Below are 111,180 nucleotides of genomic sequence, written 5' to 3'. Positions count from 1 at the left end.
GAGCGATTCCTCGTCGAGCTCCTCCATGCCGTCGACGACGTGCGCGAGCCCGTCCATGTCGTCCATCTCGAAGACGTCCGGCACGGTCGAGGCACAGATTTCATCGCCAATACACAGGTCTTGATCGACTTCGACAGTTACCATCGGAAATTCCCTCGTCACCTAGTATACTGGCTTCTCGGATTAACGATTAGGCTGTTTATTTAACCTATATAAGTCACCTCGGGGTTTTCGGCCGGAACTCACATCTCGAGTTGACTTCCTCCGGGTGGAAGGAACTCCTGGATCCGGTCGGCGCTGGCGACCTTGCGGACGAACGATTGATCGGTGAACCGGTCCTTGAACTCCCGGTAACACAGCATCGCGGCGTCGTTCTGCGCGTATTTGCCCGGACGGAGACGGATGATCGTTGCCGTCCGGGGTTCGATCGCGCTCGGCGGGCCGCCGAGCACCCGCGACTGCGGTTCGACCTGCACGCCGACCGCTATTTCGGCGGGCACGTCGCGGTAGTACGTCCGATCCCCCCGGATCACGAACCCGCCCTTTTCGAGGTACTCGCCGCTTTCGGGGGTCTTCGACACCTGTTCGGGCGAGACCGCGTACGCGTCCCCCGCACCGCGGCCGTCCTTCCAGACCGAAGAGTAGGAGACTGCAAACCGTGCCGCCTCCTCGAGGCTCGTCTCCGGGAACTCGACCTCCCGGGAGCGTTCGCTCGGCCCGGTCGCTTTGAGAACCGTCACCGGACCGCCATGGGCCTGTGCGTGGAAGAAGCGATCGTTCGACTCCATGTATTTCTTGACGAGCTCCTCGTTCTGGTCGGCGTTTCGCCCACCGATCACGAGGAACCCGTCGCTGGTGTGGAACCACCGGAACCGCTCGTACCACTCCTCGGACTCCCGGATCGGGATTGACGACCGCGCGAGCCAGTCGGGAGAGCGATCCTCTTTGTCACCCTCCTCTCCGTCGGGTCCGTCCCGATCGTCGGCCTCCAGCTCCCCGCGTTCGCGCCGCGTTTTGCGCTCTTCGAGACGTTCGAGCTCCTCGCGCGTCTCCTGGATCGCCTCGAGGGCGCCCTCCTTTTTCCCTTCGATCCGCTTTGCCTCCTGGTACAGCAGGTCGGCGTTGCGCTCGACACCGACGTCCGCCTCGACGGTGACACGCTCCCCTTCGAGTTCGAGCGTCACGGTTCCCTCGCTGCCGTCGACGTCGACGACGGCCTCGGCCGCCGGAATCCCCCGGTCGGCACCCGTCGAGAACTTCTCTTCGATCGTCTCCCACGGAACTCCCTCCTCGCGGGCAGACTGGACCGTCGAGAGCACCTCGTCGACGAGGTCGTAGTTTTCATACAGCAGTTCCGCGCGCCGCCGCTCCCGATTCGCGTCCTCCTCGAACCCCTCGATCGCACCCTCTTGCTGGTCGATAATCCGTCGCTTGCGGGCGATCTCTTCCTCGAGTTTTGGACCCTCGTCGCCGGCGTCGGCCTCGTCTCCATCCGCGAGTTCCAGCCGATGGAAGTAGCTGTCGAGGGCGGCGTTGAAGGAGTCGTACGTCTCGCTTTGTAGGGACTGTGACTCCCGCTCCGTGAGCGGGAACGGCGTCACGTCGACGACGCGTCCGTCTCCGTCGTCGGCTGCCTCGAGGTACACCCGTGGATCGAACTCGCCGGACGACAGCCGCTCTCGGAGCTGTGACAGCGCGTCGTACACCGCCCGGTACAGCTGTTCGTCGGCCTCCGTTATGGGCGTCGTCTTCTCGATCCCAGCCCGGGCGCACACCTCCTCGGCGTAGAGGCCGCCGAGGTTGAGCTGTGTCGCGAGCGTGCGGACCACGTCGCTGTCGGACTCGTCCATCCGTCGGGAAAAGTGATCGAAGCCCACCGTCAGGGGGTTGAGCCGGGAGGACGGGAACTCGTACTGGGCGCCCGGCGCGACCGTTCGGGATTTGAGCCGGAGCGTCTCCAGCGAGCCGATCACCTCGCCGTTTTCGTCGAGGACGGCGACGTTGCCCTCGCCGAACAGCTCTACGACGAGGGTGGTGTCCGCATCCTCGCGTTCGAACTCGAAGACGAGAATGCGGTCGAACTCGTACTGGTTGACCCCGGTCAGATCCGCCCCGGCGATCCGGTTGCGCAGCATCTTCGCGAAGTTGGGCGGCCGACCGGGCGCGTCCGGAACGCGTTCGGGATCGGAGACGTGTACGCGCTTTACGTCGCCGACCTCGGCGAGGAGTTCGACGCGCCCGCGATCGAAGTCCCGAAGCTTCAGACGGAGCAGATCGTCGCCGTACAGATACGCCTTGTCGACCTTCGCACCCTCGTAGCGGTGCAGTTCGGTGACGAGGGCTGCGAGGTCGATGCTCGACAGCTCCTGCTTCGGATCCATACCGTTCGATCGTACGTCGATGAAAAAGGCGTGTCGGCTTCGACCCGACCGTTTATCTGCTTCGTGCATCGCTCGGCGTCGGCTAGTGCACCGCCCCCGCGCGTTCGGGATCGATCTGCCGGGCGATCAACAGCAATGTACCCACGAGCAGTAGGACTGCGATCGGAACCAGGAGTTCGAACGCGAGCAGGAGTCCGCCGGTCAACTGGACGCCCAACAGGATGACGACGACGGGAGCACAGCACGCCGACCCAGACAGAAGCGCCGGGATCCCGGCGAGCGCGCCCGCCGATCGGGAGCCGATCCCGCAGGCGGCGGGCTGGCGCCAGGCGAGATACGACACTCCCAGGTTGAGCCCCACCAGCGAGGCCAGCGCCAGTCCGAGGACGGTGTTGAGCGAGAACTGGTAGGTGACGACACCGAGCCGGAACAGCGCCACCGGCTCGTAGGTGAACGTCCCGAACGTCCGGCGGAACAGCTGAACGGTCGGCTCGCTCGCGACGACGACCCCGAACCGACCGTCGCCCGCCTGGAGTGTTTCGATCGCGTAGAGGTATCCGAGGAGATACGCGACGGTCGTGACACCGATCACGCCTCGGGCGCCCCGGTTACGAAACGTCAACCGGAGTGCAGTGCCGGCCTGTCGGAGGGTCTTCATCGGTTCGATCACTCGTAGACGGCGGTTTGGGGATAGTACGCGAACCACCCGAACCAGAACGCGTCGAACGAGAGCGCCGGCTGGAGGGGGAGATCGTTAGGGGGATACTCGTCCCGGTTTTCGTCCCGAACTGCCCCGCCGTCGAATTCGAACGTCTCCCCGTCCGGATTCCGGTAGACGATCGCCGTGTCCAGTCCGGGGTCGTAGACGGCGACGTGTGGAACGTCTCCAACAGCGCCGTGGACGACGCCGGATTCGCGGACCGAATCCGCCAGGAACGCTGTCGCCCCCTCCTCGGCCCGGATGCCGTACACCCACCGCTTCGAGTGATACCGATCGCTCTCGTGGAGGTTCCCGAAGATCGTATTGTCGTTCTGGTAGTAGCCGCGCGCGCCGTACGGATCGCGGCCGTAGTTTCGGGCAAAGCCCGTCGCCTCCGAGAGCACGACCGTGTCCGGATGCCGATCCCGCCAGGCACCCCACCTCGTCCGGACGACGTCGAACTCGCGAAGCGTCGCACCACCCGGCGTGTCGTGCCAGGGGCCGGGAATCGAAACCGCCGGGATCTGTGGCCACCAGCGCTCCAGTTCCCGGTCGTACATGATCAGATTGTTGTTGATCAACATCCCGGAGACGCCGAACTCGGTGTCGCCGCGTTCGAACCCGAGCGCGGTGCCGGTGAGCGGGCAGTACGTCACGGCGACCGGGACCCCGTCGAGTGTGTCGTTGACGATCTCGTGCTGGACGAGTACCCGTCGCGGATACGCCTTCGCCTCGTCGTCGCCGACCATCCCGAGTACAATCGCGTCGTCATCGGGCGTTTCGGCGTCTCCCACCTCGAGAAACTCGGGGTCGTCGATCGATGGGATCCCGTCCTTCGGCGGGCCGCCGTCGGTGGCGCGACTGCGCAACTCCGCCGGCGAGAGGGGCAAAGGGAGCACGCGATCGCCGAACGGGGGTGCCTTCGACGGTTCCCCACCGGGTGGATCGTCGCCGACGTAAACGGGCTCGAAGTCGGCAGGAACGTCGTTCCCAGTGCCCTCTGCCCGGTCACTCCCCGGGCCCGTCCCGCCGGTCGCCGGCCGGGCAGTACTGGTACAGCCGGCGAGGAGACTCGTGCCGGCGACGGCCGCGAGAATGGAGCGTCTTGACCTGTACCGTGTTACCATAGTACAATACACGGGGCTACGGACGATGACGGTGGCGCGGTTGTGCAATCCGGTTACACGAAACGTTCCCTGCCAGGACGTTCGTGCCGCCGAGGCGCCAATCCGGCGACCACTTAACTAGGTCTCCGGAATACAGCCGGCGTGTCGATCGCGTTCACCCCCGAACTCCTCCTCGCCGTCGCAGCGGTGGCCGCCGTCGCCGGTGCGGTAAACGGCGTCGCCGGGTTCGGCTTCGCAGTCGTCGGGACGATGGCGCTGGCGACGATGGTCGATCCGGCGGCGGCCGTCGTGTTCATGATCCTGCCGATCTTTGCGGTGAACCTCTCGCTGGTGGGGGAGCTCTCCGGAAAACAGCTCCGGACGTGCGGCCGACGGTTCGGGCCGCTGTTGGGCGCGGCATTGCTGGGCACGATCGCCGGACTGATCCTGCTCGAACGGCTCCCGGAAGCGCCGTTGCGGGTGGGGCTGGGGCTCGTCTCGCTCGGGTTCGTCGCGACCGCACAGCGGAGAATCACCATCCCCGGATTGGGTCGGGTTCGGGACGGCTGTTTCGTCGAGACGCCGGCGGCGATGGCCGGCGTCGGCGGAGTCTCCGGCGTGCTGTTCGGCGCCACCAACGTCGGCGTCCAGCTGGTGGCGTACGTTCGCAGCTGTGACCTCTCCCATGGACTGTTCGTGGGCGTCGTGGCGATGGTGTTTCTCGGCCTCAACGGCGTCAGGGTCGCGGCCGCGGGGGCCCTCGGGCTGTATCCGGATCTCGCGTTCGTCGCCGGATCCATCGGTGCTGTCGTTCCCGCCGTTGCGGGTGTTCGGATCGGTGCCGGGTTTCGCGACCGAGTGAGCGAAGCGCGGCGGCGCGGGATCGTCCTCGGTTTGCTCGCGGTTATCGGCGTTCGGCTCGTCTTCGACGGGTTCGCGGCGATCTGAACCGAGTATCCCACGATCCACCGCAGTCGGACGGTTAACGGGGCTTAATTCGGGGAAATTGGGGGCGATTCGGGTTCGGCGTCTTCACCCCTTTTGTTTCCCTGGCTCGGACGGACAGTTGCAATGATCGAACTAGATCCGCTCACGATCGCACAGTTCACGGCCGACGCCGCGTCGGTGCTCGCCCAGGGACCGCCCGCTGACCTCCCCGCGCCGGTTCCCGACTTCGTCGGGGACGTCCTCGGCGCCATCCAGTCGTTCGTCGACGGCGGGACCGACCGTCTCGGCGAGGTCGTAAGCGGTCTGACCCCCGGCAGCGCCGGGGACGCCCCCGGCCGATAGCTGAGATCCCCACCCGGCGCCTCACAGCTGTTCGATCAGCGTTTCCTCGGGATGTAGTATTCTGAGCACGTCCGCCCGTTCGGAGAGCGCGATCGCGTCCTCGAGTTTCGGCTCCGAGTCCGCGTAAATCGTCACCATCGGGTCGCCGGAGGCAATGTCCTTTCCCACGCCGGTGTGCATCTGCAGCCCCGCCGCCCTGTCCTTCGGCGCACCGGCACGCCTGGCGAGTTCGCTCACCACCGAGTTGTCGACGTGGGCGACCACGCCGTCGCGGCCGGCGGTGAGCGTCCGCGTGTGTTTCCCGACGCGGATGTCCTCGACCGAGACGTCCGGATCGCCGCCCTGGGCACCGACGATCGATCGAAAAGTCTCGAGGGCTCGCCCCGACTCGAGGATCTCTTCGGCGTCGGCGTCGACGTCACACTCGGCCAAAAGAATCGAGGCGAGCCGGACGCCTTTCGATCGCAGATCCGGCGGGCCGGCCCCCTGGAGTACTTCGAGGACGTCCCGTGCTTCGTGTGCGGGACCGATCCCCCGTCCGATCGGGCCGTCGCCCCTGGTGATCGCACACCGGATCCGCATGTCGAGCCGCTCGCCGACGCGTTTGAAGTCCCTGGCCAGTTTCCGTGCCTCGGTGTGGCTCGTGACCTTCGCGGCTTCACCGTACGGGATGTCGATCACCACGTGGCTCGAGCCCGCGCTCCGTTTCTTCGAGAGCACCGACGCGATCACCTGTCCCTCGGGGTCGAGCGACAGTGGGGTTTCGACCCGGATGATGCGGTCGTCGACGGGCGACAGCTCGATCGCCCCACCCCAGACGAGACAGCCGTTCGTCTCTCCGACGACCCGCCGGATCTCGTCTGCGTTCAGTTCGACGTCGCAGAACACCTCCATCGTGTCGGCGGTCCCCGCCGGCGACGTGATTCCCCGCGAAGAGGTTTTCGGGATCTTCACCCCTGCGGCGGCGACGATCGCCACGACGATCGGGGTCGTGCGGTTGCCCGGGACGCCGCCGATGCTGTGTTTGTCCGCGACCACCGGCTCCCCCCACTCGATCCGATCTCCAACGCCAGCCATCGACTCGGTCATGTGGATCGTCTCTCCCAATGACATGCCGTTGGCGTACACGCCGGCGATGTACGCCGACAGTTCGACGTCGGTGAGCCGATCGTGGTAGAGGTCCTGGACGATCGTGCGGATCTCCGAGCGGTCGAGTTCGACGTCCTGGAGCTTGCGCCGGATGTATCGCAACGACTGGGGCTGGGGCGCCGGCTGGACGACGACACGCTCCGGGAGATGGGTGAGGGGATGTGTGACGCCGATCTGCCCGATCGCGACGAGCCCGGTCGTGACCTTCACGACGCCGGTGGCGGTTCCACCGTCGTGGCGGAGCTGGACACGATCCATCGGATGGATTCCCAGTTCCAGGGCGTCTTCCTCGTGGAGCACGACCGTCGGCGTCTCCGTGTCGAGGTCGATATGGACGGTCTCCAGTTCCATATCGATCGCACGTCCGGACGGGACAAGACAGTTTTTCCCGGTGCGTGACGTTTCCGAACGCGTGAGCGATCCGGAACGGCGGCTCCGCGAGGCGACCTTGCTCGGCGGAATCTGCGGACTAGGCGTGCTTTCGATCGTGGCAGCGGTACTTTTCGGACTCGGCATCGCCGGCGCCGTGGTCGATGCCGGCTCACCGATCGGCGGCGCGCTCCTGTTCGTTGCCACGGTGGGAATCCTCACCGCCGCGCGATACGAGTGGACCGTCCTCGGAACCGTTGCCGACCAGATTCCGGTCGGCCTGGCTCGTGCCGAGCGGAGCGTCCTTGCCATCCTCGGTGGAACTGTCGTCACACTCGGGCTCGCCGTCGAGCCGGGGCTCTCGCCGATCGTCGCCGCCGCAGTCGTCGGTGTCGTCGCCGCCGTGCTGCTCCCTGGCTATGCGGTCCCGGTGTACTGTGGAGCGTTCGTGGGAATGACTTCACCCGCCCTTTTTTCCACGTACTGGCACGCGCTGGTCGCCGGAGCGGTGGCAAGTGCCGTGTTTCTGGCTGCCCAGCCGGTGTATCACGGCATCGGGGGAAAGCTCGGGACGACCGCGTTCGTGGGTGTGCTGGCGACCGTTGCTGCCACCTCGGGGAGGTTTCTCAGTGGTCCGCTCCCGGCTCTCGAAACGCTGGTGCTCGGTGTCGGATTCGCCACCGTCGCGGCCACAGTGACGTTCTGGCTCCATCGGGAGCTGCCGGTGACGCCGGTGCTCGCCTCCGGCCTGGTCGGTGTTGTGGGTGGAGCTGGGCTGCCCTTCCTGTTCGGTTCCTCAGGCGATCTGCTGGCTGCCGCGGTCTTTTCGGCCTCCTTTGCGGGGATGACAGATCCTCGACGTATCCCTCATCTCGGGTGGATCGGTCTCGCCGGCGCGTTCGTGGGACTCGCAGTCGTGTACACGACGCCGTATCTCGGGGGCTCCGGGGGCAAGCTCGGAACGATCGCGTTCGGTTCCGTGCTTGCGGTCCACGCGTTCCTCCGGTCGATCGACGCAGTCCGGATCCGGAAACGACACGGACAACGGAAGCGAGACACGACGTGACGGCAGAGCACCTGTCAGAGCAATCCCCGTGTGATGATCCATCCCGGCGGTCGTTTTTTGATGACTCCGGTCGACGTCACGGACGATCGTAATGGCGGACGTCGACTGGCACGCGGCCGACCGCGAGGCGGTGCTCGCGGAACTGGACACTGATCGAGATGGGCTCGAAAGCGAGGCGGCCGACCGTCGACTCGAGACCCACGGCCCCAACGAGATCGAGACTGCCGACGTCGTGAGCCCCGTGCGGATCTTCCTGCACCAGTTCAAAAGCCCCCTGATCTACGTGCTCGTGGCCGCGTTTCTCGTTACCGTCGCGATCGACCATTACACCGACGCCGTCGTGATCGCAGCCGTGCTCGTAATAAACGCCGCGATCGGATTCACCCAGGAGTACCGGGCCGAGAACGCCATGGCCGCGCTCTCGAAGCTCGTCTCCCCGAAGGCAACGACGCTCCGTGACGGGCGCCTCCGGGAAATCGACAGCGCACAGCTGGTCCCGGGCGACATCGTCACCCTCGAGTCGGGCGATCTGGTGCCTGCGGACGTGCGATTGCTCGAGGCGACCGACCTCCGGATCGACAACTCGGTGTTGACCGGCGAGTCCGTTCCGGTCTCGAGGGGAACCGAACCGGTCGAGTCGGAGGCCACCGTGGCCGACAGAACGAATCTGGCGTACATGGGGACGTCGGTGGTCTCCGGCCGGGCCACGGGGGTGGTCGTCGCCACCGGACTGGACACCCAGATCGGACGGATCGCCGGCGAGATGCGCCGCACAGAACGGGCGGTCACCCCCCTGCAACAGCGGATGCACCGGTTCGGGAACGCGATCGCCGTCGCCGTCCTCGCCGCCGGGCTCCTTGTGTTCCTGATCGGCCTCCAACAGGGGATTGCCGTCGGCGCCGTGTTCCTGCTTGCGGTCGCGATCGCCGTGTCGGCGATCCCGGAGGGGTTGCCCGTCGTCATGACGGTCGCACTCGCCGTCAGCGCACGGCGGATGGCCGGCCGAAACGCGATCATCCGACGGCTTCCTGCAGTCGAGACGCTCGGCTCCTGTAGCGTCATCGTCTCGGACAAGACGGGAACCATCACCCAAAACCGAATGACCGTCCGGCGCGTGTGGACCCCGGAGGGAAGTTACCTGTTGGAGTCCGGCTCGGGAAAACACCCACAGGGTGGCGGCGAGGCACCTGCGTTCAGCCGCGACGGGACGGGGGTCGACATCGATCACGAGCGACTCCTCGCGGAGACGGTGCTGGCCGGCACACTCGCCAACGAGGCCCGGATCGAGGAGACGGACGACGGCACAACGCCCGTCGGCGACCCGACGGAGACGGCGCTGCTTTCGGCCGGTCTGCGGGTCGGTCTCGACCGTCGCGAGCTGTTGGATTCTCACCCGCAAGTCGGTCAGCTCCCGTTCGAGTCGGACCGGCGCTACGCCGCGGCCGCACACCGGTTCGACGACGGCGTCCGGACGTACTTCAAGGGGGCCCCCGAACGGATCCTCGAGCTGTGTGACGACCGGTACGTCGACGGTGAGACGGCGGATGCGCGGCTCGACGAATCGGAGATCCTCACGGCGGCGACCGAACTCGCGAACGACGGACTCCGGGTGCTGGCGATGGCTCGGGCCGACGGCGACGTCACGGGCGACAGCGACCCTGATGGGGTGTCGTTTCTCGGCCTCGTTGGAATGGTCGACCCACCGCGGCCGGGCGTGCGGGAGGCGATCGAGTCGTGCAACCGGGCGGGGATCCGCGTCCTGATGGTCACCGGCGATCACGCCGACACCGCCCGCGCGATCGCCCGGGAAGTGGGTCTCGACGCCGACACGGTGCTCACCGGCACGGAGCTCGCGGAGCTTTCCGACGCCGAGTTGACCGAACGGCTGCGCGAGACGGCAGTCCTGGCGCGGATCAGTCCGACTCAGAAACTCCGGGTCGTCACGCTGTTGCAGGCCGAGGGGGAAACGGTCGCGGTAACCGGAGACGGCGTCAACGATGCGCCCGCACTGAAGGCGGCTCACATCGGCGCGGCGATGGGGATAAGCGGCACCGACGTCGCCAAAGAGGCCAGCGAGATGGTGCTCACCGACGACAACTTCGCGACGGTGTACGCCGCCGTCGAGGAGGGACGAACTGTGTTTTCGAACATCAGAAAGGCCACGAGTTTCCTGCTTGCGACCGGCGTCGGGCTGGTGCTCGCGATCCTGGCGGCGTTCGGGCTCGCGATCGGCGGCCTCCTCCCGAGGGAGCCGATCGGCGCGTTCCCGTTGCTGCTGTTGCCCGCTCAGGCGCTGTGGCTCAACGTGGTCAACAACGGGATCCAGGACGTCGCGCTCGCGTTCGAACCCGGAGAGCCAGAGCAGTTCACCCGGCCGCCGTACGATCCAAACGCAGGACTGTTGTCGCAGACACTTCTGGAACGAACGATCCTGGTGGGTGTCGTACTCGCGGTTCTCGCCGTCGGCGTGTTCTGGTGGGTGCTCTCGGGGGGAGCGACGCTCGGATACGCCCAGTCGGCCGCCCTCACGACCATGGTGGTTTCGATGGCGATGTTCGTCGGTGAATGTCGCTCGGAAACCCGGTCGATCCTCGAGAAGAGTCCGTTTTCGAACCCGCTTTTGCTGGTCGGGACGGCCCTCGCACTCGCGATCCACGTCGGCGCGCTGTACTTCGGTCCGACCCAGTTCCTCCTCGGGGTCGAACCGATCCGACTGCAAACGTGGCTACTCATCTTCGTGATCGCGCCAGTCGTCATCCTCGTCGTCGAAGCACACAAACGATATCGAGCCAACTGACGGCGACGACGTCTGTCGAGAAGTCGACGCGACGATCGATCAGGGCGCCTCGTTCGTCTCCAGGGAGAACTCCTCTCTGGGGTACGCCACGCACGTGAGCGTGTACCCCTCCTCCAGTTCGGCCGCCTCGAGCATCTGCTGGTTGTCGTGGACGACGTACTCTTCGGACGGGCCGTCCGCGATCCGGCCGGCACACGAGACGCACTGTCCCTGTCTGCAGGCGTACGGCATGTCCCATCCCTCGTCCTCGCCGGCCTCGAGCAGCGTTTCGTTGTTCGCGACCTCGACTGTCTTGCCCTCCTTGAGGAACTCGACGTCGAAGTACTCGACCTCGTCGTCGGGGATCTCACTCGGGCTCGTTTCCTCGGCGGCCTCGCCCTCGAGTTCGGCTTCGCCGGCCGCCCCCTCGCCGCCGGCGACAGCGCCGGCGGCCGCCGCCGAGGCACCGCCGCCGATCGAGCGGTTCATCGGCTCGGGGAAATCGGTCTCGGGAACGGTCCGGGCTCGACGTTCGAGGAGTTGATCGGTGATGTCTTCGGCCGACTCCCACTCGGTCCCGCGCGCGAAGTGCAAGACGACCACCACGAGGACGATCGTGGTAGCGAGTCCCAGCGCCAATGGGTCAACCATGGACTGCGTTATGGAAGGTGTCGTTAAAAAGGATATGTTCGGGAGACGCCCGGATCACCGACCGCGTGTGGTAGTACCACACCCTCGTCGGATACTTACAGTCACGGACGGAACACTGGGGCAATGTATCCGTTCGACGCTGTCGACGACGACGAGATCGTCCGAGGCAAAAGCGACTGGATCACGCCGGAGCTGGCCGAGCGGCTTTCCCAACACCCGCTGGAGTCCGTCGAGACGGAGTTTCCCCACTACGTTCGCTCGGTCGACTCTCCGGACGATGTCGTCCGTCCCCGGGAGAACCATCCGGTGTTTTTCGGCTGTTACGACTGGCATTCGGCGGTCCACAGCCACTGGGCGCTGATACGTCAGCTACGGCTGTTCGAGGAGCATCCAAGAGAGTCGAAGATCCGCGAGACGATCGATCGACGTCTCACTCCGGAAAACGTTCGGACGGAGGTCGAGACGTTCGAGGAGAACCCGTCCTTCGAGAAGCCGTACGGTTGGGCGTGGCTCCTCCGGCTCGCCGCCGAGCTGCGGCTGTGGGACGAACCGACGGCAGACGAGTGGCGATCGGCACTCGAACCGCTGGAAGCGACGATCCGGGAGCTCGTCCGGTCGGAGTTTCTCACACAGGACCGTCCCTTCAGGGTCGGAACCCACGGGAACACCGCGTTCGCGCTCGCGGGCGTCGTCGATTACGCGCGGGTCATCGGAGACGACTCTCTGGAGTCGGAGGCCGAAGAGACCGCACGGGAGTTCTTCGGCGACGATCGCGACTATCCCGTCGAATACGAGCCGCTCGGCTGGGATTTCGTCTCCCCCGCCCTCACGGAGGCGGATCTGATGTATCGGGTGTACGACCCAGATCCGTTCGCGGCGTGGCTGGTGGAGTTCTTCCCCGATCTGACCGAGGCTCCGTTCGATTCGATCCTCGACCCGGTTCGCGTCGATTCCGATCCCGACGAGGGAGTTGCGCTCCACCTGGTCGGGCTGAACGTCTCGAAGGCGTGGTGTCTGGCCGGGATCGCGTCGACACTGGAGGCCAGTGGAGATCACCCGTACGTGACGTTGTTCGAGGAGAGCGCGTGGGAACACACAAAAGCCGGCCTCGACGGTGCCTTCACCGATGATTACGCCGGATCACACTGGCTCTCGTCGTTCGTGCTGTATCTGCTCACGAGAACCGACGGCGGAATCGCACCCGAGTAGTTCGATACCGGGGCCGATGCCGTCGCGTTTTTATCTGTCCGGCGATCATCCAGTCCCATGACTCGCTCGGACGCCGGCCGGTCGACCGCGGGGAACGTCGCGTTCGAACACGTCCCCGAGACCGACCAGTCGTTCGAGAACGCCCTCGCGAAAGCGAGAGACGGGAACCGACTCGACGTCGACGACGCCGTCGAACTCCTCTCGACAGGGACCGACGTTGACGGCATCGATTCGGCGCGCAAGGAACAAGTGCTCCAGGCGGCCGACGCCCGCAGACGGGAGACCGTCGGCGAGGAGGTGACGTTCGTCGCCAACCTCAACAACAACGTCACCACCGCCTGCAACACGAACTGCCTGTTCTGTAACTTCAGGGACACCGCTCACGCCTTCGAGACGGGGTCGGACGTCGACCATCCCGGCTTCACGAAGACGCCCACAGAATCCCGGGAGATCGTCGCCGACGCCGTCGACCGGGGGATCTACGAGGTGTGTTCCGTCTCCGGGCTACACCCCGCGTTCGCGCTGAACGAAACGCACCGCGAGATCCTTTCGGGATTCGACGACCCCGCACGCGAGGTCAACTACAAACCGCCCGAACGGTACGACACCGACCCCGGGACGTATGTCGGACAGCTCCGGGCGATGTCCGTCGACGGCGTCCACGTCCACTCGATGACGCCCGAGGAGGCCTCCCACGCCCGGCGTGGGACCGACTGGTCGTACCGGGAGGTGTACGACACCCTCTCGGAGGCGGGGCTCGATTCCGTCCCGGGGACCGCCGCGGAGATCCTCGTCGACGAGGTCCGGGAGGTCATCTGTCCCGGAAAGATCGACACCCGGGGATGGTTCGACGCGATGGCGGGCGCCGTCGACGCCGGGCTCGACGTGACGGCGACGATGATGTACGGCCACGTGGAAAACGAGAAGCACCGCGCACTCCACCTCCAGCGGATCCGGGAGTTCCAGGACCGCAAGGGCGGGATCACGGAGTTCGTCCCGCTGTCGTTCGTCCACGAGCGAACCCAACTGTACCGCCAGGGGATCGTCGAGGGCGGCCCCAGCGACGCCGAGGACGAGCTCCTGATCGCCGTCTCCAGGCTGTTCCTCGACAACGTCGACAACATCCAGACGTCGTGGGTGAAATACGGCGACGAGAAGGCACTGAAAACGCTGTCCTGCGGAGCGAACGACTTCATGGGGACGATCCTCTCGGAGGAGATCACCCGACGGGCTGGTGGGGAGTTCGGCCAGTATCGGACGGTCGCCGACTACGTCGAGTTGATCTCCTCGGTCGGTCGGACGCCCGTCGAGCGCTCCACCGACTACCGGGCGCGCCGCGCGATCGATCCCGACGATCCGCCGCACGGACCGACGCTCGGCCCGAACGCCGACGGCACCCCGATGCTCGAACCGGACGAGGAGGGCGGGACGACCAGCCCCTCCGGGAGCTCTGTTCGGCCGTGATGGCCCCGACCCACGTCGCCGTCGGCGCGGCGCTCGCGTTGCCGCTCCTCGCGGTCGCACCGGAGCTCGCGGTCGTCGGCGCGCTCGCCGGGATCGCCGGGGGGATCGTTCCCGACCTGGATCTGTTCTCCGGAAAACACCGGAAAACGCTCCACTTTCCGGTCCTCTACTGGGTCGTCGCCGTTCCGGCCCTCGGGGTCGCAACGATCGTTCCCGGTCCGGAGACCGTCTCTGCGGCGCTTTTCTTCCTCTCAGCGGCTGTTCACTCCGTGCTCGACTGGTTTGGGGGTGGAGACGAGCTCCGGCCGTGGGAGGGAAAATCGACCGAAGGCGTCTACGTCCACCTCACCGGTCGATGGCTGACGCCGAAGCGGTGGATCAGATACGACGGTTCCCCGGAAGACCTGGCGCTGTCTGCGGGGGTTGCAGCCCCCGGGCTACTCCTGTACGGCACGCCGATCAGGGAACTCCTCGTGGGCGCGCTGTTCGTCGGAATCGTGTACGCCCTCCTCCGGCGTCGGGTTCCTCGCTACGTCGGACCATACTTCGAGTGACCGACAGCAAAACCGCGGATCGGATACCCAACTCGGGACAGGGAGCTACGGTTCCTCGTCGACCTGGTATCGTCCCCGACCCTCGACGGTTCGGAGCCGGTCGATCACCCGCTGTTCGCCGCCGTCGAGGTAGCCCCCCTCGAACGCCTCCAGGTGGACAGACGCGTCGGAAGCGGTGCCGGCGACGCTGCCCTCGAAGACGTGGAGATCCATCGCGTAGTCCTCGACGTGATCCGTGTAGTAGCCGAGCCCGAAGTCGATGAGGTAGGTTCGCTCGTCGTCGACGCGGACGTTCCGTGGGGTCGGGTCGCCGTGGACGAACCCGGCGCCGTGGAGCCGCGCGAGGTGCTCTCCGACCTGTCGACAGCGTTCGGGATCGAGCCGTTCCGCGAGGTCGGCGTCGCCGACGAACTGGAGCGTGAGCGTCGCCTCCGGGACGTCGACGTCGTACACGAGCGGCGTGGGGACGCCCACCCGCCGCGCATCGCTTGTGAGACGTGCCTCACTCCTGGTGCGAGTCGTCCGGAGCGTCTCGTCGAGTTTCGGGTGGCGGTAGGACTTCCCAACCCGGCGTTTTACGACGCGATCCCCCTCGATCTCGACGATCGCCTCCGCGCCCCGAAGCCGCGTTTCGGGATCAACGACGGCGACGCTCTCTTCTCGACTTCGCCACGTCACCGGCACCTGGTCGGGCCGGAAGTTGGGGTCGACCGACGACTCGGCGATCGGGATCGTGTCGCCGGCGCGGTACATCTTCGCCCCTAGCACCGCGATCATCCCGGCGTTGTCCCGCAGGAACCGCGGTTCCGGGACGGAAAAACCCGCGCCCCGGGCGTCACACATTTCTGCGAGCATCTCCCGAAGCCGGGCGTTCTGTCCGACACCGCCGCCCAACACGAGTTCGTCGCTGCCCGTAAGCGACAGCGCCCGCTCTGAAACCTCCGTTAGCATGGCGAAGACGGTTTCCTGTAGGGAGTAACAGACGTCCTCGACGGGCGTTCCGTCGTCGTATTCGGCCTTCGCGGCGGACATGATGCCCGAAAACGAGAAGTCCATCCCCTTGACAACGTACGGGAGGTCGACGTAGGAGCCGTCCGTTGCGGCTTGCTCGACCTTCGGTCCGCCCGGGTGGGACCATCCCACGTGCCGGGTAAACTTGTCGATCGCGTTGCCGACGCCGGTGTCCATCGTTTCGCCGAGCACCCGATACCGGCCGTCGCGGTAGCCCAGCAGGTGAGCGTTGGCTCCCGAGGCGTTCAGACACACCGGCGAATCGAACCCCGACTGATGCCGGCCGATTTCCAGGTGGGCGACCATGTGGTTGACCCCGACTAGCGGGACGTCCCAGCGTCCGGCGAGGGTTCGGGCCGCGGTGCCGACGGCGCGGAGACACGGGCCGAGCCCAGGCCCGCGGGAGAACGCGACGGCGTCGATCGGCGGTGCGGTTCCCTCGCCGGACCCCGCGTCGGCGGTCCACTCGCGCTCCGCCAGCCGGTCGAGCACGCGGCCGACCACTGTCGGAATCGCGTCGGCGACGTGTTCGGCCGCCTCGCGGGGATGGATACCGCCGCTGTCGGGGACGTAGGCGTCCGACTCCTGTAAAACGGTGTCCGTCTCGGTGTGGTACACCGCCGCGCTCGCACACCAGGCGGTGCCCTCGAGACCGAGAACGAGCATCCGGCGGCGTTACGCCTCTTCGGCAGCCTGCTCGCCGTCGTCGCCGATCTTGTTCCGGTCGAGCATGTATTCCTGTTCGACGTCCTTTGCAATCTCGGGCGAGTCGTACACCTTCGCGTAGCCGACCGTCTTGCGCATGCCGAACTTGGTGGCGAGTTCGTGGACGATGACTTCTGCGGAGTCTTTGTCGAGTTTCGCCGCAAGCGAGTCTCGCACGGACAGTCGCGAGGGCGTCGCGTCGTCGTGTGAGATCTCGAAGCGGACGTCGGTCCGGTGCAACATTGGGTTCTCCTCTTCGGAGATGACGTCGATTTCCATGGTTAGTTGTCCCTATTTCTCCCCGAAAGCAGTAAAAGGATTTCGAAGGACGTCCCGTCCTCCCGGAAGCGACGTCGACGAGTTCGGCTCTGACGTCGACGAGTCGGGTCAATCGTCGCCGACGCCGTATCCTCCCTCGCCGTCCCCGACGTCGACGGGCCCTTCGAACACGCGATAGAGGTACAGGAAGTATCCCACGACGAGCAGGAGAACGGGGAGTCCGAGCACCGTAAGCAGGTTCAGGGGGATCGGGGAAACGACGGCTTCCCTGACCGTAAGCTCTGCAGCCGGGTAGATCGTCGGATACAGCAGGGCTGCAACGAGTCCGACGAGCGAGATCGACAGCCCGGCGGTCGCGGCGAGGAATCCCCGGTACGCCCGCCGACTCGCCAACCCGATCGTCGCGACCCCGAACGCGACCGTCCCGACGACCGGGACGAGCACACCGGGGGTAAAAACGATCCCCCGGAGACCCCGAACGTCGAGCGCGAGCAGAACGCCCAACACGACGACGACGGCACCGAGATAGATCGCGCCGACGAGCCGGCCGTATGCGGCCATCCGATCGCGCAGATCGCCACGGAGTTTCACACCCAGATACGCTGTTCCGGTCGTCGCCGAGAGCGCGACCAGGAGGACGCCCGTCGCCAGGGCCGGGACGCTCGCGGTTCCGGACGCGAACACCCAGCTGCCGACGAGGGTTCCGATCAGGAACGGCGAGATCACGCTCCCGGCGACGAACGCCCGGTCGCAGGCACGCACCCATGCCTCGTCGTCGCGCTCCTCGCGGAGCTTTACGGAAACGCCCCGGAACAGCAACGCGAGGACGATCGCGATCGCGAGCAGGTAGTGTTCGCTCAGGAGTCGGGCGTACACCGGCGGGAACGCTCCCAAAAGGATCGTCCCGAAGCCGACCAGCCAGACCTCGTTCGCCTTCCAGACCGGCCCGAACGCAGCCAGTAGCGTCTCCCGTTCGCGTTCGTCGCGAGCCAGAGGGTAGACGATGCCGATCCCGAAGTCGAAGCCGTCGAGGAACACGTACATCGCGAGGGTGAAGACGACGACCCCGAACCAGAACTCCGGCAGCCAGGGCACGAGATAGCCGTCGGCGAGGAACAGCGGAACCGTCATCACTGATCTCCCCCTTCGGCACCGGAGGAGCCCGGACTGGTTGGCTCAGGTCCAGTCGGGTGCTTCGTGTCGGCCGTAGAGAGGCGTCGCGACTCGGCCGCGACCAGCCGACCGAACGCGTAGAGAGCGATCAGGAACAGGCCACCGAAGACGACGACGAACGCCGCGACGGACAGCGTTGCCTCCCCGCCAGTCAACACCGGCGAGACGCTTTCACCCACGAGCAGTTCGTCCTGCACCATCCACGGCTGGCGTCCGACTTCGGTGGTGTACCACCCCGCGATCATCGCGAGGAACCCCAGCGGCGTCGACAACATCAACGCTTTCAGGAGGCGATCGCTTTCGGAGAGTCGGCCCTGATACCGTCGATACGCACCCCACAGGCCCAGGAAGATGAACCACATCCCGAGCCCGACCATGATGCGGAACGACCAGAACACGATCGCCACCGGTGGGGTGTGTTCGAACTCGTTGAGCCCGATCACCTCCGCACCGGGGTCACCTTCCAGGAGATACGAGACCAACATCGGTACGCTCAACGTATAGAGGTTCTCCGCCCGCGGATCAGTGAATCCCTCCAGCGTCCTGGGGAACGCGATCACGTGGAGTGCCACGCCCTCGTCGGTCTCGTAGTGGGCCTCCATGGCTGCGAACTTCGCGGGCTGGGTGTCCTCGACGTGTTTGGCGTAGGCGTCGCCCTGCAGCGCCTGTACGGGCGCCGAGATCACGAGCACCACCAGCGCGATCGTCACCGCCGTCCGCCAGGCGTCGTCGCCGTCGTGTTTCCACAGGAGGTACGCCCCGACGCCGGCCACCAGCAGCGCGACGGCGATCACCGCAGACAGCTGCATGTGGACGTACATCCACGCCAACCGCGGCGTGACGATCGCGGCGACTGGATCGGTCATCGTCGCGACGTCGCCGGCGAGATCGAATCCCTGGGGCGTCTGCATCCACGCGTTGACGACGATGATCCAGAACGCCGACAGCCACGCCCCGATCGCGACGAGGACCGACGAGGCGACGTACGTCCGGTCGCTCACCCGTTCGCGACCGAACAGCAGCACCCCGAGGAAGACGGCCTCGAGGAAAAACGCCATCTTCGCTTCGAACGCCAGCGGTCCCCCAATCAATTCGCCGGCGAACTCGGCGAAGATCGGAAAATTCGTCCCGAACTGAAAGCTCATCGGGATTCCGGTTGCCGTCCCCATGACGAATCCGAGTGCGAACACCTTCACCCAGAAGTCACGCAACTGGGCGTACCGGTCGCTTCCAGTCTTCACGTCCTTGTAGGTGAAGTAAACGATGAGAGGAGCGAGGCCGACGGAAAGCGACGCGAAGACGATGTGGATCGTGATCGTCCAGGCGAACTGGATCCGGCTCAGAAGTTCCGGATCGCCGCTTAGCACGCCCGGGGCGATGGTCGATGCGAGGGCAGTACAAAGCGACGCGCCTGCGTCGCCGAGGAGCCACGATGCGACTGGGACGAACGCTGGATCGGGATACATTGGTCGGTGTCTGTGAGACCAGGAGCTGTCGGTTAGGTTCGAACTGTTCGGTCTGACCGGTTCGGGCTGTCCTGTCGGGCGGGGGTCGGGTAGTCGAGACGCGAGTCGTTCTCATCTGAATTTGGACAGCAGCCGCGTTAGAAGTTCTGGTGGGAACGCCGAAAGAGATGTGCCGAAATATCGTGCCCCTTTATCTGATCGCTGGCGTGCGGTCGTCCCTGATTCCGCTGGCGTGCGGTCGTCCCCGATTCGTCCACAGCTTCGGGTGATCTGTCTGCCTGTCTATCTATCTGTCTACCCCAGCAGTTCGTAGATTATAGTAACTTATATATAGAACTGCAAACCATCTCTCCGGTGATTATGGGAGCACGCATGCAACAACCCCTGTTCATTCTCTCCGAGGATAGCCAACGAACGACCGGCGCCGCCGCCCAGGAGTCGAACATCCGGGCGGGGAAAGCCGTCGCCAACGCGGTACGCACCACGCTCGGTCCTCGCGGGATGGACAAGATGCTCATCGACTCCTCGGGGACAGTCGTCGTCACGAACGATGGGGCGACGATCCTCGAAGAGATGGACATTGAGCATCCGGCTGCCCAGATGATCGTCGAGGTGTCCGAAACCCAGGAGGAGGAAGTCGGCGACGGAACGACGACGGCGGCGGTACTGACCGGCGAACTGCTCTCCCGCGCCGAGGATCTCCTCGAAGACGACCTCCACCCGACGGTCATCGTCGAAGGGTACTACGAGGCAGCGCGGCTGGCCGAGGATGCGATCGACGAGGCGGTGATCGACGGCAGCGACGGCGGCGATATCGACGACGACCTGCTCGTGTCCGTCGCCGAATCGTCGATGACCGGCAAGGGAACCGGTGACGTCACCGCCGATCGGCTTGCCGAACTCGTCGTTCGCGCGGTTCGGCAGGTGGAGACCGACGACGGCATCGATCGGGAGGACGTCCACGTCCACACCCGAACCGGCGCGAGCTCCTCCGCCTCGGACCTCGTCGAGGGCGTGCTCGTCGACGAGGAGCCCGCAGACGACAACATGCCACGGACGGTCGAAGACGCGACCGTTGCCGTCCTCGATTCGAAACTCGAGGTCCGCGAAAGCGAGATCGACGCGGAGTACACGATCTCGGACGTCGACCAGCTCAACGCCGCAATCGAGGCCGAGGACCGCGAACTCCGGGGCTACGCCGAGGCCCTCTCGGAGGCCGGCGTCGACGTGCTCTTCTGTACGAAGAAGATCGACGACCGCGTCGCGGGCTACCTCGCCGACGCCGGAATCCTCGCGTTCGGGAACGTCAAGTCGAAAGACGGCCGTTCGCTCGCTCGTGCGACCGGAGCGAAACGGCTCGGTACGCTGTCTGACATCGAAGAGAGCGATCTGGGCAGCGCCGAGAACGTCACCGTCGAGCGATACGACGAGGACGACCTCGTCTTCGTCGAAGGCGGTGCGGCGTCGGCGGCGGTGACGCTGTTCCTCCGGGGCGGCACCGAACACGTCGTCGACGAACTCGAGCGCGCGATCACCGATGCCGTCGACGTGACCGTCGCAGCGATCGACAGCGGCGGGGTTGTTCCCGGCGCCGGCGCCACCGAGATCGCGATCAGCGATCACGTCCGGGCCTCTGCGGCGAGCGTCGAGGGTCGCAAACAGCTCGCGATCGAGGCGTTCGCCGACGCCGTCGACGCGCTCCCGCGGACGCTCGCGGAGAACACGGGGCTGGATCCGATCGACGCACTGGTGGATCTCCGTGCTCTCCACGAGTCGGCGGGCTGTGCGGGGCTCATCTCCACCGGCCGAGCCGGCGAGGTCGGCGATCCGATCGAGGCCGGCGTGCTCGATCCGGCGGCGGTAAAGCGGGAAGCCGTCCAGTCGGCCACCGAGGCCGCGACGATGATCCTCCGGATCGACGACGTCATCGCGGCCGAATAAAAGCTCGACCCTCCGTTTTTCAGGCCAGGTCGTGGATTCGCTCGACGACGGCGTCGGCGAACTCGCTGGTCGCGAGCTTCGTTCCGCCCTCGATCTGTCGGTGGAGGTCGTAGGTCACCTGTCCGGAGGCGATGGTTTCCTCGACGGCGTCGCGGACGAGGTCTGCGGCGTCGTTCCAGCCGAGATACTCGAGCATGATCCGTCCCGAGAGGATCATCGCCGTCGGGTTCACCTTGTCCTCGCCGGCGTACTTCGGCGCGGATCCGTGGACCGGCTCCGCGAGACACCGTCCGTGGCCGAAGTTCGCACCCGGGGCGATGCCGAGCCCGCCGATCTGGGCGCCAGCGGCGTCCGAGAGGTAATCGCCGTTGAGGTTCATCGTCGCGATCACGTCGTAGTCGGCGGTACGGGTGAGCAGCTGCTGGAGCATGTTGTCGGCGATGCGATCCTTCACGACGAGCGTCCCGTCGGGGCGTTCGCCGTCGAACCCCTCCCAGAGTTCGTCTTCGGTGATGACGTCGTCGCCGTACTCTTCCTCGGCAACCTCGTACCCCCAGTCGCGGAAGGCACCTTCGGTGAACTTCATGATGTTCCCCTTGTGCACGAGGGTGACGGAGTCGCGGTCGTTCTCGATCGCGTAGTCGATCGCCTCCCGGACGAGGCGCTTGGAGCCGAACTCCGAGATCGGCTTTACCCCGATCCCGACGGGGCCGTCGTGGATGACGTCCTCGACCTCCATCTCGTCTTCGAGGAACTCCCGTACCTCTTCGACCTCGTCGGTGCCGGCCTCCCACTCGATGCCGGCGTAGACGTCCTCGGTGTTCTCCCGGAACGTCACCATATCCATCTCCTCTGGGTCGACGACCGGCGACGGGACGCCCTCGAGATGGTAGGTGGGGCGGACGTTCGCATACAGGTCAAGCCTCTGCCGGAGCGCGACGTTCAACGATCGGAATCCGGCGCCGACCGGAGTCGTGAGCGGGCCCTTAATAGCGACACGGTGATTTCGGATCGCCGTCACGGTATCCTCGGGCAGGTTCTCGTCGTAGCGCTCGCGGGCGGAGGCGCCGGCGTACACGCGCATCCAGGCGATCGAGCGCCCTGTCGCCTCGGCAGCTGCGTCGAGGACCTGCTGGGCTGCCGGGCCGACGTCAGTGCCGATCCCGTCACCGTGGATGATCGGAACGATTGGGTTTTCGGGGACGTCCAGCTCGCCGGTTTCTTTGTCGACAAGCTCGATCGGCTCCCCGTCTTCGGGAACTTCTATTTGCTCGTAGCTCATGAACGTCCGAAGCTTCCGAGGGGGGCCTAAAGTTACTGCCGTTTTCAACGAATGATGACAACACTTGTCGTGTTGATAGTTCACAATACTGGAACGGCACGGCGGTCGGTTCACCCAATTCAAGGCGGAGGCCCCACCCTCAACGAGCGAGTGGCAGGTCATCTGCCCGAGCGCAGTAGGGTGGGGTAGTTGACCGCTTCCCGGGTTCTTAAGGCGACGCCCGGATTTCACCCGGGCATGCGAGTGATCGTTCACGGCGGCGCCGGGAGCACGCCCGATGAACCCGAGGAACGACAGGCGGTACTCGACGAGGCGGCGGCGGTAGGGGCGTCCTCGCCGGAGCCGCTCGACGCCGTCGAGGCGGCCGTTCGGGTGCTCGAATCCGACGAGCGGTTCAACGCCGGCGTCGGGGGAGCTGTACAGGCCGACGGGATCGTCAGGACGGACGCAGGCGTCATGCGATCGGACCGCGAGGTCGGCGCGGCGTGTTCGATGCCGGGGGTCGAACACGCGGTGTCGGTCGCGCGGGTCGTCCTCGAGGCGACCCCCCACGTGCTCGTTTCGGGCGTTCACGCCGTCGATCTCGCGGCGGACTTCGGCGTCGGAACCGAGACGGATCTACTGACTGCCGACAAACGGGAGTCCTACGAGTCCGAGAGTCCACCGGACGGCTCCCCCCGCGACCAACTCGCCTGGCTGGAGTCGCGGTTCGGCGGCGGCGACGACCAGGCCGGCGAACGTGGAGGCGACGGGTCCGACGCGACACAGGCGCCGGATCACGACACGGTCGGCGCCGTGGCCGCCGACGGGGAGACGTTCGCTGCTGCGACCTCGACCGGCGGGCGATCGTACGCACTCGCGGGGCGGGTCGGCGACGTGCCGCAGGTAGGGTCCGGGTTTTACTGTACGTCCGCCGGCGGGGCATCCGCAACTGGGGCAGGGGAGGACATCGCCCGCGTGACCCTCTCGCGACGTGCCGTCGACCTCCTCGAGGAGGGCATCGGTGCCCAGGAGGCGGCCGACCGGGCGATCGAGGAGTTCGAGGAACTCACGGGGTCGGGAGCGGGGATCATCGTCCTCGACGACTCCGCGGCCGGTAGTGCCTTCAACACCGACGGGATGCAAACGAGCGTTGCTGTCGATCGCTGACGCGGCCGGCGCGAGGGTCGTCGGGCGATCGCGATCGCCGTCGGACGATCGCGAGCGCCGTCGGACGATCGCGAGTGTCGTCGGACGATCGCGAGTGTCGTCGGGTGGTCGAATCGCCTCCCGCAACCTCTTTGGCAGCCTCGCCTCAATCCCACGGTATGAGTTACGGAGACCTCGACGAGCACGCCGTCGAATGCTACAGGGAAGCGGGGGATATCCTGGTCGAGACGATGAACGAGGCCCGGGAGATGATCGAACCGGGCGTGACCCACCTCGAGGTCGCCGAGTACGCGGAAGAGCAGATCCGGGAGGCGGGCGCGGGCATCGCATTCCCGGTGAACATAAGCGTCGACGAAGAGGCGTCACACGCCACACCGGGACGCGACGACGACACGACGTTCGGCGAAGAGATGGTCTGTCTCGACATCGGCGTCCACGTCGACGGGTACATCGCCGACGCCGCGGTGACCGTCGACTACACTGGCAACGACGAACTCGTCGAGGCCTCCGAGTCCGCTCTGGAGGCGGCAGTCGACGAGGCCGGTCCCGGCGTTCCCGTCGGCGAGGTCGGTGGAGCAATCGAGGACGTCATCCGGGGGTACGGCTTCACGCCGGTGTTGAACCTCTCGGGCCACGGCGTCGAGCAGTACGACGCTCACACCGGGCCGAACGTCCCGAACCGCGGCGTCGATCGGTCGGTCGAACTCGAACCCGGACAGGCTGTCGCCATCGAACCGTTCGCCACCGACGGACGCGGCAAAGTCGGGGAAGGCGCCACCGAAGAGATTTTCGAACTGGAGCGGGACCGCAGCGTCCGGGACCGCCGCGCCCGTGACGTCCTCGATCAGATTCGAGAGCTCGACGGACTCCCGTTTGCGGCCAGGTGGCTCGAGGGGACCGGCGTCGAGATGGCGCTGCGACGGCTCAAACAGCGAGACGTCGTGAAGGGCTACCCCGTCTTAAAAGAGGACGCCGACTGTCTGGTCAGCCAGGCGGAACACACCCTGCTGATCACCGAAGACGGCTGTGAGGTGACGACAGCGGGGATTCACTCGTTCGACTGACTATCCGAGATTTTCCCGCCTTCGACCGGCTACGGTAGGCAACGAATCGGGGAGCCAGCGTGTCGAATAATCAGACGTGATAACTCGAGCGGTGCTTTTAAGTCAATGATTTCGATTAATTTACACGATAGCATGGGGTGTCCAGGTGGGACCAGGGGACAGTCTGCAGTCGTCGGCTACGTACTCGTCATCGGCCTGTCGCTTGCGGTCGTCGGCGTGGTCGTCGCAGTGGGGGCTGTGGCGATCGCGGACGTGGAGGAGTCCGCCCAGGCGAACCAGGCGGAGTCGGCGATGACGCAGTTCGACTCCAATGCCGCAGAAGTTGCGCTCGGGGAGTCGCCCAGGAAGTCGATCCGACTGGGGCAACACGGGGGAAGCGGCGACGTTCACGTTGAAGAAGACGCCGGAGAGATAACTGTCGAGTGGACCCCCCAAAACGAATCTGACTCAGTGCGGATCGCAGAAGAGACGCTCGGCAAAGTCGTCTACGAGTCGGGCGACAGGACCATCGCTTATCAGGGCGGGGGTGTCTGGCGAGCGGAGAACGGGTGGAGCAAGATGGTGTCTCCTCCAGAATACCACTACCGTGATCAAACGCTAACGTTTCCAATCATAAAAATTGAAGGTGATACGTCAGGAGCGTCGCCTGGCGATCAGTTTACTGTTCGCGAATCCGGGTTCGAGCGTCAATTCCCGAACGATACTCACAGCAATCCTCTCGAGGGTGGACACGTTCACGTCAGGGTCACGAGTGATTACCACCATGGCTGGAAGCAGTTCTTCGAGACGAGAACTGAGGGCAGTGTTACTCACTATCCGGATAACCGAACCGTATGGGTGAATTTGACGGTTCCGTTCGAGGAGTCATTCGAAAACGGCGTGGCGACGACTGCCGACGGACCGAACGCGGTCGACCCCGGCAACGGGGCGGGTAGTGATTTCGAAAATCCAAAAGTTGGAGTTGATCGTCCCTCAGCCAGTCCGGTGATCGAACAACGTATCGATGACTGTGAGGCTGGCGGCTGTGACGATCTCTCCTCGACGGTAACGGGGACGCTCGCAACTGGGACATACTACGCTGACGAGGATGTCAATCTGGATGGGGTTGAATACGACACAACAAGCGGCGATGTCGACATCGTAGTCGATGGTGACGTCGAATTCACTGGGGATTCCCACACGATAACTGGAGACGAAAACGTAACGTTTTATCTCAACGGTAGTATGACGATAGGGGGAAGTACCGAAGTGAACACGGGAGGCAATTCATCAGATCTGATGGTATTAGTACATTCCGAGGGCGGTAATGTGACAACAGCGCACGGAACCCCGAAGTTCACTGGATTACTTTACGCTCCGAACTCGGATCTGGAGATCAAAGGTGGCGGAAGTCCATGGGATGACAACATCGTAGGTGCAGCGGTGGTGAAGTCTGCCAGCGCGAACGGAACAGGTAGCCTCAGGCACGATGTCGACGAAGAGGTTGACCTGCCAATCGAGTTCGACACGATCTCCTATATCACCTATCTCCACGTCACAGAAAACCGAATAGAGGTCACGACCGGCGAGGACTAACTCCCTTCTATCACGCCCGATAATTCGGGGCGGAACTTTTTGTACTAAACGTGGAAACCTTCGAGCGAACAGATGGCAACCGATTCCACACGCCTGGACGTCGACGGCGCGAAGGAGCCCCCCGTCGACAGCTATCTCACGCCGGCGATCGACTTCCTGTTGATCGTGACAGTCACGATTCTCGTGTCGGTCGCCGCCGTCGCACTGATGATTCCCTAGCCCATGGATCGATCGAATGGAGCTTCTGGTTCAGTACGAGCGCGAGCTGTGGATCGCTGCGGTTCTGCTGTACGGGATCGGCGACACCGTCTCGACGCTCGTCGGTCTCTCGTTCGGCGGCGTCGCCGAGGCCGGACCGCTTGCCGCGCCGGCGATGAAGACGTACGGGTACGCCGGACTGCTGGGACTGAAACTCGCCGTCTTTGTCTCCTTCGGCGCGGTCTGGTCGGTCCTGTACACCCCCGCCCGGGTCGCGGTGCCGCTGGCGCTGGCGACGGTCGGCGGGCTGGTCACCGCCTGGAACGCAGTCGTCATCGTGACTGCCGTATAGCTGCCGTCGCTTCTGCCCCGATCTCTCGATCCGCCGGGTTATAAGGAACCGAGGAGAGTCACCGCTATGGAATCGGCACTCGACCGGAACGTCACGCTGCGTCAGGTGCTCGCCCTGTTGCTGGTCGTCGCAGTCGTCAGCCTGGCGTTCGGGATCATCCTGGGGGGACTGGTGGTCACTCCGGATCCGGCCGAGCCTGCTGATCCGCCGTCTCCGGCGGTGTTCTCGGCGGACACACACGCCGACGAGGACCGTATCGTCTACACGTTCGTCCCCGATTCCGAAATACAGCTCCCCTATCGGATTTCGTACGCCGTCTTCGAGAACGGAACCGAAATCCGGCGTGTCGACGAGGCGACGGAGAACCTCTCGGCGGGCGAGCCGCTGGTCGTGGAGACCGACGATCGGGTACCGAGAGCCGAGTACACGATCGAGGTCTCGATCCGCGACGAACACGACCGCACCGTCTACGACGCCCGGATCACCGTCGGGCCGCTCGCAACCGGGGGCGAAGGCTGATCGGGCGACCACGGGAATCCGGCTACGAATCGGCGGGAGAGATCCGGGAGAGCCGAAGGGCGTTGCCGGTGACGGCGACGGTCATACCGGCATCGCCGATCAGCACCGCCGCCCAGACCGGCACCAGTCCGAACGGGACGCCGGCAGCCAGAAGCGCCTTCGCCGCGAGGCTCGACCAGATGTTCTGTCTGATGACGCCGTTCGCACGGTGTGACAGTTCATAGAGGTACGGCAGCCGAGAGAGATCGTCCCCCATGAGTGCGATGTCGGCGGTCTCGATCGCGGTGTCGGTACCGGCCGCGCCCATCGCGATCCCCACGTCTGCCGTCGCAAGCGAGGGGGCGTCGTTGACTCCGTCGCCGACCATCGCGACGCCGCGCCCCGACTGTCCGAGTTCCTCGATCGCCGCGACTTTCCCTGCCGGCAGAAGTCCTGCACGGTACTCGTCGACGCCGACCTCGGCGGCGATCGCACCTGCGGTCCGCTCGTTGTCGCCGGTGAGCATGACGATCCGACCGATCCCGAGCTCCCGGAGCCGGTCGACGGTCGCTTTCGCTTCCGGCCGGAGCTCGTCGGCGACGGCGATCACCCCCTCGAGTTCGTTCTCCGTGCCGACCAGCACGACCGTTTTCCCCTCCGATTGGAGCCGGGGGATCGTGTCCTCGAGCAGGTCGAGACAGTCGTTTCGCTCGCAGGTGCTCCGGCTTTTTGCGGTGACGATCCCGCCGTCGGTGGCGGCGTGGACGTGGCTCAGATCGAACCCGAGTTCCTCGAAGAGCCCGGGCTTGCCGGCGTAATGTCGTCGCTCCCCGACGGTCGCCTCGACGCCTTTGCCGGTGAGGCTCTCGAAGTCGCCGACGGAGGGCCGGTCGATTCCCCGATCGGCGGCGTGTTCGACGATCGCCTCCCCGATGGGATGCTCGGACCGGGACTCGATCCCCCGGGCACACCGGAGGACATCCGCCTCGCTGTTGCCGTTCAGCGGGACGACGTCGGTGACGACCAGCTCCCCTTTCGTGAGGGTGCCGGTCTTGTCGAGCGCGATCGTGTCGATTTCGCCCATCGTCTCGAGGTGGTTGCCTCCCTTGATGAGGACGCCGTTCTTGGCGGCGCTCGTGATCCCGGAGACGACCGAGACGGGCGTCGAGATGACGAACGCGCACGGGCACGCGAGCACCAGAAGCGTCAGCCCGTAGAGGAACCACACCTCCCAGGCCCCCGGGAACGTGTAGCTGTAACCGGCCAGAAGCTCGACGGTCAGCCCGTCGGCGATGAAAAACGGCGGAACGATCGCCGTGAGCACCGCCAGCGCGACCACGATCGGGGTGTAGTAGCCGGCGAACCGGTCGACGAACTGCTCGCGTTCGGTCCGGTTCGCCCGGGCGTCCTCGACCAGCTGGATGATCCGCGAGAGGGTGTTGTCGGCGGCCTCGGCGGTGACTTCGACCTCCAGGTACCCCGACTCGTTGATCGTCCCTGCAAACACCTCGTCGCCGGGCATCTTGTCGACCGGCACTGACTCGCCGGTGATCGGCGCCTGGTTGACGGCACTTTCACCCGCCTGGACGGTGCCGTCCATCGGAATCTTCTCGCCGGGCCGCACGATCGCGACGTCGCCGATCCGGACGTCCTCGACGGGGATCGTCCGTTCCTCGCCGTCCCGCCTGATAGTCGCTTCGTCCGGCGAGAGGTTCAAAAGCTCCCGGAGTGAGCTCCGTGCCCTGTCGATGGAGTACTGTTCGAGCAGTTCCGCCACGCTGAACAGGAACGACAAAAGCGCCGCCTCCAGGTAGAGTCCAGCCCCGAACCCGAAACTGGCGAGCAGCGCGCCGATGATCGCAATCGAGATCAACAGGTCGATGTCGAGGCTCCGGTTTCTGGCGGAGTAGTAGCCGTTCGTGAGGATCGTCTCCCCGGCGGCCGCCGTCGCGACGAGAAAGAGCACGTCGGCGACGAGCAGCTCCCGCCCCAGGAGTACGGCCACTTCCGCGTTGACCCCTGTAAGCAGGAACTCCACCAGGAGTCCGGCGATCGCGAAGATCCCGCTGATCCAGGTTTTTATGGCCCGCTCGCTGTGCCAGACGCTGTCGGGGTCGCCGACGGCGCTTTTGTCCTTACCAGCTCCGGCATCGTCATCCACGTTGGCGGTGGTGTCGGTGACGCCCGGGAGTGGAACAGACGACCCTGCAATCGAGTAGCCCGCCCGTCGGACGGCCGCGGCCAGCTTTGCGGGGGTGAGACGGTCGGGATCGTACCGGACGATCACTTTCCCCGCTGTCGGACGCGTTTCGTACTCGACGATCCCGTCAGTCCGATCGAGCGAGTTTTCCACTTTTCCGGCACACGACGGACAGTCCATCTCCGGGACCGCGAGTTCGAGCCGTTCGGTCCCGCCGGCTTCGTCGCTCATCAATCGGCGCTTGGGGATCGGGGTTTATTAATTGAGCTATTATCGTTTAAGTACTGATTGTTAACATGCCCGGGCAGCTCCGCATTCTCGTCGCTGCAAAAGCGAGATATCGCCCGGAACACTAACGTCCGGTCTCATCTCCGGCGGCGTGCCGCGTCGACCGGGAAACCCTCGTGCCGGGCGGTCCGCTGTGTGCCGCGGACGCGCTGTCGCGTGCCCGGGTTCGTCGCTCTGTCATCGCACCCGTCCGGGTGAACTCGGGCGAGGACTTGAGGCACGCAGCATATGGTAGGGCTCCCGGTGCTTTACTTGTTTTGTCTGTCGGGCTTCCCCGATACCGATCCGCGTTCGTCCCGGCAGGGCGACGCTTCAGACGGCGATTTCGACGCGAACCCGAACCGACTTATGTCCCTGTAGCCCATCCACAGACAATGACTGTACAGGTAGGCATTCTCGGCGCGACCGGCGCGGTCGGACAGCGATTCATCCAGCTTCTCGACGACCACCCGACGTTCGAACTCGCCGCGGTGACCGCGAGTGAAGCCAGCGCGGGCAAGCGGTACGCGGAGGCGGCGAAGTGGCGTGTCGACACCCCGATCCCGGCGGATGTCGCGGAGATGGAGGTCGTCGAAACGATTCCAGAGGCGGTCCCCGACGACGTCGACCTGCTGTTCTCCTCGCTCCCCTCGGGCGTCGCGAGCGAGATCGAGCCGGCGTTCCTCGAGGACGGCTACGTCGTCTCCTCGAACTCCTCGAACGACCGGATGGCCCCGGACGTACCGCTCACGATTCCGGAGATCAATCCGGATCATCTCGGACTGATCGAGGTCCAGCGGGACGAACGTGGCTGGGACGGTGCACTGGTGAAGAACCCGAACTGTTCGACGATCACGATGGTCCCGACCCTGGCAGCACTCGACGAGTTCGGGCTCGAAAGCGTCCACGTCTCGACGCTGCAGGCGGTCTCGGGGGCGGGGTACTCCGGCGTCACCTCGATGGAGATTATCGACAACGCCCTTCCCCACATCGGCGGCGAAGAGGAGAAGATGGAGACGGAATCCCGGAAGCTGCTTGGCTCGTTCGACGGTGCCGAACTCGAGCTTCACGACGCCGACGTCTCCGCCTCCTGCAACCGGATCCCGACGATCGACGGCCACCTCGAGAACGTCTTCGCCGGACTCACGTCGGAACCGGACGCCGAGGAGGTCCGGGCGGCGATGCGATCGCTGCCGGGGATCGACCTCCCCAGCGCCCCCGACCAGTTGATACACGTGTTCGGCGAAGCACAGCCCGACCGGCCCCAACCCCGCCTGGACAGGATGACCGAACGGGGAATGGCGGTCGTCGCCGGCGGCGTGCAGACGACCGCCGACGGGGTGAAGTACAACTGTCTGGCTCACAACACGATCCGCGGCGCGGCAGGCGCGTCGATCCTCAACGGCGAACTGCTAGTCGAAGAGGGCTGGATCTGAACAGTCTCCCCGTCGGCTGGCGGTTAGCTTTTATTAGTTGACGCCCGGAGGGCGTGCATGGATCTACAGGACGTTCTCGAAGACGTCGCCTCGGGTGAGCGAACTGTCGAGGAAGCCCGACGGGCGCTCGATGGTTACACTCGCGTCGACGATTTCGCTCGCCTCGACACCGGTAGGGGAGATCGCGCCGGGATCCCGGAGGTCGTCCTCGGGGACGGAAAGTCGATCGATCAGCTGCGCTCGATTGCGGATTCGTTTCTCGACGAGCAGGGACATGTCGTTTTCACCCGAGTCGACGAGGCGGCAGTCGACACGCTCGAGGCGCTCGCCACCAACGTCGACTGGTATCCGGACTCGCGGGTCCTCGTGCTCCGAACTGCCGCGTACGAACCGCCGGAGCCGGACGGTACGGTCGCGGTGGTCTCCGGCGGGACGTCAGACGTTCCGGTGGCCGAGGAGGCCGCCGTGACGGCCGGCGAGATGGGGTGTACTGTCGAGACGTTCTACGATGTCGGCGTGGCCGGCATCCACCGGATCCTCTCGGAGGCCGAAGCGCTTTCAAACGCCGACGCTGTCGTCGTCGCCGCCGGACGGGAGGGTGCCCTGCCGACCGTCGTCGCCGGGCTCGTCGACAGCCCGGTGATCGGCCTGCCGGTGTCGATCGGATACGGTCACGGCGGGGATGGCGAGGCGGCACTCGCGGGGATGCTGCAGTCCTGTACCGTGCTCTCGACGGTGAACATCGACGCCGGGTTCGTCGCGGGCGCGCAGGCGGCACAGATCGCCAGAACCTGACCGACTCCCTACTTGATCGACTCCCTACTCACTCGGGGAAGCCGATCAGTTCCCGCCACCCGGGCTCACGCTCCCGGTCCGATAGCCTTCGAGGTCCAGGGTGACGGTGTCGAAGCCGGCGTCCCGAACGTGTTCTCTTGCGACCCGTGCGAACGTCGGATCCAGCGCCGCTTCGAGTTCGTCCGCGCAGATTTCGATCCGGGCCATCCCGTCGTGGTCCCGGACGCGGAACTGGGAGAACCCCCACTCGCGCAGGAACTGTTCGGCGCGCTCGATGCGGGAGAGCCGCGCTTCGGTCACTTCCTGTCCGGTCGGGATGCGGGAGGAGAGACAGGCCATCGACGGTTTGTCCGCAACCGACAGGTCGTACGACGAGGCGATGGCGCGAACCTGTGCTTTGGTGACGTCGTGCGCCAGAAGCGGCGAGTACGCCTCCTGTTCCTCGACAGCTTGCAGCCCCGGCCGATGGCCGCCGTCGACGTCGCTGGCGTTGGTGCCGTCACAGACGGTGTCGATTCCTAGCCTCGCTGCGGCGTCGGACAGTTCACCCAACCGCATCGTCCGGCAGTAGTAACACCGCTTGTCGTCGTTTTCGACGAACCGATCGTCGTCCAGCTCGCTGAACGAGACGGTCTCGTGTCGGATTCCGATCTCCCGAGCGACGCGTTTCGCCGACTCGAGCTCCGCCTCCGGGAGCGTTTCGCTTCTGGCGGTCACGGCGACGGCGTCGTCGCCGAGGGCGTCGTGTGCGAGTGCGGCGACGACCGAGGAATCGACGCCGCCACTGAACGCGACAACGATGCCGTCCCTGGAGGCGAGGTCCGCCGTTATCTCCTGGATGATGCCGGCGATGTCAGACATTAGTCGTGGGTACCATGAGCGAGACGACCCTAACACTTTCCCTCCGAGACCACCCTCTCGTCCTCGTCTTCGGGCGGTCTCCGAACTCGACGGATCTCCGGACTCGATGGATCTCCGGACTCAGGCGCCTTCCTTTGCCCCTTCCTGTAGCCGTTCGAACCGTTCCTCGAAGTTCGCCAGACACGAGCCACAACAGAAATGATACAGGGTGCCGTCGATGCGGGCCGACTCTCCCTCGCTCGTGACGGTGTTGCCACATTCGACGCACTCGACGGCCAGTTCGGCGTTCCCCAGCGTGGGCGACCACGACGATCCGGCGAGGAGTTCGACCTCGAGTCCCCTGAGCAGCGTTTCGTCCTCACCGAGCAGCTCCGAAACCAGCGGTCTGACGTCCCCGTCGGAGACGATCGCGACGAACACCAGGTCGCCGGCCGCCGTCAGGAACGCGTGTTCGACCCTGTCGTGGGCTGAAACATCCTCAACCGCCGGGTCCGCTGTCGGGGCGAGTGTCACGGTGATCAGCAGGCGTGCCCCCTCGGTGAGCATCGACCGGTCGAGCGTGACCGTGAACGACTCGAGAACGCCGAGCTCCTGGAGGCGGTCGACGCGGTCGGAGACAGCCGGCGGCGAGAGGCCGACGCGATCTGCGATGTCGCTGTACGGCCGTCGGGCATCCGAAAGCAGCAGTCGGAGGATCTCGCGATCGGTCTCGTCGAGCGTGCGCATGTGTCTCCGTATCTTTCCATCCTCAAGTGCGTTTTGCGTTTGCTTATGGTTCAAAACTTTACTGTCCGTCTCGACACTGGATACGAAAGGAAAACCCACATAGTTCGTGACGGAGTAGTTTCCTGTATGTCTACGACACTCACCGTGTCCGGAATGGCGTGTGATGGCTGTGAAGAGGCGGTCGTCGAAGCGCTCGAGGGCGTTTCGGGGGTCGAATCGGCGAGCGCCGATCACGAGGCCGGTACCGCAACCGCAGAGGGGGACGCCGACCGCGGGGCCCTCGTGGCCGCAGTCGAGGACGCCGGCTACGAAGTCGAGGCCTGATCGAGGCCTGTCGCCAACTCGAGGCCGAGGCCTGCCTGTTTCTTTCGGAGGAATAAACTCGACACCAGTTGTTCGTTCGTAAGATAGAAACGTTCAACCGGCGCCGCTTCGACGCGTCGGACATGAAGCTCGACGACGTCGAACACGTCACGGTACTCGGTGCGGGGAACATGGGACACGGCATCGCGGAGGTTGCGGCGCTGGCCGGCTACGACGTTCGGATGCGGGACATCAAAGCGGAGTTCGTCGAGGACGGCTACGAACAGATCGAGTGGAGTCTGGGCAAACTCGCAGAGAAGGATCGGATCTCCGAGGACGACGCCGAGGCAGCACTGGACCGCGTAACCCCGCTCGTGGATCTCGAGGAGGCAGTCGAGGACGCGGACGTCGTCATCGAGGCGGTCCCCGAGAAGATGGAGATCAAACGGGACGTCTACGAGGAACTCGAGGAGTACGCGCCGGATCACACGGTGTTCACCTCGAACACCTCGAGCCTGTCGATCACGGACCTCTCGGAGGTCACAGAACGCCCAGAGCGGTTCTGCGGGATGCACTTTTTCAACCCGCCGGTTCGGATGGAGCTGGTCGAGGTCATCTCGGGAGCTCACACGGACGAGGAGACGCTGGAGCTGATCGAGGAGCTGGCGGAAGCGATGGACAAGACGCCAGTGCGGGTCCGAAAGGACAGTCCCGGGTTCATCGTCAACCGCGTGCTCGTCCCGCTGATGAACGAGGCGGCCTGGATCGTCGAGATGGGTGATGCGACCGTCGCCGAGGTCGACTCTACGACCAAGTTCGACATCGGCCTCCCGATGGGTGCATTCGAGCTCGCAGACCAGGTCGGAATCGACGTGGGCTACCACGTACTCGAGTATATGCACGACCAGCTCGGGGACGCATACGAACCGTGCCCGGTCCTCGTCGAGAAGGTGGAAGCCGAGGAGCTTGGAAAGAAGACCGGGTCCGGGTTTTACGACTACGAGGACGGCGGTGCGGACGTCCCGACCGGCGAGGGTGACGATGACGTTCGGCTGCGACTGCTCGCAGTGATGGCAAACGAGGTCGCCGGGCTCGTCGAAAACGACGTGGCGGATCCGCCGGCGATCGACCGGGCGGTGATGCTCGGTGCCGGCTTCCCCGACGGCCCAGCGAAGATGGCCGACGACGCGGGGATCGAGACGCTCGTGGAGACACTCGAGGAGCTGTACGACCGCACTGGTGCCGCCCGATACGAGCCCGAAGCGTGTCTCACCGATCTGGCCGAATCCGGCGGAACGTTCCACGGCGAGGACGAGGGCGACTCCGAAGGCGAGGGGGACGTGTTCGACTTCGAGGCGATTTCCGTCGAGATCCAAGACCGAGTCGGTCACGTCCAGCTTTCGCGGCCACACCGGATGAACACGATCAGCGACGAACTGCTCGAGGAACTTTCGTCGGCGATCGACGAACTTGAGGAGCACGAAGAGGTGCGAGCGATCCTCCTTACAGGTGAAGGCGACCGCGCGTTCTCGGCGGGTGCCGACGTACAGAGCATGGCTGCCGGCGGTGCGGACCCGATCGCAGGCGTCGAACTCTCCCGGAAGGGCCAGCAAACCTTCGGGAAGCTCGAGGCGTGTGACATGCCGGTCGTCGCTGGCATCGACGGCTACTGTCTCGGCGGGGGGATGGAGCTGGCAACGTGTGCGGACCTCCGGATCGCGACCGAGCGATCGGAACTCGGACAGCCGGAGCACAACCTCGGGCTGCTCCCCGGCTGGGGGGGTACCCAGCGCCTCAGCCACATCGTCGGCGAGGGGCGGGCCAAGGAGATCATCTTCACCGCCGAGCGCTACGACGCCGAGACGATGGAGGAGTACGGCTTCCTCAACGACGTCGTCGACAACGAGGAGTTCGACGATCGAGCATTCGAACTTGCCCGCGAGATGGCGAGTGGACCGCCGATCGCCCAGCGGTACACGAAACGCGCGATGCTGTACGGTCGAGAGGACACCGACGCCGGGCTCGAGATCGAGGCGCAGGCGTTCGGTCACCTCATGGCGACAGACGACCTGATGGAGGGAATCACCGCCTTCATGGGCGATTCAGAGCCGGAATTCGAGGGTAAATAGCTGCGGGCGGTGGTCCGAGTGCGCCTCACCGAAGCCACCGTGGTGTGATACCACCCGACGAACGAAATCATTTAATCCCGTCCGGAAAAACTCACGCGTATGCTCCCGGTTTTACTCCAGTCGGAACCGATACCGATCGCCGAAATGGGTGCGACGGTGCTTCTGGTGTCCCTGCTCGTCACCGCGATCTGGTTGATCTACCTGTATCGCTGATCCGACCGCCGACAGAGTCGTCGACGGCCCGGACTCTCTCGACTACGTCGTCTCGGAGACTTCCGGGGAGTCGACGATCTCGATCCGGTTTCGCAGCCACGACGCCGCGTCGTCGAGGGTTTCCGGGTCGCGGGCGGTCACTTTCACTCTGACGTTTTCGCCGGGGTACGAGCCGACCGACACCCCGAACGTCTCCTGGAGAGTCACCATGAGGTCGATCAGTTCGCTCTCCGGCTGCGGCGTGGTGAGAAACGTCGTGTAGGTCCGTTCCCCGCTAAACTCGTCGGCGACGAGCCGGAACATCCCCTTCATTTCGGCGGGGACGCCCGGCAGGACGTAGACGGTTTCGACGACCGCTCCCGGTGCGACTCCCTCCTCGTTCGGTAGCATCCGCGCGCCTGCTGGCAGGTTGGTCGTCCCCGCGACGAGGTCGTCGGCGCTGTAGCCTCCGTGCTCTTCCAGCCACGCGAGCGCTCCCTCGTGTGGCTCGACCTCGCGGCCGAACGCCGCGGCGACCGCCTCCATCGTCACGTCGTCGTGCGTCGGACCGAGACCGCCGGTGGTGATCACGGCGTCGTATTCGGCGCGGTACTCGTTGACCACTCGGGCGATCTCTCCGACTTCGTCGGGGACAGTCGTCACCCGTCGCACACGCACCCCGCGTTCGGTCAACTGTCCACACAGCCACGTGGAGTTGGTGTCCTGGGTGTCACCGGCGAGCAGTTCGTCGCCCACGGTGACGATGGCTACGTCCATGTCTCACGGGACGGGCGTCGGGCACAAAAACGCGCGGTCCCTGACGGCCTGATCGACCCCCCTAACCGACGAGCGGGGTAACTGCTCACCGCAGCCCCGGCGGCGGTTCGTCGTCGTCATCGTACTCGTCGAGCTCCTCTTCGACGTCCAGTCCCATTTCCTTGCGGCGTTGCGTGAGTTCCTCGATCCGACGGCGGTAGTGAAGCAGTCCGACGACGGCGATCACGGCAGCGACGCCGAGCCCGGCGGCGAAGATCCACAGGTCGCGCTGGAGGTAAAACTGGACGATGACCCTGTCACCGGTGAAATCGTCCCAGATGATGTGCTGGCGGTCGCCCTGGATTTCCGTCTCGTAGCCGCGTGGTGCGACGTTCCCGAACAGGAAAAAGTCCATCCGGCGATCGGGGGGCAAGACCACTTCGAGGGTGCCCGAAACGGGTACCTGGGCGACGAACCGCTTTGGGGTACTCGAGGCCGTAAACGCCAGCTTGTCCGCCTCGCGATCCTCGGGGAACCGGACCCAGATCTCGTCGGGTGTCTGTTCGACCTCCCCACCGTGGGCCCGGAACGTCGACCCGTTGACGACGTCACCGTCGGCGTACTGGATCCGGAACGCGTGCAGGTCGATCGGTTCCTCGGTGCCGTATCCGGTCTCTCGGTGGAGACGAACTTCCTCCCTGTCGGTCACGTTGTAGACTGCCCGATAGTTCGCCTCGGTCGTCACGACGAGATAGCCGTCCCGATCGACGTCGAGATCGTACGGTTCGGCCGGCTCCCTGTCGAGCGTCTCGTCGTCAACCTCGCCCCCACCGGTTACGTAGGCAAGGCAGCCGGCGCTGACCGCCAGCAGGACGAGCACGACGACGGCAAGAAGCAGTCGACGTCGGACCGTCATGGAACGACACAGCGGAGTTCGGCGGGGAGATACCCGCCGATCGCCGCGAGGAGCCCCGGCGGGTCGGTGTCCTCTCTACAGACGATGCTCTGTTCGAGCAATCCCAGCCGCTCGACGGTGACGATGTCCTGGGCGTGTCCCGCCCGGTTTACTGTCGCCCGCACCTCGCCGCGGGTCGCGCTGTTTACGTTCACCCGGCCAGTGCCGCGACTCCAGTCGAACAGCCGATCGCGCTCGGCGTCTGCCAGCCTCGGCGGATCGCCGGCGACGAACCGCATCGGGAGATGCTGGACGAGCCCGTATCGCTTCACGAGCTGGGCCGGGGTCCCCGGCCCCAGGCCGAGTTCGTCGGCGGGCACCTCGATCGGGCGCCCGGAATCGAGGGTGAACCCCTCATCGTCCCACGATTCCAGCGTGCCGACGTACGTCTCTCCCGGCTCCATCTCTTCGGGAATCTCGCCCCATTCCTCAGCCAGAAGGTTCTCCGCGACAGTCGCGTCCGCTCCCTCGAACTCGACCTGGACGAAGTCGTCATCGCTCCTGACGCCAATCGTCCACTCGACGTCGAGTTCCCCGACCGCGTTGTCGACGAGCGCGTTCATCCCGTCTAACGCGCGGTCCCGGGCGTCGCCCGCGACGTAGCACTTCGTAGCGAGTACAACCATCAGCTCGTCACGTCGACGTTGAGTTCGTCCCGGAGTTCTTCACGTCGCCGGTCCATCGCGTCGATCAGGTGGTCGTTTTCCATCGAGTCCAGCGGCGATCCACATTCCGGGCACTCGAATCCGAATTCCATTGCCTCCCCGAACTCGAACCGGATCGAACACACCTCACAGAGGTAAAATTCGTGGTTGCGCTCGTACTCCTCACGCTCTTCGATCGCTTCGAGCAGCCGGTGCATCTCCTCTTCGAGGTTCTCCGGGATGTTCTCGTACTCGAAGGTCCACAGGTACGTGAGCCAGCCGGAGTCCTCGTCGCGAACGCGCCGGTAGGAGGCGAGGTCGTTCTCGTAGAGGATGAACAGCGCGCGTCGAACGTCGTTGAGTTCCAGATCGAGGCGCTCGGCGAGTTCCTCGTCGGTCACCTCGCCGTCCGGCGGTGCCGCGGCGACCGGCATCCCCGTCGGTCCCACGAGTTCGTGGAGGTATTTCTGGATGACGGGATCGTTCAAGAGCTCCTCAAAAGCCATTACGGCTACGTGGGTCCGGAACTCGTTTAAAAGCTCCGGATGCGGGCGGTCTTCCGCCCCCGGTTCGGACCGCGGTTGTCGACGTCCCTACGACCACTCTTCGCCAGAGGCGAGATCGACTCCGTTGTCCAGTTTCGAGGACGGACAGAGATCTTCCAGCACGCAGTCCTCGCAGTCGGGATTCCGGGCCGTACAGGTCGCCCGACCGTGGTCGATGAAGAGGTGTGTGAACTGCTGCCAGTTCTCTTTCGGGACGACGTCCATCAGGTCGTCCTCAATCGCCTCCGGACGCTGTTCGTCCGTCAACCCGAGACGCCGCGAGAGTCGCTGGACGTGGGTGTCGACGACGATTCCCTCAACGACGTCGTGACCGTGCTGGAGGACCACGTTTGCAGTCTTCCGACCGACGCCGGCCAGCTCCGTGAGCTCCGACATCGTATCGGGGACCTCGCCGTCGTGTTTCTCGACGATGTCTTGGGCTGCAGATCGCAGATACCCCGCCTTGTTGTTGTAGTACGTAATCGAGTTCAGTCGCTCGGCCAGTTCGTCCTGCGATACATTCGCGAAGTCCTCGGGCGACTCGTACTCCTCGAACAGTTCCGCAGTCGTCGCGTTCACCCGCTCGTCGGTACACTGCGCCGAAAGCACCACCGCAACGAGGAGCTCGAACCGACTCGAGTAGTTCAACGAGATCGTCGAGTCAGGATACGCGTCGAACAACCTGTCAAGCACTGCCGTCACCTGTTCTTCTCGCTCGTCCAGCGGGGTTCCCATGACCGGTGGTTTGTCACGAACGGAAAGAATCGTTCGGTTCCGGTTTTCGTCTCGCTGTCGAATTGTTTTACTATCTCGCAAAAACTGGATCTACCGTGTCTCGCTCGCGTCGCTCCCGTGCCCGTCCGATATACAATCGCCGTTCAGACGAGTTCTACTGGCTGTGGATCGTCGCCACGGCGGCGTACGGTGTCGGGGACGTCGTGACGACCATCGCGCTCGTTTACTTCGTCCCGCACCTGAGTGAGGGGAACCCGATCGTGCGCCTCGCGATGGACACCTTCGGTCTGTGGGGTCTCGTCGCGGCAAAGCTCGTTGCGTTCCTGGTGATGGTGTGGATCAGCTATCTGGGGGCCCGGGACGGCGACGCTGTGCTGTACTACTTCCCGCCGGCGCTGCTCACAGTGGTCGGCGTGACGGTCACGGCCGTAAATCTCAGGTTGCTATTCGCCTGACTGGGGGCGACTGTCGCGGACAGAATCATCAGTTCTTCGCCGGGAGTCGAACTGCCGGTCACCCGTCGAGGTCGCGGGCGATGTCAGCGAGGGAGGATCTGGGGCCCTGGCTGACGGAGTATACGGTCCGACTCCCGGGAACCCTGAGTCCGTAGAGGTCACCGGCGACGACCTCGTCGAATTCGAGGGCGTCACCGGGTTGCTTGCCGACGTTTTCCAGCCAGGTCTGGAGTTCGTTCTCGCCCTCGCCCGGCGTCCGCGCCAGGCGACGGTTTCGGTACGCCCCCCGAAGGAGTGGACCGTTCGCGTCGACGTGGACTCGGGCGTGGTAGGTGGTTCGGTCGAGAACGAGCCTGACGATGTCGCCGTCAGTGACGTCGACCGCATCCCCGAGCCGAACGCAGGGGCGTCGCGTTCCGCCGAAACGGTCGACGGTGGCCCGGGTCGTCGACACCGCGTCGGCGTCGGAGGGGAGCCGGTCTTGCATCTCCAGTGTGAGGCTTACTCCGTCTCGAACGCCGCTGCGACGTCGCCGTCGCCGTCGACGACTTTCACGTTGATCTGGGCTGTCTCGTCGCTCACTTCGCGGCCCCGAACGGTGACCCGTTTGCGCTCGCCGTCGCGGTTCGGCTTGTAGCCGACGCCGCCTTCGAGCAGCAGTTCTTTGAGACCCGAGCCGGAGACGTCGGTGCGCATCGGACGGCCCGACACGTCGGACCCGCCTGTCAGTTCAAGGGTGAAGCCGTCGAGGCCGACGGCGGCGCCGTCGACCTCCTCGCCCAGCTCTCGACCGATGAATCGGTTCGCGTCCTGTCCGTCCACTTCCGCCTGATACGTCTTGCCGCTTTCGGGGTCAGCGACGACGACTTTGAATTCGGCCATACCACGAGAACGCTCCCGGGCAATAAAAAGAACGTCGAAACGAACGTCCGGGCGGCTACCGGTCGATTCGTTCGACGACGGACTGACGCCCGTCCACGAACGCCGACTCCATCTCGGCGACCACCGCTTCCGGATCGTCGTTCCCGCCGGCCGCTTTTACCGATCCGAGCGCGTCGGGATCGAACGAGAGGTCCAGCCGATCGTACACCGCCGCGAGCACCTTCCGTAGTTCGGCCGTGTCCTCGATCACTACGACACCGGAGACGAGTGCGCTTGCTGTTCCAATGCGCTGTGCGATCCCCGCGATCTTCCCGCCCGTCTCGACCCCCTCGTGATCCGATCCGTTCAGGTCTCGAACCGCACGCAACGAGTGATCGCCGGGGCAAAACGCCCCCGTGGGCTCGCCGAGACGAACGTTCGCGCCGGTCGATTCTAGTGCGTCCTGGAGTCGGTCGATCGCCCAGTCGTATCGCGTCGAGAGCCCGCGACGGGGGTCGGACAGCGGAACAGCGTAGGCGAACGCGGCAGTGGTGGTGCCGTCGTACGCGACGGCCCGCCCGCCGACACTCCGTTCGACCGGGGGAAATCCCCTGCTGCGTGCGGCCGCTTTTGCCGCGTCGTATCCGGGTTCGTTGGCGTCGCGGCGACCGAACGCTAGCTGTCTGGGCGGCCTCCAGACTCGGATCCACGGCTCTCCCCGTTCTGCGGCGATCTCCAGGAGCCGCTCTGCGAGTTCCCGATCGGCTTCGATTCCGGCAGGGCACCCGCGGACGACGTGTACTGCCACGTCCGACACGACGTAGCCGAAACGGAAAACGACACCGGCGTCGTCGCTTGCCCACGTGACGACGCCCCTTTGTCCGACCGGATCCAACGGCACCCATGGACGCCGAACAGACCACGGGCGGCCGGGCGGCCACCGACGCCGACCCGATCGTCCGGCTCCCCGCCGATCTCCTGTATCGGTATCGGCGGTTCTCGCTTTACAACTCCCCGTATCCGGCCCACGATTGCGGTCGCGCGATCGACCTGTATCCCGACACTGAAACAGCACGATCGCCGGTCGCCGGGGAGGTCCTCGACACGAAGACGGTCGGCTGTCCGGACAGGCCGTACGCCGTCGATTGTGATCACCTGATCGTAATCCGGGTCGAGGGGGAACCGGCCGACGCCGACGGTCTGTTCGCCCGGATTCTCCACGTCGATCCAGCGGTCGCTCCCGGGGACCGGATAGCGGTCGGCGATCCGATCGGACACCTCGTCAGATCTGGGTTCTTCGGTCCGTGGGTCGACAACCACATCCATCTGGGATTTCGTCCGCCGGACCGGAACCCATTTCGTGCGCGGGGATCGCTTCCGGTCATCGTGGCGGCGGCCGTCGAGGGAATCGACTGGGACGGGACCGGAACTGTCGTCGAGACGGGACGCACCTACGCCGTGCTGGACGCGCCGACCCATCCCGCCCCCGGGGCCGAGTTCGTTGCGATCGCCGACGACGACGGCCGGCCGCTGGACGGCGGTTTGACCCATTACGAGGGCGGCGGTGTGCTCGATGGGCCGGTCGACGACGGTAAATTGGAACCGCCAGACGTCAGTGAAACGGAGTCGGTCGTAAAACTGCTCGGAACGCGGATCGGCACGGCGACCGGACGGACCATACGCTGGCGGGACGTCGACGTCCTCGCGGACGAAACCAGGATCGTCGGACTCTCGCTTTTCGCCGCCCGTGACGCCGAGTACGGCGCCAAACTGATTACCCGGAACGCCTCCTTCGAGGTCGGACAGGAGGTTTCGGTCGCGATCCGTCCCAGCGAGGATCCGATTCGTCTCGGTCCCGGCCACTAGTGTCTGCACCGGTGGACCGACGCGGTGAACACTCAGCCGTCGAACCGGATCCCGTCGTCGACCAGCCGGTAGTTTCGCTCGCGATCGAGTTCCTCCGCGAGCCACTCCTCCTGGTACAGTTGTGCGATCAGCTCCGCGTACAGGTTCCGCCACGCCATCGCGTAGATCGGGGACTGGCCCCACGCCCTGAGTTCGGGGACGAACTCGTCGTACCGTTCCATCCGGGATTCCATGTGTTCGATCGCGTCGACGACGTAGCTGGCGGCCTCGCCGGGATCGTCGGCTTCGTCGATCGCGTCGTTGATCCGGCGCTCGATCCCGTCGACGGCCCGGTGTATGTCCATCTCCGCGGCGTCTTCTTCCTCGGGAAGCGATTCGAGCACGCCACGCGGTACGCCGAGTGAGACGTGTTCCATATCGGACCGGTCGACCGGACGGAACCTAAAAGAGTCGGTCCCGTTCGCTCCGGTCGGGGAACCGATCACAGCCGTTCGCCCTGATACTCTCCCTCGTAGACGCCCTCGTGGTCGGCGGCCGCGAGAACGAACTGGCCGATGCGTGAACCCCGCTCGATCTCGATTTCGTGGCCGACCTGCAGCAGGCCCTCGCCGACCCCCTCGTATCCGGCGTCCCACACCGCCGTGTTCAACATCGCGCTGTTGCGCATGAGCGACGAGCGGGGATAGATGAAGCCGACGTGCGAGTCGGGAACTCGGACGACTTCCCCGTATTCGGCGATGTAGTTCCCGGGTTCGAGGCGGAACGTCCCATCCGTCGGATCGAGCTCGCGCCTGTCGCCGACCCTTTTCCCGTCCCGGCCGATTCGTCCCGGTGTGGTCTGCTCGTAGACCGTCCCCAGCGTGAGATCGACGCCGTTCGGCTGCACCTGCTCGGCCGTCAGTGGTTCGTCGTTCGCCTTCCGGAGCCGTTTCGCGACGAACTTCCCTGACCTGAACATACCGGCTCTGTCGCGCCCGGGAATAAAACGCTGCTGTCGTGTCGTCGGGAAGCTCTCGAGAGGCCGGGTCCGTCCGGACCTGCAAGTTTCGTTCCTGATAACCTGGCCGTGCCTTTGATAACCCCTCCCCGTAGACGTCACCCTGTGAGCGGGACGAGGGTCGACAACCGGGGGGTAAGCGAGGCGCTGAGCTTCGTTCTCGTGTTCGCGCTGGTGATCGGTTCGATCGCGATCGTCTACACCGTTGGGCTGGGTGGGCTCCAGGACGCCAGAGATCACGAGCGGATCAACAACGCCGAACGGGCATTCGAGGTGCTCGGAGAGAACCTCGACGACATCGTCCTGGACGGGGCACCGAGCCGATCGACGCAGATCCGTATGTCCGACGCGACGCTTTCGGTCGAGGATTCGACGCACATCGAACTCACCGGAATCGATAACGACACCGGGGTGGAGTACACGTACGCCCCACAGCAGGTCCGTTCCATTGCCTTCGAATCAGGCGACAGCACCGTCAGTTACTCCGCCGGCGCAGTCGTTCGCAGCGACGGCGACGGTGGTGGCGTGATGGTTCGCGAGCCTCCGTTCCTGTTCGAGGACGACCGCGTCGTGATCCCGGTTGTCCGCCTCTCGTCGGGCGGATCCGTCGCCGTGAGCGGCGATCAGGTCGTTCAGGTCCGGACCGAACGGGTCCTCAGACAAAACGATCCCGTCAACGACACCTCGTTCGATCGCGTGGCGGTAAACGTCTCGACGGTCAACCCGGGAGCATGGAGCAGATACATGCAGGACAGCGGACTGGACTGTGCCGAACCCGAACCGGGAGCCGGCGAGGGTGGGCTCACGCTGGTGTCGTGTGAGTACGACGACGTAGAGCAGCTCCGTGTCGTCGTGATATGGATCGACGTCGCCTTCGAGTGAAGGGCGGCCGGATCGGTTCTTCCGTCGCTACGTTCGGTTCCGTCGCTACGTTCGGTTCCGTCGCTACGTTCGGTTCCGTCGCTACGTTCGGTCGGTTTCGTTCCAGGGCAGCGGATCGGCGTCGGCTTCGGGATCGTATCGATGACACCGAACCGACTGGCCATCGAGATCGACCGTTGCGGGATCTTCGCGTTCACAGACGGTCGGGAACGCATCGGCGAGCAGTTCACTTGCCGAATCGACGTCGCCATTCGCGACCGCTTCGCTGGCCTCCGCGACCGCCCGTTCGGCTGCGGGATCCGAAAGCGTCGGCTGGATTCCGAACACCTCGCGGACCGTTTCCGACGTCAGTGGCTCTCCAGATTGATCCGGCGCGATCGGTTCGGGGAGTTCGCCGGTTTCGACGGTGAACCGGAGCGCCGCGATCGCCCGCCATTGTGCAGGGGTGACGTCGACGTTTCCCGGCGGGATCACCTCGGGGCACCGGGTGTGGAACCGACAGCCGTCGGGTGGGTTCGCCGGCTCCGGCACGGTGTCGGTCAGCGGTTGTTCGAGCTCCCGCTGTCCGGGGTCGAGGCTCGGGACCGATCCGAGCAGCACGCGGGTGTACGGATGCGCCGGCGAGTCGAGTACTTCCGCTACGGACCCCTTTTCGACAATCTCTCCGAGATACATCACCGCGATACGATCACAGAACCGGCGCACGACGTCGATGTCGTGACTGATGAAAAGCACTGCAATGTCGAACTCCCGCCGGATCTCGTCCAGCAGGGCGAGCACGTCCGACTGGACCCGGCCGTCGAGTGCACTGGTGGGCTCGTCGGCGACGATTAGATCCGGATTCACGACGAGCGCACGGGCGATCGCGATCCGCTGTTTCTCGCCGCCGGAGAACGCGTGGGGGTAGCGGTCGACGTCGGCGGCGGACAGCCCCACGCGTTCGAGCACGTCGGCGACGATCTCCCGTCGACGGTCGGAATCGTCCATGCCGTGCAGGCGGAGCGGCTCCGCTACCGCCTCTCCGACGGTCATCCTGGGGCTGAACGCCTCGTTCGGATCCTGGACGATGAGCTGTGCCCGTCGCCGGAACGATCGAAGCTGTTCCCCGGCGAGTTCCTCGATCGGGGTTCCCTCGAACCTGACCTCCCCACCGGTCGGCTCCTCGAGCCGGAGGATCGACAGTGCAGTCGTGGATTTCCCGCAGCCGGACTCGCCGACGAGCCCGAGTGCCTCGCCGCGGTCGATCCGGAAGGTCACGCCGTCGACGGCGCGAACCCGACCGACCTCGCGACGCAGCCACCCCTCCCTGATCGGGTAGTGCTTCTCCAGCCCGTCGACACCGAGCACTGGCGGCTCGTCACTCATCGGCCGACCCTCCGTTGGCTGCCTCGGGTTCCCCGCCCGGGCTGGCTGCCCTCGCATCCGCGAGAATCGGATCCGGATCCCGTCCGGACGCGTAATGGACACACGAGACCACGTGCGTGCTGTTGTCCCCTGCGGGATACGTCGTGGGCTGTGTTCCACCCTCGCAGGCGTCGACGGCGTGGGGACACTCTTGTCTGAACCGACAGCCGTCCGTCGGGATCTCGTCGCGCGCGGACCGTTCCCCCCGGCGGTCCAGTCCGTCGTAACTTTCGAACAACGCCTGCGTGTACGGATGTGATGGGCGTTCGAACACCGACTCTACCGGTCCCTGTTCCATCACCGTGCCGCCGAACATCACGACGACCCGATCCGCCAGGGCGGCGACCACCCGGAGATCGTGTGTGACCAAAAGCAGCGACATGCCGCCCCCGGTCAGCCCTCTGAGCAGTTCGATGAGGCGGGCCTGCACGGTGACGTCGACGGCGGTCGTCGGTTCGTCGGCGATCAAAAGCTCCGGATCGGCCGCGAGACCGATCGCGATTGCGACCCGCTGAGCCATCCCGCCGGAGAACTCGTGTGGGTAGTCGTTGACCCGTTTGCTCGCCCGCGGGATCCCGACTCGCCTCAGGAGGTCGACGGCACGATTGCGGGTCGCAGCGTCGTTGGCTGCACCGTGGATCGTCATCGCCTCCACGAGTTGCTCTCCGACGGTGTACACTGGGTCGAGTGCTTGCTGAGGGTTCTGGAACACGTGCGAGATCCGGTTTCCACGAACCGACCGCAGCGTCGAATCGTCGACGTCCAGTAGCGACAGTCCGTCGAACTCGACGGTTCCGCCGACGATCTCGGCCGGCGGCTGCGGCACGATCCCGGTGAGCGACTCGCAGGTGACGCTTTTCCCGCTACCGGATTCGCCGACCAGACAGACGGTTTCCCCGTAGTCGACGGTGAAACTCACTCCGTCTACCGCGTGGACGGTGTTCCCGTCGGCGTGGATGTGCGTGCGGAGGTTTTCGACCGAAAGGAGCGGTTTGCTCCCGTTTTCGGAGGGTTCGTCGGTCATCGTCCCGCCCTCCGCCGGGGATCCATCGCGTCCCTGAGCTCGTCGCCGACGAGCTTGAGCGAGAGGATCGTCGCCGTCAACGCCAGCGCCGGAAGCGTCGCCACCCACCAGATCATGTACGCGGGGTGTTCGGCCCTGGTCTGCATCCCTGCGGCGACCTCCGCGTTGATCCCTTCGCTTATTGTCCCGCCCCACGAGTACGTCTGCAGCTCGTGGTAGCCGAGGAAGGCGACGCCTGCCTCGAACAGTACGAGCAGCGCGAGCAACTGGAACACCGCCGGGACCAGGGTGTTCGTCACGTTCGGCAGAATGTGGCGCTTGGCGAGATACGTCCCGGACGCTCCGAGACTCCGGGCAACGAGGACGTGGCCGTCCTCGCGACGCTGTAACACTTCGCTGCGAACCAGTCTCGCGATGCCGCCCCAGCTGAGCAGCCCGAACGCGAGCAATAACACGAGCAACGACGGGCCCCAGTAGGTGTACCCGATGAAATACAGCACGATCGCGGGGATGGACAGCTGGACGTCGACGTACGACATCAGCAGACTGTCGACGGCGCCACCGCGAAGTCCGGCGATTACGCCCACGGCTGCCGCCGCAGGAATCACGAACACCGCGGTGATGGCCATCACGTACACCGCGACCCGCGCACCGGAGGCAACCAGGTATCCCATCGGATGGCCTCGCTCGTTCGTTCCGAGCGGATACGTCCACGTTCCATGGCATTGCTGGTCGAAGATTTCGCCGGTCACGGCGCCGAGACACTCGACGCCCGTGACCTGGCTGGTAAATCCGACCGGCGGATGAAACGCGTGTTGAAAGGCGAGCCCCGGGTTCGGAAAGACCAGTGGGGCGAGAAAACCGATCGCCACCAACAGCAGGAGGTAGCCGCCGGCAAGCTTCGTCGATAGTTTGGCACCGACGCCCTCCAGGAACTGCCTCGCGGTAGCTCGATGCTGTACTGCGGGAACGATACCGTACGCGACGAGTGTCACCAACGCAAGGAGGAACACCCAGTCGACCGGCTCGGCTCGCCACTCGCCGATCGTGTATACGTGGGCATACATGACGTCGTAAAGGTACAGTAGTGCGACGAGCGTAACGCCGGTCAGAAGGGTAATACGCTGAGGGGTAACGATTCGTCTCGATCGTTGCAACTGTGACCAGTCGACTGTCTCGAACCGGGGAGGGTCGTCGTTGTCGCTCATGGAGGGCACCTCTTTCGGGACCAGTTATCGTGGCACGTGGATGGGTTTTCACGAACGTGCCATAACCGTTACGTTTTTGAGATCGACCGTCGGTAACCAGATTGTATGCCCTCCATGGTCCCTGTCAGCTCCCGACGAGCACCGAAAGCTGTCGTCTACAGGATCCTGACGCGGAGTGATCGCTCGTGAGCGTCGTCCGACTTTTCCTCCAGCGCATCGCGCTCGGAGCCGTTGCAGCGTGGGCTGTTATGACTGCCGTGTTCGTCGGCTTTACGATGACGGACGACTGGGTCAAACAGGGGTTGGAGGGGCAGCTCAGATTGGCCGGCATCACCGGCGAGGAACTCGAGGCTCGTCTAGATGCATATCTCGCGGATAGAGGTCTCGACAGACCGGTATGGGAGCAGTACGTCGACTGGATGGGGGACATGATGACGCTATCGTGGGGCGAGTCGTTAGTGACCGGCGAGCCCGTCCTCGAACTCGTCGGCGCTGCGGTACTGCGGACTGGGATGTACGTCGTCCCGGCGATCGTTTTCGGGCTCTCGATCGGGATGCTGGTCGGTCTGTATGCGGCCTTGAATCCGGAAAGCCGGTTCGCAAACGGCGGCCGGGGAACCGCGTACCTGGTTTTTGCGTTGCCGAGCTTCTGGATCGGCGGCATGTTCGTTTCGCTGCTGGAGGGCGACGTGATCTCACGGTCGCCGGTGGTTTTCGACCACGCACTCCCGATCGGTCTCGCCACCGCAGCAATTCTTGGCGGATACGTGAGCTATACGCGAGCGTACGCGATCGAACACGCGTCTGCAGACTTCATCACGCTGGTGAAAGCGAAGGGTGCTGGGCCAGTTCTCGTCGCGAAACACGTGGTACGCAACGCCGCAGTCCCGCTGTTCTCGATGCTGTTTACCGAAGCGCTCGCGTTGCTCGTTCTCGCAGTGTTCATGATCGAAGTGCTGTTCGCGATCGACGGGTTCGGACTGCTGTTCCTCGAGGCCATACAGAACCGTGATCTCCCGGTTCTTCTGGGAAGCACGATCGTGGTCATCGGTTTCGGAGTTGTCGGGAACATCATTCAGGACCTCTCGTACAGCTATCTGGATCCCCGCGTCGACGCCGGATCCCGGTGATCTGTACCGGCCGAATCTGGACACGGATGTAAAAAATTGCTCAAAACTGAATCATAGTTTTACTCTGACAGATATTTACCGCCCGACGGCAGCGGGATCAAAGCAGTACATATTTTAGTAGGGATCCCGCAATTCTGGCCATGGTACAGGATACCGAGATATCCAGTCCACGTATTAACCGAAGACGAGTCCTCCAGAGTGTCGGCGCAGCGGGCGTCGTCGGCCTGGCCGGCTGTCTCGAAGGCGACGAGCCTGCCGAAGAAGACGACACGGGTATCGGCGAGGAAGACGTCGATCCCGGCGCGATCGTCGAGGGTGGTACCCTTCGCGTCGGCATCGGTGCCAACGCCGACTCGTTCGACGGCCCGTACAGTACCGACACGACGTCGACGCTGGTCCAGAGTCTCATCTTCGAGACGCTGACCGCCACTGACAGCGAGGGGAACCTCTATCCGTGGCTCGCAGAGGACTTCGAGGTCGCCGAAACGCAAGACATCCAGCGCACCGACTACGAGCCGTACATGCGGACGGTCGAAGCTGTCGAAGAGGGTGCACTTCCGATCGACGAGCAGGAAATCATCCGCCATCCCGAGGACGCCGTCCCCGAGGAGGGTGACGAGGTCCGAACGCTGCTGTTCGAAGACGCCGCCGACGCCGTCGACGACGGCGTCTTCGGCATGCGGATCCGATACAACCTTCGTGAGGGCGTCGAGTTCCACAACGGCGAGGAGATGACCGCAGAGGACGTCATCGCCTCCTACGACAGGCTGAAGCTGTCCGACAACGCCGCACAGTACTTCGACTCGACGCTGTACTACGAGGCGATCGACGAATACACTGTCGACATCTACGGTCAGCTCCCCGACGCCGAAGGCGCACGGGAGCTGCCGCCGATGTACGTGTATCCCAAGGAACTGGCCGAACTTCCACCGAACGACCTCGATCCCCGACAGGGTAACGAGCCGATCGGTACCGGCCCGTACGTGTTCGACGAGATGGAGGACGAGCAGTACGTCGAGTACGAGAAGAACGACAACTACTGGGTCGAGGAGATGGGCGTCGACTCGCTCGACTGGTTCGAAGGTGACGACGACTTCCCGGACGGGCCGGTCATCGACCGGATCGAACTGGAGATCATTCCGGACGACGCGACCCGTTCTGGCGCGCTGCAAAACGACGAGATCGACGTGACGACGGGCCTGACCCGGGCAACGCTCGACGACTTCGACGCCTCCGAGGACTTCGAGGTCGCCGGCGTCGAAACCGGCGGCTACGAGTACTTCCAGCCGCCGATCCGGGTCGAGCCGTGGGACGACCAGCGGCTCCGGCAGGCGTTCAACCACCTCGTGCCCCGCGAGTCCATCGTCGAGAACGTCCTGGCGGGCTGGGCCCGTCCGGCGTGGACGATGATCCCCGAACTCGCGCAAGGTGCCGGGACGACCGACGCCCAGGCGCTCGAAGAAGAGCTCCGCCCGTACAACGAATACGATCCCGAGCAGGCTGAAGAACTCGCCCAGGAAGTGTTCGACGAGTACGGCATCGAAGCGCCCCTCGAGGTAACTCTCGAGGTCAACGCCGACAACGACGACCGTGTCCAGATGGTCGAGCTCGTCGCCGAGTCGATGGAACAGACCGGCCTGTTCGAGACTGAAATCGAGACGTTCGAGTGGACAACCTACGTCGCTCGGGTCCTCGATCCGGAGTACGCGGAGCGTGGCGTCATCGGCTGCATCGGCCTGTCCGGCACGTTCAACCCGCACAGCTTCTGTGACGCGCTGCATCACAGCAGTAACCACGGTGCGTGTTGTAACCTGAGCGGCGTCAGCTTCGACTGGCTCGACGAGATGCTTGACAACGCCAGGTACGGCGCCGACGTCGCCGAAGACGCGGACCTCCGCCGCGAGCGGTACGACGAGATCTGGCGGGAACTCGAGGAGCTTGCAGCCAGTGCGATCACGCACTTCGACCTGCAGACCTCCGTCCGCCACGAGAGCGTGAAGGGCTGGGGGCAGTTCCCGTTCCACGAGGGCTACCTGAACTACGCCCTGTTCGCGCCGCAGGACGAACAAGTTATTTACATCGACGAATAAGCCCTCGCCGTGCTGCCGGTCGATCGGCAGCAACTCCTCCCACACGATGAGCTTACGACGATTTATACTCAAGCGGTTTCTGGCGATCATCCCGATACTGTTCGGTGTGTCGGTGATCACGTTCGCACTCGTGCATTATACGCCCGGGGACCCCGTCCAGCAGATGGTCGGGTTAAACCCCGACATGACGGCCGCCGAAGAGCAGGCGATCCGGCGGCGGTACGGCCTCCACCGGCCGGCCCACGAGCAGTACTTCCACTGGATTGCGAACGTGTTACAGGGTGATTTCGGCCAGGTGTACAGTTCGGGCCGTGACGTCGGCTCCATCGTCCTGATGCGGCTCCCCGAGACGATCGCGCTGGGCATCTTTGGCTGGGTGTTCGCGCTGGGGATCGCGATCCCGACGGGTATCTATGCGGCAGTCAAAAAGGACCAGCTGGGCGACACCGTCAGCCGGTTCCTGGCGCTTTCGGGCATTTCGATCCCGAACTTCTGGCTCGGGCTGATGTTGATCCTGTTTTTCGCGTTGATCCTGGATCTCTGGCCCGTGTTGCCGCCCTCTCGACAGCCGCTGTACAGCCCGGAGATGCTGTGGTATCTCATCCTTCCGGGCGTCACCGTCGGGACGGCGTCGGCGGCGGCGATCATGCGCGTGATGCGCACGTCGATGGCCGAAGAGATGAACAAAGACTACGTGACGGCAGCCCGGGCGAAAGGGCTCCCCGAACGCAAGGTCGTGTTGAAACACGTGCTCCGCAACTCGCTCATCTCCGTCGTGACGCTCGCGGCGCTTCTCACGGCGGGCATCGTCAGCGGATCGATCGTCGTCGAGGTCGTGTTCAACTGGCCCGGGCTCGGCCGGGAGTTCATCAACGCCCTGACGCAAAACGAGATCGACCTCATCATGGCGATCACGCTCGTGACGGGCGTCGCGATCATCATCGCGAACCTGGTTGCGGACATCATGTACGCAGTACTCGATCCGAGGATCAGATATGACTGACAGATCTCACTCACAGCGCGGTCGGATTCAAGTCACCGGGTTCGACCCGGAGCGGGTAACCGAGCGGGAGCGGATCTCCGACTGGACGGGCGAAATACAGGCGGAGACCGAAACCCGTTGGGTTCGCGCGTACAAGCGGTTCATGCGGAACCGCTCGGCGCTGATCGGGCTCGCGATCGTTCTGCTCATGAGCCTTGCGGCGTTTCTCGCTCGCCCGATCGCGGTCTGGGGCGTCACGATCCAGCCGTTCGCCCTCGCGCCGTACGATCCGACGACCATCCTCTACCTGACCGAAGACCCCAGCGTCAGCGTGTACGACTGGCCGTCCACTGACTACTGGATGGGGGTCGACGGGAGCGGGCGCGACCTGTTCTCCCGGATCCTCTTTGGCGGCCGATACAGCATTTCGATCGGGTTCGTCGTGGTCATGCTGACCGCCAGCGTCGGGATGGTGTACGGAAGCATCTCCGGCTACTACGGCGGCTGGGTCGACGAGATAATGATGCGGATCGTCGACACGATCTACGCGTTCCCCGGGATCGTCCTGGCGCTGATCATCGTGACGATCTTCGGCGGCGGCTACTGGCAGCTCGTGGCGGCGTTCTCGCTGTTCGGCTGGAACGGCTACGCCCGCATCATGCGCGGGGAGGTGCTGTCTGTCAAGGAAAGCGAGTACGTGAAGGCGGCGAAGGCGCTGGGCGCCCGCGACAGGCGGGTGATCATGCGTCACGTGCTGCCGAACGCGATGGCGGAGGTGCTCGTCGTCGCCTCGCTCAACATCGGCGTCGTCGTGATCGGCGTCGCCGCGCTCGGCTTCCTCGGGCTGGGCATGCCGCCCGGCACCGCCGAGTGGGGAACCATGCTCGACCAGACCCGGGAGACGCTGATCCAGGGTCCGGGCGGCCGGATCCCCTGGCATGCGACCGTCTTCCCCGGGCTGGCGATCTTCGTGTTCGTGATGTCGATGAACATGATCGGTGACGGAATCAACGACGCCCTGGACGCACAGGAGACCAGCGTCACTGCTGGAGGTGCCCAGTAATGGCGCTACTGGAAGTCAACGACCTCACGGTTCGCTTCTACACCCAGGAAGGGGCCGTCACCGCGGTCGACAACCTCTCGTACCGGATCGAACGGGGCGAGAAGTTCGGTGTCGTCGGCGAGTCGGGTGCCGGCAAAAGCGTGAGCGCGCTTTCGCTGATGCGGTTGATCGACAATCCCGGACAGATCGAGAGCGGCGAGATCCTGTTTAAAGGGGAGAACCTCCTCGAGATGTCCGAATCCGAGGTTCGGAAGATTCGTGGCAACGACATCGCAATGATCTTCCAGGACGCACAGACCGCGTTGAACCCGGTGTACACGGTCGGCGATCAGATCGGGGAAGCGGTCAGACACCACCTCGGCTACAGCGAGGAGGAGGCCCGCGAACGGACGATACAGTTGCTCGACAGGGTCGGAATCCCCGAAGCAGAGACGCGGTACTCCGATTACCCCCACGAGTTCTCCGGCGGGATGCAACAGCGTGCGATCATCGCGATGGCGTTGTCGTGTGACCCGGAACTCATCATCGCCGACGAACCCACGACGGCGCTGGACGTGACGATCGAGACGAAGATCCTCAACCTCATCGAGGAACTCGCCGACGACATGGGGACAGCGGTACAGCTCATCACCCACGACCTCGGCGTCATCGCGGAGTTCTGCGACCGAGTGATGGTGATGTACGCGGGCAAGCCCGTAGAGAAGGCGCCCGTCGAGGACCTCTACTACGATCCGAAGCATCCGTACACTGTGGGACTGATGAGTTCGATCCCGCGGATCGGCGACAAGCGCGATCGTCTACAGACGATCCCGGGAACCATGCCGGACCTCATCGAACTGCCCCCCGGCTGTAGCTTCCACCCTCGGTGTCCGTTCGCCGAGGAGGCGTGTGCCCGAACGGAGCCGAGTCTGTTGGATCCCGAGACCGGCGAGCGGACGACGGTCGACTCCGAGCGTGGGGCGGCGTGTCTCGAGTACTCGGGCGACCTCTCCGAGGGGCTCGACTACGATATCGTCGTTCGGGACGAAACGTCGGATCCGACCGCCGCCGCAACCGGAGGTGAAAGCGATGAGTAGCGACGAGCCGATCGTTCGGGTCGAGAACCTCGAAAAGTACTACGACACGAGCGAAGGGTTCCTCGACACGCTGCTGGGGGAGTCCCAGAAGGTGAAGGCGGTCGACGACGTCAGTTTCGAGCTTCAGGAGGGGGAAACCCTGGGCGTCGTCGGCGAATCCGGCTGCGGGAAGTCGACGCTTGGACAGACGATGATACGGCTGATCGAGCCGACGGGTGGCTCGATCTACTACCGCGATACGGATCTCACGGAGCTTTCCAGCAGTGGACTCCGGGACATCCGGAAGAACATCCAGTACATCTTCCAGGATCCGTACTCGAGCTTGAACCCCCGGATGACCGTCGGAGACATCATCCGGGAGCCGTTGGAGATCCACTCGATCGGCGAAACGGAGGACCGCGAGGATCGGGTGTACGAGCTGCTCGACACGGTCGGTCTCAATCCGAGCCACGCGAACCGGTACCCCCACGAGTTCTCCGGCGGCCAGAAGCAGCGCATCGGGATCGCCCGCGCGCTGGCGGTGGACCCGGAAGTCGTCATCTGTGACGAGCCGGTGAGCGCCCTGGACGTGAGCGTCCAGGCGCAGATCCTCAACCTCCTCGAGGATCTCCAAGAACAGTTCGACCTCTCGTACGTGTTCATCGCGCACGACCTCAGCGTCGTCGAGCACATCTCCGACCGGGTCGCCGTGATGTATCTCGGCAAGGTCGCCGAGATCGGCCCGACCGAGAGCGTGTACGCGCCGCCGTATCATCCGTACACGGAGGCGCTTTTGTCGGCGATCCCGGAGCCCGATCCGCTCTGGGAGGGCGAACAGATCTTCCTCCGCGGGGCGGTCCCATCGCCGATCGATCCGCCGACGGGGTGTCGGTTCCACACCCGGTGTCCCCGGGTCATCCAGCCGGACGCGATCGACGTCGAACAGGAGCACTGGCGCTCGCTGCTCAACCTCAAGCAGCGTGCCCGATCGGCGGATTCGATACACGCGGTGACCGCTGTCGAAGAAGGCGAGGCAGGGTCGGGATTCGAAAGTTACGAGGAACTGCCCCAGAAGGAACTCGAACGCCTCGTCCGGGAGGAATTCGAACTTCCCGAGCGGCTTTCGGATTCGACAGTCGAGGAGGCGCTCACGCGATACGTCAGGACGGTCCACGAGGACGGACTCGAGGAGGGGGCCGCGGTCATCGCTGAGGACCTCACCACCCCCTGCGAAGAGACGGTTCCACCGCTTGCGGAGACGGAATCCGGCCACCGGATCGCGTGTCTGCTCTACGACGACGGCTACCCTGGCACGCCGCCCGAGTTCGCTCCCGGTGCCGTCGGAACGAGCGGATCCGACGCCGACGACGCCGTCGCGGATGACTAACACCGACGCGGACGACTAACACCGACGCGGACGACTAACGCCGTCCGCCGACGTCTCCGTTGTCCGGTCGATCGAACGCTTTTACTCGGTTGCGGCCCTTGGTCCGACGATGCGTCGGATCTACGAGTCGGAGGCGCTTCGCCGGGACGAGGAGGACGCGTTCAGCCCCGGAGAACGGCGCGACCGATCTCACGAGCCGCTCGCGGTCAAGATGGTCCCCTCCACGTGGCTGAGCCGCGTGTTCGTTCCACACTGGCTCCGATATCGGTCGATCAAGATCGACGTTACGACCCCCAGAAACGAGTACCCTGTCGGAACCGACGTTCCGTTCGTGGTTCGGATGCGGAACGTGATGCCGTTCCCGGTGACGGTTCCGGTCCGATCGCCGGTGCTGTGGACGTGGGACGTCGACGGCGTGACGGAAGCCTCACACGTCGATCTGAAGAACCCGCCCGACGAGCAACGGGGGTTCGTCTTCGAACGCGGAGAAGAGAAAGTGTTCAGGAAGCGCTGGACGGGAACCTTCCGTGTGTCGGAGTCCGAGTGGGAGCCGGCCGGTCCGGGCAAGTACGCCATCGGCGCCGGCCTCAACGTCGAGGACGCCGAAGGCAAGGGGCTGTACAGTCGGACGACGGTCCGGCTCGTCCCCGAGTAGCCTACGGTCTGATCCCGGTTCCGTCGCCCTCGTCGATCGTTGCCGGATCCAGTTCGAGGAGTCGTTGCCCACAGTCGAGACACTCGTAGGAGATCACCTCGTAGGTGGCACAGCAGGATTCGACGACCGCGTCGCCGAACGCGACCTCGCCGTCACAGACGGGACACTGGAGCTGGAACGTTCGCAGCGACTCGAGGATGCCCACGCGCTGTTCCAGCGGAACCGACCGCCAGCGGTCGGTTTGCGACGCGAGCGCCCGGTGAGTCGCGACGTCGACGAGGAGTGCCCCCTCGGAGGGCCACTTCCGGATTCGGCGTCCCACCTTGACTGCAGGATAGGTTCTGTCCTTGAACTCGACCTCCGCGGGATCGGCGTCGAACACGTCCGCAACTGCGGCGTTCCCCGGCCGATCCCCCCCGAACGAAGCGATTCCCTCGTCGACAGCCTCCGAAAACGACTCGGTGAGACGAAGGTCGGTTCCGTCCTCGGTTTCCGTGGTCGCGCCGACCTCGAGCAGGAACTGCTCGGGATCGACCGCCTCCTGCCGCTGTTTTTGTATCTTCTCGACGGTTTCGAACGACTCCGATTCGGTGGAGTCCTCGTCTGTAGTCTCTGTTTCGACGGTTACATCCGTTTCACCGGTGGGTTTCGTTCCGGTAAAGGCGTCCTCCAGCGGGTGGTGATCGAAATACTGCGCCGCCCATTCGGGGAGGTACCGTTTCGTCAACTCCGGGGTACCGGGGACCAGATACCCGCGGAGATAGATCGCCACAACGGAGACGGCGACGACCACGACCGCCGCCCCGCGGGAGCGAACCGCCGCAACCGCGCCCAGAAGGAGTGCGATGCCGACGTTGACTACTGTACAGGGGAGACACCGGTTTTCGCCGGTGTACTCCTCCTTGCGAATGGAATCCACGATAGAGGTTCGCTGATCGGTCATACGGCCACTCGGATCTCTGTGATAAAAACGGATGTGGTGCCGGAGGCGAGGGTCGTTTCCGGACCGGGGTCAGTCGGCGGGGGTCGGGTCGACCGCCGGCCCTTCGGCAGTCGAGAGTGCATCCAGCGCGGCCGCACCGTTGACCGCGACCACGACGAAGGCCACCTTGCTGATGAAGTCGAGGTACACGAACGCGACCATCTCCTCGGCGGGCAGCATGAGTCCGGCGCCGGTCGGGGCAGCGAGCCAGACGATCGGGTACAGCGTCCACAGCACGACAGTCAGGTTCCGAAGTTTTCCGAACACGACTTCGATGCGGTCGTCGTGGATCGTCGCCCGGGCCGGAAGTTCCCACAGGAGCATCCACAGCAACGTGATGTACGCGACCGACGAGAGGCCGAACATCGCCCACGAGATCGGGCCGATAGTGAGCGACGCACCGATCCCGAACCCGATGATCGGGACGTTCACCGCCACAAGCGCCGCGACCAGCCGGCGTCCCGGCCGAACCAGCATGCCGAGATACAACACCAAAAGCGGCGTCGTGAGCAGCCAGTCGATATACCTGGGAAGCGGGAGGTCGTATCCCGCCGCCGTGACCGTTCCGATATTGAATGCCATCAACACGTAGGCAACGAAGGCGATGCCAGTGATCGAAGCGAGTACGCCGTAGAACCGATATTTTTCGGGATTGCGAGCCATCCCGTACAGGGGGTAGGCGGTCCCGACCGCCATGCCGGCAGCACCGAGCCCAGCCCACGTCGTCATGTCGACCGGCATGGTCACTCCCTCCTCCCCGCGTCGTCATCGCGGGTGGTTACCCAGCCGAACTCGTCGCCCGAGCCGTCGGTGGCGACCGCTGTGTCCTCGCTTCCGGTGCGGCCCCGTTGCACGTGCCCGGTCTCGACTCTGAACCCGTCGACAGCGCGTTGCAGTTCGTCGGCGCGTGCGGCCAGCCCTTCGGCCGCGCCGGTCACCTCCGAGAGCGTCGCCGTCTGGTCGTCGACGGCCACAGTGACCGCTTCGGCGGCGTCGACCGTCTGTTCGCTGATTGCGGCGACGTCTTCGACCCGCTGTACCACGCCGTTTATCGATGTCGCCTGTGAATCGGTGGCCTCCTCGATTTCGTCCATACTGGCGTCGGTTACCTCAACGCTCTCTGCGAGGCGCTCTAGTGCGTCGATGCTTGTTTCCACCGTCTCGACGCCGGCGTCGATCCGGCGTTCCGTCTCCTGCATCGCGTCGACCGCATCGCCGGTCCGTTCCTGTACCCGTTCGATCCGCCCTTCGATCTCCGCGGCAGCGGATTTCGTGTCCTCGGCCAGAGATTTCACCTCCTGTGCGACGACCGCGAAGCCGTCGCTGTCGGCCCCGGCGCGGGCAGCCTCGATCGACGCGTTCAACGCGAGCATGTTCGTCTGTTCGGCGATCTCCGAGATCGCATCCGCGATCCCGCCGATCTCGTCGATCTCCGCGGCGAGCGACTCGACCTCCGTGGCCGTCTCGTCGGTGACGTCCTGGATCGTCGCCATCTGATCCAGCGCGGTTTCCGCCGCTTTGCGGCCTTCCTCGCCGATTTCGGCGGCCTCGGCCGCCGTCTGTGCGACGTTTTCGACAGTGGCGGCGACCTCCTCGGCGCTCGCCGATAGGTCGCTGGCCTCCTCGGTGGCGCCCTCGAGATCCTGCCGCTGGCTTCGGGCGCCGTCGGCGATTTCGGCTGCGGCTTCCTCCACCTCGCTCGTCGACGTTTGCAGCCTGTTGGCCCTGGAATCCACCTCGTCGGCAGCCTCCGCGACGTCGTCGGCGACCGCGTCGACGTCCGCGACGATCTCCGAAAGCGCAGTCACCATCTCGTTGAACGCCCGTCCGACGTCCTCCATCGCCTCGCTTTCGCTTTCCGGATCGACCTGTCGGGTGAGATCACCCTCCGCGACGGCCCGCATCGCGTCCTCGTACTCTGTGGCTTTCGCTTCGACGGCGTCGGCGTACGCCTCCGCTTCGTCGCGGGTGCGTTCCGCCTCCCTGCGGGCCTGTTCTGCTTCTTCCCTGGCGGCTTCGGCCTCCTCGATCCGGTCGCGAAGCGAGTCCCGCAGCGTCGCGAACGCGTCGTACAGCCGTCCGAACTCGTCTTTCCTGGGAGAGTGAAACTCGACAGTGAGGTCGCCGTCCGCCATCCGCTCGGCCTTGCGGGTCAACTGGCGGAGCGAAAGCACGGTGTTCGATCCGATGGTTACGCCGAGCAGCCCGAAGCTGATCACCATCAGAAACACCAACGCGACGATCCCCGAGGTTATCTCTCCACCCGCAGCGCCGAGCTGTTCGGTGGCCCTGACGTGGATCAACGCCCCGTACCCCACGACCAGCGCCGTCAACCCAACCAGAGCGAGCGACAGTTTCGCACCGTAACTCCTTCGAACATGCGCTACAGAAACTGGACCGGACATCTGATCACGGAGTTGACCTCGATCGGTTTCCACATAAAAGTTGGACGCCAGTTATCGGAGCCGATACTCGCAACCGCCATACGGCGGCTCGACAGGTCAATACCGCGGCTCGACAGATCACTCGTCGTTCGACCGACTGCGCAATACCACGATGGCGAGGATAGCGACGATCGCTATCACCGCGATGAGTTTCGATCGCTTCATTTCACTTGTCAATACGTGGACACCGTATATAGTTATTCCATTGATCCCGGTTCCCCCGGGGCCTCGTCCGGGAGAGACCGACCGTAACGGGTTTGTTCGGGGGTACTGAACCACCAGTGTATGACAGTCACCATCGTCGGTTCCCAGCTCGGAGACGAGGGCAAGGGTGCCCTCGTCGACATCTGGGGAGGCGACGCCGACGTCGTCGTCCGGTACCAGGGCGGGGACAACGCGGGACACACGGTCGTTCACGACGGTACCGAGTACAAACTCTCGCTGGTTCCAAGCGGGGCGATTCGGGGGAAAACCGGGGTGCTCGGAAACGGCTGCGTGGTCAATCCCCGGACGCTATTCTCCGAGATCGACGATCTCCGTGAGCGCGGCGTCGACCCGGACGTCCGTCTCGCCCGACGGGCGCACGTCATCCTCCCGTTCCACCGCGTTCTCGACGGGATCGAGGAGGAAGTCAAGTCCGACTCGGATCTGGACGCGGGGACCACCGGCCGCGGGATCGGACCAACGTACGAGGACAAGGCTGGCCGTCGCGGCGTTCGCGTCGGCGATCTGCTCGATCCGGACGTGCTCCGGGAGCGTCTCGAGTACGTCGTCCCGCAAAAGCGGACGCTGGCGACAGAAGTGTACGGGCTCGACCTCGTCGACGAACACGCCGAGTACGCGGAGGCGTTCGACGTCGAGGCGCTGTTCGAGGAGTACAGCGAGATCGGCCGACGTCTCGAGCGCGAGGAGATGACGGTAAACGCCGGGGAATTCCTCGCGGAGAAACGCGAGAACGGCGAGAACCTCCTGTTCGAAGGGGCCCAGGGTACGAGTATCGACATCGATCACGGGATCTACCCGTACGTCACTTCCTCGAACCCGACCGCCGGGGGCGCCTGCGTCGGCTCCGGCGTCGGCCCCTCGGTAATCGGTCGCGGGGAGGTCGTCGGCGTCGTGAAGGCGTACCTCTCGCGCGTCGGCACCGGGCCGCTCCCCACGGAACTGGACGGGGACGAACGCGAGGAGGCGCTCGCCGACGAGATCCGGGAACGCGGCGGCGAGTTCGGAACGGTCACAGGTCGGCCGCGTCGGATCGGCTGGCTCGACGTGCCGATGCTCCGACACGCCGCCCGCGTGAACGGCTTCACGGGGATCGGCGTCAACCACGTGGACGTGCTCGCGGGGCTCGACGAGGTGAAGGTCGGTCACGCGTACGAACTCGACGGCGAGACGACCGAGACGATGCCGACGACCACCGAGGAGTGGGCGCGTTGCGAGCCGGTGTACCGGGAGTTCGAGCCGTGGCCGGAAGTGGACTGGAATGCGGTCGCCGAGGAGGGATACGACGCCCTGCCGGAGGCCGCACGCGAGTACCTCTCGTATCTCTCGACGGAGGTGGGTGTTCCGGTGTACGCGGTCGGCATCGGTCCGAACCGCGAGCAGACGGTCGTTCGCGAAAACCCGTTCGATCTCGACTGATCGCTCGAAAAAGCAGCGTCCCGTTGTCGCTTCTTTCGGTCAGTGGGTACTGGATTCGAGCACCAGCGTATCGTCTTCGAGATAGTGTTCGATGTGGTGGGCGTGCTCCTCGGTGGTCTGGAGGATTTCGCGCAGTTCCTCTTCGGTCGTGTAATCGCCCAGATTGTTCGCGAGCTGGATGTGCTCGCGCAACGACTCGATGACGTCTCCGTACATCTCCATGTTGTTCTCCAACGAGGACCGGATGTCGTAGGCGTCGGTGTCCTCCGGGCTCACCGTCGCGTGTTCTTCGAAGTTTGCACCGCCCGAGAGAGGGACGCCGCCAAGCGCCTGGATGCGCTCGGCGAGCACGTCGGCCGCCTCCTCGGCGTCGCCGGCGGCCTCGCCGAGGAACAGATGGAGATCACGGAACTCCGCCCCCTCGACGATCCAGTGGTGCTTTTTCAGCTGGTGGTACAGGACGTACGTCGACGCCAGGTCGGTCGTCAACGCGTCGACGATCTGCTCGGCTTTGTCCGATGGGATCCGGAGAGATTCGCTTCCTTCGACCTCGCCGTACTGCTGTCGAACGTGCTTTTGGGTGCTCATTGCGAGTGGAAATTCGGCCGCATTCCTCTTAAAGATTGGTTTCTTGGAAACTGTCTTTACTATATCGAAAACAATTATTTTTGAAATCGCATAGGCGGGCGGTGAAGCTGCGGCCGTGGCGGCGTCGCTTTCAACAGTCGTTTTATCCTGGCGGGTGAACTCCGATCGATGACTGATTCCCTGTTCGATCCGCTCGTGTTGCGGGACACCGAACTGCCGAACCGCGTGATGGTGTCACCGATGTGTCAGTACTCCGCTAGCGAGGGCATGCCGACTGACTGGCATCTCGTTCATCTGGGTAGCCGGGCGGTCGGTGGCGCGGGCGTCGTGATGTCGGAGGCGACGGCAGTATCACCGGAAGGGCGGATCACTCCACACGACCTCGGCATCTGGAACGCCGACCAGGCCGACGCGCTCGCCGACATCGCTGGCTTTATCGCCGACCAGGGATCGGTTCCGGGGATCCAGCTGGCCCACGCGGGCAGGAAGGCGTCGACGAAACGGCCCTGGGACGGTGGCGGCCCGGTCGCACCCGCCGACGGCGGCTGGGACGTGGTCGCGCCCAGCGACGAACCGTGGCCACGCGAGGAGGATCCGGTTCCGCTCCGCCGACTCACGCGGGACGGGATCGAAAACGTGGTCGACGACTTTGCCGCCGCCGCCGAGCGGGCCCGTCGGGCCGGCTTCGAGATCGCCGAGGTACACGCCGCCCACGGCTATCTGCTCCACGAGTTCCTCTCGCCGGTGACGAACCGCCGGAGTGACGCCTATGGGGGCGACTTCGAGGGACGAACCCGTCTCGTCAGGGACGTAACGGCTGCGGTTCGGGAGGTCTGGCCCGACGACAAGCCTGTCTTCGTCCGCATCTCTGCGACCGACTGGCTGCCGGATCGGGAGTCGTGGACGCTTTCGGACTCGGTCCGGCTCGCGCCGCTTCTTTCGGAGGCCGGTGCCGACCTGATCGACGTTTCGGCGGGCGGCATCCATCCCGAGCAGACGGTCCCCGAGGCCGCTCCCGGCTATCAGGTGCCGTACGCCGAGGAGATCCGGGACCGGACGGACGTCGCCGTCGGGGCCGTCGGGAAGATCACGGAGCCGGAGCACGCCGACGCACTCGTCCGCAACGGCCGGGCCGACCTCGCGATCCTGGGCCGGGAGTTCCTCCGGAACCCGTACTGGACGTTGCACGCGGCCGAGGCGCTTGATGTGGACCTCGAATGGCCACCGCAGTACCGACGCGGGAAACCCCGATAGTTCGTCCGGCTGTCTGTCTCGGGTTCTCAACGGTGGCCCGGATCGGTTTTATTTTCGTTCGTGACCAAGCACGACCGCCATGGAGTACAGCGTCATCCAGGGTGACATCGCAGCCCAGGAGGCCGACGCGCTCGTCAACGCTGCCGGAACCAGCCTCCGGATGGGATCGGGCGTCGCCGGCGCGCTCAGGCGGGTCGGCGGCGAACGGCTCAACCAGGCGGCCGTCGAGAAGGGACCAGTTGAACTCGGTGTGGTCGCAGTCACCGACGCGTTCGACCTCAATGCCGACTACGTGATCCACGCCGCTGCGATGCCCCACTACGGCGACGGACTCGCAACCGAAGAGAGCATCCGCGATGCCACGACGAACGCGCTTTCGGCCGCCGAAGAACGCGGGTGCGAGTCGGTGGTCGTCCCGGTACTGGGTACCGGTGCCGCCGGGTTCGACTTCGAGGAGGGTGCCCGAATCGTCTGTGAGGCGATCGCGGCGTACGACGCCGCCACGCTCTCGGACGTGCGGGTGATCGCGTACGGACACGACCAGTACGAGCGCCTCCAGGGGATCGCCGATCGCGTTCGGTGAGTCGATTCGGCCAAGGAGAGTCCGACGCCCCGGATCGTCCGACGACCCGCCGGATCACGCCCAGGGCTGTTCGGAAAACTCCCCACTTTCGATCTCACGTTCGATCTCTGCGAGCGTTTCGCCGCCGACGCTCACCAGGTGACACAGTGGATGTCCCGGCGAGGCAACGGGGTTTTGCAGCACGCCGACAAGGAGCCCAGTAAACGGCGCGGTGACGATCTTCTCGCGGGTGCTGAAGTGATCTGTGATCGTACAGATCGTCTCTCCTTCGTACACGAGCGGGTGATCGTACTTCATTTCGACGAGGCCGCCCTTGTCCGCGCGTAGCCAGGTCTTGTCGTTCGCCGAGTCGATTACCCGTCGCCAGCCGGGCCACTGAACCGCCTCCTGGGGGAGGACGTCGTACTCTGCAAGTACCGACTCGACCCCTTCCAGCGCCCGCTCGATGAGTGCCGGCTGGAACCGGTGTGCCTTCCCCATCTCTATCGTGATCGTCGGGATCCCTGCGGCCGTCGCGACGGCCCTGAGGCTTCCGGCGTCTGCTTCCCCCGAGAGGATCAGGTTCGCGCCGTACGCTCTCGCGAGTCGGGCAACCCGTTCGTCCGCCATGTTCGCCCGGACGTGATACATCGTCGTCCGGTTCCGCGTCGAGGTGTGGAAATCCAGCCCGAAGTCGCACTGCGTTATAAACCGTTCGTAGATGACGTTGGCCATTCGCTCTGCCGTGTTGGAGCGTTCCCGTCCGGGAAACGACCGGTTGAGGTCCTGGTCGTAGATCGGGATGTATCGCTCCTGGACGAGGTAGCCCGGGACGTTACAGACGTGGAGCAAGACGAGCGTTCCCTGGATGTCCTGGGGCGTGTACCGGGCTGCGACCTCCTGGAGTACCTTTACCCCGTTGAGTTCGTCTCCGTGGATCGCGGCGGTCATGTAACACGTCGGACCGGGGCGTTCCCCGTTTATAATGGTCACCGGAATCTCGATTGGATCCCCCAGATACGTCTCGCTGACCTCGTACCGGACGTGCGTTTTCTCACCCGGGTCCACTTCGCTGTCGTACCGGAACGGTTTCGGCTTCGCGTTCGCGGTTTCTTCGAAATCGTCCATGGCGACTGGGGAACCCGCAGAACCAAGCAATTGTCGGCGAGAGAACGTTTCTGCTGATCTTGGGATCGATCTCCAGGGACAGCCCCGTGTTCATTCCTGTCGTTCGACGAGCCCCTGCCGCGTGGACTCGAAAACCGACGTGTCGACGTCCACGACCGCAGCGATCGCGTCGGCGGCGCCCAGCAGCCACTCCGCGCGACTCACCCGGGATTCGAGGTCGCCCGGACCGATCCGGTACGAGTCGACCAACGTTTCGACGGACGCCCCGTCGATCCATTCGGCCAGGATCCGTGCGGTCTTCACGGACTCGAGCCACCGTTCGAAGTCGTCGGCGTCGCTCATTCCGGTGGTCAGTTCGTCGGACCGCCGCCGTGCGAACCGGTACATGTCGGCTCGTTCCCGGTTCCCGAGGTAGGTGTCCTGCATGTCCGGCGTGTCACAGACGACCTCGAGAGCGGTAAGCGGTGTCACGGTTCGTCCGTCGGTTTGCATTCGGTCGATCGTCTCGACGCCCATCACGATGCGGGTACCCGTCTCCGGTCGGACGTACTGTCTGGATACCTGCGTTCCCAGTTCCGTGGCCGAAAGCTGGGCGTCCGCACTCGTTCCAGAGGCACGGACGAGTCCCATCTCGGCGAGATCTTCGATGACCGCAGCGACGTCGCCGGACAGGTCCGGACTCGGCGTCCGGGAGGCGTAAAACGTCCCGTCGAAGCGGTCGAGAACCTCCCGTGGCGTGTCCGCAAACCCCGTCGCGACGAGCGACAGCGTATGCGTCCGGAGTGCGCTTCGGTCGGCGAGGTTCGACGCCACGGCTTCGGGATCGGCCTCGACGTATCGCCGGGTGAGTTCTTCCGGCGAGTTGCCGTCGCCGACCAGCACCGCCTCCCCGTACGGGTCGAGGTGGGGGCGTCCCGCACGGCCGCACATCTGGTGGACCTCGAGCACCGGCAGCCACTCCATCGCGGTGCCGGTGTACCGTTTCAGGTCCCTGACGACGACCCGTCTCGCGGGGAGGTTGACGCCGGCCGCGAGCGTCGGTGTCGCACACAGACACGCGAGCTCCCGGTTCCGGAACGCGGTCTCGACTGCGGCGCGGTGTTCGCTTCCCACTCCGGCGTGGTGAAACGCCACCCCCGACCGGACACAGTCGGCCAATCTTTCGCCCGTCGCGGTCCCGTCGATCGCCGCGATCTCGTCGGCAACGTCCGCGGTGTCGTTCCCGCCGTTCGAGTGTTTCCCTGCGAGCTCGGATCGGGCGAGTCGCTCGGCGAGCGCCTCCGCCTCCCGGCGGGATCGAACGAACGAAAGCGACTGTCCGCCGTTCTGGATGGTTTCCTCGGTCAGTTCGATCGTCGCCTTCGTCGGCAGGTCCCCCTGTCTTTCCTCGGCGTCGGTGTCGCCAGTAGAGGTGTTGTCGGCGCCGGGGTCGCCCCCCACCTCGACGGTCTGTTCCGTTCCGTCGTCGAATGCGACACGTCCGTCGGCGTACACTCCAGTCCTGAGTTCGACGGGTCGCCACGTCGACTCGATCAGCTCGGCGTCGAGCCACTCCGCGATCTCCTCGGGGTTTGCAACGGTCGCCGACAGCGCCACGAGCTGTGCTTCCGGAGCCCGACGACGGAGCGTCGCGACGGTAACCTCGAGTGTCGGACCACGGCGATCCGAACCGAGCAGATGCACCTCGTCGACGACGACACACGCGAGGTCGTCGACCCACGAGGCGCCGTTCCGGATCGCCGAGTCGACCTTCTCGCTGGTGGCGACGACGACGTCGTAGGTGGCGAGTTCCTCGGCCGGGGAGTCGTATTCGCCGGTCGCCAGTCCGGCGTCGACGCCCGGGAGCGCGTCGAACGTCTCGTGTTTCTCGCGGGCGAGCGCACGGAGCGGACACATGTACAGGCTCGGCCCGTCGGCGGTCACCATGGCGAGTTCGGCGATCAGCGTTTTCCCCGACGCGGTCGGGATGGCGGCGACGACGTTGGTACCATCACAGATGCCCGCCTCGACTGCCGCCCGCTGGGGCGGGTACAGCGTTTCGATCCCCTCCTGTCGGAACCGATCGCGGATCCGACTTCGAACCGGGAGTTCGCCGACGTCCATCGGCGGTACTGGGGCGGCACTACAGTTAAATGCCGGCGTCCGTGGCCTCGAGAGATTCCTCGGGCTTAAGTACGTTCTCGCTCGTAGGTAGGTCGGTCATGGATGACATCCGAACGGGACTGAGCTACGGCGACGTGTTGCTCGTCCCGCAGCGTTCGCCCGTCGACAGCCGAGACGACGTCGACCTGTCGACGGCGTTTACGCCCGGTATCGAACTCGAGACGCCGCTGGTTTCGGCAGCCATGGACACGGTGACGGAGTCGGCGCTCGCGACCGAACTCGCGTCGGTGGGCGGAATCGGGACCATACACCGGTTCCTCACGATCGACGAACAGGCCACCGAAGTCGAAGCCGCCGCAGAGTCGGGTGGCCCGGTTGCCGCCGCAGTCGGGATCAACGAGTCGTATCTCCGCCGTACGGAGGCACTTGCTGCCGCGGGCGTCGACGCGGTCGTCGTCGACGTCGCGCACGGCCACCTCGAGATCGCGCTTGAGGCCGTCGGGGAGATCGCTGACGCGTTCCCGGAGGTGGAACTCGTCGCCGGAAACGTGGCGACGCCCGACGGAGTCGCCGATCTGGCGGCTGCGGGCGCCGACGCGGTGAAGGTGGGGATCGGTCCGGGATCCCACTGCACGACGCGAAAAGTCGCTGGCGCTGGCGTTCCCCAGCTAACCGCGGTCGACGACTGTGCTGAGGTCGCCCACGAGCGGGGACTGACCGTGATCGCCGACGGCGGCATCCGGTCGTCCGGCGACGCGGTGAAGGCGTTGATGGTGGGTGCGGACTCGGTGATGATGGGGAGCCTCTTTGCCGGCACCGCGGAGTCGCCGGGCGAGATCAGAGAGATCGACGGGATCCGGTACAAACGCTCCAGGGGGATGGCGACCACCGCCGCCGCCGAGGACCGAACGGACAAAGCAGAGAACGTCGACGCCGACGAGGGGGTCGAGGGGTGGACGCCGTACAAGGGTCCCGTCGTCGAGGTGGCTCGGGAGTTCTCCGCCGGGATCCGGTCGGGGCTCTCCTACTGCGGCGGGGAGACGATCCCCGAGGCCCGCAAGAAGGCGACGTTCATCCGCGTGGCCGAAAGTGCCCGAGACCGCGAGGGCGCACACGTCGCAAACGAGTGGGGGTCGATCGACGTCGACAGCACCCTCCACGCGAGAACCGACGAGGACTCCTAGCGGGCGGGCTTTTCTCGATCCGCGAGCACCACGAGACGGCAATCCACGAACCCCGCAAGACTGGCGTCAGACGCCGGCGGGTCGCTTATGGTTCGGGGCGTACTCACTTCTGGCGTGTCACTGGCAGGAGACCCTCTCGAGGAACTGTCGATCCCCGACGGAACGACCGTGGAGGAACACGACGTCGTCGTCGACGGCGATGTCCTCGTCGGCGGACAGTCGACGGTTTCCTTCGGGGTACGGGGGCAAAACGTCCTGGCGGGCGAGCGCGTCAGTTTCGGCGGCGACATCGAGGCCGACGGGGACTGCCGGCTGGACATGTGGTGTGAGGTCGACGGCAATGTCCTCGTCGGGACCGACGCCTACCTCGGCGAGCGGGTGCACGTCGATGGCCGACTGATGGTTTCCGGCGACCTGGACATCGGCGACGACGTCTCGATCGACGAGGGGTTCGAGGCGAACGGCTGGATCGTCATCCGGAACCCGATGCCGACGATCGTCTTCTACTTCATCGTCCTCTCACAGCTGCTCCGGGTGGGGGAACAGGAGGCGGCGGAAGGGTTTGCTGAGGCGCTGGCCGGCGACGGCGGGGACGTCCGGGAGACGCTCGTCATCCCGCGTGGTGCGAGCATCTCCGACGACGCCTGGCAGGTGTCGACGCCGGCACGGATCGGCGACGACTGCCGCATCCACGGCAACGTCCGGGCGGAATCGATCGACGTGGGCGAGGACAACAACGTGTTCGGCAGCCTCCGGGCTCGAGAGGACGTCACCGTCGGCACTGGCACGCGGATCCACGGCGACGTGACGACCCGAAACGGGACCGTTACCGTCGCGTCGGGGGCCAGAGTGCTCGGAGACGTCGCCGGCAGGGATCTGGTGATCTACGAGGGTGCCGAGGTAGACGGCTCCCTCAGGGCTCGCGGCGAGATGAAGCTCGTCCGGCCCGACGACGGACGAGAAGAAGAGTGAGTCCGCGTCGGTCAGGCGTCGGTGTCGGCGGGGAACGTCCGTTCGTGAAGGTTTCCGGTCACCAGATCTGCCAGACGCCGCAGATTGACGGCGTCCTCGCGGTTGTACGCGATCAGTCGATCGAGAGCGTCCTCGTCGCCGTCCTCGTATCGGTGCCACAGCCGGACCGCCTCCCGGCCGTCGACGTCCGGGAGTTCGCGTTCGATCCCCAGCTCCCGTTCGATCGGCTTCAGGCCGCCGGTGAGACCGATCTTCCGGCACGGATACATCAGATCCAGGTGGGGAGTCGTCACCTCGAGCCCGAACGACTCCTCCAGGAACGGGACGTCGAACCGTGCGCCGTTGAACGTCGCCAGCATGTCGGCGGACTCGAACTCCCGGCGGAGCCTGTCTTCGGTGAGGTCGTGGCCCCGGACGAGCGTCGTGGTCTCCCCCTCCCGGTGGAAGCTGACGGTCGTCACTCGGTCCCGGCGCTGATCCAACCCGGAGGTCTCGATGTCGAAAAAGCAGGTCGACTCCCGGAAGTTCTCGTAGAGGCGCCACCGCTCGCCGCTGGGGAACTGCCGGTCGAAGTAGGTCGCGTCGCCGCGCTGGAGATGCGTCGACGCCTCGTCGATGAACGCCTCGATCCGGTCTGCGGTCGTCTCCCCGACGCCCGGAACCGACGGATCGAACGCCTCCCAGCGCGTGACGCCGGCCTCCCACAGCCGCCGTTCGATCCGTTCCCCGACCCCGTGAACGGGGATAAAACTGTTCTCGATTCGCACGGCCGAACCTCGTCGGCAAGGAAAGTAAAGTCGTCGGAACGCGGCGTTTAACCGTTCGCGTCCGCAAACGGTGTCAATGAGTCAGGACGCGCGCGACGACGCCGGGAGCGATCGACGCCCCGGTGACCTTCGCAGGACGGGTATGTCGCTCAAAAGCGACCGGGAGTGGGATTACGAACTCGACCGCATTACCGACGCGATCGACGAACGCGACGCGACGACGGTCGGGCTCCAGTTCCCGGAGGGGCTCAAGCGGCGCGCGCCGAAGGTCGCCGACGACCTCCGGGAACTGACCGACGACGTTCGTGTGCTGATCTCCGGCCAGCCGTGTTACGGCGCCTGCGATCTCGACACCGAGTTGATGCGCCGAACCGACGTGTTCGTCCACTTCGGCCACTCGCCGATGAAGGAGTCGGAGAAGATCATCTACGTGCCGTTGTTCTCGAACGTCGACCCGTTCCCGATCATGGAGGAGGCGCTCGCGGAGCTTCCGGAGGTCGATACACCCGGCGACTCGGACGTCGACGACCGACCCGATGTCGACACCGCTGACGACCGTCCTGCTGTCGGGCTCGTGACGACCGCCCAGCACATGAACAAGTTCGGAGAGATGCGGGAGTGGCTCGAAGCGCGCGGCTACGTCGTCGAGACCCGTCGCGGAGACGATCGTCTCACCCACGAGGGGCAAGTGCTCGGTTGCAACTACGCCAGTGCCGACGTCGACGCCGAGACGGTGCTGTACGTCGGCGGCGGGAAGTTCCACCCCCTCGGGCTGGCGATGGAACACCCCGACAAACACGTCGTGATCGCCGACCCCGTCAACAACGTCGTCGACGTCGCCGACACGGAGAAGTTCATCAAACAGCGGTACGGCGCGGTTCACCGGGCGATGGACGCCGACACCTGGGGCGTGCTCTACTGTACGAAGATCGGGCAGGGTCGCTGGGAGACCGCGACAGAAATCGTCGAGAACAACGAGAACGCCTACCTGATCACGATGGACGAGATCACCCCCGACCGACTGCGTAACTTCGGCTGTGACGCGTACGTCAACACGGGCTGTCCGCGGATCACGACCGACGACGGGCCGCAGTTCCACAAGCCGATGTTGACGCCCGGGGAGTACGAGATTGCGGTCGGCAACGAACCGCTCGACTCCCTCGAGTTCGATACGTTCCACGGAACCTGGTGACGTTCATCCAGGAACGCCGTGCGTCATTTCCGGAGCGCGATTCTCTCCGGGAGCGAGTCATTCGTGGATGATTGTCAGGGAGAGGTTTTCAATTTCGATAAAATGTTTTGGGTAAAACAAAGACATCCTCGCCGACTTAGGCAATATTAATAGGCCAACGGAACAATTTGCCACTGATGAGTTCAAACCAAGACTGGTGGCCAAATCAGTTGAACCTGGATATACTCGACCAGAATGCAGAACAGGTCGATCCCCGGGGCGAGGACTTCGACTACGCCGAGGAGTTTCAGAAACTCGACCTCGAGGAAGTCAAACAGGACATCGAAGACGCGTTGACGACCTCCCAGGAGTGGTGGCCGGCGGATTACGGTCACTACGGGCCACTCATCATTCGGATGGCGTGGCACAGTGCCGGGACGTACCGCACCACTGACGGGCGCGGCGGCGCCTCCGGCGGCACGCAGCGGTTTGCGCCCGTAAACAGCTGGCCGGACAACGTGAACCTCGACAAGGCCCGCAGGCTTCTCTGGCCCGTGAAAGAGAAGTACGGGAACAAACTCTCGTGGGCCGACCTGCTGGTGTTGTCCGGCAACGTCGCCATGGAGTCGATGGGGTTCGAAACGTTCGGCTTCGCCGGGGGACGCGAGGACGCGTTCAATACCAACAAGGCAGTCGACTGGGGCCCCGAAGAGGAGATGTTGGAAGACAAGCGCCACGACGAAGAGGGGAACCTCATCGGGGATCTCGCCGCCGACCACATGGGTCTGATCTACGTGAACCCCGAAGGACCCGGCGGCGAGCCGGACCCCGAAGAGTCCGCCAAGTACATCCGACAGTCATTCGATCGGATGGCGATGAACGACGAGGAGACGGTCGCACTCATCGCCGGCGGACACACGTTCGGGAAAGTCCACGGCGCTGCCTCCGACGATCACCTCGGACCCGACCCCGAAGCGGCACCCATCGAGCAACAGGGCCTCGGATGGGAGAGCGACTACGGCGAGGGCAAGGGCCCCGACACGATTACTAGCGGCATCGAGGGACCGTGGACCCAGGCCCCGACGCAGTGGGACATGGGCTTTCTCGACAATCTGCTGAACTACGAGTGGGAACCCGAGAAGGGTCCGGGCGGCGCCTGGCAGTGGAGGCCGAAAGACGAGGAGCTCCACGACTCGGTGCCGGACGCTCACATCGAGGGAGAGACGGTCACCCCGATGATGCTCACCACGGACATCGCCCTGAAGCGTGACCCGGACTATCGAGAGATCGTCGAGCGCTTCCACGAGAACCCCGGAGAGTTCCAGGAAGTCTTCGCGAAGGCCTGGTACAAGCTGATCCACCGCGACATGGGTCCGCCGGAGCGGTTCCTCGGTCAGGAGGTCCCCGACGAGGAGATGATCTGGCAGGATCCGGTCCCGGACGCCGACTACGAAATCGTCGGGGAAGAGGAGATCGACGAACTCAAAGGGGAGATCCTCGCGTCCGACCTGTCGATCACCCAGCTGGTCAAGACCGCCTGGGCCTCGGCGTCGACGTACCGCGACAGCGACAAACGCGGCGGCGCGAACGGTGCGCGCATCCGTCTGGAACCCCAGCGTAGCTGGGAGGTCAACGAGCCCGAGGAACTGGAGACGGTGCTTTCGACCTACGAGCGGATCAAAGAGGAGTTCAACAGCTCCCGATCCGACGACGTCCGGGTCTCTCTGGCCGACCTGATCGTGCTCGGCGGCAACGCGGCCGTCGAGCAGGCGGCCGCCGACGCCGGCTACGACGTGGAGGTTCCCTTCGAGCCGGGACGGACCGACGCCTCCCAGGAATGGACCGACGTCGAGTCCTTCGAGGCGCTCGAACCGGACGCCGACGGCTTCCGAAACTACCTCACCGACAATGACCCGATGGACCGATCGGCAGAGGAGCTGCTGGTGGACAAAGCCGAACTCCTGAACCTGACTGCAGCAGAACTGACCGTCCTGGTTGGCGGAATGCGGGCGCTGGACGCGAACTACGACGGCTCCGACCTCGGCGTCTTTACCGACGAGCCGGGGACGTTGACCAACGACTTCTTCGAAACCGTCCTCTCGATGGACTACGAGTGGGAGCCGGTTTCAGAGGACCGGGAGGTCTTCGAGCTGCGAGACCGTGAGACTGGCGAACTCGAGTGGAAGGGCTCCCGCGTGGATCTCGTCTTCGGGTCCAATTCCCGCCTCCGCGCCATCGCTGAAGTGTACGGCGCCGAGGACGGCGAAGAGCAGTTCGTGGAGGACTTCGTGGAGACCTGGCACAAAGTAATGACGCTCGACCGGTTCGACCTCGAGTAATCGCGGCGAGCCCGACCGTCTCGATACCTCACCGAACGGTCCTTCGTTCGACCGATCTTACATTTATAAGTCCATTCCGGACAATTTCACTGACATGTACCGCCTGCTCGCAGTCGCGTTCGGCTTGTTCGAACTGCTGGCGCCCCGCACCGTCCTTCGGCTGTTCGGACGCCTCTGTTACCGCTCACCGGACCGGTTCGAACCGCGCGAATGGACCGTCCACGCCGTGAAACTCGAGGGTGCCGCGATCGTCGCGCTGGCCACGCTCAGCCTTTATAAGGCTACAGGGGCGCCGGCCGACGGATCGGAGGACTGATCGCTCGAAGACCGAACGCCGGCTACGGTCCGGTCCCGAAGCGACTTTGTCTCGGGGTTTATAATAGAGCGCCATGAGCGATCAGACCCCCGACGACCACCACTCCCACGACGACCACGACCACCACTCTCACGACGACCACGACCACCACTCTCACGACGACCACGACCACCACTCTCACGACGACCACGACCACCACTCTCACGACGACCACGACCACCACTCCCACGACGTCGAGACGGCTGCAGTCGCCGTGCTCACGGTCTCATCTTCGCGATCGCTGGACGAGGACCCTTCTGGCGAGTACATCGCTTCCGCGATCGAGGAGGCGGGCCACGAGGTCGCAATCCGTGAGCTGGTCCCGGACGACTTCGACGACGTCCAGTCGGCGGTCGACAGGCTCGCCTCGCGGGAGGACACCGACGCCGTCGTTACAACCGGCGGCACGGGGATCACGCCCGACGACGTCACGCCGGAGGCCGTCGAGGGGCTGTTCGACAAGCGACTCCCGGGGTTCGGTGAGCTGTTCCGCCAGCTGTCCTACGAGGAGATCGGTACGCGGTCGATCGGCTCGCGTGCCGTGGCCGGCGTCGACGACGGCACGCCGATATTCTGTCTCCCGGGATCGAAAAACGCCGTCCGCCTCGGCGTCGAAGAGATCATTCTCCCCGAGATCGGCCACCTCGCGGGACTCGCCGCACGCGAGGAGTGAGTTCGATTCCGGTTACCGATCGTCGTCGGAGTGTCTCCCCTTGTCGCCGTCTGCCTCACGTGTTGCCGGCCACTCGGGGGCGTCGTATTTTTCGACGAGCTCCCAGCGGTGATTCAGCTGGTCGGCGGCCCTGCGGAACACGCCGACGAGGGTGTGTGCCTCCCGTGTCGTCGGATGAGCGCGGCCCAGAACGCGCCGGAATAGCGTCCGAGTTCGGTCGAACCGTTCCCCCGAGTAGCCAGCCGCGTCGAGGAAGTCGTCGAACTGGTCGTGGACGCGCTCGATGTCGGGCTCGTTTGCACGTTCTCGTTCGACGTCGGGTAACTGCGTGTCCTCGAGAAACAGCTCCCGGAGTTCGTACAGCACGATCGTCGCCGCCTGGCCCAGGTTCAACACCGGATACTCCGGGCTCGCAGGGATCGAACACACTTCGTCGAGCCGTCGGAGTTCGTCGTTGTCGAGCCCCCGGCCCTCCCGGCCGAACACCAGGGCGGTGTCCGTCTCTACCGTCGCAAGCGAGTCGCGAAGTTTCGCGGGGGTCCGGAACGGGAACCGGACGTGGCGTCTGGCGTCCTCTCCCGTGATGGCGGTACAGCCCACCGTGTGGTAGTTTTCGACCACCTCGTCGAACGTCACCTCCCTTGCATTTGGGAGGACGTCCTCCCTGGCGTGCCCGGCGAAGCCGTAGGCCTCGCCACCCTCCGGAAGCGGCGGTGGATCTATTAACGCGAGGTCCGAGAGCCCGAAGTTCTTCATGGCACGTGCGATCGTCCCGACGTTTCCGGGGGTCTGTGGATCGACGACCACCACCGTAAACGACGCTCGTTTCGCCCCTTCGCTCAGAGAGGCGCCGTTGGCCCCGTCGGGGTCGCCTGGCGGCGTCATCGATCACTCCTCCGCGGACGCGTCGCTGGCGAGTTCCTTGATGTCGATGCGATGTTCCTCTCGCTGGGCGTCGAGGCGGTCCTGAATCTCCTGGGGACTGGGCGGTTCCGGGAGTTCCTCGGGGGCCGTTTCGACGTGTTCGAGGCCGCCGTAGTCGTCCGGAGCACGGTTCCCGTCGGCGAACCACTCGTGGAAGGCGTCCTGTAGTTCCTCAGTTCCTTTCAGGTCGCTGCCGCCCGCCTCCCTGAACCAGTAGAGGAAATCGGGTTCGTGGACGCCACACAGCAACACTTCGGCTCCCGGCTCGCCGTAGACGATCTCTGCGGGACGACAGTTCGAAATATCCGCCTCGCCGTGAACGAGGTAACACGCGTCACACGGCTCCTCGACCAGCGCCAGCAGCCGGACGAGCCGTTCGCTCGCGTCGTCGGGTATCTCATCCAGTGGCTTGAACTCCCCGTCCTCGTCGAAGATCTCGGCTTCCTCGAACCGCCAGCCGCGAAGCCCCACGCTCACTTTGGCCATTGAGTGGGCGTAACGCGCCAGCGGATAAAAACGGCGTGCTCGGAGCTCCCGTTCGGACCCCGCGACTGCGCCGAGATGTGGAGGGGAACAACGAGAAAACTTATGCCAAGTGCCCCTAAACGAATGTTTGGACGCCGGAAGGGCACGCGGGTAGGGGTACTTGCTGCCACTCCGGCGCACACGGTTACTCACCGAAAGCGGCGCGACCGATCCGTGAGAGCCATTAGCGTCCCGAACGAACCCCGGGTATGGAGTTCTCCGAGTGGGAGCCGGTGTACGAGGCAATCCTCGCGGACTTCGGGTTCGACAGGGCGGCCGACGAGCGGGCCCGGGACCTGGCCACCAGGTTCGCGACCCCCGTCGATTTCGACGCGCTGGCGACAGACGTGGGCGTCGCCGGAGGCGGTACAGCGGCAATTGTCGGCGCGGCCCCATCGCTTCCGGCCGAACTCGGCACCTTCGATCCGGAGACGGTCGACGCCGTGTTCGCCGCCTCGACTGCGGGTGACACACTCCGGGACGTGGACCTTCCGGTCGACTGTCTGGTGACAGACCTCGACAAAAATCCGGAGACTGCAGCGCGATTGACACGGGAGGGAACACGTGTCGCCGCCCACGCCCACGGGGACAACGTCGAGCTGATTCGACGATTTCTCCCGGAGTTCGACGCCGCCTCGACGCTCGTGACCACACAGGCCGAACCGGTCGACGCCGTGTACAATCCCGGTGGGTTTACAGACGGTGATCGCGCGGCCTTTCTAGCGGACGTGCTGGGGGCCGGGGAGCTCCGATTCGTCGGCTGGGAGTTCGACGACCCCGATGTCGGTCCGCAGAAAGCCAGAAAACTCCGGTGGGCGGAACGCTTGTTACGCTGGCTCGAACAGCGTCGGGACGAGCGGTTCACCGTGCTCGACGGTCGACGCAACAGTATCGAACCGGTACCGGACACGGGTGGCTAGTGGAATCACCAAAGAGTCGATAGATAGCCGACCCCGAGCGAGAAACCGAGCAGATACAGCAGTGCGACCAACACGTTACGCTTGATCGCGCCCGGGTAAAAGCCGGGGAGGATATAAATCGCGGGTCGTTCGAACCGCCGAGTGCGAGGACGTCGCCCGGCCCGGGACTCTTCTTTCGAACACCTATTCGGCGTCGGCATCGCCATCGCCTGTATCATCGTCCCCGTCGTCGGTGTCTGTCACCTCGCCGTCTCCGTCTGTGGTGTTGTCGTCGCTGCTATCATCGCTACTGTCGGCAGTGCCGTCGTCGGTGCTGTCCGTTTCATCGGATGCCGTTTCGGAGTGTGCATCCTCGCCGTCCTCGAACTCGGACGTCGAACCTTCAGTTCCGTCGCCACCGTCTTCGATTTCGGCGTCAGTCTCCTCGTCGCCGACATCGTCTTCGTTCTCGTCGACAGCGACGTCGTCCTCGGTAGCAGTGTCGTCCTCCTGGTCTCCTTCAGCGTCGCTTTCACGATCGGTCTGCGATTCTGATTCGTCGTCGTCGCCAGCACTGACTTCCTCGTCGTCGCCAGCATTGTCTTCTTGGGCGTCGCCGTCAGATTCGACACCATCTGGTTCGTCCTCGGAGTCGTTCTGGTCGCCTTCGATGTCAGAGCCATCCGTCTGCGGAGCTGACTCCTCTCGTTCATCGGTAGACGAAGGCTCATCCGTCCCCGTCTCGGCGGTGTCGGATCCGGCCAGTTCGGATGCATCGGAAGCAGTCGGTCCCGTTCCTGGAGCGTCAGCTCCGGGGTCGTTCGCGTTCGATCCGTTCGAATCGCTTGCCGTTTCGTTACTCGTGGTTGTTTCGACGGTTTCGACCGTCTGGAACGTCTCGTTCGTCGAGAACGTTCCCTCTATCCTCTCCTCTGCGTTGAAGAACGCGGCCGTGTAGAACCCGCCGCTCGCGGCGACCGCGAACACCAGACCCACCACGGCCACGATCGACAACAGTTCTCTAGTTGTCATCGTCTTTCACCTCCCCGTCAACCGCGGATCCGTCCGCGGCGGGGACCGCCGATTCCATCGCCGGAACCCACTCGGATTCCGGCTCGTCGTCCCTCACAGTTGTGCCACCGTCGAACCCGATTGCGATGTCCGAATCCGGCGATTCCTCGTCACCGAGATCCGAGTTCGCGGTCACGTCTACAGATTCGGACGTCCCCCGCGCGTCACGGCGAATCCAGACGGGAAGCAGCGTCGCCGTGACCGCCAGGAGCGTCATTCCCGAGGCGATCGCGACAGTAACCGATAGCGTCGTCTGCAAATTGTAGGCGACGTAGGCGCTGTACGGTGTAAACACCGCCAGCGCGAGGAATGCCCCTTCGAACGTCCGAAGCGTCATGACGAACGGGGCGTTCGCGGCCGTATCCGCCTCCGCCATTTGCGTGTTCGCCGATTGCGTGTTCGTCGTCCCAATTCCCTCCGTTTCGCTTTCGGAATCCACCCCAGCACCGTCGGTGCCCTCCGCGGCGTGAGATGACGCCGAGTCCGGCACGCTCTCGTCGTCCGCATCGAGGTCGGGGGGATTCGACGCCTTGCTCCGGCGGTAGAACGTCCAGGCTTCGTTTAACGCGAGCAGACCAAACGGGACGACGATCAGGGCGACGAAGCCGTATTCGGAGTTGGCAAACTGGATGACGTACCCGATGTACGGGATCGTCACGGCGACGACGCCCAGGACGTTCTCGGCGGAAACGACTCCGGCGTCGACGGCGTCGTTGGCGTCGCCTTTCGTCTCGAAGGCGATGCCGTCTCCGGAATTTATTACCCCGACGACCCGGTGGGTCACCGGAACCTCGGTGTTCCCGCGCAGGAAGGTGATCACGTCACCCTCCTGGATCGTGGCCGGATCGCGTTCAGCCACGATCACCGCGTCGCCGGGCGCGATCGCCGGTGTCATGCTCGCGGTCAACACCACGAAGCTGTGGTCGGCACCGACGGTCTGGGGAACCGCGTACACGACGAACGGCGCTACGACAGCGATCAACAGGAGCACCCCGAGGATGCTTGCGACCCGCCGAGCGGTCACGTTCATGCCCCACCTCCACAGAACGGGAAGCCGAACGGATCGTGTGCGGCCAAGAGTCCGAAGTCGCTGGCGTCGTCCTCGAGATCGCCGGAATCCCCGGAATCGACGACCGACAGCGGGCCGGGATCACACCGGATCTCCACTTCCCGCTCGTCGTCGTCGACGTGGAGGTACAGCGTGTTTTCGAACGTGGATCCGCTGGACGAGCTTCCGTCCCGGCCGCTGGCCTCGAGGAAGAACTTGTCCCCCTCGGAGAGCCGTCCCTCGAACAGCAGTCCCTGAAGTCCGCTGTTTGGACCTTGCCTACCCTGTTTCCGGTAGTACGCCCGCACGTCGGCCTCCTCGCCGGTGTACTGGACCAGCAGGCCGCCGACGTCGCTGCCGTCGGTACAGTCGACACATTCGAGGTCGTGACACAGCTGGACGCCGTCTGCGTTTCTCGCGCCGACAAGGCGGAAGTCGCCGACCCTGATTCCGGGGGCGACCGGGTCCGAACAGCTCGTGTGGAGCTGGGCGTTCTTCTCGCCGTCGACGTAGAACGCGGCTTCTGGCTGGCCGGACGTGGGGAGCGGAACGGTGAACTGCGTGCTAGGCGACAGCCCGATTGATTCTGAACCGTCCGTCGGGTACAGCTGCTCGACCGCCTCCACGTTCCCACTCGGGACGTACACCGCTACCTGGGCCGACGCCGTGCCGACGTATTCCATCGTGAGTTCCGAGAGCCTGCTCGTGCAGGGTTCACACGCGTTCGGACACGGCGCGCGGTCGGCGAAGGGATTTTGCGCCGACTCCTCGGGCACGTGCCGGCACTGATCGGCGTGCAGCTGGAACATCAGGTCCGTCGTCTCGCCGGCAAGCGATTCCGTGTCCTCGTACGGGAACGACCACCGGAGGACGAGCTCGATTGCCCTGCGATCCGACGGATCGAGACACCCCTCGCCGATCCGGAGCCCGTCGTGGAGTTCCCGCTTTAGCTGGGAGAGGGTCCACGTCCCCCGCTCGGGGATCTGTGGGACGCCGTTCCAGTTTCGCGGCTGTATCCACACCCGGAGCGACTCCCCGAGGGGATCGTACGACGGCGGGCAGTCGGTCGCGAGCCAGAGCCTGGCGGGGTTGTCTTCGGCCCGCAGTTCGATGGACACCGAACCGGTGTCTCCGGGTTCGATTCCGTCGAATCCGAAGGCGAGCCTCCCGTCCGGGGAGACCGAACAGTGATTCCCGTCACAGTCGAGTTCGACGCCGATGCCGACGCCACCGGTTTCGAGCCGTCCCGAGACGCGCTGCTCGCCGGTGAGCAACGCGTGGGTTCCCGCGCCCGTGAACGCCCCGGCGATGCCGATCGCCCCGACGCTGGCGAGGATCTGTCGCCGACTCAGCCCGGCGAGGCGTTCGGCCTCCGAGCGACGTTCGTCTGTCATGCCTGCACCTCGGTTTCGACCGCGAACGGATTGTTCGGATCATCCGCGGCGACCGCCCGGAACTCCACGTCGAACGCGACCGCGGCTCCCTGGAGATCGTTGGCGTTCTCCAGGTTGGTCGGGAACGCCCACGCCAGCGCCAGACAGAGTCGGTCGCCCTCCTCGAGGACACTGTTGTTCAACACACCCGGGTTCAGTTCGAGACCCTCCGAAACGGACCCGTCGACGCCGTTCGCGGTTGGCATCTCGGCCAGGACGCCCTCGGCGATCGGCTCGCCGAAAGAGCCCTCCTCGGCCCCCTGGCAGCCGAACAGTCCGAAAATTCCGGTGTCGTACCACAGTTCGGTTTCGATGGCGTTCGCCAGAGGGTTTTCCGCGAGCGGGGGACAGCCGTCCCCACCGTCGTTTGCGTCACACGTGGCCGAAATCCGGAGCCAGACCCGTGCGTCGGCCTCCTCCGCCAGGAGACCGATACTCGCCGTGCCGGTGTCGCCCGGAAGCACGTTGTCGACGTGGATGACCGGGCCGTCGACGTCGGCGACGTAGCCGTCCTCGGTGTCGTAATCCCACGTCTCCTCGGAATTGGTCGTCGTGGTCGGGGTGCCGGTGAGAAGGTGGCCGTTGTACGTGCTGTACCAGGACACCCGGATCCGGGGTCCCTCGGCGTCGCTGATGGCGATCGGTCCGCGTCCGTTCTCCCGGGCTGTGCCGTCCGGCTGGGCGTACGTGTAGTGTGTATACGCACGCTGGCGGTTTACGGTGCGGAACTGGCCGTAGCCGATGCCGGCGACGCCGAGTCCGCCGATACCCGCGAGGAGCGTTCGGCGTTTCAGTTCGGTTTTCGATTGATTCGTCATGTGGTGTGATCCCCCAACGTTTTCGGCCCGATCGGACCGGAGCAGTCGGTCGCTTCTCCCCGTCTCTCGAACGGGGGTATTGTGAGTCGCGTACCGCTCGCGCGCGTGACACCGGTCACGCGTCGCGGACGGAGTCCGCGAGCACAGGTCCACCGACGGAGTCGAACCGTCGCGAAGCGCCGGCGTGGATTGGTTTTTTAGCTACGACTGATCGCCGTCGATATCACCGTCTCTTTCGTTGCCGTTGTCGCCGTTTTCGTCGTCGTTGCCGTTTTCTTCCGCGAACGGGTTCACGGGGTCAGGGTTGTGGCGGCACTGTTCGGTGTAGAACGACAGATCGAACGACACCGAATCGCCCTGCACCTCGTTGCCGACATTAGTCGGGAGGCACCACTCGAAGCCGATGAACCGGGTGTTCGACGGCTGGAAGCAGAGCCCACCGTTCTCCTCGACCGGGATGTCGCCGTTCCCGTTGTCTACGTCACAGTAGAAGAACCGGAAGTTGCTGATCCCGTACGGCTGGTTGTTGTTCGGGTTGATCTCCGTGTTGACTGTACCCTCGTAGGCACACGGGTAGACCGTCGGGAGACCTTCGCCGGGTGCGATCCCGTCGGGCCCGCCCTTCAGTGTCACCTGACAGATCGGGACGTTACTGGACCACGAGAAGCCGGTCGGCTCGTCGTCCTTGTAAAACACCTCTTCGATGGTGATGACGATGGTTTCTCCGTCGACATCGTAGGTGAATTCGTCACCCTCCGCGAGGTTTGCGATGACGTCGTCTTCTTTCGGAAGTGCAATACAGTCTCCCTCGAGGTCGCCAGGTTCGATTTCCTCCTCTGACTCCCCGATGACGACTGGGTCGTACTGGAGTAGAAGCCCCTCGTTCAGTTCCTCGAGCACTTCACGGAGCGAGCCTGCGGCGATCTGAGGTTCATCTTCCTGGAACACGTTGTCGCCGTCGTCGTACCACGCGCGGGCGACGATCTTGTCGGCGAGTTCGGCACCGCCACTTTCCGCGTGTCCGCCGTCCGACTCGTCGGTCAACACGCCGTGGAGCCAGATGTAGCCCGGGTTGTCACACAGTTTGGTACCGAAGGTGATCTCACCGCAGTCACCCGGCTTGACGTCGTCGAGTTCGATGAGGCTCTCCTCGTTCGGAGCGAACGACGGCTCGTCGAAGGTCGCGATCTCCTCGCAGGCGAACTCGAGGTTCCGCCCCTCTTTTGCTGCCTGTTCGTGATCCTCGTAGCCGTCGAGGTCGACGTATTCGTGGACGCCGTCGTCCCGCTCGAACGACTGGAGCCCGTCGCCGTCGTGATCCGGGTACGCGTTGACGAACGGCCGCATCGCCGTGCCGTAATCTTGTGACCGGCTCGACTGCGGACCACCGTAGTAGAGCTGCTGCCAGGTGACGCTCAGTTCGAGCTGCCCGGCGGTGAGGGTGTTTCCCTCGAAGGTCTCCTCGTCGCTGAAGTACGCCGTCGTCCCGAAGCCGGCGCCCGCGGAGGCAACCCCGACCATGCCGAGGCCGGCGAGCACTTTGCGGCGGGAGATCCCCATCGCGTTCGTTTCGTAGTTGTTCGATTCGGTTGTCATGATGTGCTTCCCTCGTGGAGGGTTCCTCCCGGGGGATTCCCACCGGCGGAGTCGAACCGCCGTCCCGCGGCAGTGCCGCGGTTCGAGACCTTCGAGAGGAAGGGCTCGGTGCCGACGTGGGTTGTCGCCTGTAGATACCCCTTTTAAGGGGATATGTATGAGTCGCGTACCGTTGCGCGCCTCGCCGTCAGGGTGTTGCTACCGCGCTCGTCTCGCTTCGTTTTCGAGGACGCCAGACGCCCGTTCCGGGCGTTCTGGAGCGGTATGGGGTGCCTGCCTTCCAAATTTTACTTGAAATGGGCGATCAGGCGTACGGATTCTGCGGGTCGTCGTTGTGGCGGCACTGTTCCGCGAAGAACGAGATGTCGAACTCCACGGAGTCCGTCTGGACCTCGTTGCCGACGTCGGTCGGGAGCCACCACTCGAAGCCGACACAGCGGGTGAGCAACGGCGGGAAGCAGTCCTGTCCCTCCGTGAACTGGTTGGCATCGAGCGCGTAGCCCTCCTCCAGTGTGGCCATGACCTCCCGAAGCGATCCTTCCGCGATTACCTTCTCGCCGAACACCACCTGGGCGATCTGGGCGAAGATTGCGACGAGATCGACATCTGCTGGCGATTCGAAGAACAGCTTGTTGCCGTCGTCCCCGTCGCCGGGTGAGGCGATCTCGACGAGTGTCGTCCGTGCGAGACCGGTTCCCGGAACCTCCTCGAGTCCGAATCCAATCGTGATGATGAGGTAGTCGGTTTGATTTTTGATTTCGTCGGCTACTGCGATCGTGTCATTTGCAGCAACGGTGTCGTTCACGTCGGCCATCGCATCCAGCTTGTCATCACGATCCCATCCTTGCCACTCGCTGTAACTCGGGAATCCACTTTCGGGGCTGCCGTCAACCTGTTCAGATTCGTAAGACCACGTTGGTGCGCCGTCGCCGAGAACGATTATCACGGGACGTCTGTCGGCTGTCCCCTGGGTATCGAGCATGTACCGTCCGCCGTACAGCCCGGCGCCGATGTTCGTGCCGGAGATACCGAACGGCGCGTCCGGCGGATCGTCCTGACCGACTTCATACGATTCCAGGTCTTCCAGGGCGTCTACGAGAGTATTGACGTCGGACGCGTCTGTGAGCCCGAACTCCTCTTCGTCGATACCGCCGAACGTCACGACGCCAAGCCGGTCGTCGAGACCGGTTCCACCGACGTCCTCGCGAAGGTTATTTGCGAGCGCGATCGCCGCCTTTCTCGCCTCGGCGATTCGAGATCCGTCACCCTGGCCGATGACGTTGTCCGGATTGCCGATCTCGTAGGTCATCGAACCGGAGACGTCGATGACGAGCGAGATGTCGACTGGCTCTCCATCCCCGCCTTCGTCGAAGATGTTGTTACAGTTGTCGTCGTACCAGACCCGTGCCTCGATCGCGTCGGCGAGCTGGCCACCCCAGTCGCCGTCGACGTTGTAATAACGGGCATCGTCCTCTGCCCACGAGGCGAAGTCTTCGGGGTCGTCGCTAGTGGTTTCTTCGTATCCGAGATCGTCGAGCGTCGCCTGTTCTGGTTCGTTGACGCCGTTGTTGGCGTTGCGGCGGAGGCCGCCGCCCATCCACATGTACGCCGGGTTGTCGAAGAGGTGGAAGCTGATCGTGGCTTCGCCGTAGTCGCCTGGCTTTACGTCTTCGAGTTTGAACAGCGGGAAGCCGGCGTCGGTCAGTTCCTCGCGCTCGAAGCCAGTGATGTTGCCGTTTTCGCCAACACCCACGTTGGCTGCCTCGACCCAGCCCTCCGGGCCAGGGTAGTCCGGGCGACGCGGCACCTGATCGAGCACGTAATTTCCGGACCCCTCAGGGTATTCCTTCACCTTGACATCTGGATTGTAGTTCGGATCATCGTCGTACAGTGTCTGGAGCTCCTCGAGACGACCGGGCCCACCGTTGTAGGTGATCCGGTAATCCATCAGGAGATCCAGCTCTCCCGCAGTGAGCGTGTTCCCGTCGAACGACTCCTCGTCGCTGAAGTAGGCTGTCGTCCCGAGCCCCGCGCCAGCGCTTGCGACACCGACCATGCCGAGGCCGGCGAGCACTTTGCGGCGCGAGAGTCCGAATGATTGGTTGTCTTGCGTCATGATTGTCTCCCCATCCGGGGAAGTCCCACCGGCGGAGTCGAACCGCCTCGTCGGCCACCCCCGAAGGGGTCCGAATGGGATGAGCGGGGTCGCCGCTCGTCGGTTGTCTTCTCAGACGTCGATGCGGAACCCGATGTCCTCTCGACCCGGTGTGGCGTTCCAGGACATGGTCACCAAGCCGGAGACGACGTCGCCCTCCTGGAGCGTCGCGCCTTCGAGCATCAGGTAGTTCGTCGCCGAGCTGCCCGACGCGGAGACGGAATCGGCGCCGGTCGGGCTCGACCCGTTCAGCGTGACGTCCTCGACTGTGATGCTTGCGTCCGCATCGCGCGTCTTGACCGTCACACCGACGCCATCCGCGACTGGGAGCGGTGCGTCCTCGACCATGACTTCGTTACCACCGACGGTCCACTTCGCGTCGCCGCCGTCGATAGTGAGCGAGAACGGAACTGCCTCGCCGTTGGGCCACGCGTAGTTCTCGTCGCCGGTGTGGATCGGGTCGTCGCCGGGATCTCGAATGTCGAGTTCGCGGTTCGCGGCGCCACCGCCGTCACCGAAGATACCGCGGGCGTGCCAGCTGGGGTTTTCGAGTTCTCCTTCGGCCTTGCCCCAGCCTTCGCCTTCGCGGGTCGTAACGCAGGGGTTCGTCAGGCCGTCGTTGTGGCGGCACTGTTCCGCGTAGAACGTGAGGTCGAATTCCATCGAGGCCGCCTGGGCGTCGTTGTTGTCCAACTCTGCATCGGGATCCCGGGACCGGATTGGGAATTCCCAGTCCAGACAGAGGCACGTTTCCTGGAAATCCTCGAGACTCTCGGAGCCGTCGAAGCAGGCACGGTCTTCGATTGGCACCTCGCCGTCGCCGTTTGCATCGAGGGGAACGCCGTTCCGGAGCGCCGAAAGCACATCCCGGAACGAACCGTCGACGATAACGTCACCGTCGACAACTTCGCCTGGGGCACCGTTTGGTTCACTGTCTTCCACCGGACAGTAGCGAAGAGTTGCAGTGAGGTAGTCCGCGAGCTGGCCACCGCCGGTTCCCGCCACTTCGCCGGTGAGCATCCCACATCCCCACAGGTACGCCGGGTTGTCGACCACCGAGAAGCAGAACTTCTTGCGGCCGCTGTCGCCGGGCTTGACGTCGTCGAGTTCGAAGCTGTGTTCGACCTCGCTTTCGCCCTCGCCTGCGATACCTTCCATCAGGTACTCGCCGAGGTATTCGCCCTGATCCGCGTACGCGTGGTAGTTGACGTACAGGGTGAGTTCACCTGCGGTGAGGGTGTTGCCGAGGAAGCTCTCCTCGTCGCTGAAATACGCCGTGGTGCCGAGCCCCGCGCCTGCCGAGGCGACGCCGACGGCTCCGAGACCGACCAGTACTTTCCGTCGAGACAGACCGATGTTGTCGTCTTGCATTTGTATCATCCCCGTACGGGGAACTCCCACCGGCGGCGTCGAACCGCCTCGTCGGCCACCCTTTTGAGGGCTCGAGTGGGGAGAGCGGCGTGGCCGCTCGTGGTCAGTTATCTATGCGGAGCCGTTCACTTCGGGAGCGAATGGGTTGGTTTCGCCGTCGTTGTGGCGGCACTGTTCGGCGGCAAAGCCGATCGCGAACTCGACGGAGTCCGTCTGGACCTCGTTTCCGACGTCGGTGGGCAGTTCCCACTCGAAGCCGAAACAGCGGGTCACGGAGTTAGTGAAGCAGACGCGATCTTCCTCTTGGAGGTTGGCGTCCAGTGGAATGCCTCCTTCAAGTGCCTTCATCACTTCCCGAAGTGTGCCCTCGACGATCACGGCCTCGCCGGTGAGTACGACCGCAGCGATCTGTGCGTAGATCTCGTCCAGATCATCACCCGTCGGTGAGTCGTAGTAGAGCGTGGTGCCGTTGCTGCCGCTTGCCATCTGGATGAGCGTGTTCTGTGCAGTCCCGCTGACTGCCAACCCGATGGTGATGACGGTGATTCCATCGTCTTTGGCGTCCTGGGCGGCTGCGATCGCGTTCTGTACAGCATCGCTATCCTGCCCTCGCGACGAGCGGTTCGGTTCGCCGTCCCCCAGCAGGATGATCACTCGGTCGACACCGCGATCCTTGTCGTCTAATTCCTGCTTGGCGACGTCGACGCCGCCGTCCATCTGTGTCCAGCCGCCTACTCCGAGTCCCTGGACTGTGGTATCGACGTCACCGTGGTCGAAGGTCAACTCCTCGTCGAGACGGGAGTTGGTGTCGAACGTTGCGAGCCCGACGCGGTCGTCGGCGCCGAGATTCTGGATGAACTGACTGGCCGCGTTTCTCGCGTTTACGATCCGGCTACCACTCATCGAACCAGAGGTGTCGATGACGAGCATCACGTCGACGCCCTCTCCTTCCTCTTCACCTCTCTCCTGGTGGATATTGTCACAGTTGTCGTCGTACCAGATCTTCGCCTCGATGGCGTCCGCGAGCTGGCCCTCTCCGTCCGGGTCGTCCGTGGGGATCCCCATCTCTTCGAGCGCCTCGATCTCAGGACCAGTGTAACCGTTCTGGTGGTTGCCGGTCAACGCCCCACCGATCCACATGTATCCGGGGTTGTCGTACAGGTGGGTGCTGAAGGTGACTTCACCGTAGTCGCCGGGCTTGACGTCGCCGATTCGAATGAGTGCCTCCTCGAGATCATCCGCGTCGATGAGCTCATCTCGTTGGAAGCCCTCGCCCTCTCCGGTTTCGGGGTCGAAGATGCCGTTCGCGCCGCGGACCCAGTCCCCCGCACCCGGGTAGTTGTCCAGGCCAGGGACCTGATCGAGGAGATACACGCCGGTGTCCTCGTCGGTCGGCTCCATGTCCTCGTCCACGAACGTCGCGTTCGGGTAGTTCTGCTGGAGCTCCTCGAGACGGCCGTGACCGCCACGGTACGTCATCCGGTAGTCCATCTTGAGGTCGAACTCGCCAGCAGTGAGCGTGTTCCCCTCGAAGCTCTCCTCGTCGCTGAAGTACGCAGTCGTTCCCAGGCCCGCGCCCGCGCTCGCGACCCCGACCATGCCGAGGCCGGCGAGCACTTTGCGGCGCGAGAGTCCGAATTCTTTGTCCGTCATTGGTTTTTCTCCCCGGTACATCGCCACCCGTGATGGCCCTGTGCCGGTACGACTGATACTGTCCCCCCTATGGGGATAGTTACGAGCACCCACGCCACCGGCTAATAATCGCCCAGAACCGTCTAACGGCCGAATAGACCCGTCTACGGAGTGCTTAGACGCACCGGATCGACGTCCCTACCGCCCGGATGGGCGGTCCTACCGTCCGGATCGGCGGACCTACCAACCGGTTTGACGTTCCTACTTTCACCATCGATTGTCGGTGATAATTTGTTCGAACGCAATCACGCCGGTAGTCGGTCCATGTCTATACCCTCGTCCGACGAACTCTCGTCTAGAACACCGGCGGCCTCCGGTGGTGAGCTATCAATGCAGCTACGCACAACCGATCTTCCGGAAAGTCAGATTCACGCGATCCTCTCGAACCCCCGGCGCACGCGGGCGCTGCGACACCTGTATCTCGCGGGCGGGTCGATCACGGTCAACGAACTCTCGCATTTGATCGCCGAACACGAAACCGGGGAGTCGCCACCCCCGAAGAACGTCAGAGAAAGCGTCTACATCTCGCTTCACCAGACGCACCTCCCGAAGCTCCACGACCTCGAGGTCGTCGAGTACGACCGCGAGACGAAGGAGATTCACCTCAAACAGAACGCCCGCAACGTCGACCTGTACATGGAGGTCGTCACGCGCCACGGGATCACCTGGTCGGAGTTCTATCAGGGACTCGGGATCCTTTCGCTTTTGACCATCCTCGCGAGTCTGCTTTCGGTTCCGGGACTCTCCGCGATCGATCCGCTCTTGCTCACCAGTGGCTTCCTGGCACTGTTCGCTGTCGTGACGCTGTACCAGCTGTGGACTAATCGGTGGTTCTACCTCTCGACGACTGGCTGAGCGATCCTTCGTCGGCTGCTTCTAGGCGAATCTCGCGTGGTTCCGACGCCGTTTTTGAGCGACTGGTGGCCGGTGTCAACAGTCGGGATTGTGAATGTACCCGATTTCGAGCTCCGGAAGCCGTTCTGCTTCCCGCGTGAATATTCGGACCGTTAGCGAGTCGCCGCGGTCCGCGAGGGATGCCGTTCGCCAGTCTGCGTCGTCACGTCTGACCCGAAGTGAGAACTCCCCCTCCCGTGACTCGAGCTCCGATCCGAGGACGTACACTTCCTTTTCGTATCCCTCTGTGGGAGGTCCGAGTACGTGCTTCTCGTCGTACACGACTTTTTCGCCGTCGAGGAGTTGCAGTTCGACGGTGTGAACGGAGTCAGTGTGGTTGTGGACGCTGAGTTCACAGAGTCGGACGGTATCTTCGCGAAGGCCCAGACATCCCGACAGGAGGGCGACCCCGGTGCCGGCAAGGACGGCGCGACGGTTCATGTCCAGAGTTCTGTGTTGCCGGGGATAAAAACGGTCCGCGAATCCGCGTCGAGTCGTCCCCCTAACTTTCAACCGCGTCCGTCGGTCGCACGTGAGAAAAGATTCAAACGGCTCGTCCGGAAACCTCCAGGCGATGAAACGACCCGCGCCGTCCGAGTGGAAGGACCGCGACAGCTACCGCAAGCAGATCCTCGCGACTGAGGAGGAGATCGGCTTCGACGGGAACCTCCTGCAGGTGGTCGAGATCCCGCCCGGCGAACACGTCGAGCCACACTACCACCGTGAAACCGAGGAGGTGTTTTACGTCCTCCAATCCGGCGGGACGCTCGTGATCGACGACACGGAGATCGAACCCGAGGAGGGCGAGGTGATCATCTGCGAACCGGGGGACGTCCACGAGGTCACAAACGAGTCGGATCGGCCGTTCCGAATCCTCGTGTTCAAGGTAAATCTGACCGAGGACGACACAGTCTGGGCGTAGTCGGACGTTCGGAACACTGTCGCTGGTGACTCGGGGGTCGAATGCTGACCCATTTATATTTCTCCCCCCAAAGACACACAGACATGGACTACAGCTACTCCGGGGACGCACACCGGCGACTCGTGGAGTCCTACGAGGCGGACGAGAGCCCGTTTCCGACGTGTGACTCGCCCGGGTTCCCGCGCCGGGATCACCTCCGGGACGAGGTCGTCCTTTTGAAGAAGCTGGTGTTCCCGCGGTGCTGGAACGCCGGGTCGCTCACCGACGACGAGGAGGCCACCCGCGCTGCGCTTACGGAACTCGGCTCGATCTGCTGTTCGGGGATCAGTCCGTACGTGACGGACGAACTCTCCCACAGTTCGGGGAACCCCGACGCGATCGCCGATGCGGTGCTCGACCGACTGCCCGAGATCCGGGAGGCGGTGAAAAAGGACGTCGAGGCTGCCTACAAAGGGGACCCTGCCGCGAAGAGCTACCTCGAGGTCGTCCGGTCGTATCCGGGGGTCCACGCCGCCCTGGTGTACCGGTTCGGACACGTCCTCTACGAGGAGGGCTCCCCCGAGTACGCCCGAGAGCTGACCGAGTACGCCAAGACCGAAACCGGGATCGACATCCATCCCGGTGCGGAAATCGGCGAGTACTTCTTCGTCGACCACGGCACCGGCGTCGTGATCGGCGAAACCGCCACTGTGGGCGACTGGGTCCGGCTCTATCAGAACGTCACGCTGGGTGCGCTCCACTTCGAGGAGGAAGAAAGCGAAGAGCACATGCTGAAGAAAGGGTACAAGCGACACCCGGACATCGGGAGCCACGTCGTGATCGGCGCCGGGACGAACGTACTCGGGCCCGTCACGGTCGGCGATCACGTGAGCATCGGCGCGAACTCCTGGATCACCGAAGACATTCCGGACCACACCAAAGTTATCGTCGCGGAGCACCCGAAACAGGTCAGAAAACACCGGGAGTGACGTTGTCGTCCGGAACTACTGCTCGGCGTCGACGGGTTCGGCGGCCGGCTGTTCGTACTTCTCGCGGAACTCGTCGATGAGCTGCCCCATCTTGGCGTACCAGTCGTTCAACATCCGCTGCATGTCGTCGGCGATCTCCTCGCCGTCGACCGGGCGATAGACGAAGTAGTAGCCGCCCTGGTCGTAGTTTTTCTGTTCTTTCTGGACGAATCCGGCCTGCAAGAGCCGTTTTACCGAACGGTACGCGGTGGATCGCTCGCGGTCGACCTCCGCGGCCACCTCGTCGACGGTCATCGGCTCGTCGCTCTCGACGAGTACCCGAAAGCAGTTCCTGTCCAACTCCGTCAGACCGTGAAAGCAGTCGAGAACTCCCTCACACTCCATGTCCCGACGGAGCATCTCGCTGAGTGATTCCGGCATACCCGGCGATAGGCGACCCTCCGTCAAAACACTTGTGCACGGTCGAAACAAGAGCGCTGCGCCGGAGCGTACGTTCGAAGGCAGAGGTGTCGCTTCACCGCAGTCGGTACATGCCGTAAAGCAGCGCGACGAGTGCGCCCCAGAAAACCACGGCCGCAACTGCGAGTCCGGACACCGAAAGGAACGCCGGGGCCGGGACCGAAAGCGCCACGACTAAAATCACCAGCAGTACGGCCACGATCGCCAGTACGGCGCCGATTACCTGTATCAGCGCTTCGGGATCGCCGAACACTGACGGTTTCGTCTGCGTGCTCATATATAGAGTTCTCATCTACACCCAAAAAGACCCGTCGTCTTTTCTTGCCGCACGGTAACTCCCAGCTTTTTGCCGCACGGTAACTCAGACGCCCCGATCGCCGACGACCCACTTGTGGGAGTACGACTCGCCGCAGGAACACCGGGCGTACGCGTGGATCACGTCCCCTTCCGCGTACAGGCCGCCGACCTCCTCGTTTTTCTCTTCTGCGAACGCGAACACGAACTCGGGTTCGTGGTCGGCTTCGGTTCCCTCCGTCCCGTCGGCTACCGGACAGACGCCGGCGTCGAGCCGCGGGGCGATCGTCCCCTCCGTTCCCATCGCCTCCTTTGCGAACGCCATCGCGTCCATGCCGGTCCCGGCGGAAAACGCTTGCCTGCCCTTTTCACCGGCCACCACGATCACGACGCCGCCGTCGACGCTCTCGCCGAGCTCTGTGAGGCGATCCGAACCCGCGAGGTGGGCGTCGCTGACGAAGATCGCGACGTCGTCGAGTCGCTTCCCGGCGAGGAACGCATCGAGCTTGCTCATATCCGAGCGAGACGCCGACGACTTAATTTGACTTCGATAAGCGTTCGTCTCCGGGATCGCCCTCTCGCGGGATGAACCGATCCAGTCCCGCCTGCTTACGGACCGCTCCCGGTGGGTCGGCGATCCACGGTGAGCGGTCCGCCCTGACTTCGGTCGGATCACACGTCGGTCGACTCCCGGGAGTGAACGACGGACAGTCCGTTCCACAGTCCGTTCCCGGGTCGACGACGTGCCCGAACTGACCGCAGTATGGCCGACAGTCCCCGGTCGCGTCGGCGTGTGCACACGCGGGATACGCTTCCAGTGACGGCCGCCACCCTTTCCCGTAGGCGCGTTCGGCGATCGTGAGCCGTTTTCGTCGCTTCTCTCCCGGGGCGACGACCGCGACGTCGGTCCGGAGGGGATGCCGGTCTGTGGGCTCGATTCCGGGGTCGTCGACGGGCAATCGCGACGGTTCTCGCACGACAGTTCGTTCCCCCGTCTCCGGGTCGAACTGCCAGACGCCGACCGGTTCTGGGAGCCTGTTGAGGTGGGCACGGGTGACGTAGGAGGCGGTCGCCAGCACGACCTCGTCGAACAGTCCCAGCGCCACGTCGTGTGTGATCTGATCGTCGAGATCGCCGGGCGACCCGAGATCCGGCTTGTTTTCGATCGCGGTCAACCGATCGTACCAGTCGTCCGGATATCTTGCGGTCGCTCGCAGCCAGGCCTTGCCGTCACGGCGTTCGAGTTGAAAGTAACCGGCCTCGATCGCCGTTTCGACGATTCGGCGGCCGCGGGAGGTCCCCTCGAACACGTTCCGTCGCGGTACTGCCTGTCCCGCCCCGACGTCGCTTTCGATCGCCCGCGTCGGGATCGCTTTCGGGGACAACTGAGCCCGCCGTTCGAACGAACGTCCCGGCTGCAGGACGACGACGTCGACGATCCGCGCGCCCGGCTCGGCGACCGCCCCGCCGAGCTGTCTGGCGACGATCGCCCCGGTTTCGGACTCCAGGTACGAACACAATGCGAGCTCGAACCGGAACTCGTCCATCGTCGGAGTTCAGGGGTTGCGCACGCATAAACCGGTCGGCGCGTCCCGGGGCGTCGACGACCCGCCGACGGTTGCAACGTCTGACGAAACCCGTATCCCCGGCGAACCCGTATCCCAGTCATGCGCTCGGTCACCCGGAACGCCGTTCTGCTCGTCGGGGTCGTTCTCGTCGGACTGCTCGCGCTCGGCGCACTACCGGGCTATCTCGGAAGCGGCGATCCGTACTATCTGGTTCTCGAAGAAACTGACGACGATGGAACCGCTGTCGACGTGAGCGACGTCTCGGAACGGCGATACCCGTATCTAACGGGGGCTTTGGCGAGTGACGATCTGCGGTCGGACCCGTACCAGGAGGGCCCTTACGGACTCAAAGAGCACTTTACCCACACGCCGTTCGACGAGGTGAGCGCGCTCGCCCACCGCGTTCCAGCGGCTGAAGCGGCGGATGGTCGCGTGCGCATCGAGACGGACGACCGGCGATACTACGCGGAGGTAATTCGCGAATGACCGACGGGAACGACGAGCCCGAAACCCTCGACCGTCGGCGAGTCGAACTCCCGGGGGAGCCGGAGTGGCCCGTTCTCGAGTCGCGAATCGAGTACGAGACCGACTGGTTCCTCGGCGGCTACGACCTTGTCGAACAGCCGGACGGAACGCGGAAACGCTACTACTGGGCGGAGCTTCCCCCCGCGGTAGTCGTCGTCGCGAGGGCTGGCGACGAGCTGCTGTTTGTCGAACAGTACCGACCGACCATCCGCGAGACGCAACTGGAACTGCCCGCCGGTATCGTCGAGGAGGGGGAATCGTTTACCGGTGCGGCCATCCGGGAACTCGAGGAAGAAACCGGGTTCCGTCCGTCGTCGACGGCGGTTCTGGAGACGGTGTGGTGCTCTACAGGGCTGTTACGTCACCGACGGGCGTACGTATACGCGGACGGACTGGAACCGGGGGATCGTGAACTCGATTCGAACGAGTTTCTCGCTCCGCGGGCGCTCCCGATCGCAGAGGCGGTTCCGCGGGTGCGTGAGGGATCGACGAACGACGCCACGCTGGAAGGGCTGCTGCTCGCGGAGCGTGAAGGGGTTCTCGAGATCTGACTGGAACTGAAAACGGATCGTGGATAGCGCTGTCGGGAGCTGCTCAGTACGGCGTGAGCAGCGAGATTGACGTTCCGATGACGAACAGCCCGGCTACAAGCGCGCCGATGAACGCCAGCATGTAGCCGAACGTCAACGCGATCGATCGGAAGTCTCGGGGTTTTCCGAGGAACCAGCCGAGGATCATCACGTACACCGGCAGCATGATGATACCGAAGATCACGTACAGCCCGATGTGAATGGTTTCGTGTGCCATTATTCCACCTCCGTTTTGTCGGTTTCAGCGTTCGGTCTGAGGAGTTCTCGTTCTTCCTTTTCGAGTTCGATCATTGGGATCAGCTTCGAGATGACGAGGAATCCGAACCCGGCGAGCATGATCGTCCCGAGGAACAGGATCCACTCGACGAGCGTCGGCGAGTACACGCCGGTCGGATAGAGGTTCGTCAACGGGGGCTGGGTCGGGTACATGAGCCCCTCGACGACGAACATCACTTTCTTGTTCAGGATCGTTATCGCAAGCAGTGCGGAGACGCCCACCAGCAGTGGGGTGTTGAAGAAATACTCCGGCCAGCCGATCATCCCGAACAGGAGAACGACCGAAACCACCAGGCCGCCGATCGCGAGCCAGAAGAAGTTCAACTCGAGCATTCCGGCAGTGAGCGCGCCGATGTTGACCGGCGCGATGTAGTAGCCGGTCAACACGTCGTGCATCGTAAACCAGATCGTCGCCAGCGCGAGGAACGCGAGCACGATCGTGAGATCACGCAGGATGCCGTCCTCGATCATGTCGTGCCAGCCGTAGGCGTATCTGAACACGACGGTCATGATGAGCACGAGCGCGAGCGCGCTGGTAATCGACTCGGTGAGCATCGCCGCCCCGGCTGCGGCACCGTACCACCCGGGCTGGGCGGCGATGAGGCTGAACAGCCAGGGGACGACCCCGCCGGAAAGCAATGGCACGAGCGCCAGGATCGCGACAGCGAGCCACCAGAGGATCTGTTCGATCTTTTCGTCTTCGTCCGGGCGGTAGCCCAGCGTGATCAACGCGTACAGCGGCGCGAGCCACGTCGGCAGCCGGTGACGGAGCGCGCTGATCTCGGACCGTAGCGAGAGGGTCATGTACGTAAGCGTGAGCACCAGATACAGCGAGATAACCGCGATGTCCCACGCCAGCGGCGAGTGATGCACCGTGAACGGCCACTGGACGATCGTGTTGAAGATCCGGTCCGGTCGCCCCATGCTCAACACGATGTTGAGCGCGGCCATCCCGAGTGCGAGCACGGTGAGCACTTCGGCGATCCGTGCGATCGGCCGGTACTTGTCGAGGTTGATCACCCGGACCGCTGCGGAGATCGCGATCCCGCCGTGAGCGACCCCGATCCACCAGACGAAGCCGCCGATGTACAGGCCCCAGGGGACCCCACCGGAGATCCCCCAGTCGCCGATCCCCGTCACGGCACCGACGCCGTAGGTGATCTGGTGGACCCACGCCTCGAGGAACAAAAGCAGCGCGAGCGTGAACAGTCCGAGGAGTATGTAATACTGTTTCGAGGTGTTTTTCAGCGGTTTCAACACCCGTTCCGGGTCGATCTCGACGCCGCTCATGCGGCATCACCCTCCTCGCTTTCGGCTGCCGCGTCCTCGGGAGCCCCGACGTAGTCGTAGTTCCCGTCACGCATGTTGAGCTGTTCATAAGAGACCGGTCCTTGGACCGGCTCGGCGTCCTTCGAGGGACGCTTGCCGATGTAAACGATGTTCGGCTCGTTTCCGACCTCGTCGAGCAGCTTGTACTGGTTCGAGGCTTCCTTCTCCCGGAGATGTTCCCGGGGGTCGCTGTCGCGGTCCTTCATGTCGCCGAAGTGAATAGCGTCGACCGGACACGCCTGTTCGCAAGCGGTCGTCCCCTGCAGCTCCTCGTCGTCGGAGTCCTGACGATGGACACAGAACGTACACTTCCCCATGACGCCCTTCGGAGGGTTCCCTCCGACAGTTCTTCCGTCGCGGCCGACACGGTCCCCGTCAAACTCGTTACCGACGACTTCGTTCGGTTCGTCCTTGCCGAGGTAGTTGACGCCGTACGGGCAGGCCACCTGACAGTACTTGCAGCCGACACACGTGTCGTAATCGGTGAGAACCAGCCCGTCTTCGGTGCGTCGGTATCTCGCCTGGGTCGGACAGACGTACGTACAGGACGGCTCCGAACAGTGCTGGCAGTGCCGGGTGAGGAAGTCTTCGCGGTTTTCGCCGGCGTGTTCGTCCTCGTATCGGAACACGTACGGCCAGTGGACGCCGATGTCGGTGTTGTTCTCCTCCTTGCAGGCTTCCGAGCACTGGAGACAGGCAATACAGCGCTCGGTGTCGATCGCCATCCCGAGTTGCGTGTCCGGTTCCGGGTTCCCACCGGTTTCGGAACCATCGTCGGCGCTGGCGCCGACACAGCCCGCAAGTCCTACGGCGGCGGCCGCCCCGCCCATCGCTTTCAACACGTTCCGGCGGGTCTGGTTTCGGTCCCCTGGAACCCTCGGCATCGCAGTGTCGGTTTCGGGGGCGGGCTCCGTCGGCCGTTCGTCGACTCCGAACTCCGCTTTCATCTCGTCGCTGTATCGCTCGTGGAACTCCGCTTTCGAGAGTTCGCCCTCGGCGATGCGCAACGCGTCTTTCGAGATCCGTTTCCCGAGATCGGTGTCGAACTCGGTGGAGTCGAGGATATCCTCTGCCCACTCCTCCCACTCCGGATCACCTTTTTTCGGTGGTAGATCCGCCATACCCGTTGCAAGGAGTAGCTACCTACTTATTCATTCACCCATAACTATGGGTGGCTTAAATATACAGTTCTTTAGTAGTCTCTTTTCAGGGACTCTCGTCGGTCTCGATGGAGAACTCCGCCCGAGGCTGACCCGTACAGGTCAACACGTAGCCGTCTTCGATCTCGTCGTCGCTCAGTACGTCGTTGTCGGTCATTTCGACGAGTTCGTGTCCGTCGCCGTCGACGCGGGCCGTACACTGGCCACACACGCCGACGCGGCACTGGTAGGGGAGATCCCAGCCCTGCTCTTCGCCGGCTTCGAGCAGGTTCTCGGTTTCCGGGACGTCGATCGTCGCTTCCTGCTTTACGTATTCGATGGCGTGTGTTTCCGCGTCCTCGGTTTCGTCGTCCGCTTCGTCCTCCTCGTCAGTCTCGTCGGTGAGCGCACCCGCCACACCCGTTTCCAGCGCGAAGTCCCCCCGAGGCTGCCCGGTACACGTCAGTACGTATCCGTCGGCGATCGCGTCGTCGTCGAGCGGGTCGTAGTCGTTGTTCGTCATCTCGACGAGTTCGTGGCCGTCGCCGTCCACGTGTCCCAGACACTGTCCACAAAAGCCGGAGCGACACTGATACGGGAGCTCCCAGCCCTGCTCCTCGCCGGCCTCCAGCAAGTTCTCGTCCCGCGCAACTTCGATCGACGCCTCCTGTACCAGATACTCGACGTCGAACGGGCCAGGATCAGCCTCGTCGTTTTCCCCGTCGTCCTCGTCCGGTTCCGGGACAGTCTGCCGTTCTGGCTCGGGGAACAGTCCAACACACCCCGCAAGCGCGAGTGAACCGCCGGTAGCGACCACTCCGAGGAGGTTCCGCCGTCGAGTCTGCGACGGGGAGCGGTCACACTGCCTGCCGTTTTCACATCCGCCTCCCGAGCATCGTTCGGGTCGCGCGTCCTCCGGGTGCTTTCGGTCCATAGCTACCGTACGACGATGAACGCTGATAGAGCTTGTCATCTATGCCAATTATACAGCCATTTTTACCGGACCCGCCGACTCGAATCGAGAATAGACTGGACTGTTCTGAATCTCTCCTGGTTACTGATAAATTGCTCCAATATTGAGAAGTAATGACAGTAGGGGAGAGATAATAGCTACAGGTGAGTGAGTACCAGTGCTTTCCCCTGAACCCATCCGAACACACGGCGTGACTGCCCGGGTGACCGCAAGCGACACGGGTCCCCCGAGTTCGCGATCGACCATGTGGGGTGAGTGACGTATGTCGGGAAACGCCACTAGCGACGGAGACGTCATAGAGAAGCGGAACGAAGGAGCCGGGAACGGAGAGATACTCGCCCGAGAGTTTTCCGAAGACGATCGCGTGTTGATCTCGTTTTCAGTTCCGGAGCCGGACGACGTCATAACTATCCTCAACTGTGGACAGAAAAACGATCTGGACATCCAGAACGTCGGGGTGATCGATCCGAGCAGCTCCGATACGTGTCCCGTCCACGTGGACATTGGACTGCTCACGCAAACGCAATGGGAGACCCTGGAGCTGGCCTTCGCCATGGACTACTACCAGAATCCCCGTGGAACCTCCCTCGAAGAACTCGCCACCGAACTCGGGATTTCGAAATCGGCGGTTTCTCAGCGACTCAACGGGGCAGAACGGAAACTAGTACAGGCCATGTTCCAGAGCATCCCGCTGGATCACACCACCGAACAGTAGTTCGCGTTTCGGCGGTTTGGTTCACTCGGCTCTCGAGTCGTACGTCAACGAGCGACAGTATTCTAATTCTACGGGAATCTACTACAACTATTGAAAGGGTGGACCTGTAAGCTACAGTCACATGAGTATTCAACGGACTGTTCCAGAGCCAACCGGACACCTTCGCGCAGTTCTCCGGGTGGAACCACACCCAGAAGCCGGCTGTTTCGTCGCGCAGATCGGCGAGGAGGGGGACGACGTGACTCACGATCTCGTCTGTTGGGACGCCGACTGCGTGAACTGCGAGTGTCGTGCGGAGATTCAGGTCTCCAGCGGTTCGACGCGGCAGTTCGTCGCCGGCGATGTCAACGATCGGTGTATCTGCCCGGTGTTTCGCCGATACGACTGTCTGCCCTCCATCGAATCGTTCGACGGCGCGGAACTCGTCGTTTCTCTCATCCTCCCCGACCGTGAGGAACTGACGGAGATCGTCTCCGAACTGCGAGAAGTCGGAGCGGCGGTTCAGCTTGACCGACTCACCAAGTCCTCCTCCGAGAGTGAGGAAAGCGTTCTCGAACTCGAGGCCAGCGGGATCACAGAAAAACAGCGCGAGGCTGTCCGGACGGCGATCGAATGCGGCTACTACGAGACGCCGCGTCGGGCGGACCTCGGCGATCTCGCGGAGAAACTGGACGTCTCCCGCTCTGCGGTCTCTCAGCGTCTCGGGGCAGTCGAATCCAAACTCGTCACCGAACTGTTCCGCGCGGAGCACGGTGCCCGCGAGGAGCGCAATCTCGTTCGGGGCGACTGATTTTCGCGGACGGACAAAGGTTTTGCCGGCTCGCCCACGAGCTACAGGTATGCGATATCTCGTTGCGACAGACGGTTCCCCGCAGGGCGACGATGCGGTTGCATACGCGGCGACTCGGGCGGCGGCGTTCGACGCACAGCTGGAGATCGTTCACGTGCTGACGTCACGAACGCGGTCGGTCGACGGGGAGGCGGTCCTCGAGGACGAACTGGAGGGGACGGAAACCGGGGAGGCAGTCCTCGAGCGGGCCAGCTCGATCGCACGGGAGGCCGTGGGATCCCACCAGGGCGAGTTCCGGGTTTCCACGCAGCTTCTCACCGGACGACCCGCACACGCCATTGCCGATCACGCCACAGAGATCGGCGCTGACGCGATCTTCACCGGTCACCGCGGGCTCTCCAGTAAACGCGAGAAGATGGTCGGCAGCGTCGCTAAAGGGGTCGTCGACGAGGCCGACGTTCCGGTTACGATCGTCCGCTGATCTCGTCGGCGAGCTGCGCAGACAGCGCCTCCGGGATCGGTTTCTCGCCGCTTTCGACGAACCTGGCCAGCTCTGTTCCGTCGCGTTCGACGACGACGGTCGGAATGAGCTCCACGCCGTACTCGGACATCCGCGGGCCCGTTTTCTTCCCGTCCTCGGTCTTTTCGACCGAGTACTGTTCGATCCGTTCGGGCGGGACGTCGGCCGCCTGAAGGGCTGCGCCGAGCGCCGGGAGCTGGCGTCGACAGTCGCCACACCAGTCCCCGCCCCACACCTTGAATGCGAGCCCTTCTGTTGAAAGCATCTCGACGACGTCGGCGTGTGAAGCCGGATCCCAGTCGGATCCGGGCTCCATCGTTTCCAGGGTCGGGGGGGTTTCACCGTTCGAACTTTGCGATTCTCCGGGGTTCATGGCCCCCGGTACGGTCGGGCGAGAGTTAAACCGCCCGCCCCGGGCGCCGACGCGAAGGAACTAACTCGCGGACGGACGAACGCGACCGGTATGCCCACCTCCGAGGACCCGAACGACGATATCCAGTACCACCTCGAAGTCGGTCCCGACGACGTCGCAGACGCGGTGTTGCTCCCGGGGAACCCCGAACGCGTCGACAAGATCACGGCGCTTTGGGACGACAGCCGCGAGGTCGCCTCCCACCGGGAGTACCGCACGGCCACTGGGAGCTACGAGGGGTCGCCGATCTCGGTGACGTCGACGGGCATCGGCTCCCCGTCGGCGGCGATCGCGCTCGAGGAACTCGCCCGCGTCGGCGCCGAGACGTTCATCCGGGTCGGCTCGTGTGGAGCGATCCAGGAGGGGATGGACGTCGGCGACCTCGTGATCACCTCGGGTGCAGTCCGTCAGGAGGGAACGAGCGACGAGTACGTCCGAGAAGATTATCCGGCAGTCGCCGACCAGGAGGTCGTATCCGCGCTCGTCGCCGCCGCAGAGCGACTGAGATACGACTATCACGTGGGGACGACGATGAGTGCCGACTCGTTTTACGCCGGCCAGGGTCGCCCGGGGGTCGACGGCTTCCGCGCGGCGGGGAGCGAAGAACTCGTCGATGAGCTCCGCGAGGCGAACGTGAAGAACATCGAGATGGAGGCCAGCGCCATCCTCACGCTCGCGAACATCTACGGATTGCGTGCGGGGGCGGTCTGTACCGTCTACGCCAACCGGATCACCGGGGAGTTCCGTACCGAAGGCGAATCGAGGGCGGCCGAAACAGCCAGCCTCGCGGTGAAACTGCTCGGGAAGATGGACGCGGTAAAGCGGGAACACGGGACGGACCGGTGGCATGCGGGGCTCTCGATCGAGTGAGGTGTCATCCGCTCGTTTTTAAGTCTCCCCCGCCGAGATGGTGACGTATCGAATGGCACTCACGAAACGCATCATTCCCTGTATCGACGTCGACCTCGACGAGGAGGGCAACGCGGCGGTGTACACCGGCGTTCACTTCGAGGACCTGCAGTACACGGGCGATCCCGTCGAGATGGCGAAGGCGTACAACGACGCTGGAGCAGACGAGTTCGTCTTCCTGGACATCACCGCGAGCGCCGAGGGACGCGAGACGATGCTGGATACGGTTTCGGCTGTCGCCGACGAGTGTTTCATCCCGCTCACGGTGGGTGGCGGCATCCGGACGAAGTCGGACATCAAAGAGACGCTCCGTGCGGGGGCGGACAAGGTGTCGATCACGACTGGGGCGCTCGAGCGTCCCGAACTCATAAACGAGGGGGCGGCTGCGTTCGGCAGCCAGTGTATCGTCATCTCGGTCGACGCCCGTCGGCGGTACGACGAGGGGGGCGAACACTACGTCGAAGTCGGCGGGGAGTCCTGCTGGTTCGAATGTACGAAGAAAGGCGGCCGTGAAGGGACCGGAACCGACGTGATCGAGTGGGCGCGGGAGGCGGAGTCCCGCGGGGCCGGCGAACTGTTCGTCAACTCGATCGACGCCGACGGCACGAAGGACGGCTACGACGTCCCGCTCACGACGGCGGTGTGTGAGGCCGTTTCTACACCCGTGATCGCCTCCTCCGGCTGTGGCGGACCTGAAGACATGTACGAGGTGTTCACCGAAGCAGGCGCCGACGCGGCGCTGGCTGCCTCGATATTCCACTTCGGCGAGTACTCCATCCAGGAGATAAAGGAGTATCTCGACGAGCGGGGTGTCCCCGTTCGGTTGTGACGGTTGACGGTAGCCGACGACACCGGGGCGATGTCTGACGAACGTTTTTCTTCCTTCGTCGAATGGGTGTTCGTATGTCTGACACGACGAACCGAACGTCGAGCCGGAACTTCGACGTCGAACTCCGAGCGATCGCCGAGGACGTCGACGTCGAGGTGGAGGAAAGTCCGTTCGGGTGGGGCGAGGATCGACGAACGACAGTCTTCTTTCTGGAGGTAGAAAACACCGGCACCGACCGGACGACCTGGTGGGCCGACGAACACGCGTTCCTCGACGGGGAGGGCTACCAGTACGGCGTCGGGGAGTACGACCTCGGCGTCGACGACTTCGCTTCGACGCCGGCGAGTCCCTCGTTCGTCCCGGAGCATTGGTACTCGACGATCGAGCTGTTGCCCGGTGCGCGCGCACGGTGTGTGACTGGCGTCGACGACCTTCCGTCGGGCGTTTCCATCGACAGGCTCGTCTACGACTGTGGCGCAGACAGCTACGAACTGCAGGTCAACCGGAACACGCTAGCGGATCCCCCGGTCGGGTTTGACTGACACTCAGTGTTTCCTCCCCCGAATTCGTTTTTCAGTCTGCAAACAGCATCTCCACGTCGACGTCTGCTGCGAGTCCCAGCGCCAGCTTCACCCGTGCTTTCGCCGTCGAGAGGTCCCCGGCGAACGCGACCCCTGCCTCCGACAGCGTGACGGCGCCGCCGGGAGTCCCGTACACCGGCTCGGTCGCGCCGGCGTAACACCGGGTACCGACGACGACCGGGAGTTCCTCCGACACCGACGCGATCGCTTCTCCGAGCGCCCCCGACACGTTTCCGAGGCCGGTCCCCTCGATCACGACGCCGCCGACTGGATGGCCGTTCTCGCTGGCGCCCTCATCGCTGGCGCCATCCGCCTGGATCAGTCGATTGAGCTCCTCGGCACCGACTCCGGTTCCCGAGTGAACGATCGGAACCCGGGGGATCGTTTCCGGCGCTACCGCTCCCAGCGGTGGGACGTTCGCCCGTCGCTGCGGGGTTCGGTGAATCCGCACGTCGCTGCGAGACAGGGTCGCGACCGGACCCTTCCCGGGCGACCGGAAGGTGTCCAGGGCGCTCGTGTGGCCCTTGACGACGTCCCGTGCGGCGTGGATCTCCTGATCGAAGGCGACGTGAACGCCCGCAGCGAACCGGTCGTCGGCTGCGGCCCGAACCGCGGACAGCAGGTTCGCCGGCGCGTCCGAGGAGGTCTCGTCGAGCCGTCGCTGGGCGCCGGTGACGATCACCGGAATCGGAAGGTCTTCCAACAGTTCCAGCGCGTAGGCGGTGTCTGCAAGCGTGTCCGTCCCGTGCGTGAGCACGATTCCGTCGGCCGACGACTGGACGGCTTCGGCCAGTTCGGCGGCCGCGGTCACGTCTCTCCACCGCATGTCGAATCCGGGCTGAGAGCACACCTCGTGAATCTCGAACTCAGCCCGTCCCTCGAGTGCCGGAACCGAACCCAGCAGCTGTTCGCCGGATTTGGCGGGTGCCGCCCCGTCGTCGTCGGGTTCGGCAGCGATCGTTCCGCCACACGACAACACCGCGAGGGTGGGCGTAGTCACACCGGCCCACCGCCAGTTCGTCGGATCATGTGCCGACGTTCGGCCCTCAGTCGAAAAGCGTTTGCCGTTGCTCGCGGTGTATCCGGTATGGAAGACGTCATCCTCGACGACGAAGGGATGCTCTCGCCGGTCGTCGTGGTCGCCACGGTCCTGTTGATCGCGGGCTTTGCGATCGGGCTGTTGTACCAGCTTATCCTGCTGCTCCTCTGAGGCGACGTAACGCACCCGCCGCCCCGTCACTCGGCGGGATCGAACTCGAGGGCGACGGAGTTGATACAGAACCGCTTGCCGGTCGGCTCCGGGCCGTCGTCGAAGACGTGTCCGAGATGACCGTCACACCGGCTACATTTTACTTCGATTCGTGACATCCCGTGTCTGGTGTCGACTTCAGTCTCGATACGCTCCTCCTCGGCGGCGTAGAAACTCGGCCAGCCACAGCCCGAGTCGTACTTTGTCGTGGCGTCGAACAGGCCGGTGCCACAACCTCTACACCGGTACATGCCATCGTCGTCGCGATCGACGTGCTCGCCGCTGAACCGGGCCTCGGTGCCTCGTCCCCGGAGGACCCGGTAGGCCTCCTCGTCGAGTCGTTCGCGCCACTCTGATTCGGATTCGGGAAGCTGTTCGGATCCGTGGTCCGCGGGCCGCTCGGGGTCAGTCATCGAACTGATTAAGGGACGAACGGGGAAAGGTGTTCCTCGGGCTCTCGAACGGGCTCACTGGCTGCCGTATCGGGGTCCACGACGGGTGAGACTCACCAGGTCGTGGAGGTCGTCGACGACGTACGTCGGCTCCCTGTCGAGCTCGTGGTCACGACGGTGTGGTCGACGGATGAACGCCGAGTCGATTCCGGCGTTGTCGGCGGCGGCGACGTCCGACTCGTTGTCGCCGATGAACAGGGCGGTATCGGCTCCGAGGTCTTCGAGCGCCCGTTCCAGATAGTGTGCGTTGGGCTTTTTGAGCCGGAGGCTCTCCACGGTCGGTTCCCGGCCGTACAGCGTTCGGAAGTGACCGTCGAGTCCGAAGTGCTCGAGGACGAATTCGACGGTCGCCTGCTGGTTCGAGGAGACCACGCCCAGCGGAACGTCGAACTCTGGCAGGACGCGGACGTCCTCGTACGGGGTTTTTCGGCCGGCAGTGGCCTCGTCTCGCTGGATCTCGCTCGCGACACTGTCGCGGGTGTACCAGAACGTCTCCGGATCCAGGTCGTAGGTCGAACAGACGTTCCTGACGTCCGCGGGATCGACGTCGACGATCACCGATTCGACGTGTTCGGGCGCGGGATCGGAGACGTCGAGCTCGTCGAACGTCTGCCAGGCAGCCTCGACGAGGGCGTCGTAACGCGTCCGGCCGACCAACACCCCGTCCTTGTCGAACAGGACGGCGTCGTACATACCACTACTACCGATGCGGGGACCTATAAGCGCACTCGTTCGGTGCCGGCCTCCGACACCGTTCGGGATCGATCACGCAGTCGCCGGTTCCAGGTTCGAGACGTAGGCGGCGAGATCCGTCGTCGTGACGATGCCGATGACACCGTCGACGTCGCTCACGACCGGGAGGTGGTGGATGTCGTTTTCGATCATCGTTTCCGCGGCCTCGACGATCGGGTCTTGTGCGCTCGCAGTAAGTACGCCGGTCGTCATGTACTTCTCTACGGGCGTTTGATCTTTCGGCTTCCGTTCGGCCACGATCTGGACGAAGTCGGTCGACGTGAGGATGCCACACAGTTGGTTGTCCTCGTCGGCAACGACGACGGAACCGATGCCCTCATCGAGCATCACGTTCGCGGCGTCCTCTACGAGGGTATCCGGGGAGACCGTTCGAACGGGCGATGACATCAAGCGTCCCACGAGAATGTCTTGCATGGGTATCGGTAGGTGGAGCGGGATATTAAAAAGGGTTCGTATGGCGGTGAGTTACGACCCAACCGGGAACCGTCGCGAGGCTCGAGGATTCTCTGCGGTCACGAGGTCGACGGGGACATCTGGATGTTGAGGCTCTTTTGAATGATCTGGGTGAACGCCATCGAGCACAGGAAGTACCAGATGATCCAGATCTGAATCGGGCCGATGAGGCCGGTCGTCCACTCGACGGTGCCTGCAATCGGGATGACGATTGACTCGAACGTGCCGTGTGCGTCGCTGCCGCGGAATCCGACCATCCAGTACATCCACAGGAACGCCGGGATGGTGAGGAACATGATCCACACCATCGGCCGGAACTGCTCTTTGAACATTCCCAGCTGATCGGACATCGCTTCCATCTGTTCCTCCTGGATGGCGTCGAGCGCCTCGTCGTCGCCTGCCTCCTTGGCCTGCTTGCGGCGGTCCTGGATGTCTTTCATCCGTTCCTGGTACTTCGACATCTTGTCCATATCCATGAGCGCTGCCCGAAGCAGGGTGGAGTAGAGCCCGGTCGCGAGCGCGATTACCATGATCACCGCATAGAAGGGCAGGACGTTGTTGACCGGACCCAAAAGCAGATGGACCGCGTTGCCGATCAGATCGCGGATCGGACCCCACGTGTAGCCGACGAAGAACAAAAGCGTCGCCACGAGGGCGCCTTTGTCCCACTGCGTCCAGGAGGTCGTGTCCGGGACGTCCACGTCGCTGCCCGACGTGAACTCGTTTTCGTCCTCCTCGAGGCCGTCTCGGGTCGCCTCCGGATCGGCGAGTTCGAACCCTTCTTCCCCGTCGACCAGGATCTCCTGCTCGATGAGGCGACCCCACTGACCGCTGGTGAGGTCCTCGCGGACGTCGATCCACTTTAGTTCCCCGTCCTCGGCGCGTTCGAGGACGATCTCGACGGCGTCGCGCATCTCGTCGTCGGCGACGAGCTTGCGGACCCTCCGTTCGATACGACTCATTGTGCCTCCGTAGGAAAAGCGGAGTTAAGAACCTGTTTACTCGGAGCTGGTTCTCGGCTCACTCCCGTTTCGGTTCACTCACTCGAGGAGTTCAGTCAGCCGCTCGAAAACCTCGTCGGGTGAGGCCTCACCGTCGATCTCGACGAGTTCGCCCTGCTCGCGGTAGAACTCGATCACCGGTTCGGTGTTCTCCTCGTAGACGCGGAGTCGCTCCTTGACGACGTCTTCGGTGTCGTCGTCGCGCTGCTCGAGCCGCTCGCGGACTGCCTCGTCGTCGGGTATGTCGAATTCTACGTGATAGATGTCACCCGTCTCCGGATCGACGCGCCGGCCGGTCAGCCGGCGGACGAGTTCGTCCTCGCTTACGTCGAGGTAGACGACGACGTCTAGCTCCGTGATGTCCGAGAGGTACTCCGCCTGCGAGAGATTGCGGGGATAGCCGTCGAGAACGAAGCCGTCGGTCTCCGCGATCGCGGCCTCGACGATCTCGTTTACCACGGGATCCGGAACGAGCTCCCCGGCCTCCATATACTCCCGTGGCGTTCCGTGTTCCGTCTCCATGTCCTTGTTCGCCCGAAGCGCGTCGCCCGTCGTGACGTGTTCGAGGTCGTACGCTTCGGCGAGCCGCTTGCTCTGGGTTCCTTTGCCGGCACCGGGGGCACCGAGCAACAACACGCGTTGGCTCATCTCGTTACCACCCTTCGGGCCCACGGTTAAAGCCTTGAAGATCTTCGTCCGGTGGGAACGACTTTTCTTTCCGCGCTCCGACGTGGTGGCATGACCCGGTTTAGCGCCGACACGCCGACGGAACGACGGAAACTGTTCGCCGACGCCGTCGTCGCCCACCGGCAGCGAGCCAGTCCGTTTCTCACGGTCGAGACGCCGAAAACCGACGACGAAGAGATCGCACCGTGGATTCAGCTGTCGGAACACACCCTCAATATGGACTGTACGGACGCCGAATTACAGCGGTTGAAGTCGATGCTCGACGAATACCAGGAGTTTCGGATCGACGAACTCGAGAGCCCGGAAAACGCCGACGGAACCAACGTTCGGATCACTGCACGGTCCGACGCGAACCGACTCGCGGAGTTCATGGATCGGGCGTTTCGGGAGGTGTACCGCCGAGCGGAGTCGTACACGGCGTGGGCAGTCGAGGTGTGACTGTCGAGTCGCGGTCGAGTCGCGGTCGAGTCGCGGTCGGGTCGCGGGATCGGGCCTGCGGGGCCGATCCAGTCGAGCAAGTGGGACCGAGCCAGTAGAGCCGGATGTTCGGGGTCTAGACGTACTCTCGGGCGTATCCCGTGGCGGCTCCGAGCACCAGTGTCGTGAGCGCCAGTACAGCGAGCCCGTGGTGTTGGATCCAGTCGTACTCGGCGGGGAAGGAAAACACGAGCGTCTCGTCGATCGAGAGGAGCCATACGCCGGCGAGGGCGACGAGCGCCACTCCGAGCACGACCGAAAGCCCCGCCACGAGCGGAGGATCTGCACGGCCACGTTCCCCCGAGAGGAAGACGACGACGCCGATCGCGGCGAAGAATCCGATGCCGACGGCGCCCGTCGGACCCGCCGTGTAGTAGTCGGTGAGCAGGTGATCGGGCGCCTCGATGACGAGTGCGGGAACGCCGAGCACGACGATCACGAGCAGACAGAGGAGGGCGCCGAGCGTCGACAACGTGCTCGCTGTGTCCATGTTGGCGAATCAGTCGCCGGTGCTATTGAATGACGTGATCCGTCGAGCGTGTGTCGGGATTGCCGTGTGCTCGGCCACGCGGACGAACGCGAGCCCCACGAGGAGAAGGGCCCCCCACAGTCCGGGCTGCAAGACCGGCAGCAGGGGACGCAACACGTTCGAAGCCAGGAGACTCTCGGAAACCCGTCCGAACGTAAAGACGCCGTACGCGTGGACGTGGAGAAACAGGAGTCCAAGGACCGGGAGCTCCGGCCGTCCGTCGGTACGGTCCAGTTCCAGTGCGAGCAACACCAGCACTGCCGGGAGAAGAACTACGAGGTCGAAGGTGTACGCTCGGGGCGCGGCGAGCGGAATGATCGCGATCCCGAGCGCGAACGTCGGGAGGTCTGCCTCCGGCCCCTGTGCGCCGATCGCCAGCCCAATGGTCGACACGATCAAGAGCCCGCGAACCGCGAGCCCCACCGACTCGATCGCGAGCAACGGCCGGAAGTACGCCGGCGTCCACAGGTGCGGTGAACGGGAGCCGGTTCCCCAGCCTTTCCCCCAGAGCAACACGTCGAGATAGCTGCGGTGGGTCGCCGGATCGAACAGCAGAAGCGACAGCCCGATCAGGGCGAAAAGCGCCGCAATCGCGCCGGCGAACCGCCGTCGACATCGAAGGAGATGTGCGCCCGACGGCGCGTAGACGAGTTTGACCGAGCTGCCGAGCGTCGTGAACACGCCGCTTGCGATCGCCGCGGATCGACCGCGGCCGTTCAGATCCCGAATCAGCCCGACCAGCGCGAGCGTCAAAAGCGCCGCGAGGAACGTCGACACCTGTCCCATTTTGAAGCCGAACAGGATCGGCTGGAACCCCACGAGAAGCCACAGCAACAGGAGGCGTTCGAGGGGATGCATCGAAAGGCCGAACTCCCGGATCGCCAGCTGGAGGCTCACCCACAGCGCGAGCACGGAGAGGACGCCCCAGGCGATTCCCGGGTTCTCGAAGGCAGCGAGAAACGCCGCGAAGATGGGGAGTGCGATCGGTGGGTACAGATAGTTTCCGTGAAAGCCACCCTCCTCGTTGGGTTCGTATATGGGCTCGCCAGCCTGCCAGTCGTCGACGGCGATTCGATACGCTCCGAAGTCGTAGTACCGAAACGCCGTCGAGATCTCCGCGCTCCGGAGCAGTAGATCGACCACTGGATACGCCGCGATCGCCCCCATCACGAGAACTGCGAGGCTGACGAATCCGGGTTGGTCGTTTCGTATCTCCCACAGTCGGTCCAGCACCGACATCGGACGGGAAAACACGCCGACATGATAAGTGTTTTCGGGAACTCCGTCCGAATCGCGGAACCTCTCCAGGTGTCGAACGGTCGTCCCTGTACGATCGAATATTCGAATCCGAGTACCGTAATGATTTATTAGTGTTGGGGATCAGATTTTACCGTACATTGATAAGGGACGAGTCAAACACAGACCAGGTCCTCAAATCACGAAATACGCCAATAACTACGGTTCAAACCGTTATATAACGAATAATTATATCACGACAGATTTAAGTAGTTCCGAGAATAACTAAGTGTAAGGACGTTCGCGCGGGTTCTATTATTTCGCCGGGGCGTCGTCCAAGAGACATCCATGAGCGAAACAGACACCACCATCAAGCAGTACGCCGGTGCCGACGAGCGGCAGCGATCGGACCGCGCCGGTCGAGAACAGGAACAGAGCGACGAACGGCGGCGGGTACAGACCTGTCCGGAGTGTGGCGGACGACTCGAGACGGATACCGAACACGGTGAGACCGTCTGTACGGACTGTGGGCTGGTCGTCGAGACCGACGAGATCGACCGCGGTCCCGAGTGGCGCGCCTTCGACAGCGCCGAGCGCGACAGCAAGTCGCGCGTCGGGGCGCCGACGACGAAGATGATGCACGACAAGGGGCTGTCGACGAACATCGGCTGGCAGGACAAGGACGCCTACGGTCGAGCGCTCTCGAGCCGACAGCGCCGTCAGATGCAGCGGCTCCGCACCTGGAACGAGCGGTTCCGTACTCGCGACTCGAAGGAGCGCAACCTCAAGCAGGCGCTGGGCGAGATCGACCGGATGGCCTCGGCGCTGGGGCTGCCCGAGAACGTCCGCGAGACCGCCTCGGTCATCTACCGCCGTGCGCTCGATGAAGACCTCCTGCCCGGCCGCTCGATCGAAGGCGTCGCCACCGCCGCGCTGTACGCGGC

Annotated in this window: 113 protein-coding genes and 1 pseudogene (1 of these 114 only partly in view); 52 read left to right on the top strand and 62 right to left on the bottom strand. The window is 64.3% G+C overall.

Going from position 1 to position 111,180, the window contains the following annotated elements; translation table 11 throughout:
- The 4 genes from RH858_RS00570 to RH858_RS00555 all read right to left on the bottom strand — a co-directional run.
- Positions 1–144: the 5' portion of a ferredoxin gene (locus RH858_RS00570; RefSeq protein ID WP_259533255.1), read on the bottom strand. The gene continues 63 nt to the left of window position 1, outside the view; only the first 144 of its 207 coding nucleotides appear in the window; its start codon is at positions 142–144; its stop codon lies beyond the left edge, outside the window.
- A 98-nt stretch (positions 145–242) separates the two neighbouring features.
- The gene (rqcH, locus tag RH858_RS00565; RefSeq protein WP_310560926.1) at positions 243–2,381 is read right to left on the bottom strand and encodes a ribosome rescue protein RqcH; all 2,139 of its coding nucleotides are present in this window, start codon (positions 2,379–2,381) and stop codon (positions 243–245) included.
- An 82-nt stretch (positions 2,382–2,463) separates the two neighbouring features.
- Positions 2,464–3,039 (bottom strand): hypothetical protein, encoded by a 576-nt coding sequence (locus tag RH858_RS00560; protein ID WP_259533253.1) that lies wholly within the window; start codon positions 3,037–3,039, stop codon positions 2,464–2,466.
- An 8-nt stretch (positions 3,040–3,047) separates the two neighbouring features.
- On the bottom strand, positions 3,048–4,208 hold the full coding sequence (locus RH858_RS00555) for a DUF3179 domain-containing protein (protein WP_259533252.1): 1,161 nt from the start codon (positions 4,206–4,208) through the stop codon (positions 3,048–3,050).
- Positions 4,209–4,349: 141 nt separating this feature from the next.
- Between RH858_RS00555 and RH858_RS00550 the strand changes: the two genes are divergently transcribed.
- Both RH858_RS00550 and RH858_RS00545 read left to right on the top strand, forming a co-directional pair.
- Positions 4,350–5,135: a sulfite exporter TauE/SafE family protein gene (locus RH858_RS00550; protein WP_259533251.1), complete on the top strand. Its 786-nt coding sequence runs from the start codon at positions 4,350–4,352 to the stop codon at positions 5,133–5,135.
- A 123-nt stretch (positions 5,136–5,258) separates the two neighbouring features.
- Positions 5,259–5,477 (top strand): hypothetical protein, encoded by a 219-nt coding sequence (locus tag RH858_RS00545; protein ID WP_259533250.1) that lies wholly within the window; start codon positions 5,259–5,261, stop codon positions 5,475–5,477.
- A 21-nt stretch (positions 5,478–5,498) separates the two neighbouring features.
- On the opposite strand, the gene RH858_RS00540 is transcribed toward RH858_RS00545, so the two are convergent.
- The gene (locus RH858_RS00540; protein ID WP_259533249.1) at positions 5,499–6,977 is read right to left on the bottom strand and encodes an AMP phosphorylase; all 1,479 of its coding nucleotides are present in this window, start codon (positions 6,975–6,977) and stop codon (positions 5,499–5,501) included.
- A gap of 61 nt (positions 6,978–7,038) precedes the next feature.
- Between RH858_RS00540 and RH858_RS00535 the strand changes: the two genes are divergently transcribed.
- Both RH858_RS00535 and RH858_RS00530 read left to right on the top strand, forming a co-directional pair.
- Entirely contained in the window at positions 7,039–8,061 is a 1,023-nt protein-coding gene (locus tag RH858_RS00535; protein WP_259533248.1) for a hypothetical protein, read from the top strand.
- 91 nt (positions 8,062–8,152) lie between these two features.
- On the top strand, positions 8,153–10,858 hold the full coding sequence (locus RH858_RS00530; protein ID WP_259533247.1) for an HAD-IC family P-type ATPase: 2,706 nt from the start codon (positions 8,153–8,155) through the stop codon (positions 10,856–10,858).
- A 39-nt stretch (positions 10,859–10,897) separates the two neighbouring features.
- Here RH858_RS00530 and RH858_RS00525 read toward each other — a convergent pair whose 3' ends face one another.
- Positions 10,898–11,488, bottom strand: a complete 591-nt coding sequence (locus RH858_RS00525; protein ID WP_259533246.1) for a (2Fe-2S)-binding protein — start codon at positions 11,486–11,488, stop codon at positions 10,898–10,900.
- Between the two features lie 123 nt (positions 11,489–11,611).
- Here RH858_RS00525 and RH858_RS00520 point away from each other — a divergent pair, with 123 nt between their 5' ends.
- From RH858_RS00520 to RH858_RS00510, 3 genes are read left to right on the top strand one after another with little or no spacing between them, the layout of a single operon-like run.
- On the top strand, positions 11,612–12,697 hold the full coding sequence (locus tag RH858_RS00520) for a DUF2891 domain-containing protein (RefSeq protein WP_259533245.1): 1,086 nt from the start codon (positions 11,612–11,614) through the stop codon (positions 12,695–12,697).
- A 57-nt stretch (positions 12,698–12,754) separates the two neighbouring features.
- Complete coding sequence (gene cofH / locus RH858_RS00515; protein ID WP_259533244.1) at positions 12,755–14,161, top strand: 7,8-didemethyl-8-hydroxy-5-deazariboflavin synthase subunit CofH; 1,407 nt, start codon at positions 12,755–12,757, stop codon at positions 14,159–14,161.
- Positions 14,161–14,715, top strand: coding sequence for a metal-dependent hydrolase (locus RH858_RS00510; protein WP_259533243.1), 555 nt, complete (start codon positions 14,161–14,163; stop codon positions 14,713–14,715). Before cofH ends, RH858_RS00510 begins: the two co-directional genes overlap by 1 nt.
- A 45-nt stretch (positions 14,716–14,760) precedes the next feature.
- Here RH858_RS00510 and RH858_RS00505 read toward each other — a convergent pair whose 3' ends face one another.
- The 4 genes from RH858_RS00505 to RH858_RS00490 all read right to left on the bottom strand — a co-directional run bounded on the left by RH858_RS00505 (position 14,761) and on the right by RH858_RS00490 (position 19,349).
- Positions 14,761–16,392, bottom strand: coding sequence for a bifunctional N(6)-L-threonylcarbamoyladenine synthase/serine/threonine protein kinase (locus tag RH858_RS00505; RefSeq protein ID WP_259533242.1), 1,632 nt, complete (start codon positions 16,390–16,392; stop codon positions 14,761–14,763).
- A gap of 9 nt (positions 16,393–16,401) precedes the next feature.
- Entirely contained in the window at positions 16,402–16,710 is a 309-nt protein-coding gene (locus tag RH858_RS00500) for a 30S ribosomal protein S24e (RefSeq protein WP_259533241.1), read from the bottom strand.
- A 108-nt stretch (positions 16,711–16,818) separates the two neighbouring features.
- Complete coding sequence (locus RH858_RS00495; RefSeq protein WP_259533240.1) at positions 16,819–17,841, bottom strand: cytochrome d ubiquinol oxidase subunit II; 1,023 nt, start codon at positions 17,839–17,841, stop codon at positions 16,819–16,821.
- Complete coding sequence (locus RH858_RS00490; RefSeq protein ID WP_310560925.1) at positions 17,841–19,349, bottom strand: cytochrome ubiquinol oxidase subunit I; 1,509 nt, start codon at positions 19,347–19,349, stop codon at positions 17,841–17,843. Before RH858_RS00490 ends, RH858_RS00495 begins: the two co-directional genes overlap by 1 nt.
- Before the next feature lie 372 nt (positions 19,350–19,721).
- On the opposite strand from RH858_RS00490, the gene thsA reads away from it, so the two are divergent.
- Positions 19,722–21,290, top strand: coding sequence for a thermosome subunit alpha (thsA, locus tag RH858_RS00485; RefSeq protein ID WP_310560924.1), 1,569 nt, complete (start codon positions 19,722–19,724; stop codon positions 21,288–21,290).
- Positions 21,291–21,309: 19 nt separating this feature from the next.
- Here the strand turns inward: thsA and icd are convergent, their stop codons facing one another.
- Complete coding sequence (icd, locus tag RH858_RS00480) at positions 21,310–22,572, bottom strand: isocitrate dehydrogenase (NADP(+)) (protein ID WP_310560923.1); 1,263 nt, start codon at positions 22,570–22,572, stop codon at positions 21,310–21,312.
- A gap of 237 nt (positions 22,573–22,809) precedes the next feature.
- On the opposite strand from icd, the gene RH858_RS00475 reads away from it, so the two are divergent.
- The 6 genes from RH858_RS00475 (at position 22,810) to RH858_RS00450 (ending at position 27,429) form a co-directional block, all read left to right on the top strand.
- Entirely contained in the window at positions 22,810–23,721 is a 912-nt protein-coding gene (locus RH858_RS00475; RefSeq protein WP_310560922.1) for an isoaspartyl peptidase/L-asparaginase, read from the top strand.
- A gap of 158 nt (positions 23,722–23,879) precedes the next feature.
- The gene (gene map / locus RH858_RS00470) at positions 23,880–24,785 is read left to right on the top strand and encodes a type II methionyl aminopeptidase (protein ID WP_310560921.1); all 906 of its coding nucleotides are present in this window, start codon (positions 23,880–23,882) and stop codon (positions 24,783–24,785) included.
- A gap of 132 nt (positions 24,786–24,917) precedes the next feature.
- On the top strand, positions 24,918–26,360 hold the full coding sequence (locus tag RH858_RS00465) for a hypothetical protein (protein WP_310560920.1): 1,443 nt from the start codon (positions 24,918–24,920) through the stop codon (positions 26,358–26,360).
- A 72-nt stretch (positions 26,361–26,432) separates the two neighbouring features.
- Complete coding sequence (locus tag RH858_RS00460; RefSeq protein ID WP_310560919.1) at positions 26,433–26,579, top strand: hypothetical protein; 147 nt, start codon at positions 26,433–26,435, stop codon at positions 26,577–26,579.
- A 16-nt stretch (positions 26,580–26,595) separates the two neighbouring features.
- Positions 26,596–26,910, top strand: coding sequence for a hypothetical protein (locus tag RH858_RS00455; RefSeq protein WP_259533232.1), 315 nt, complete (start codon positions 26,596–26,598; stop codon positions 26,908–26,910).
- Positions 26,911–26,976: 66 nt separating this feature from the next.
- Positions 26,977–27,429 (top strand): hypothetical protein, encoded by a 453-nt coding sequence (locus RH858_RS00450; protein WP_259533231.1) that lies wholly within the window; start codon positions 26,977–26,979, stop codon positions 27,427–27,429.
- Positions 27,430–27,451: 22 nt separating this feature from the next.
- Here the strand turns inward: RH858_RS00450 and RH858_RS00445 are convergent, their stop codons facing one another.
- Positions 27,452–29,839 carry a cation-translocating P-type ATPase gene (locus RH858_RS00445; RefSeq protein ID WP_310560918.1) on the bottom strand — a complete coding sequence of 796 codons (2,388 nt, stop codon included), beginning with the start codon at positions 29,837–29,839 and terminating at the stop codon, positions 27,452–27,454.
- Positions 29,840–30,270: 431 nt separating this feature from the next.
- Here RH858_RS00445 and asd point away from each other — a divergent pair, with 431 nt between their 5' ends.
- The gene (asd, locus tag RH858_RS00440; RefSeq protein ID WP_310560917.1) at positions 30,271–31,311 is read left to right on the top strand and encodes an aspartate-semialdehyde dehydrogenase; all 1,041 of its coding nucleotides are present in this window, start codon (positions 30,271–30,273) and stop codon (positions 31,309–31,311) included.
- 57 nt (positions 31,312–31,368) lie between these two features.
- Positions 31,369–32,106 (top strand): nickel pincer cofactor biosynthesis protein LarB, encoded by a 738-nt coding sequence (gene larB / locus RH858_RS00435; protein WP_310560916.1) that lies wholly within the window; start codon positions 31,369–31,371, stop codon positions 32,104–32,106.
- Positions 32,107–32,151: 45 nt separating this feature from the next.
- Here larB and larE read toward each other — a convergent pair whose 3' ends face one another.
- Positions 32,152–32,967, bottom strand: a complete 816-nt coding sequence (larE, locus tag RH858_RS00430) for an ATP-dependent sacrificial sulfur transferase LarE (protein WP_259533226.1) — start codon at positions 32,965–32,967, stop codon at positions 32,152–32,154.
- A 120-nt stretch (positions 32,968–33,087) separates the two neighbouring features.
- Positions 33,088–33,693, bottom strand: coding sequence for an AsnC family transcriptional regulator (locus tag RH858_RS00425; protein WP_259533225.1), 606 nt, complete (start codon positions 33,691–33,693; stop codon positions 33,088–33,090).
- A 126-nt stretch (positions 33,694–33,819) separates the two neighbouring features.
- Here RH858_RS00425 and RH858_RS00420 point away from each other — a divergent pair, with 126 nt between their 5' ends.
- Positions 33,820–34,017 carry a heavy-metal-associated domain-containing protein gene (locus RH858_RS00420; protein WP_259533224.1) on the top strand — a complete coding sequence of 66 codons (198 nt, stop codon included), beginning with the start codon at positions 33,820–33,822 and terminating at the stop codon, positions 34,015–34,017.
- A 122-nt stretch (positions 34,018–34,139) separates the two neighbouring features.
- Entirely contained in the window at positions 34,140–36,125 is a 1,986-nt protein-coding gene (locus tag RH858_RS00415; RefSeq protein ID WP_310560915.1) for a 3-hydroxyacyl-CoA dehydrogenase NAD-binding domain-containing protein, read from the top strand.
- 255 nt (positions 36,126–36,380) lie between these two features.
- Here RH858_RS00415 and RH858_RS00410 read toward each other — a convergent pair whose 3' ends face one another.
- The 5 genes from RH858_RS00410 to nth form a co-directional block, all read right to left on the bottom strand.
- Positions 36,381–37,094 (bottom strand): molybdopterin-binding protein, encoded by a 714-nt coding sequence (locus RH858_RS00410; RefSeq protein ID WP_310560914.1) that lies wholly within the window; start codon positions 37,092–37,094, stop codon positions 36,381–36,383.
- Positions 37,095–37,179: 85 nt separating this feature from the next.
- Positions 37,180–37,989 carry a DUF5803 family protein gene (locus tag RH858_RS00405; RefSeq protein ID WP_259533221.1) on the bottom strand — a complete coding sequence of 270 codons (810 nt, stop codon included), beginning with the start codon at positions 37,987–37,989 and terminating at the stop codon, positions 37,180–37,182.
- The gene (locus RH858_RS00400; RefSeq protein WP_259533220.1) at positions 37,986–38,654 is read right to left on the bottom strand and encodes a DUF2110 family protein; all 669 of its coding nucleotides are present in this window, start codon (positions 38,652–38,654) and stop codon (positions 37,986–37,988) included. Before RH858_RS00400 ends, RH858_RS00405 begins: the two co-directional genes overlap by 4 nt.
- Positions 38,654–39,178, bottom strand: coding sequence for a transcription factor (locus RH858_RS00395; RefSeq protein ID WP_259533219.1), 525 nt, complete (start codon positions 39,176–39,178; stop codon positions 38,654–38,656). Before RH858_RS00395 ends, RH858_RS00400 begins: the two co-directional genes overlap by 1 nt.
- Before the next feature lie 87 nt (positions 39,179–39,265).
- On the bottom strand, positions 39,266–39,952 hold the full coding sequence (nth, locus tag RH858_RS00390) for an endonuclease III (RefSeq protein WP_259533218.1): 687 nt from the start codon (positions 39,950–39,952) through the stop codon (positions 39,266–39,268).
- Positions 39,953–40,047: 95 nt separating this feature from the next.
- Here nth and RH858_RS00385 point away from each other — a divergent pair, with 95 nt between their 5' ends.
- Positions 40,048–40,407, top strand: a complete 360-nt coding sequence (locus RH858_RS00385) for a hypothetical protein (RefSeq protein ID WP_259533217.1) — start codon at positions 40,048–40,050, stop codon at positions 40,405–40,407.
- 58 nt (positions 40,408–40,465) lie between these two features.
- Here RH858_RS00385 and RH858_RS00380 read toward each other — a convergent pair whose 3' ends face one another.
- From RH858_RS00380 to RH858_RS00370, 3 genes are read right to left on the bottom strand one after another with little or no spacing between them, the layout of a single operon-like run.
- Complete coding sequence (locus RH858_RS00380; RefSeq protein WP_259533216.1) at positions 40,466–40,894, bottom strand: hypothetical protein; 429 nt, start codon at positions 40,892–40,894, stop codon at positions 40,466–40,468.
- Between the two features lie 14 nt (positions 40,895–40,908).
- A complete protein-coding gene (locus tag RH858_RS00375) occupies positions 40,909–41,289 on the bottom strand; it encodes a 30S ribosomal protein S6e (protein WP_259533215.1) in 381 nt (126 codons plus the stop codon).
- Between the two features lie 55 nt (positions 41,290–41,344).
- Complete coding sequence (locus tag RH858_RS00370; RefSeq protein ID WP_259533214.1) at positions 41,345–42,076, bottom strand: lipoate--protein ligase family protein; 732 nt, start codon at positions 42,074–42,076, stop codon at positions 41,345–41,347.
- Positions 42,077–42,171: 95 nt separating this feature from the next.
- On the opposite strand from RH858_RS00370, the gene RH858_RS00365 reads away from it, so the two are divergent.
- Complete coding sequence (locus tag RH858_RS00365; protein WP_259533213.1) at positions 42,172–43,134, top strand: hypothetical protein; 963 nt, start codon at positions 42,172–42,174, stop codon at positions 43,132–43,134.
- 32 nt (positions 43,135–43,166) lie between these two features.
- On the opposite strand, the gene RH858_RS00360 is transcribed toward RH858_RS00365, so the two are convergent.
- Together RH858_RS00360 and RH858_RS00355 are read right to left on the bottom strand one after the other, a co-directional pair.
- Positions 43,167–43,550 (bottom strand): hypothetical protein, encoded by a 384-nt coding sequence (locus RH858_RS00360; protein WP_310560913.1) that lies wholly within the window; start codon positions 43,548–43,550, stop codon positions 43,167–43,169.
- A gap of 65 nt (positions 43,551–43,615) precedes the next feature.
- Positions 43,616–44,092: a deoxyuridine 5'-triphosphate nucleotidohydrolase gene (locus tag RH858_RS00355; RefSeq protein WP_310560912.1), complete on the bottom strand. Its 477-nt coding sequence runs from the start codon at positions 44,090–44,092 to the stop codon at positions 43,616–43,618.
- Positions 44,093–44,236: 144 nt separating this feature from the next.
- Between RH858_RS00355 and RH858_RS00350 the strand changes: the two genes are divergently transcribed.
- Positions 44,237–45,013, top strand: a complete 777-nt coding sequence (locus RH858_RS00350) for a hypothetical protein (RefSeq protein ID WP_310560911.1) — start codon at positions 44,237–44,239, stop codon at positions 45,011–45,013.
- A gap of 81 nt (positions 45,014–45,094) precedes the next feature.
- Here RH858_RS00350 and RH858_RS00345 read toward each other — a convergent pair whose 3' ends face one another.
- From RH858_RS00345 to RH858_RS00335, 3 genes are read right to left on the bottom strand one after another with little or no spacing between them, the layout of a single operon-like run.
- Complete coding sequence (locus RH858_RS00345) at positions 45,095–46,378, bottom strand: oligopeptide/dipeptide ABC transporter ATP-binding protein (RefSeq protein ID WP_310560910.1); 1,284 nt, start codon at positions 46,376–46,378, stop codon at positions 45,095–45,097.
- Positions 46,371–47,441, bottom strand: coding sequence for an ABC transporter ATP-binding protein (locus RH858_RS00340; RefSeq protein WP_310560909.1), 1,071 nt, complete (start codon positions 47,439–47,441; stop codon positions 46,371–46,373). The genes RH858_RS00345 and RH858_RS00340 overlap by 8 nt, the downstream gene beginning before the upstream one ends.
- On the bottom strand, positions 47,438–48,649 hold the full coding sequence (locus RH858_RS00335; protein WP_259533207.1) for an ABC transporter permease: 1,212 nt from the start codon (positions 48,647–48,649) through the stop codon (positions 47,438–47,440). Before RH858_RS00335 ends, RH858_RS00340 begins: the two co-directional genes overlap by 4 nt.
- A 185-nt stretch (positions 48,650–48,834) precedes the next feature.
- Here RH858_RS00335 and RH858_RS00330 point away from each other — a divergent pair, with 185 nt between their 5' ends.
- The 7 genes from RH858_RS00330 to RH858_RS00300 all read left to right on the top strand — a co-directional run bounded on the left by RH858_RS00330 (position 48,835) and on the right by RH858_RS00300 (position 57,011).
- Positions 48,835–49,779, top strand: coding sequence for an ABC transporter permease (locus RH858_RS00330; RefSeq protein ID WP_310560908.1), 945 nt, complete (start codon positions 48,835–48,837; stop codon positions 49,777–49,779).
- 140 nt (positions 49,780–49,919) lie between these two features.
- A complete protein-coding gene (locus RH858_RS00325) occupies positions 49,920–51,869 on the top strand; it encodes an ABC transporter substrate-binding protein (protein WP_310560907.1) in 1,950 nt (649 codons plus the stop codon).
- A 46-nt stretch (positions 51,870–51,915) separates the two neighbouring features.
- Positions 51,916–52,872 (top strand): ABC transporter permease, encoded by a 957-nt coding sequence (locus RH858_RS00320; RefSeq protein ID WP_259533204.1) that lies wholly within the window; start codon positions 51,916–51,918, stop codon positions 52,870–52,872.
- Positions 52,865–53,914: an ABC transporter permease gene (locus tag RH858_RS00315; RefSeq protein WP_259533203.1), complete on the top strand. Its 1,050-nt coding sequence runs from the start codon at positions 52,865–52,867 to the stop codon at positions 53,912–53,914. Before RH858_RS00320 ends, RH858_RS00315 begins: the two co-directional genes overlap by 8 nt.
- The gene (locus RH858_RS00310; protein WP_259533202.1) at positions 53,914–54,990 is read left to right on the top strand and encodes an ABC transporter ATP-binding protein; all 1,077 of its coding nucleotides are present in this window, start codon (positions 53,914–53,916) and stop codon (positions 54,988–54,990) included. Before RH858_RS00315 ends, RH858_RS00310 begins: the two co-directional genes overlap by 1 nt.
- Entirely contained in the window at positions 54,983–56,356 is a 1,374-nt protein-coding gene (locus tag RH858_RS00305; protein ID WP_303650960.1) for an oligopeptide/dipeptide ABC transporter ATP-binding protein, read from the top strand. The genes RH858_RS00310 and RH858_RS00305 overlap by 8 nt, the downstream gene beginning before the upstream one ends.
- A gap of 109 nt (positions 56,357–56,465) precedes the next feature.
- On the top strand, positions 56,466–57,011 hold the full coding sequence (locus RH858_RS00300) for a hypothetical protein (RefSeq protein WP_259533201.1): 546 nt from the start codon (positions 56,466–56,468) through the stop codon (positions 57,009–57,011).
- A 1-nt stretch (position 57,012) separates the two neighbouring features.
- Here RH858_RS00300 and RH858_RS00295 read toward each other — a convergent pair whose 3' ends face one another.
- The 3 genes from RH858_RS00295 to RH858_RS00285 form a co-directional block, all read right to left on the bottom strand.
- A complete protein-coding gene (locus tag RH858_RS00295) occupies positions 57,013–57,954 on the bottom strand; it encodes a hypothetical protein (RefSeq protein WP_259533200.1) in 942 nt (313 codons plus the stop codon).
- Between the two features lie 69 nt (positions 57,955–58,023).
- Positions 58,024–58,734, bottom strand: a complete 711-nt coding sequence (locus tag RH858_RS00290; RefSeq protein WP_259533199.1) for a bacteriorhodopsin — start codon at positions 58,732–58,734, stop codon at positions 58,024–58,026.
- A gap of 2 nt (positions 58,735–58,736) precedes the next feature.
- Positions 58,737–60,398, bottom strand: coding sequence for a HAMP domain-containing methyl-accepting chemotaxis protein (locus RH858_RS00285; RefSeq protein WP_310560906.1), 1,662 nt, complete (start codon positions 60,396–60,398; stop codon positions 58,737–58,739).
- Positions 60,399–60,722: 324 nt separating this feature from the next.
- Between RH858_RS00285 and RH858_RS00280 the strand changes: the two genes are divergently transcribed.
- Complete coding sequence (locus RH858_RS00280; RefSeq protein ID WP_310560905.1) at positions 60,723–62,078, top strand: adenylosuccinate synthase; 1,356 nt, start codon at positions 60,723–60,725, stop codon at positions 62,076–62,078.
- 39 nt (positions 62,079–62,117) lie between these two features.
- Here RH858_RS00280 and dpsA read toward each other — a convergent pair whose 3' ends face one another.
- Positions 62,118–62,666, bottom strand: coding sequence for a DNA starvation/stationary phase protection protein DpsA (gene dpsA, locus RH858_RS00275; RefSeq protein WP_310560904.1), 549 nt, complete (start codon positions 62,664–62,666; stop codon positions 62,118–62,120).
- A gap of 168 nt (positions 62,667–62,834) precedes the next feature.
- Between dpsA and RH858_RS00270 the strand changes: the two genes are divergently transcribed.
- Complete coding sequence (locus tag RH858_RS00270; protein ID WP_259533194.1) at positions 62,835–63,920, top strand: NADH:flavin oxidoreductase/NADH oxidase; 1,086 nt, start codon at positions 62,835–62,837, stop codon at positions 63,918–63,920.
- A gap of 79 nt (positions 63,921–63,999) precedes the next feature.
- Complete coding sequence (locus RH858_RS00265) at positions 64,000–64,503, top strand: macro domain-containing protein (RefSeq protein WP_259533193.1); 504 nt, start codon at positions 64,000–64,002, stop codon at positions 64,501–64,503.
- Between the two features lie 54 nt (positions 64,504–64,557).
- On the opposite strand, the gene RH858_RS00260 is transcribed toward RH858_RS00265, so the two are convergent.
- Positions 64,558–65,610, bottom strand: a complete 1,053-nt coding sequence (locus RH858_RS00260) for a succinylglutamate desuccinylase/aspartoacylase family protein (RefSeq protein ID WP_259533192.1) — start codon at positions 65,608–65,610, stop codon at positions 64,558–64,560.
- Positions 65,611–65,700: 90 nt separating this feature from the next.
- Positions 65,701–67,713 (bottom strand): DEAD/DEAH box helicase, encoded by a 2,013-nt coding sequence (locus RH858_RS00255; RefSeq protein ID WP_310560903.1) that lies wholly within the window; start codon positions 67,711–67,713, stop codon positions 65,701–65,703.
- A gap of 98 nt (positions 67,714–67,811) precedes the next feature.
- Between RH858_RS00255 and RH858_RS00250 the strand changes: the two genes are divergently transcribed.
- Positions 67,812–68,897 carry a guanosine monophosphate reductase gene (locus tag RH858_RS00250; RefSeq protein WP_310560902.1) on the top strand — a complete coding sequence of 362 codons (1,086 nt, stop codon included), beginning with the start codon at positions 67,812–67,814 and terminating at the stop codon, positions 68,895–68,897.
- A gap of 114 nt (positions 68,898–69,011) precedes the next feature.
- Positions 69,012–69,842: pseudogene (locus RH858_RS00245) on the top strand (polymer-forming cytoskeletal protein); the annotation flags it as partial.
- A 38-nt stretch (positions 69,843–69,880) separates the two neighbouring features.
- Here RH858_RS00245 and RH858_RS00240 read toward each other — a convergent pair.
- The gene (locus tag RH858_RS00240; protein ID WP_259533189.1) at positions 69,881–70,636 is read right to left on the bottom strand and encodes a ribonuclease H-like domain-containing protein; all 756 of its coding nucleotides are present in this window, start codon (positions 70,634–70,636) and stop codon (positions 69,881–69,883) included.
- Positions 70,637–70,712: 76 nt separating this feature from the next.
- Here RH858_RS00240 and dph2 point away from each other — a divergent pair, with 76 nt between their 5' ends.
- From dph2 to RH858_RS00220, 4 genes are all read left to right on the top strand, one after another.
- Positions 70,713–71,828, top strand: a complete 1,116-nt coding sequence (gene dph2 / locus RH858_RS00235; protein WP_259533188.1) for a diphthamide biosynthesis enzyme Dph2 — start codon at positions 70,713–70,715, stop codon at positions 71,826–71,828.
- A gap of 173 nt (positions 71,829–72,001) precedes the next feature.
- Positions 72,002–74,146, top strand: a complete 2,145-nt coding sequence (gene katG, locus RH858_RS00230; protein WP_310561127.1) for a catalase/peroxidase HPI — start codon at positions 72,002–72,004, stop codon at positions 74,144–74,146.
- 94 nt (positions 74,147–74,240) lie between these two features.
- Positions 74,241–74,462 carry a hypothetical protein gene (locus RH858_RS00225; RefSeq protein WP_259533187.1) on the top strand — a complete coding sequence of 74 codons (222 nt, stop codon included), beginning with the start codon at positions 74,241–74,243 and terminating at the stop codon, positions 74,460–74,462.
- A 73-nt stretch (positions 74,463–74,535) separates the two neighbouring features.
- Complete coding sequence (locus RH858_RS00220; protein ID WP_259533186.1) at positions 74,536–75,174, top strand: MogA/MoaB family molybdenum cofactor biosynthesis protein; 639 nt, start codon at positions 74,536–74,538, stop codon at positions 75,172–75,174.
- Between the two features lie 12 nt (positions 75,175–75,186).
- Here the strand turns inward: RH858_RS00220 and RH858_RS00215 are convergent, their stop codons facing one another.
- Positions 75,187–76,059, bottom strand: a complete 873-nt coding sequence (locus tag RH858_RS00215; protein ID WP_310560901.1) for an RNA methyltransferase — start codon at positions 76,057–76,059, stop codon at positions 75,187–75,189.
- A 3-nt stretch (positions 76,060–76,062) separates the two neighbouring features.
- On the bottom strand, positions 76,063–76,584 hold the full coding sequence (locus RH858_RS00210; RefSeq protein ID WP_310560900.1) for a hypothetical protein: 522 nt from the start codon (positions 76,582–76,584) through the stop codon (positions 76,063–76,065).
- Between the two features lie 248 nt (positions 76,585–76,832).
- On the opposite strand from RH858_RS00210, the gene RH858_RS00205 reads away from it, so the two are divergent.
- Positions 76,833–77,543: a 6-hydroxymethylpterin diphosphokinase MptE-like protein gene (locus RH858_RS00205; RefSeq protein ID WP_259533182.1), complete on the top strand. Its 711-nt coding sequence runs from the start codon at positions 76,833–76,835 to the stop codon at positions 77,541–77,543.
- A 183-nt stretch (positions 77,544–77,726) separates the two neighbouring features.
- Here RH858_RS00205 and RH858_RS00200 read toward each other — a convergent pair whose 3' ends face one another.
- The 8 genes from RH858_RS00200 to RH858_RS00165 form a co-directional block, all read right to left on the bottom strand.
- Positions 77,727–78,554 (bottom strand): hypothetical protein, encoded by an 828-nt coding sequence (locus RH858_RS00200; protein ID WP_259533181.1) that lies wholly within the window; start codon positions 78,552–78,554, stop codon positions 77,727–77,729.
- Positions 78,544–79,623, bottom strand: coding sequence for a signal peptidase I (locus tag RH858_RS00195; protein ID WP_259533180.1), 1,080 nt, complete (start codon positions 79,621–79,623; stop codon positions 78,544–78,546). Before RH858_RS00195 ends, RH858_RS00200 begins: the two co-directional genes overlap by 11 nt.
- The gene (locus tag RH858_RS00190; RefSeq protein WP_310560899.1) at positions 79,620–81,035 is read right to left on the bottom strand and encodes a hypothetical protein; all 1,416 of its coding nucleotides are present in this window, start codon (positions 81,033–81,035) and stop codon (positions 79,620–79,622) included. The genes RH858_RS00195 and RH858_RS00190 overlap by 4 nt, the downstream gene beginning before the upstream one ends.
- Positions 81,032–81,892: a hypothetical protein gene (locus RH858_RS00185; protein ID WP_259533178.1), complete on the bottom strand. Its 861-nt coding sequence runs from the start codon at positions 81,890–81,892 to the stop codon at positions 81,032–81,034. Before RH858_RS00185 ends, RH858_RS00190 begins: the two co-directional genes overlap by 4 nt.
- A gap of 201 nt (positions 81,893–82,093) precedes the next feature.
- A complete protein-coding gene (locus tag RH858_RS00180) occupies positions 82,094–83,488 on the bottom strand; it encodes a SipW-dependent-type signal peptide-containing protein (protein WP_310560898.1) in 1,395 nt (464 codons plus the stop codon).
- A 304-nt stretch (positions 83,489–83,792) separates the two neighbouring features.
- Positions 83,793–85,604: a vWA domain-containing protein gene (locus RH858_RS00175; protein ID WP_259533176.1), complete on the bottom strand. Its 1,812-nt coding sequence runs from the start codon at positions 85,602–85,604 to the stop codon at positions 83,793–83,795.
- 111 nt (positions 85,605–85,715) lie between these two features.
- The gene (locus RH858_RS00170; protein WP_259533175.1) at positions 85,716–87,014 is read right to left on the bottom strand and encodes a CalY family protein; all 1,299 of its coding nucleotides are present in this window, start codon (positions 87,012–87,014) and stop codon (positions 85,716–85,718) included.
- Between the two features lie 111 nt (positions 87,015–87,125).
- Positions 87,126–88,667: a vWA domain-containing protein gene (locus RH858_RS00165; protein ID WP_259533173.1), complete on the bottom strand. Its 1,542-nt coding sequence runs from the start codon at positions 88,665–88,667 to the stop codon at positions 87,126–87,128.
- 369 nt (positions 88,668–89,036) lie between these two features.
- Between RH858_RS00165 and RH858_RS00160 the strand changes: the two genes are divergently transcribed.
- Positions 89,037–89,561, top strand: a complete 525-nt coding sequence (locus RH858_RS00160) for a hypothetical protein (RefSeq protein WP_259533172.1) — start codon at positions 89,037–89,039, stop codon at positions 89,559–89,561.
- A gap of 75 nt (positions 89,562–89,636) precedes the next feature.
- Here RH858_RS00160 and RH858_RS00155 read toward each other — a convergent pair whose 3' ends face one another.
- A complete protein-coding gene (locus RH858_RS00155) occupies positions 89,637–90,041 on the bottom strand; it encodes a hypothetical protein (RefSeq protein WP_259533171.1) in 405 nt (134 codons plus the stop codon).
- Positions 90,042–90,174: 133 nt separating this feature from the next.
- Between RH858_RS00155 and RH858_RS00150 the strand changes: the two genes are divergently transcribed.
- Positions 90,175–90,522 carry a cupin domain-containing protein gene (locus tag RH858_RS00150; RefSeq protein WP_259533170.1) on the top strand — a complete coding sequence of 116 codons (348 nt, stop codon included), beginning with the start codon at positions 90,175–90,177 and terminating at the stop codon, positions 90,520–90,522.
- A gap of 83 nt (positions 90,523–90,605) precedes the next feature.
- The gene (gene epsC / locus RH858_RS00145; protein ID WP_259533169.1) at positions 90,606–91,490 is read left to right on the top strand and encodes a serine O-acetyltransferase EpsC; all 885 of its coding nucleotides are present in this window, start codon (positions 90,606–90,608) and stop codon (positions 91,488–91,490) included.
- Positions 91,491–91,505: 15 nt separating this feature from the next.
- Here epsC and RH858_RS00140 read toward each other — a convergent pair whose 3' ends face one another.
- The 4 genes from RH858_RS00140 to RH858_RS00125 form a co-directional block, all read right to left on the bottom strand.
- Positions 91,506–91,910 (bottom strand): helix-turn-helix domain-containing protein, encoded by a 405-nt coding sequence (locus RH858_RS00140; RefSeq protein WP_259533168.1) that lies wholly within the window; start codon positions 91,908–91,910, stop codon positions 91,506–91,508.
- Positions 91,911–92,004: 94 nt separating this feature from the next.
- Positions 92,005–92,226: a hypothetical protein gene (locus tag RH858_RS00135; protein ID WP_259533167.1), complete on the bottom strand. Its 222-nt coding sequence runs from the start codon at positions 92,224–92,226 to the stop codon at positions 92,005–92,007.
- A gap of 84 nt (positions 92,227–92,310) precedes the next feature.
- The gene (locus RH858_RS00130) at positions 92,311–92,757 is read right to left on the bottom strand and encodes a DUF5807 family protein (RefSeq protein ID WP_259533166.1); all 447 of its coding nucleotides are present in this window, start codon (positions 92,755–92,757) and stop codon (positions 92,311–92,313) included.
- 22 nt (positions 92,758–92,779) lie between these two features.
- A complete protein-coding gene (locus RH858_RS00125; RefSeq protein WP_310560897.1) occupies positions 92,780–93,790 on the bottom strand; it encodes a DUF5787 family protein in 1,011 nt (336 codons plus the stop codon).
- Between the two features lie 120 nt (positions 93,791–93,910).
- Between RH858_RS00125 and RH858_RS00120 the strand changes: the two genes are divergently transcribed.
- A complete protein-coding gene (locus RH858_RS00120) occupies positions 93,911–94,297 on the top strand; it encodes a hypothetical protein (RefSeq protein ID WP_259533164.1) in 387 nt (128 codons plus the stop codon).
- Entirely contained in the window at positions 94,294–94,887 is a 594-nt protein-coding gene (locus tag RH858_RS00115; protein ID WP_259533163.1) for an NUDIX hydrolase, read from the top strand. The genes RH858_RS00120 and RH858_RS00115 overlap by 4 nt, the downstream gene beginning before the upstream one ends.
- A 43-nt stretch (positions 94,888–94,930) precedes the next feature.
- Here the strand turns inward: RH858_RS00115 and RH858_RS00110 are convergent, their stop codons facing one another.
- The 4 genes from RH858_RS00110 to RH858_RS00095 form a co-directional block, all read right to left on the bottom strand.
- A complete protein-coding gene (locus RH858_RS00110; protein WP_259533162.1) occupies positions 94,931–95,143 on the bottom strand; it encodes a hypothetical protein in 213 nt (70 codons plus the stop codon).
- Positions 95,143–96,492, bottom strand: a complete 1,350-nt coding sequence (gene nrfD, locus RH858_RS00105) for an NrfD/PsrC family molybdoenzyme membrane anchor subunit (RefSeq protein ID WP_259533161.1) — start codon at positions 96,490–96,492, stop codon at positions 95,143–95,145. The genes RH858_RS00110 and nrfD overlap by 1 nt, the downstream gene beginning before the upstream one ends.
- Positions 96,489–97,652, bottom strand: coding sequence for a 4Fe-4S ferredoxin N-terminal domain-containing protein (locus RH858_RS00100; RefSeq protein ID WP_259533160.1), 1,164 nt, complete (start codon positions 97,650–97,652; stop codon positions 96,489–96,491). The genes nrfD and RH858_RS00100 overlap by 4 nt, the downstream gene beginning before the upstream one ends.
- 85 nt (positions 97,653–97,737) lie before the next feature.
- Positions 97,738–98,604, bottom strand: a complete 867-nt coding sequence (locus RH858_RS00095) for a 2Fe-2S iron-sulfur cluster-binding protein (RefSeq protein ID WP_303650959.1) — start codon at positions 98,602–98,604, stop codon at positions 97,738–97,740.
- A 301-nt stretch (positions 98,605–98,905) separates the two neighbouring features.
- On the opposite strand from RH858_RS00095, the gene RH858_RS00090 reads away from it, so the two are divergent.
- The 3 genes from RH858_RS00090 (at position 98,906) to RH858_RS00080 (ending at position 100,629) form a co-directional block, all read left to right on the top strand.
- Positions 98,906–99,358: a helix-turn-helix domain-containing protein gene (locus RH858_RS00090; protein WP_259533159.1), complete on the top strand. Its 453-nt coding sequence runs from the start codon at positions 98,906–98,908 to the stop codon at positions 99,356–99,358.
- A 121-nt stretch (positions 99,359–99,479) separates the two neighbouring features.
- On the top strand, positions 99,480–100,148 hold the full coding sequence (locus RH858_RS00085; RefSeq protein ID WP_310560896.1) for a helix-turn-helix domain-containing protein: 669 nt from the start codon (positions 99,480–99,482) through the stop codon (positions 100,146–100,148).
- Positions 100,149–100,197: 49 nt separating this feature from the next.
- A complete protein-coding gene (locus RH858_RS00080) occupies positions 100,198–100,629 on the top strand; it encodes a universal stress protein (protein WP_259533157.1) in 432 nt (143 codons plus the stop codon).
- Here the strand turns inward: RH858_RS00080 and RH858_RS00075 are convergent.
- Positions 100,613–101,041, bottom strand: coding sequence for a thioredoxin family protein (locus tag RH858_RS00075; protein WP_310560895.1), 429 nt, complete (start codon positions 101,039–101,041; stop codon positions 100,613–100,615). The two genes, RH858_RS00080 and RH858_RS00075, sit on opposite strands and share 17 nt — an antisense overlap.
- Positions 101,042–101,131: 90 nt before the next feature.
- Between RH858_RS00075 and RH858_RS00070 the strand changes: the two genes are divergently transcribed.
- The 3 genes from RH858_RS00070 (at position 101,132) to RH858_RS00060 (ending at position 103,360) form a co-directional block, all read left to right on the top strand.
- The gene (locus RH858_RS00070; protein WP_310560894.1) at positions 101,132–101,950 is read left to right on the top strand and encodes a nucleoside phosphorylase; all 819 of its coding nucleotides are present in this window, start codon (positions 101,132–101,134) and stop codon (positions 101,948–101,950) included.
- Between the two features lie 52 nt (positions 101,951–102,002).
- Positions 102,003–102,818 carry an imidazole glycerol phosphate synthase subunit HisF gene (hisF, locus tag RH858_RS00065; protein ID WP_259533153.1) on the top strand — a complete coding sequence of 272 codons (816 nt, stop codon included), beginning with the start codon at positions 102,003–102,005 and terminating at the stop codon, positions 102,816–102,818.
- Positions 102,819–102,892: 74 nt separating this feature from the next.
- On the top strand, positions 102,893–103,360 hold the full coding sequence (locus RH858_RS00060) for a hypothetical protein (RefSeq protein WP_259533152.1): 468 nt from the start codon (positions 102,893–102,895) through the stop codon (positions 103,358–103,360).
- 31 nt (positions 103,361–103,391) lie between these two features.
- Here RH858_RS00060 and RH858_RS00055 read toward each other — a convergent pair whose 3' ends face one another.
- Complete coding sequence (locus RH858_RS00055) at positions 103,392–104,399, bottom strand: asparaginase (RefSeq protein ID WP_259533151.1); 1,008 nt, start codon at positions 104,397–104,399, stop codon at positions 103,392–103,394.
- Between the two features lie 87 nt (positions 104,400–104,486).
- Here RH858_RS00055 and RH858_RS00050 point away from each other — a divergent pair, with 87 nt between their 5' ends.
- Positions 104,487–104,609, top strand: coding sequence for a hypothetical protein (locus RH858_RS00050; RefSeq protein ID WP_259533150.1), 123 nt, complete (start codon positions 104,487–104,489; stop codon positions 104,607–104,609).
- A gap of 26 nt (positions 104,610–104,635) precedes the next feature.
- Here the strand turns inward: RH858_RS00050 and msrB are convergent, their stop codons facing one another.
- The 5 genes from msrB to RH858_RS00025 all read right to left on the bottom strand — a co-directional run bounded on the left by msrB (position 104,636) and on the right by RH858_RS00025 (position 107,955).
- Positions 104,636–105,061 (bottom strand): peptide-methionine (R)-S-oxide reductase MsrB, encoded by a 426-nt coding sequence (msrB, locus tag RH858_RS00045; RefSeq protein ID WP_310560893.1) that lies wholly within the window; start codon positions 105,059–105,061, stop codon positions 104,636–104,638.
- A 54-nt stretch (positions 105,062–105,115) separates the two neighbouring features.
- Positions 105,116–105,793: an HAD family hydrolase gene (locus tag RH858_RS00040; protein WP_259533148.1), complete on the bottom strand. Its 678-nt coding sequence runs from the start codon at positions 105,791–105,793 to the stop codon at positions 105,116–105,118.
- Between the two features lie 72 nt (positions 105,794–105,865).
- Positions 105,866–106,267, bottom strand: a complete 402-nt coding sequence (locus tag RH858_RS00035) for a CBS domain-containing protein (protein ID WP_259533147.1) — start codon at positions 106,265–106,267, stop codon at positions 105,866–105,868.
- A gap of 98 nt (positions 106,268–106,365) precedes the next feature.
- Positions 106,366–107,268 carry a DUF106 domain-containing protein gene (locus tag RH858_RS00030; protein ID WP_259533146.1) on the bottom strand — a complete coding sequence of 301 codons (903 nt, stop codon included), beginning with the start codon at positions 107,266–107,268 and terminating at the stop codon, positions 106,366–106,368.
- A gap of 78 nt (positions 107,269–107,346) precedes the next feature.
- On the bottom strand, positions 107,347–107,955 hold the full coding sequence (locus RH858_RS00025; RefSeq protein ID WP_259533145.1) for an adenylate kinase: 609 nt from the start codon (positions 107,953–107,955) through the stop codon (positions 107,347–107,349).
- A 90-nt stretch (positions 107,956–108,045) separates the two neighbouring features.
- Between RH858_RS00025 and RH858_RS00020 the strand changes: the two genes are divergently transcribed.
- On the top strand, positions 108,046–108,432 hold the full coding sequence (locus RH858_RS00020) for a hypothetical protein (protein ID WP_259533144.1): 387 nt from the start codon (positions 108,046–108,048) through the stop codon (positions 108,430–108,432).
- A 115-nt stretch (positions 108,433–108,547) separates the two neighbouring features.
- Here the strand turns inward: RH858_RS00020 and RH858_RS00015 are convergent, their stop codons facing one another.
- Both RH858_RS00015 and RH858_RS00010 read right to left on the bottom strand, forming a co-directional pair.
- Positions 108,548–108,961, bottom strand: coding sequence for a hypothetical protein (locus RH858_RS00015; RefSeq protein WP_259533143.1), 414 nt, complete (start codon positions 108,959–108,961; stop codon positions 108,548–108,550).
- 9 nt (positions 108,962–108,970) lie between these two features.
- Positions 108,971–110,239, bottom strand: coding sequence for a glycosyltransferase family 87 protein (locus RH858_RS00010; RefSeq protein ID WP_259533142.1), 1,269 nt, complete (start codon positions 110,237–110,239; stop codon positions 108,971–108,973).
- A 345-nt stretch (positions 110,240–110,584) separates the two neighbouring features.
- Between RH858_RS00010 and RH858_RS00005 the strand changes: the two genes are divergently transcribed.
- A partial coding sequence (locus RH858_RS00005; protein WP_310560892.1) for a TFIIB-type zinc ribbon-containing protein occupies positions 110,585–111,180 on the top strand: 596 nt, incomplete at its 3' end.

Origin of the sequence: Halalkaliarchaeum sp. AArc-GB (genome assembly GCF_031432225.1) — an archaeon.
Lineage (GTDB): Archaea > Halobacteriota > Halobacteria > Halobacteriales > Haloferacaceae > Halalkaliarchaeum.
Note: the sequence above shows the minus strand (reverse complement) of the source record. Positions and strands in the feature narration are given on the sequence as shown.

What these genes read in the sequence shown, in the direction of transcription:
- RH858_RS00020 (WP_259533144.1), top strand. Translation starts at nt 108,046, where the DNA reads ATGACCCGGTTTAGCGCCGACACGCCGACGGAACGACGGAAACTGTTC.
- RH858_RS00290 (WP_259533199.1), bottom strand. Translation starts at nt 58,734, where the DNA reads ATGCCGGTCGACATGACGACGTGGGCTGGGCTCGGTGCTGCCGGCATG.
- RH858_RS00185 (WP_259533178.1), bottom strand. Translation starts at nt 81,892, where the DNA reads ATGACGAATCAATCGAAAACCGAACTGAAACGCCGAACGCTCCTCGCG.
- RH858_RS00210 (WP_310560900.1), bottom strand. Translation starts at nt 76,584, where the DNA reads ATGGCCAAAGTGAGCGTGGGGCTTCGCGGCTGGCGGTTCGAGGAAGCC.
- RH858_RS00140 (WP_259533168.1), bottom strand. Translation starts at nt 91,910, where the DNA reads ATGCCGGAATCACTCAGCGAGATGCTCCGTCGGGACATGGAGTGTGAG.
- RH858_RS00340 (WP_310560909.1), bottom strand. Translation starts at nt 47,441, where the DNA reads ATGACCGACGAACCCTCCGAAAACGGGAGCAAACCGCTCCTTTCGGTC.
- RH858_RS00420 (WP_259533224.1), top strand. Translation starts at nt 33,820, where the DNA reads ATGTCTACGACACTCACCGTGTCCGGAATGGCGTGTGATGGCTGTGAA.
- RH858_RS00360 (WP_310560913.1), bottom strand. Translation starts at nt 43,550, where the DNA reads ATGGAACACGTCTCACTCGGCGTACCGCGTGGCGTGCTCGAATCGCTT.
- epsC (WP_259533169.1), top strand. Translation starts at nt 90,606, where the DNA reads ATGGACTACAGCTACTCCGGGGACGCACACCGGCGACTCGTGGAGTCC.
- RH858_RS00510 (WP_259533243.1), top strand. Translation starts at nt 14,161, where the DNA reads ATGGCCCCGACCCACGTCGCCGTCGGCGCGGCGCTCGCGTTGCCGCTC.
- RH858_RS00540 (WP_259533249.1), bottom strand. Translation starts at nt 6,977, where the DNA reads ATGGAACTGGAGACCGTCCATATCGACCTCGACACGGAGACGCCGACG.
- rqcH (WP_310560926.1), bottom strand. Translation starts at nt 2,381, where the DNA reads ATGGATCCGAAGCAGGAGCTGTCGAGCATCGACCTCGCAGCCCTCGTC.
- RH858_RS00255 (WP_310560903.1), bottom strand. Translation starts at nt 67,713, where the DNA reads ATGGACGTCGGCGAACTCCCGGTTCGAAGTCGGATCCGCGATCGGTTC.
- RH858_RS00455 (WP_259533232.1), top strand. Translation starts at nt 26,596, where the DNA reads ATGGAGCTTCTGGTTCAGTACGAGCGCGAGCTGTGGATCGCTGCGGTT.
- RH858_RS00495 (WP_259533240.1), bottom strand. Translation starts at nt 17,841, where the DNA reads ATGACGGTTCCGCTGTTCCTCGCCGACGGCTATCTCGTGCCCTGGCTG.
- thsA (WP_310560924.1), top strand. Translation starts at nt 19,722, where the DNA reads ATGCAACAACCCCTGTTCATTCTCTCCGAGGATAGCCAACGAACGACC.
- RH858_RS00165 (WP_259533173.1), bottom strand. Translation starts at nt 88,667, where the DNA reads ATGACGGACAAAGAATTCGGACTCTCGCGCCGCAAAGTGCTCGCCGGC.
- map (WP_310560921.1), top strand. Translation starts at nt 23,880, where the DNA reads ATGAGTTACGGAGACCTCGACGAGCACGCCGTCGAATGCTACAGGGAA.
- RH858_RS00405 (WP_259533221.1), bottom strand. Translation starts at nt 37,989, where the DNA reads ATGACGGTCCGACGTCGACTGCTTCTTGCCGTCGTCGTGCTCGTCCTG.
- RH858_RS00280 (WP_310560905.1), top strand. Translation starts at nt 60,723, where the DNA reads ATGACAGTCACCATCGTCGGTTCCCAGCTCGGAGACGAGGGCAAGGGT.
- RH858_RS00500 (WP_259533241.1), bottom strand. Translation starts at nt 16,710, where the DNA reads ATGGAAATCGACGTCATCTCCGAAGAGGAGAACCCAATGTTGCACCGG.
- RH858_RS00395 (WP_259533219.1), bottom strand. Translation starts at nt 39,178, where the DNA reads ATGGCTTTTGAGGAGCTCTTGAACGATCCCGTCATCCAGAAATACCTC.
- RH858_RS00090 (WP_259533159.1), top strand. Translation starts at nt 98,906, where the DNA reads ATGTCGGGAAACGCCACTAGCGACGGAGACGTCATAGAGAAGCGGAAC.
- RH858_RS00170 (WP_259533175.1), bottom strand. Translation starts at nt 87,014, where the DNA reads ATGCAAGACGACAACATCGGTCTGTCTCGACGGAAAGTACTGGTCGGT.
- RH858_RS00265 (WP_259533193.1), top strand. Translation starts at nt 64,000, where the DNA reads ATGGAGTACAGCGTCATCCAGGGTGACATCGCAGCCCAGGAGGCCGAC.
- RH858_RS00365 (WP_259533213.1), top strand. Translation starts at nt 42,172, where the DNA reads ATGGACGCCGAACAGACCACGGGCGGCCGGGCGGCCACCGACGCCGAC.
- RH858_RS00220 (WP_259533186.1), top strand. Translation starts at nt 74,536, where the DNA reads ATGAGCGATCAGACCCCCGACGACCACCACTCCCACGACGACCACGAC.
- RH858_RS00545 (WP_259533250.1), top strand. Translation starts at nt 5,259, where the DNA reads ATGATCGAACTAGATCCGCTCACGATCGCACAGTTCACGGCCGACGCC.
- RH858_RS00205 (WP_259533182.1), top strand. Translation starts at nt 76,833, where the DNA reads ATGGAGTTCTCCGAGTGGGAGCCGGTGTACGAGGCAATCCTCGCGGAC.
- RH858_RS00555 (WP_259533252.1), bottom strand. Translation starts at nt 4,208, where the DNA reads ATGGTAACACGGTACAGGTCAAGACGCTCCATTCTCGCGGCCGTCGCC.
- dpsA (WP_310560904.1), bottom strand. Translation starts at nt 62,666, where the DNA reads ATGAGCACCCAAAAGCACGTTCGACAGCAGTACGGCGAGGTCGAAGGA.
- RH858_RS00320 (WP_259533204.1), top strand. Translation starts at nt 51,916, where the DNA reads ATGAGCTTACGACGATTTATACTCAAGCGGTTTCTGGCGATCATCCCG.
- RH858_RS00490 (WP_310560925.1), bottom strand. Translation starts at nt 19,349, where the DNA reads ATGTATCCCGATCCAGCGTTCGTCCCAGTCGCATCGTGGCTCCTCGGC.
- RH858_RS00130 (WP_259533166.1), bottom strand. Translation starts at nt 92,757, where the DNA reads ATGAGCAAGCTCGATGCGTTCCTCGCCGGGAAGCGACTCGACGACGTC.
- RH858_RS00300 (WP_259533201.1), top strand. Translation starts at nt 56,466, where the DNA reads ATGCGTCGGATCTACGAGTCGGAGGCGCTTCGCCGGGACGAGGAGGAC.
- RH858_RS00450 (WP_259533231.1), top strand. Translation starts at nt 26,977, where the DNA reads ATGGAATCGGCACTCGACCGGAACGTCACGCTGCGTCAGGTGCTCGCC.
- RH858_RS00215 (WP_310560901.1), bottom strand. Translation starts at nt 76,059, where the DNA reads ATGACGCCGCCAGGCGACCCCGACGGGGCCAACGGCGCCTCTCTGAGC.
- RH858_RS00035 (WP_259533147.1), bottom strand. Translation starts at nt 106,267, where the DNA reads ATGCAAGACATTCTCGTGGGACGCTTGATGTCATCGCCCGTTCGAACG.
- RH858_RS00110 (WP_259533162.1), bottom strand. Translation starts at nt 95,143, where the DNA reads ATGGCACACGAAACCATTCACATCGGGCTGTACGTGATCTTCGGTATC.
- RH858_RS00335 (WP_259533207.1), bottom strand. Translation starts at nt 48,649, where the DNA reads ATGAGCGACAACGACGACCCTCCCCGGTTCGAGACAGTCGACTGGTCA.
- RH858_RS00025 (WP_259533145.1), bottom strand. Translation starts at nt 107,955, where the DNA reads ATGAGCCAACGCGTGTTGTTGCTCGGTGCCCCCGGTGCCGGCAAAGGA.
- RH858_RS00060 (WP_259533152.1), top strand. Translation starts at nt 102,893, where the DNA reads ATGTCTGACACGACGAACCGAACGTCGAGCCGGAACTTCGACGTCGAA.
- RH858_RS00010 (WP_259533142.1), bottom strand. Translation starts at nt 110,239, where the DNA reads ATGTCGGTGCTGGACCGACTGTGGGAGATACGAAACGACCAACCCGGA.
- RH858_RS00415 (WP_310560915.1), top strand. Translation starts at nt 34,140, where the DNA reads ATGAAGCTCGACGACGTCGAACACGTCACGGTACTCGGTGCGGGGAAC.
- RH858_RS00520 (WP_259533245.1), top strand. Translation starts at nt 11,612, where the DNA reads ATGTATCCGTTCGACGCTGTCGACGACGACGAGATCGTCCGAGGCAAA.
- RH858_RS00475 (WP_310560922.1), top strand. Translation starts at nt 22,810, where the DNA reads ATGCGAGTGATCGTTCACGGCGGCGCCGGGAGCACGCCCGATGAACCC.
- RH858_RS00530 (WP_259533247.1), top strand. Translation starts at nt 8,153, where the DNA reads ATGGCGGACGTCGACTGGCACGCGGCCGACCGCGAGGCGGTGCTCGCG.
- RH858_RS00525 (WP_259533246.1), bottom strand. Translation starts at nt 11,488, where the DNA reads ATGGTTGACCCATTGGCGCTGGGACTCGCTACCACGATCGTCCTCGTG.
- RH858_RS00120 (WP_259533164.1), top strand. Translation starts at nt 93,911, where the DNA reads ATGCGCTCGGTCACCCGGAACGCCGTTCTGCTCGTCGGGGTCGTTCTC.
- RH858_RS00180 (WP_310560898.1), bottom strand. Translation starts at nt 83,488, where the DNA reads ATGACAACCGAATCGAACAACTACGAAACGAACGCGATGGGGATCTCC.
- RH858_RS00080 (WP_259533157.1), top strand. Translation starts at nt 100,198, where the DNA reads ATGCGATATCTCGTTGCGACAGACGGTTCCCCGCAGGGCGACGATGCG.
- RH858_RS00125 (WP_310560897.1), bottom strand. Translation starts at nt 93,790, where the DNA reads ATGGACGAGTTCCGGTTCGAGCTCGCATTGTGTTCGTACCTGGAGTCC.
- RH858_RS00015 (WP_259533143.1), bottom strand. Translation starts at nt 108,961, where the DNA reads ATGGACACAGCGAGCACGTTGTCGACGCTCGGCGCCCTCCTCTGTCTG.
- RH858_RS00285 (WP_310560906.1), bottom strand. Translation starts at nt 60,398, where the DNA reads ATGTCCGGTCCAGTTTCTGTAGCGCATGTTCGAAGGAGTTACGGTGCG.
- RH858_RS00465 (WP_310560920.1), top strand. Translation starts at nt 24,918, where the DNA reads ATGGGGTGTCCAGGTGGGACCAGGGGACAGTCTGCAGTCGTCGGCTAC.
- RH858_RS00305 (WP_303650960.1), top strand. Translation starts at nt 54,983, where the DNA reads ATGAGTAGCGACGAGCCGATCGTTCGGGTCGAGAACCTCGAAAAGTAC.
- RH858_RS00030 (WP_259533146.1), bottom strand. Translation starts at nt 107,268, where the DNA reads ATGAGTCGTATCGAACGGAGGGTCCGCAAGCTCGTCGCCGACGACGAG.
- larE (WP_259533226.1), bottom strand. Translation starts at nt 32,967, where the DNA reads ATGTCTGACATCGCCGGCATCATCCAGGAGATAACGGCGGACCTCGCC.
- RH858_RS00160 (WP_259533172.1), top strand. Translation starts at nt 89,037, where the DNA reads ATGCAGCTACGCACAACCGATCTTCCGGAAAGTCAGATTCACGCGATC.
- asd (WP_310560917.1), top strand. Translation starts at nt 30,271, where the DNA reads ATGACTGTACAGGTAGGCATTCTCGGCGCGACCGGCGCGGTCGGACAG.
- RH858_RS00175 (WP_259533176.1), bottom strand. Translation starts at nt 85,604, where the DNA reads ATGACGCAAGACAACCAATCATTCGGACTCTCGCGCCGCAAAGTGCTC.
- RH858_RS00115 (WP_259533163.1), top strand. Translation starts at nt 94,294, where the DNA reads ATGACCGACGGGAACGACGAGCCCGAAACCCTCGACCGTCGGCGAGTC.
- RH858_RS00195 (WP_259533180.1), bottom strand. Translation starts at nt 79,623, where the DNA reads ATGAACGTGACCGCTCGGCGGGTCGCAAGCATCCTCGGGGTGCTCCTG.
- RH858_RS00380 (WP_259533216.1), bottom strand. Translation starts at nt 40,894, where the DNA reads ATGCAAGACCGGCTCCCCTCCGACGCCGACGCGGTGTCGACGACCCGG.
- RH858_RS00445 (WP_310560918.1), bottom strand. Translation starts at nt 29,839, where the DNA reads ATGAGCGACGAAGCCGGCGGGACCGAACGGCTCGAACTCGCGGTCCCG.
- RH858_RS00410 (WP_310560914.1), bottom strand. Translation starts at nt 37,094, where the DNA reads ATGGACGTAGCCATCGTCACCGTGGGCGACGAACTGCTCGCCGGTGAC.
- nrfD (WP_259533161.1), bottom strand. Translation starts at nt 96,492, where the DNA reads ATGAGCGGCGTCGAGATCGACCCGGAACGGGTGTTGAAACCGCTGAAA.
- RH858_RS00560 (WP_259533253.1), bottom strand. Translation starts at nt 3,039, where the DNA reads ATGAAGACCCTCCGACAGGCCGGCACTGCACTCCGGTTGACGTTTCGT.
- RH858_RS00425 (WP_259533225.1), bottom strand. Translation starts at nt 33,693, where the DNA reads ATGCGCACGCTCGACGAGACCGATCGCGAGATCCTCCGACTGCTGCTT.
- larB (WP_310560916.1), top strand. Translation starts at nt 31,369, where the DNA reads ATGGATCTACAGGACGTTCTCGAAGACGTCGCCTCGGGTGAGCGAACT.
- RH858_RS00345 (WP_310560910.1), bottom strand. Translation starts at nt 46,378, where the DNA reads ATGAGTGACGAGCCGCCAGTGCTCGGTGTCGACGGGCTGGAGAAGCAC.
- hisF (WP_259533153.1), top strand. Translation starts at nt 102,003, where the DNA reads ATGGCACTCACGAAACGCATCATTCCCTGTATCGACGTCGACCTCGAC.
- RH858_RS00050 (WP_259533150.1), top strand. Translation starts at nt 104,487, where the DNA reads ATGGAAGACGTCATCCTCGACGACGAAGGGATGCTCTCGCCGGTCGTC.
- RH858_RS00295 (WP_259533200.1), bottom strand. Translation starts at nt 57,954, where the DNA reads ATGACCGATCAGCGAACCTCTATCGTGGATTCCATTCGCAAGGAGGAG.
- RH858_RS00040 (WP_259533148.1), bottom strand. Translation starts at nt 105,793, where the DNA reads ATGTACGACGCCGTCCTGTTCGACAAGGACGGGGTGTTGGTCGGCCGG.
- RH858_RS00260 (WP_259533192.1), bottom strand. Translation starts at nt 65,610, where the DNA reads ATGGACGATTTCGAAGAAACCGCGAACGCGAAGCCGAAACCGTTCCGG.
- RH858_RS00400 (WP_259533220.1), bottom strand. Translation starts at nt 38,654, where the DNA reads ATGGTTGTACTCGCTACGAAGTGCTACGTCGCGGGCGACGCCCGGGAC.
- RH858_RS00200 (WP_259533181.1), bottom strand. Translation starts at nt 78,554, where the DNA reads ATGACAACTAGAGAACTGTTGTCGATCGTGGCCGTGGTGGGTCTGGTG.
- RH858_RS00075 (WP_310560895.1), bottom strand. Translation starts at nt 101,041, where the DNA reads ATGAACCCCGGAGAATCGCAAAGTTCGAACGGTGAAACCCCCCCGACC.
- nth (WP_259533218.1), bottom strand. Translation starts at nt 39,952, where the DNA reads ATGGGAACCCCGCTGGACGAGCGAGAAGAACAGGTGACGGCAGTGCTT.
- RH858_RS00135 (WP_259533167.1), bottom strand. Translation starts at nt 92,226, where the DNA reads ATGAGCACGCAGACGAAACCGTCAGTGTTCGGCGATCCCGAAGCGCTG.
- RH858_RS00375 (WP_259533215.1), bottom strand. Translation starts at nt 41,289, where the DNA reads ATGGCCGAATTCAAAGTCGTCGTCGCTGACCCCGAAAGCGGCAAGACG.
- RH858_RS00095 (WP_303650959.1), bottom strand. Translation starts at nt 98,604, where the DNA reads ATGGACCGAAAGCACCCGGAGGACGCGCGACCCGAACGATGCTCGGGA.
- RH858_RS00355 (WP_310560912.1), bottom strand. Translation starts at nt 44,092, where the DNA reads ATGTTCAGGTCAGGGAAGTTCGTCGCGAAACGGCTCCGGAAGGCGAAC.
- RH858_RS00325 (WP_310560907.1), top strand. Translation starts at nt 49,920, where the DNA reads ATGGTACAGGATACCGAGATATCCAGTCCACGTATTAACCGAAGACGA.
- RH858_RS00225 (WP_259533187.1), top strand. Translation starts at nt 74,241, where the DNA reads ATGTACCGCCTGCTCGCAGTCGCGTTCGGCTTGTTCGAACTGCTGGCG.
- RH858_RS00070 (WP_310560894.1), top strand. Translation starts at nt 101,132, where the DNA reads ATGCCCACCTCCGAGGACCCGAACGACGATATCCAGTACCACCTCGAA.
- RH858_RS00150 (WP_259533170.1), top strand. Translation starts at nt 90,175, where the DNA reads ATGAAACGACCCGCGCCGTCCGAGTGGAAGGACCGCGACAGCTACCGC.
- RH858_RS00250 (WP_310560902.1), top strand. Translation starts at nt 67,812, where the DNA reads ATGGATGACATCCGAACGGGACTGAGCTACGGCGACGTGTTGCTCGTC.
- RH858_RS00190 (WP_310560899.1), bottom strand. Translation starts at nt 81,035, where the DNA reads ATGACAGACGAACGTCGCTCGGAGGCCGAACGCCTCGCCGGGCTGAGT.
- icd (WP_310560923.1), bottom strand. Translation starts at nt 22,572, where the DNA reads ATGAGCTACGAGCAAATAGAAGTTCCCGAAGACGGGGAGCCGATCGAG.
- cofH (WP_259533244.1), top strand. Translation starts at nt 12,755, where the DNA reads ATGACTCGCTCGGACGCCGGCCGGTCGACCGCGGGGAACGTCGCGTTC.
- RH858_RS00460 (WP_310560919.1), top strand. Translation starts at nt 26,433, where the DNA reads ATGGCAACCGATTCCACACGCCTGGACGTCGACGGCGCGAAGGAGCCC.
- RH858_RS00315 (WP_259533203.1), top strand. Translation starts at nt 52,865, where the DNA reads ATGACTGACAGATCTCACTCACAGCGCGGTCGGATTCAAGTCACCGGG.
- RH858_RS00505 (WP_259533242.1), bottom strand. Translation starts at nt 16,392, where the DNA reads ATGCTCGTTCTCGGTCTCGAGGGCACCGCCTGGTGTGCGAGCGCGGCG.
- msrB (WP_310560893.1), bottom strand. Translation starts at nt 105,061, where the DNA reads ATGACTGACCCCGAGCGGCCCGCGGACCACGGATCCGAACAGCTTCCC.
- dph2 (WP_259533188.1), top strand. Translation starts at nt 70,713, where the DNA reads ATGAGTCAGGACGCGCGCGACGACGCCGGGAGCGATCGACGCCCCGGT.
- RH858_RS00085 (WP_310560896.1), top strand. Translation starts at nt 99,480, where the DNA reads ATGAGTATTCAACGGACTGTTCCAGAGCCAACCGGACACCTTCGCGCA.
- RH858_RS00155 (WP_259533171.1), bottom strand. Translation starts at nt 90,041, where the DNA reads ATGAACCGTCGCGCCGTCCTTGCCGGCACCGGGGTCGCCCTCCTGTCG.
- RH858_RS00310 (WP_259533202.1), top strand. Translation starts at nt 53,914, where the DNA reads ATGGCGCTACTGGAAGTCAACGACCTCACGGTTCGCTTCTACACCCAG.
- RH858_RS00270 (WP_259533194.1), top strand. Translation starts at nt 62,835, where the DNA reads ATGACTGATTCCCTGTTCGATCCGCTCGTGTTGCGGGACACCGAACTG.
- RH858_RS00100 (WP_259533160.1), bottom strand. Translation starts at nt 97,652, where the DNA reads ATGGCGGATCTACCACCGAAAAAAGGTGATCCGGAGTGGGAGGAGTGG.